The following is a 94,045-nucleotide window of genomic DNA, read 5'->3' as shown; positions in this document are numbered from 1 at the left end:
TTTGACTTGGCCAATAGAATAACCTCCCAATCGTTATATTTTTATCTTACAATAAAAAAACTGAACTGCGAAGCAAGAGTCGTACGCTCTCTCACTTACACAGTTCAGTTTACACTCCCAAGGAAACTTCATTTTTTCCTTAAGGATTAATTACCACTTTTTTCACCCCGCTGAATATTTCTTTAACTCTAGTGATTGATAGGTAAAACAAACCATTATTTTTGTAACGTTTACTTCTTATGTTTAAATTCTTGTATAAATACATTCAAATTCATGGGTCTTTAGAACTATTTTTAGATTTAATTGTGTACATTTTCGTAATTCCATAGACTTTAGTCGGGATTTAATTTAAACTAACTGTAGAGAAAAATAAAAATGCGTCGGATTATGTCGAGTTAACTGAATTATAGGGACGAAAGAGGGGTAACAATGGACCTATTTGGAAAAACATTTAATACTTTAGAACAATCACTGCAATACTCTAGTGCAAAAAACAAAGTCATATCCACAAATATATCAAACGTCGACACACCAAACTATAAAGCGAAAGACGTTATGTTTAAAAAGACACTGAACGAAGCTCTTCAAAATAAAATGCCAACTAAATTAACTAACGACCGGCATATTTCCTTTAATAGCGATATGAGACTTCCGTATCAGGAATTCACAAAGGGGCATACTTCTTATAATCACAATGGAAATAATGTAGATATTGATAAGGAGATGTCTGAGTTGGCAAAGAATCAAATCTATTATCAAGGTTTAGTCGATCGTATGAATGATAAGTTTAATAACTTACAGACAGTGATTAGAGGAGGAAGGTAAAAATGTCTATCTTCAGTTCGTTTAATTCTAGTGCAAGTGCTTTAACTGCTGAACGATTTCGAATGGATGTTATCTCATCCAATATAGCCAATGCACAGACAACAAGGGCAACAACAAATGAGGCAGGTCAATATGAGCCTTATCGAAGAAAAATGGTACATCTACAACCAAACAGTGGAAACTTCAAATCTTTTCTACATCAAGCAACTAACCAATCAAAACAAAGTGGTGGTGTGAAAGTAAGTGGTGTAGTTGAAGATAGAGAACCTTTCAAACTAGTTTACAATCCGTCACATCCTGATGCAGATGAAAACGGAAATGTACATATGCCAAATGTTGATCCTCTCAAAGAAATGGTCGATTTAATGAGTGCAACACGTTCTTATGAAGCAAATGTAACAGCATTAAATGCTAATAAAACTATGCTAATGAAAGCTTTGGAGATTGGAAAATAGATGGGAGAAAAGTAAATGAACTCATACATAAATGAAGTAACTAGTGCTGTAAATAACGGTATTAAATTATCTTCCCCTGCGAATAAACAGGAGAATAACCAAGGTAAATTCGCAAATGTTTTAGAAAAAGCAATTACAGATGTTAATAAGTCACAAGTTATCTCAAATCAAAAGACAGAAGCATTGGCTTCAGGCCAGATTGATGATTTACATGACGTTATGATCTCAGCTCAAAAGGCGAGTGTCACATTGGAGACATCTGTACAAATTCAGAAAAAAGTAATTGATGCGTATAACGAAATAATGCGAATGCAAGTTTAATAGCTTATACCTTGTAAATATAACTTATAGTTTTTATTAATGTTTTGTAATGTGGCGGGGGATTTTATGAATGAAAAGTATAACTTGATAAAAGATAAAGTAACTCAATTTTGGTCAAAAAGAAATAAAACACAAAAGGGTATATTATTAGGTTCGATTTTAGCGATTGTTTTATTAGCGATTGCGCTTCCTTTTTTATTTAAATCTAATAATCATTATGTTCCTTTATACAATAATTTATCAACCCAAGAAGTCGCACAAATTAAAGAAGAACTTGATACACGTAGTATTCCTTATGAAATAAAAGAAGGTGGTAAATCCATCACCGTACCTGAAGAACAAGTGGACACATTACTTGTGGACTTAGCGGGAGAAGGTATACCGAATAGTGGTAGTATTGATTATTCATTTTTTAGTGAAAATACATCTTGGGGAATAACAGATAATGAGTTTGACATCATGAAATTAGATGCCATGCAAACAGAGTTAGCTAATTTAATGAAAGGCATTGATGGCATAGAAGATGCAAAAGTCATGATTAACATGCCTAAAGATCCGGTTTTTGTTAGTGATGAGAATCAACCGGCAACAGCTTCTATTGTTTTAAATACACAACCAGGCTATCAGCTTGAGGGAAATCAGATTAACTCCTTATATCACTTAGTTTCAAAAGCAGTACCAAATCTTCCACCAGAGAATATTGCAATTATGAATCAATACTTTGAGTATTATGATCAAAGTGGAAGTGACAGTTCTGTTGCTGGAAGTACTTACTCAGATCAACAAACAATCAAGAAGGATATTGAAAAAGATATCCAGAGACGCGCTCAACAATTACTCGGAACGATGATTGGAATGGAAAATGTTGTTGTTTCAGTGACAACTGACATTGATTTCACACAAGAAAACAGAGTTGAAGAAATTGTGGATCCGGTTGATGAAGATAATATGGAAGGTTTACCAGTAAGTATAGAAAGTATACATGAAACGTATAGTGGTAACCCAGAAGTAGGTGGCGTTGCTGGCACTGGAGAAGAAGATATTCCGGGATATGAAGCAGTTGAGACTGATGACGGTGACTACGAACTAGTAAAAGAAACAGTCAATAATGAATTTAATAGAATTAAAAAGGACATAGTAGAAAGTCCTTATAAGATTAGAGATATGGGTATTCAGGTTGCTGTTAATAATGTGACTGAAAGAGATGGGGATGATGTTCAATTCTTGAACCAAAATGATCAAAACGTCGTTGAGCAAGGCATTGAATCTATCCTTAATTCAATTATTAGCACCTCAATAGACAAAGAGTACGGAGAAGTCACTCCAGAAGAAAAAGTGTCAATAGTCTTTCAGGAATTCCCGGATAGTTTCTCTATCCCAGATACAAAAAGTGCAGGTATTCCAACTTGGTTATACGCTGTTGGCGGAGCACTATTAGTACTCATTGTGATTCTAATCATAATGTTACGACGCAAACAACCTCAAGAAGAAGTCTATGAAGAAGAAGAAGAGGAAATAGAAAAAAGTGTAGCTATGCCTCATATTGATGACGAGGAAGAATCGGAATCAACAACACGTAGGAAACAGTTAGAAAAAATGGCTCAAGAAAAGCCAGATGAGTTTGCCAAATTATTAAGAAGCTGGATCGGAGAAGATTAGATTTGGAGGTGTTGACATGGCAAGACAAAAAAGAGGGCTAACAGGAAAACAAAAAGCAGCAATCCTTCTTATCTCTTTAGGACCCGATGTCTCAGCACAAGTTTATAAGCATTTGACCGAGGAAGAAATTGAACAACTAAGCTTAGAAATTTCTTCTGTTAAAAAAGTGGGTTCAGAATTAAAGGAAGACGTCTTAGACCAATTTCATCAGATCGCTTTAGCGCAAGACTACATCTCACAAGGGGGTATAGGCTATGCCAAATCCGTACTTGAAAAAGCATTTGGTGAGCAGGAAGCAAGTAATATTATTAATCGTTTAACTGCTTCATTACAAGTAAGACCATTTGATTTTGCCCGTAAAGCTGATCCACAACAATTGTTAAATTTCATACAAAATGAACATCCACAAACAATCGCACTCGTGCTTTCTTATTTGGATGCTGAACAATCAGGTCAAATATTATCGGAGCTTAATCAAGAAGTTCAAGCCGAAGTTGCTAAAAGAATTGCAACAATGGACTCTACCTCGCCTGAAATCATTAGTCAGGTAGAGCAGGTTTTAGAGCGGAATGTTTCGGCATCTGTTGCGGAAGATTACACGCAAACTGGAGGCATTCAGACAGTTGTAGAGGTTCTTAATGGTGTAGACCGAAGTACTGAACGAACGATTCTAGACACTCTTGAAGTTCAAGACCCTGACTTAGCTGAAGAAATTAAAAAACGGATGTTTGTTTTCGAAGATATTGTCATATTGGACAATCGAGCTATTCAGCGAGTCATTCGAGAAGTCGAAAATGAAGACTTACGCCTATCTTTACGAGTAGCTAGTGATGAAGTTAAAGACGTTATCTTTAAAAATATGTCACAACGAATGGCTGAAACATTTAAAGAAGAAATGGAATATATGGGACCTGTCCGTTTACGTGACGTTGAAGAAGCACAAACAAGAGTTGTTTCGACAATACGCCGCTTAGAAGATATTGGGGAAATTGTGATTGCACGAGGTGGAGGAGATGATATTATTGTCTGATTCCCATCCGAAGCCAGATATAAGTGAGCGACGACGTGTCATTAAGATTAGACCCTTTGAGATAGATACACCAAACCCAGTTAAACAGGACTCTTTACCTTCTAATGAAGAAGTAGAAAAAGCGAATGAAGAATTAGAGTTGATGAACAATGAATTGGAAGCAATACAAAAACAAAAAACTAATTTAATTGAACAGACAAAATCAGAGATAAAGATACTTCAAGAACAATGGCAACAAGAGAAAGCTGAAATCACTAGAAAAGCTGAAGAGGATGGATATAAAACAGGATTTGAAAAGGGGAAGAAAGAAAGCTTAAAAAAATTTGAAGATCTGCTCTCCCAAGCTAATTCAATAATTTCATTAGCCAATGAGGATTATAAGCAATCAATTGAACAAGCTGAAATGGATATTCTTTCCCTATCAGTTCATATCGCAGAAAAAATATTACATACAAAACTACAAAAAGATCCAGAGTCCTTTATGTCACTCGTGTCTAAAGCTATTAATGAAGTCAAAGAACAAACGACTATTTCAATCTATCTACACCCAAGTAATTATAAAACAGTTATTGAACTTAAACCCGAATTGGTTCAGGTTTTAGGAGAACAGGTTGATTTATTAATTTTTATTGACTACGAACTTAAACCTGGTGCTTGTATAATTGAACATCCGCTAGGACAAATTGATGCAAGTGTTGACACACAATTAGCAACTATAAAAAATATCCTGAAAGAATTGAGGATGGAAAATAATGCTAAATCTAGAAAAGATGTTAACAGAAATTGACCAAATTAATACGTACAAACATTTTGGTAAAGTCCAGCGTGTTGTCGGGATAATGATTGAATCGGCAGGACCTGAAGCCAATGTAGGTGAGGTTTGTTATATTCACGCAAAATCAAATGGGAGAAACCCTACCATAGCTGAAGTTGTTGGCTTTAATAATGAAAAAATAATTCTTATGCCATATTCTGAGGTGGCTGAAATAGGGCCTGGTTGTTTAGTGGAAGCTACAGGGCGCCCCCTAAGTATACAGGTAGGAAAAGGACTAATTGGTAATGTCGTTAATTCACTTGGTGAACCTCTTGATGAATCGTCACTACCTTCTGGGTTATCTAACTATGTTACTGAACAAGCACCGCCAAACCCACTTTCAAGACCACCTATTTCCGAACCGATTCAAGTAGGTGTAAAGGCAATTGACACTATGTTGACAGTAGGTAAAGGTCAGCGAATCGGTATCTTTGCGGGATCTGGAGTAGGAAAAAGTACTTTACTCGGCATGATTGCCAGGAATAGTGAAGCAGATATAAATATTATTGCCTTAATCGGTGAGCGTGGTAGGGAAGTAAGAGAGTTTATTGATAACGATCTTGGTCAGGAAGGCTTGAAGAAATCGATTGTTGTGGTTGCAACTTCTGATCAACCAGCATTAATGAGGATTAAGGGTGCTTATACTGCAACTGCAATAAGTGAGTATTTTCGTGATTTAGGGTACAAAGTCAATCTCATGATGGATTCAGTCACTCGATTTGCGATGGCCCAAAGAGAAGTGGGCCTTGCAGCAGGTGAACCACCCACCACAAAAGGTTATACACCGTCTGTTTTTGCAACGTTACCTAAATTATTAGAGAGAACAGGAACGAACGAACGGGGATCCATTACTGCCTTTTATACAGTGCTCGTTGACGGGGATGATATGAATGAACCGATAGCTGACACTGTCAGAGGAATTTTAGACGGTCACTTTGTAATGGAGCGTGAATTAGCTGAACGAGGACAGTACCCAGCAATTAATATACTTAAGTCGATCAGCCGTGTCATGAAGCAAATAGCTTCTTCAAAACATCAAGATGTTGCTCAGCAAATACGTTCACTTATGGCTACATATGAACAAAACCGTGAATTGATACAAATTGGAGCTTATAAACGAGGTACTGACCAAGAAATTGATAAAGCCATTACCTATCAGACAAACATTCAAGATTTTTTAAAACAAGGTGTCCATGACTCTTATACATTTGATGAGTCTATTAAAGAAATGGAAGAGTTATTAAATGGAGGTGGAGCTCAATGAGTACGGTAGCACTGGGCAAAGTATTAACTGTTCGTGAAAGGGAAAAAGTTGATGCCCAGAAGGCATACAATCTATCCATTAAGTCGTTTGAAGATGTTGCAACACGCCTTTACACTTTGCTAAAAAAGAAAGAAGAAGCGGAAGAAACCTATGAAGCGTCATTTCATGAATCGACATCTATCGATATGATAAAACAACAAGTTGAATATATAGAGAACTTAAGTTATAAGATTGCTAGTTTACAAGAACAAGTCCAAAAGGCTAGAAGCGAGATGGAACAACAACATGGCAAGCTCACAGCAGCACATGTGGAAGTGAAAAAGTTTGAAAAAGTCATTGAAACAAGACGTAAAACAGAAGAAGAAGTTGAAAAAAGACGAGAAGAAGCATTTTTAGATGAAATATCAATTCAGCAGTACTTAAGCCAAGTAAAATAGGTGAAACAAATGGCAGATAATAAAAACATTAAAAAAAATAGAATGAATCCACTTATATGGTTTCTTATCGCAATTGTTATACCTGTTGTGTTTGCAATTGCATTGGCATTTATCATCTTTTCGATGGCTGGTATAGATGCAACAGGGTGGATTAAAGATAAAGCATCCAATGTCCCAGTGGTTTCTTCACTTGTCACTACAGAAGAAGATAAAGACCTTCAAAGCAAAAATGAAAAATTGCAACTTACTATTGAAGAAAAAAATTCAGAGGTAGAACAACTTACTGCGAATGTTGATAACTTAGAAGATGTTATCGACCAACTTGAAAAAGAAGTATTGAAATTAAAAAAATCCGCTGATAACGAAGAAACTGATCATGAAGATGAGGGAAATAGTGAGAAAGATTCACTGAAGCAAACATCACAAACATTCAAAGATATGAATCCGGAGCAAGCGGCACATATTATCCAACGTCTAAAAGAAGAATCTGCATTATCGGTCTTAGATAACTTATCTAATAAGGTGCGAGGAAAAATTTTAGAAGAAATGGATCCTGAAAAAGCAGCTGAACTAACTCAATCCTTAATCGATCGTGCTGACCAATAAAATATAAATGTACTTGAAGGGAGGTGAGAATATGGATACAGTTAACTTTTTATTTCAACAGAATAACGTTTCTGTTCCAAATTCCAATCATTCCATGAAGGGAAGTAAGGGCCAAACAAATCGACTGTTTGAAGCTTCCTTAGAAGAGCAACTTGGAAATGGCTCTATGCCTATGAAAGATATATCGCAATCTAACCGGATAGGTACAGAGAATGAGGCCGGCCAGCTCATTAAAATGTTTTTGGGAGGAGTTATTCAACCTTCTGAAACTATGAATACACTTTTAGGTGAAGGCGAAAATTTAGAAGAATTGGAAGAGCAAGCTGAAATGCTTTTATCAGGAATGGATGGCGAAGAAGATATTAAGGAAATTTCCGCTCAGTTACTTCACTTGTTAGAACAGTGGTCTAGTATAGCCAAACCTGAGGATGAGCTCGTTATATCCACCGACGAAACGAATCGGGACTCTATATCAAGTGAGATATTGGTAGAAATGCTAGAGAATATTCAAGCCAGCTTAATTGATGATGATAAGCCATTAGAAAATATTGAAGACCAGTTAGAAAATCTACTTGATTGGTTAAACAATAATCCTATTAATCTATTAGAACAGGCAACTCTATTTCAAAACTTAAAAACACAAGTAGAACACATACTCAAGCAACAAAATTTAAGTGAAAGTAGTATCGACCGATTAACATTCAATATAGAACAGCTGTTAGATAGCTCCTTGAAAAAAGATGGTATTCTTAAACTTCTTAATCCAGAAATATCAGAAGATAAAGCAACGTCAAAAGAAAAAGCCATCTGGCAAGAATTGGTTCAAAACTATCAAAAGCGAAAAGAACTAGCCTCAACATATCGGACAAATGCTAGCGTGGAAACAAGTGATATTTCTAAATGGTTGTCTCATTCAATTAATAAACAGACAACAACCAATCAAAACAACATCACGCAGAGCAGTGGCATTGGCATTGGCTTAACAAGTTTGCCTATGTCACAAATAGAGCAATACGTTATACATGTGAATCAAATGCAATCATCATCTTCAGTTGATCAACAAGTTATTGACCAAATTGAAAAAATAATGGCATCAAGTAAATTTTTATCACAGCCGAATGGTCGAATGCAGTTATCGATGGTGCTACGTCCCGAGAATTTAGGTGAGATGCGAGTTCATTTTACTCAGATGGATGGAGAAATGGTTGTCAAAATAGCAGTTAATTCCGGAGCAACTAAAGATTTGCTTGAAAGGAATTTACATCAATTACGAAATATCTTTTCACCTCATCAAGTTGTTGTAGAAAGGCAGGAAATCAACCTACAGCAATCAGCTGATGTACCAGAAGAACAGAATGACGAATCATTTAATGACCAGGACAATAACGCGCAACAAAATCACGACGATAACCAACATAACGATGACAGCAATGAAGTTGATTTTCGCGAAATACTTATGAATGAGAAAGTGTAGGTGATAACAGTGGACGCAATAGATCCATCACTATATTTAAAAAATCAATCAACATCACGAGCACCAAGTCCTGATTTAGGCAAGGAAGAATTTTTAAAAATATTAATGACTCAATTACAGAACCAAGATCCACTTAGTCCAATGGATGATAAAGAATTTATCTCTCAAATGGCGACATTTTCTTCTCTAGAGCAAATGATGAACATATCAAAATCAGTGGATGCCCTTGTCGAAAGTCAGCTTGTTTCACCAGTAGTCCAGTACAGTCATATGATTGGAAAAGAAGTGTCTTACCAAGCTTTTGATAAAGAAACTGGAGCTAAGTTAGATGTTGAAACAAGTAAAGTAAAAGCTGTCAGCCAGCAAGATGGATGGGCTATTTTAAAACTTGAAAATGGCGAGGAAGTTTATGCTGATGCTATTTTAGAAGTGAATAGCTAAGTGAAAAAGAAGATAAGTTAGAGGTGAAGGAAATGGATCATCGCATTCACCAGCTATCACATAAGCACTTATTACATCTTAACAAAGCAAAACAGCAAACGAAGCAAATTGACGAAGATTTTAAATCCATTTTTGAAAAGGAACAGAAATTAAAGATCAGTAAACACGCCTCAGAAAGATTGCATGAAAGAAATATAAACATCAATGAAGCTGAGTGGGATAAACTGAGTGAGAAAATAGATGAAGCAAAGCAAAAAGGAATCACCGATTCATTAGTTTTAATGAATGATGCAGCATTACTCGTCAGTGCGAAAAATAACACAGTCGTCACAGCTATGAATCTCAACGAAGCACAAGACCGAATTTTCACCAATATTAACGGAACGATTTTAATGGACAAACAATAAGGCTGGACCCTACCGGGAAGCCAATAAGCTGTTGAATGAATGAGACAGCTTGAAAAATGACAATACATTTAAAGGGGATAAAACAATGTTACGTTCAATGTATTCAGGAATTTCAGGAATGAAAAACTTTCAAACAAAATTAGATGTTGTCGGAAATAATATCGCCAACGTCAATACAGCCGGCTTCAAAAAAGGGCGTATAACTTTTCAAGATTTAATGAGTCAGACATCTTCACCGGCACAAGGTTCTGGAAATGGAAGAGGAGGCATCAACGCCGTGCAAGTCGGTACAGGAACTCAAATAGGTTCCATCGATAATGTCCATACACAAGGGAATTTGCAAAATACTGAAAGACCACTAGATTTAATGATTGACGGAGATGGATTTTTTATAGTAGAAATGCCTGATGGTACAAATGCCTACACACGAGCTGGTAATTTCTATCTTGATGATAACGGTGATCTTGTTAATGCAGATGGATATTATGTACAAGGGGATAATGGGAATATAAATATCCCTAATGCCGCAAAAAGTTTTAGTATTCAAAAAGACGGGACTGTTAAATATACTGATGATAAAGGGGAACAAAGAGAAGCAGGTAAAATACAATTGGCTACATTTTCTAATGATGGCGGATTAGAAAAAGCCGGCAACAATTTATGGTTACAGACAGACAGTTCAGGAGACGCAAATACAGAGGGAGACAATACAGCAGACATCATCTCAGGCGCTCTCGAAATGTCTAACGTCGATCTTTCAGAAGAATTCACCGAAATGATCACCGCCCAACGTGGGTTCCAGGCGAACACAAGAATCATTACAACATCTGACGAGATTTTACAAGAACTTGTTAATCTAAAACGATAATAAGGAGGTAGAGATTGGGGTTTAAGTATATTAGTTAATGTAAGAGCGAACCTACTAAAGTGTATTTGAATAAAAAATACTTTTAAAATCAGCGTAGGAAAAATACGTAGACTCCTGTGGGAGAAGAGGCCTAGATGAGACCCCGGAGTGCGTAGCACGAGGAGGCTCATCAGCCGCCCACGGAAAGCGAAGTGTTTTTCCGGAGCGAATAGTACTTATTAGAAATGGATCCTCTTTACTTTTTTACAACAACTTCTCAATCTCGCCAATACCTATGATCAAACTTACCCGTCTGAATGATGAAAAGTTAACATTGAATGCACTTATGATTGAACAGATTCAATCCCTACCAGATACTACGATTACACTTCTTAATGGAAAAAAGCTCGTAGTTAAAGAGAAGGAAAGTGATGTTACCCAACTCATTACAAACTATTACCAAAAGATAGGGATTCAAAAAGCTTTAAATGAGGCTGGTGAAGATAGTGAGTAAGCTTATAAAAACAATGCTCATTTCTTTAATAAGTATCGTCGTGATTAGTGGAATTACCGTTGTTATTGTTCTGAACTTACCAGGAAAGAACGATAAAACGGAGGCACAGACCATTGACGATATAGTTGAATATTCCTACGAAACGCCGGATATAACAACAGACTTAAAAGATGGCAGTTTTGTAAGAATACAGTTTCAAATTACTACTGATGGGAAGAAAGCTAAAGAAGAGATATCTAAGCGAGATTTCCAAATTAAAAACGCATTAATTAAAGAAATGGCAAAAATGGATGAAGAGGACTTTAAAGAAGGACTCGATGATTTAGAAGATGCATTAAAAGATAGATTAAATGAAGTGATGACAGAAGGAAAAATTACAGACGTTTATACGATAAGTAAAGTTCTTCAATAAATGATAATGCTCCTTACTGTCTTTAATAAATAGGTATACTCCTACCTGGAGGTGATTTTTTGGTTGAAGAGATTTTATCTCAAAATGAAATAGATGCCCTTTTATCTGCTATCACATCTGGAGAGATGGATGCTGAAGAATTGAAGAAAGAAGAGGAAGAAAAGCGTATCAGAGTCTATGACTTTAAACGTGCTTTACGATTCTCTAAAGACCAGATTAGGAGTATCGGTAGAATCCATGAAAATTATGCAAGATTACTAACGACGTTCTTTTCATCACATTTACGGTCTTATGTTGATATATCAGTCGCTTCAGTTGATCAAATACCATACGAAGAGTTTATCCGGTCAGTACCGGAAGTGACCGTTTTAAATGTATATAGTGTGTCACCTCTTGAAGGCAATATCATTATGGAGGTTAACCCAAATATAGCATATGGTTTGCTTGACCGTATCCTTGGTGGTAAGGGTGATACGATAGATAAAATTGATGGTTTTACGGAGATTGAAACAATTTTACTAACTCAATTATTCGAAAAGGCGATTACTAACTTGGAAGAAGCCTGGTCATCAATTATTGAAATAGATGCTGTTCTGGAAGACTTTGAAGTCAATCCACAGTTCTTACAAATGGTAGCTCCAAACGAAACAGTCGTTGTTGTCACTTTAAACACAACAATAGGGGAATCAGGTGGCATGATCAATATTTGTATACCACATATTGTTTTAGAACCTATTATTCCTAAGCTATCGTTTCACTATCAAATGCAAACAGTGAAAAACAAACGAGATCCTGAAGCATATGAGAACATTTCTAAAAGTCTAGAACAGGCTATCGTTGAAACGAAAGCGATCCTTGGTGAAACTACAATAGATATTCAAGAGTTTTTAAATTTACAAACAGAAGACGTCATTAAGTTAAATCAAAATATTGGTGAGCCCTTATTATTAAAAATTAATGACGAGAATAAATATCTTGCTCAACCCGGAAAGTATAGGAATAAGAATTCTGTGCAAATTTTAGGGGATTACAAAGAAGGGAATGAACAGAATGACTGATGGAATGCTCTCCCAAGATGAGATCGATGCACTTTTGAATGTGAGTATCGATGAAGAGGACGAAGAAAACAGCTCTAAACACAATAGTCAACTCCTATCAGATATTGAAGTAGATACGTTAGGAGAAATCGGGAATATTTCTATAGGCAGTTCTGCTACAACTCTTTCCACTTTATTAAATCAAAAAGTGGAGATAACTACACCAGAAGTGTCTATTATAACGCATGAAGAGTTAAATGAAGATTATACGTTTGATCAAGTGAACATTCAAGTGAATTATATGGAAGGTTTTTCAGGTCAAAATATTTTTGTCATGAAGTCATCAGATGCTGCCATTATTTCTGATATTATGCTTGGCGGTGATGGAACGTCTCCTGAGGAAGAATTAAATGAGATTCATCTCAGTGCTGTTCAGGAAGCAATGAATCAAATGATGGGGGCTGCAGCCACTAGTATGTCTACAGTTTTTGAAAAGCGCGTAGATATATCTCCGCCGTCGATTGAATTAAAAAAGAGCGATGAGGATATTGAAACTGATGAGTTAACAGTTGAACAATCTATCGTTAAGGTTTCATTTCAATTGAAAATTGGCACACTTATCGATTCATACATAATGCAATTAATGCCGATAAACTTTGCTAAAGAACTTGTTAATCAATTGTTAAATGGATCTGATGAAGAAGCAGCTACCATTGAAAAAGCGGTGGTAGAAAATATGAGTAACCAAACCAAATCAACTCACATACATTCGCATGAAAATAGGGTGGAAGATGAGTCATCACAGGCTTTCTATTCAAAGAAAGAACCTCAATTCATTGGTGACCCGATCAATAAGAAAGACGTCCATGTGGAACATGCTGATTTCTCTAATTTTAAACCAAATACATTAAATCAGAATGAACAACGAAATTTAGATATGTTATTAGATATACCTTTAAAAGTAACCGTTGAACTAGGTAGAACCAATCGAACCATTAAAGATATATTAGAGCTATCTGCTGGATCTATCGTAGAGCTAGATAAATTAGCAGGGGAACCAGTTGATATTCTCGTTAATCAGAAACTTATTGCAAAAGGTGAAGTCGTCGTTATCGATGAAAACTTCGGAGTAAGATTGACCGACATTATTAGCCAGTCTGATAGATTAATGCAATTAAAATAAGAGAATGAATTATAAACAATTATAAGTTATGGGGGAATTTCGAATGGCAAAACGTATATTGATTGTAGATGATGCAGCATTTATGAGAATGATGATAAAAGATATTTTAATCAAAAATAATTTTGAAGTTGTTGGAGAGGCGCAAGACGGTGCAGAAGCGGTGGAGAAATATAAAGAATTAACACCAGATCTTGTCACCATGGATATTACAATGCCTGAAAAGGATGGTATCACTGCCTTAAAAGAAATTAAAGATATTAATCCAGAAGCTCGTATCGTCATGTGTAGTGCGATGGGGCAGCAAGCAATGGTCATTGATGCCATTCAGGCTGGTGCTAAAGATTTCATTGTTAAGCCATTTCAATCTGATCGTGTGATTGAAGCAATTGAAAAGTCTCTAAAATAGGAAACGAGTGGTAGTTGTGTTAAAAAAACTAAGTTGCTGTATAATGATTCTTTTTTTACTCTTAGGAAGCTTTAATACCCAGGCAGAGGCTAAGGCATCAAATGTAAAAGATTGCATTGAAAACAAGGAAGATTGTTCAGAACCAGGCGAGAATAAAACTGATGATAATATAACAGAAGACGGTACAGACTCGGCTAAGATAGGGAATCAATCCTTGGTTTTTGATTTAATTAAAATGGCATTAGCACTTTTGTTAGTGCTTGCACTTATTTATTTTTTATTGAAGTTTTTAAACAAACGCAATAATTTATCTCAGCAAAAATCGTTGCAAAACTTAGGTGGAATTTCTGTTGGTCCAAGTAAATCCGTTCAGATTATTAGGGTCGGTAAGAAGTTATATCTTATTGGAGTTGGAGAAAACGTAGATATGTTAAAAGAGATTACGGATGAATCATTAATAGAGGAACTGTTAGATCAGTCGGTTGAAAAGAATGACTTTCAGTTTGGTACTATACTCTCCAAATTTTCTAAGGTAACACAAAAGGATGACGAAAATTCTACCCAACCTACGGATCAGCCATTTAAAGAAATGTTTTCAAATGAGTTAGCTAGTTTAAAAGAAAAGCGTAGCGATCTTATTAAGCAGCACAAACAAAGGAAAGATAAAAATGAGTGATGTTGTAGATATGTTTTCAGGCTCTGATCCGTCAACTGTAGCAACATCTGTAAAGTTGTTACTCTTATTAACGGTACTGTCGTTAGCTCCAAGTATTTTAATATTAATGACTAGTTTCACTAGAATAATTATTGTTCTATCATTTGTGAGAACATCACTTGCGACTCAACAAATGCCACCAAATCAGGTGTTAATCGGATTAGCACTCTTTTTAACGTTTTTTATTATGGCACCTACATTTGGTAATGTCTATGATCAATCTTTAAAACCGCTATTCGATGAAGAAATAACATTAGATGAAGCATATGAAGAGGCAAGTGTCCCACTTAAGGATTTCATGGCAGAGCATACAAGGCAAAAAGATCTTGCACTATTTATGAATTATGCAAACTTGGACAGGCCAGAATCAGTGGCAGATATACCCATAACTACATTAGTGCCAGCTTTTGCGATTAGCGAACTTAAGACAGCCTTTCAAATGGGCTTTATGATTTTTGTCCCGTTTTTAGTTATTGATATGGCTGTTGCCAGTGTTTTGATGTCGATGGGAATGATGATGCTGCCTCCTGTTATGATTTCCCTACCATTTAAAATACTTTTATTTGTTTTGGTAGATGGTTGGTATCTAATTACCCAATCGTTATTGAGTGGTTTTTGATTATTTGTTTGTTTAAACCAAATATATAGGTCGAAGTGGTAAAAAGAAAGGGTGTTAAAGCTTGACAAGTGAATTCGTATTATCATTGGCAGAAAGAGGAATCTACACTATTTTGCTTGTGGCAGGCCCTTTATTAATTCTTGCACTTGTTGTAGGACTTTTAGTAAGTATTTTTCAAGCAACAACCCAGATACAAGAACAGACATTGGCATTTATTCCTAAGATTGTAGCAGTTTTAATCGGATTGGTATTTTTTGGTCCATGGATGCTGTCAAAAATGGTTGAATTTGCGACGGATTTATTTCAAAACTTAAATCAGTTTGTAGGTTAAACAATGTTAGAAATAATTAATTTAAATATATTACCTGTATTTTTCCTTATATTTGTTCGTATAGCTGCTTTCTTTGTGACGTCACCACTGTTTTCTTATCGTACTATTCCGATGCCGTTTAAAATTGGTTTTAGCTTTTTTCTCGCGCTAGTCATGACGAGTGCTATTGGAACGGTTGATATAGATGTTGATGATATGTATGTTTTATTACTTATGAAAGAAATCTTTGTAGGACTTTTTATTGGGTTAATTGCTTATATTATTCTAGCAGCGGTACAAGTTGCTGGCGGATTTATAGATTTTCAAATGGGATTTGCCATTGCAAATGTTGTTGATCCACAGACCGGGGCACAAAGTCCTTTAATTGGTCAATATTTTTATATCATTGCATTGTTATTTCTATTATCGGTTGATGGACATCATTTGTTAATAGATGGCATTTATTTTAGTTATGAATTTATTCCGCTTGATAGTTGGGCCCATTTTCAAAATGACTCACTTGCCGATTTTATCATAGAAACATTTAATTATATGTTCATCATTGCATTTCAAATGTCTATTCCGATTGTCGGCTGTTTATTCTTAGTTGATGTTGCTCTTGGAATTATTGCTCGTACTGTACCACAGTTAAATGTGTTTGTAGTTGGTTTACCTATTAAAATCTTTGTGAGTTTTGTTGTTCTATTGGTTTTTCTTAGTCTTTATATGACACTTGCTAAAAGTTTATTTTCGACGATGTTCAATACGATGCATCGTTTAATGGAGTTGTTAGGGGGAGCTTAGCTTGCGATTAAAACTAGATATACAATATTTTGCAGGAGAAAAAACTGAAAAAGCTACCCCTAAAAAAAGACAAGATGAACGAAAAAAAGGAAAGGTAGCAAAAAGCCAAGACGTCAATACAGCTATTCTCTTATTGTTTTCCTTCTCAATTTTATTTATTTTTGGCGGGATGATGAAAGAAAGCATGATGACACTCTACCGTCAAACGTTTACTGAATTTATTCATTGGGATTTAACAGAAAATAGCGTGCATCAAATATTTTCAGGAGCTTCTATAGAAGTGGCGAAGATGCTTGCACCGATTGTATTAATTGCCATCGTGGCTGGTCTTGCTTCTAATCTCATGCAAGTGGGTTTCCTGTTTACTGCCGAACCATTAAAGTTTGATCTTAAAAAAATTGATCCAATCCAAGGAGCAAAACGTATATTTTCGATTCGCGCTCTCGTGGAACTTTTAAAATCACTATTGAAAATAGTATTTATTGCTACTGTTACATTCGCTATCATATGGAAGTTTAAAGACGACATGATGATGATGGCTTTTAAAGATATTGAGGGAGCATTAAGCTTTTTTGGGAAGACGACCATCATTATGGGGATTTCGGCGACAATCGCTTTACTATTTTTATCTGTCTTTGATTATGCTTATCAACGTTATGATTTTGAAAAAAATATGCGCATGTCTAAACAAGATATTAAAGATGAGCATAAAAACATTGAGGGAGATCCTCTAATAAAATCAAAAATTAAAGAAAAGCAACGTCAAATGGCGATGAGACGCATGATGAGTGAGGTTCCTACAGCTGACGTCGTTATTACAAACCCGACACATTATGCTATAGCTATAAAGTATGATGAAGATAAAGCCACTGCGCCATATATTGTAGCTAAAGGTACCGATCAGGTTGCATTGAAAATTAAAGAAATTGCCAAAAATAATGATGTTGTGACAGTCGAAAACAGACCGCTAGCTAGATCATTATATAGTGAAACTGAAATCGGTGACCTAATACCGGAACATTTCTTTAAAGCCATTGCTGAGATACTTGCTTACGTATACCGATTAAATAATCGTTAAATCAGTCATACATATAATAACTTTTAAGTAATAAGGGGAGAACTCTTTATGAAAGCCCGCGATTTATCCGTTTTATTAGCTGTTATTTTAATCATTATTATGCTGGTCATTCCATTACCTGGATGGCTTTTAAGCATACTTATTTTATGTAATATATCGATTGCTCTCATCGTTATCTTAGTTTCCATGAATACGCAAGAATCCTTGCAATTTTCGATTTTTCCTTCTCTCCTGTTACTCTTGACGTTATTTAGGTTAGGATTAAACGTTTCTACCACAAGATCCATACTCTCCAAGGCAGATGCCGGTGGAGTGGTTGATACTTTTGGAAGTTTCGTTATTGGAGATAATCCGCTTGTAGGTTTTGTAGTATTTATTATTTTAGTTATTATTCAATTTTTAGTTATTACTAAAGGGGCAGAAAGGGTTTCAGAAGTGGCAGCTCGTTTTACTCTTGACGCAATGCCTGGTAAACAAATGAGTATTGATGCCGATTTAAATGCTGGACTTATAAGTGAACAACAAGCTAAAGAAAGAAGAGAAAAAGTGGAAAAGGAAGCCGATTTCCATGGTTCTATGGACGGTGCCAGTAAGTTTGTTAAAGGAGATGCGATTGCAGGGATCATTATTGTTTTGATCAATATAATCTTCGGCTTGATTATCGGTATGGTTCAAATGGATTTGACCTTTACAGAAGCGATCAATACATTTATGAGGCTTACCGTTGGCGATGGTTTAGTGAGTCAAATTCCAGCGTTGCTTATATCTACTGCAACCGGAATAGTTGTTACTCGCATATCAACATCTGAAGGCGGAAACTTAGGGAGTGATGTCACAGACCAATTGCTGCAATATCCAAAATTATTATTCATAGCAGCAGGCACTATATTTTTATTAGGGTTAACACCGATTAACTTTTTCTTAACAACGTCTATCGCTTTATTATTAGCGCTGAGTGCTTATTTATTGATGAGACAACAGACCGAAGAAGCGGTTACGTCTGATCCTGAAGTTGTCGAAGAAGAAGCTGAGGCATCAGCGATGAAATCTCCAGAGAATGTCGTGAATCTATTGAATCTTGATCCAATTGAGTTTGAATTTGGCTATGCTTTAATTCCACTTGTCGATGCAAAACAAGGTGGCGATCTACTTGATCGAGTCGTAATGATACGAAGGCAACTAGCTGTTGAACTTGGAGTAGTCATTCCTGTTGTCAGGATTAGGGATAATATTCAATTAAACCCTAATGAATACCGATTGAAAATTAAAGGAATCGAAGTGGCTAAGGATGAGCTATTATTAGATCATTATTTGGCCATGACACCAGATTTAGATGATGACATAGAAGGTATCGAAACAAGAGAGCCTGCTTTCGGATTACCGGCAAAATGGATTAGTGAAGAAAACAAAGATAGTGCAGAACTGTCAGGCTATACCGTAGTTGATCCACCATCCGTTATATCTACTCATATTACTGAAGTCATTAAACAACATGCACACGAACTTTTAGGACGACAAGAGACGAAACAACTTATTGACCATCTACAAGAGAATTACCCGATTTTAGTCGAAGAAGTTACACCAGAACCACTGGCTGTCGGAGAAATTCAGAAAGTGTTAAGTAAATTATTAAGAGAGAATGTTTCGATACGGAATTTGCCAGTTATATTTGAAACTTTAGCTGATTTTTCTAAACTGACAAATGATACAGAGCTTTTGGGGGAATATGTAAGACAGGCCCTATCCTCACAAATCACAGAACAATATGTTAAACAAGATATGTCTTTGAATGTCATTACGGTTACCGGAAAAGTCGAGAAATTAATCGCGGAAGGCATCCAACAAACAGAACATGGTAACTATCTTTCTTTAGATCCTAACGTACAGCAAGAGATAGTGAAAATAATCCATCAGGAAGTAGAGAAAGTGAGTCTTCAGGAAGAAGTGATTGTCTTATTATGTTCACCAGCGATACGCATGTATTTGAAACAATTATTGGATCGATTTTTGCCACAGGTTGTTGTCTTATCATATAACGAACTTGAACCAAGTGTTCAAGTTCAAAGTGTTGGGGTGGTGAATGTAGCATGAAGGTGAAAAAGTATGTCGCAGGAACAATGCCTGAAGCTATGAATTTAATAAGAAAAGAACTTGGCTCTGAAGCTGTTATTTTAAATTCCAAGGAAATTCAACAAGGAGGAATACTGGGATTCTTTAAAAAGAAGAAGATTGAAGTTTATGCTGGCTTAGATGAAGATGCAACCGAGAAAAAAGAATTGAACATTAATAAGACATCACAACCAAGCAAACTATCGACATTAGCTTCTTCAAATGAAATAGATTCCAATCACACAGTACTAAATGAGATTAATTATTTGAAAAAATTAATTGAAAAGCAATCACAAGATAAAGAAACAACTTCTTTTCCAGCTGCTTATCAATTCATGTATGAACATTTAATTTATCAAGAAGTAATGGGACCTTTAGCAAGAGATGTCATGACCAACGTCATCTCCTATCATGAGGAAAATAATATTGACCCAACTACTGAAAATATCAAACTGCAAGTAAATGACGAAATATCTATGAGATTAGAGCATTATCCTTTTCAAGGAGTCACCTATGATAAGAAAATCATTCAGTTTGTCGGACCTACAGGAGTTGGAAAAACGACAACCATAGCAAAAGTAGCCGCAAAGAGCGTGTTGGAGGATTACAAACAAGTTGCCTTTATCACAACTGACACATATCGTATTGCAGCAATTGAGCAGTTAAAAACCTACGCTAAAATATTGGATGTTCCAGTGGAAGTTGCCTATACACCTATTGATGTACAAAAAGCAATCGATAAATATTCTTCCTATGATCTTATATTAGTTGATACAGCAGGAAGAAACTTTCGCGAAGACCAATACATCAAAAAACTTCAAGATGAGACACTCATAAAAGAAGAGACCGAAACATATCTTGTTTTATCATTAACAGCCAAGCAAAAGGATTTACTAGATATACAAAAACAATTTCAATCTCTTCCTATTAAAGCCTTGATTTTTACAAAATTGGATGAAACAACACAATATGGTAGTTTATTATCGATAGTTTCAGAAATGAATAAAGGAATCGCATATGTAACAAACGGTCAAGATGTCCCTGATGATTTATCTGAACCTAGACCTGAAGAAATTGCGGAATTAATTACTGGAGACTATTTCAATGACTGATCAAGCTGAGAATTTACGTCAAAAGTTAACCATTAAGCAAAGGCAAAAATCGGCCAAGACTTTATGTTTTATCAGTGGTAAAGGCGGAGTAGGAAAATCTAATGTAGCATTAAACTTTGCGATTGAATTACAACAGCAAAGAAAAAAGGTCTTACTAATCGATTTAGATATCGGGATGGGAAATATTGATGTTTTATTAGGTATCTCGTCTGAAAAGACTATTGCTGATTTGTTTGAAAAAGGTGTTCCAGTAAGCGAAGTTACCAATACTAGTCCAAAAGGTGTTGACTTTATCTCTGGCGGTAGTGGTTTGAAGACTATCTTTAATTTGGATAAGCAGAAACGAGAAACATTTTTCATGCAATATAACAAACTAGTCGGCGAATATGACTATATAATCTTTGATATCGGAGCAGGGGTTACCGAAGATAGTATGCACTTTATACTAGCAGCAGATGAGTGTATTGTTGTGATTACCCCTGAGCCAACATCAATTACAGATGGGTATGGAATAATTAAGCATGTTGTAACTAATCAACCAGATATGCCGATATATGTCGTGATGAACCGTAGCCGTACGGAAGTTTCAGGGCGAAAGGCTAGCCGTAAATTCAAACAAGTTATTTGGAACTTTTTGAAAAAGGATATTAAGACAATTGCTATTTTACCCGATGATAAATTTGTTTCTATGGCGGTGATGAAGCAAGTTCCTTTTGTTCTATTAAATAAACGAGCTCCTATAACAATAGCAATGAGAAACATGGTGAAAAATTTTTTGGCAATTCATAGCCCCGACACGAATCAAGAAATATCGTTGTCTTTTATTCAAAAATTAAAAGCACTAATTAAAGAGAGGTAAATGGTATGCATAAAGTGCGTGTCCTAGTCATTGATGATTCGGCCTTTATGAGAAAAATGATTACAGATATTTTATCAAGCGATGATCGATTACATGTTATTGACACGGCCCGTAACGGAGAAATGGGCTTAAAAAAAATAAAACAATATAATCCAGATGTTGTTACTTTAGATGTTGAAATGCCAGTGATGGATGGCATAACAACTTTAAAAAAAATAATGGAAACCCATCCTTTACCGGTTATTATGCTTGCAAGTGTGACAGGACTTGGAGCTAATAAAACTGTGGAAGCGATAACCAATGGAGCAGTAGATTTTATTACAAAGCCATCAGGTTCTATTTCTTTAGATATTAAAAAGATTAAGAATGAACTCATTACCAAAGTACTTGCTGCCACAGAGATAAAACATAAACATATGAAATCAAAAGAATTGGATAAGTCTACGCCAGTTTCCAAACACATGTTGAATCATCAAAGGACAATCATAGCGATTGGCTCATCTACAGGTGGACCAAAGGCTTTACAAAGTGTTTTGACTAAGATTCCAAAAGTAAATGTTCCCCCTATTTTGATAGTCCAGCATATGCCTGAAAAATTCACTAAGTCATTAGCTAATCGATTAAATGCCCTAGCAAGTATCCGGGTTAAAGAAGCCGTTCATGGTGAAGTTATTCAGAGCGGGACGGCATATATCGCACCAGGAAATCAACATTTAAAGGTTCGCTCTATGGGAACGTCTAATACCATTGATTTAACACAGGACCCTCATGTCAATGGACATCGTCCTTCAGTCAATGTTTTGTTTGAGTCTATTGCACATATAGAAAAGGTAAATAAAATTGCAATCGTGTTAACTGGCATGGGAAGTGATGGTTCTCAAGGGATAGAATATATAATGAAGAAAGACCCTAAAGCGATTATTGTTGCTGAATCGGCTGAATCGGCAGTTATTAATGGAATGCCAAAAGCAGCCCTTAATACCGGTTATGTCACTTCAATTGTACACTTGCACGAAATAGGCTCTTTTATTGAAAATATTATTAGTAAACCGGGAGAGATGTAAAATGGATACCGCAGACTATTTAGACGTTTTCATCGATGAAAGTAGGGAACATTTGGATGTTTTATATCAACAATTACTAGAGTTAGAGAATCATCCCACTGATATGTCTATTATAGAAGAAATCTTTCGAGCAGCTCACACGTTAAAAGGTATGGCTGCGACGATGGGGTACGAAAGCTTAGCTAATTTAACACATAAACTTGAAAATATTTTCGATGGGATACGTGATGAAAAAATCCAAGTTAGTACTGAAACGATGGATGTGTTATTTGAATCAGTAGATGATTTAAACAGGATGGTAGAGGATATCTCGGGTGGAGGGAATGGTTCTAAGGAAATAAGTAAGATTGTAGAATCGTTAGATGAAATTGAAGAAGGTAAGAATAGAGCGGAATCAAATGTCGATCTGACGAAAAATGCTCCTACTATAGCCAAATCAGAAAACACTTTACGTTCAATCAAAGAGCTAGATGAATTTGAACTATCTATTTTAAAAGAATCCGAAAATCGTGAATTTATCAATTATGAAATTACTGTTCACTTGAATAAAGATTGTTTACTTAAAGGTGCCCGAACCTTAATGGTTTTTAATGTACTTGAAAGAATGGGTGAAGTGATAAAAGCAGAACCTCCTGTACATGAATTAGAGGAGGAAAATTTTGATTCAATATTTACTGTTATTTTTGTATCAAAACTGGATGAAAACGAAATGAGAGAAATGATTTTAACAGTATCTGAGATTGACAAAGTTACTATCCAACCATTCTCGATCCAAAACTATGAGAAAGAAGAAGGTAGCAACAACTCGCTCTTGCCCCGTAATGATAATAATAAAGAGAAAGAAATTGTGAAACGAACAAATCGTGCAGCTTCTAAGACTATTAGAGTAAGAATTGATCGACTCAATACTTTAATGAATTTGTTTGAAGAGCTTGTCATCGATCGAGGACGTTTGGAGCAAATATCGCAAGAATTTGAACATCAAGATTTACGAGAAACTGTAGAGCGCATGTCTAGGATTTCAGGTGACTTGCAAAATGTCATATTAACCATGCGTATGGTGCCGATTGATCAAGTGTTTAGTCGTTTTCCGAATATGATTCGTAGTTTATCAAGGGAGTTACATAAAAAGATTAACATAAATATTGTCGGAGCAGATACTGAGTTAGATCGGACAGTTATAGATGAAATTGGCGATCCGCTCATCCATTTATTAAGAAATGCGGTAGATCACGGAGTAGAAACTCCAGACATCCGCCAGACGCGCGGTAAACCGGAAGAAGGTACTATTAGACTGGAAGCTTATCATAGCGGAAATCATGTCATCATAGAAATCGCGGATGATGGAGGTGGCATAAATAAAGAGGCTGTACTCAACAAAGCGCTACAAAATGAACTCATCACTGAACAGGAGGTCAGAAGTTTATCTGATCAAGAAGTCAATGAACTCATCTTAGCTAGCGGTTTTTCCACCGCTGAAACAGTGTCAGATATCTCTGGTAGGGGAGTTGGTTTAGATGTTGTGAAAAACACGATTGAGTCATTAGGCGGAAGTATAGCAATTGAATCAGAATTTGGAAAGGGAACGATATTTACTGTTCAATTACCACTTACATTATCGATTATTTCAGCGATGCTAGTGGACGTAGAAAAAGAAAAGTACGCTATTCCCTTATCTTCAATCATTGAAACAGCGATTATGAAAAAGAGTGATGTATTCTCTGCTCGAAATAAACAGGTCATTGATTTTAGAGGTAAGATAGTTCCTCTGGTTTTCTTGAAAGATTTATTTTCGATTCCCTTAGACAATGACAAGGCTGAAGTGGAGTATCTGTCAATTGTCGTTGTTAAAAAAGGTGAAAGACTAGCCGGTTTGGTTGTAGATTCATTTATAGGTCAGCAAGAAATCGTCTTAAAATCTCTTGGTGACTATTTAACAAATGTCTTTGCCATCTCAGGGGCTACCATACTTGGCGATGGTCAAGTAGCATTAATCGTTGATAGTGATGTCTTAATAAAGTGAAACTTCAATCAGTGGGGTTTTCATACTTCCACCACTGAGTGTTAGTTAACCTACGATAAAATAGTAAATTATATTTATAAGGAGGCTTTAACATGAAAAGTAGTTCAGCTTTAGATAAAAAAGTTATTGTATTTCAACTGAAAGATGAAGAATTTGCCGTTTCCGTACAACAAGTTGGTGGAATTGAACGAATGCTCCCGATTACAAGAGTGCCTCAAACGGCTGAATTTGTTAAAGGGGTTATCAATCTTAGAGGAGTGGTGACACCTGTCATAGATTTAAGAAAAAGATTTGATATTGAAGAAATTCCTTATGATGAGTCCACAAGGATAATTCTTGTTCATCTTGATGATATGGAAGTTGGTTTGATTGTAGATGCAGCAAATGATGTGATTGATATTCCGGAGGATGCGATTGAGCCGGCACCTGATGTTATCGGAGCAGTAAATGTGGATTATATTGATGGTGTCGCTAAACTTGATAACCGCCTATTAATCTTACTTAATTTAAATTGTGTTCTTTCAAACGATGAAGTTGACGATTTAAAAAGTGTGAAAGGTTAATACAATGAGTCATACCGGATTAACAAATTTAGAATTAGACGTTTTAAAAGAAGTTGGAAATATTGGTGCAGGTAATGCAGCAACCTCAATGTCGCAATTAATTAATAAGAAAGTGGACATGCAAGTCCCATCTGTAAAAGTCGTTGCATTTGATGAAGTGATGAACATTATTGGGGGTCCAGAAGAACTTATAGTTGCAATCATGTTCCATATAGAAGGAGATACACCTGGAACGGTTTATTTTATTCTTTCAAAGGAAGAAGCAGAGCAATTGGTTAGCAAGATGATGCCTGAGCAAGCTGTAACTAACTTTAAGGGTACGGAAGTGAATCCATTAGCCATTTCCATTTTACAAGAAGCCGGAAATATATTGACAGGGTCATATTTAACAGCATTATCTGATTTCTTAAATTTAGATATGCAGCCATCAATTCCTTATTTTGGTTGTGATATGGCAGGAGCGATTTTATCAGTGGGCCTTGTTGAAATATCTGAAGTTACAGATTATGCCATTATCATCGATACTAAGATAAATGATCATGATATGGTGAGTGGAATAAATGGTCAATTCTTTTTTATGCTAGAACCAGAATCTCTGTCAAAAATATTTAATTCACTAGGAATCAATAATTATGATTGAAACCCGTGACGTAATAAAAGTTGGTATCGCTGATTTGAATATTGTTAAGGCACCTAACATGATTCGCACATCAGGTCTTGGATCATGTGTCGGTGTTGTCATTTATGACCTTCCAAATAAAATAGCTGGGTTAGCCCATGTTATGTTGCCCGATTCTGCCTTAGCAAAGGAACCCAAGAAAAACATTTATAAATATGCTGATACCGCTGTTGTATATTTAATTGAATTACTTCTCAATAATGGTGCGTCAAAATACTCACTAAAAGCGAAACTAGCGGGTGGAGCACAGATGTTCCAATTCACAGCAAACTCAAGCACAATGCGGATTGGACCGAGGAATATTGAAGCTGTAGAAAAAGCATTAAATACTTATAAAATTCCTGTGGTAGGGTCTGATCTTGGAGGGAATAGTGGTAGAACAATAGAATTCAATCCCGCCACTGGTTATTTAAATATCCGGACCATTAATAAAGGGGAAAAGGATATTTAAAATAGTTGTTTTTTATAACAGCGAATGCTTTACATTACCTTTCGAATACTATTTAAAATTAGTTGGAGAGACTGTTTTTTAAGTTACTTATTCGTTCATGAAAAGAATCTTATTTAAGGAGAGAGGAGCGGTAAAGAATGACTTCTAATCATAAACAATCTCCTCTAGAAGATGTGCTATGGGATAGGTGGTCGAACAATGATGAAGAAGCAGCAAACGACCTTATTAAACATTATATGTATCTCGTTGTTTTTCACGTGGACCGTGTAGCAAGCCATGTTCCTAGTACAGTAAATCGAGAAGATCTTAAAAGCTTCGGTCTTCATGGATTATATGATGCGTTAAAAAAGTTTGACATTAAGCGTAATTTAAAGTTCGATACGTATGCCTCTTTTAGAATTCGCGGTGCTATTATTGATGGACTAAGAAAAGAAGACTGGCTTTCACGAGCAACAAGAGATAAAGCGAAGAGAGTCTCAGAGGTTTCTCAAATTTTAGAGCAGGAGTTGCAAAGAAGCCCAACGGCAGAAGAAATTGCGGGTAAGGTTGGTTTGACTGTTGAAGAGGTTGAATCCTCAGTTCGGGATACTATTTTTTCAAATGTATTATCAATTGATGAAAAACCACGAACACACGGGATGGATTACCAGGAAGGGATAGGTTATTCGATCCCAGATGGGAAAACTGTATCACCGGATGAGTATATAGAGAGTAATGAAATAAGCAGTGAGCTTGCCAATTCATTAAAAGCATTAAATGATAACGAGCAATTGGTTATAAGCTTATTTTATTACGAAGAATTAACATTAACTGAAATAGGACGCGTCATGGAACTTACAACTTCTAGAATTTCACAAATTCATAAAACTGCTATCTTTAAATTGAGAAAAACACTTAAAAAGATAGTATAAATAATTATTCTAGATTTGGGGGGAGATGGGTGGAACAGCTAAAAAAATATTTTTATGTAAGCGTAGCAAATGATGATATGCATGCCGAGCTACATTGCACAGATCAGTACAGTGACAAATTAGAATCGGATGTCAATTCAATTAAAATGTTTTTAGAAGAATTTAATGTCAAAACTGGCATTAAAGAAGAAATTATTCAATTACTTTTAAATAACAATTTTACTAAAGATGATTTTCCTGTAATGATAGCAAAAGGAAATTATCCGGAGCAGGGACAAGATGGTTATGTTGAATATAACTTGAATCTTGAAACCCAGGTTGCTCATAAAGAAAATATAGATTTTAGGGAAGTGATGCGAATACCTTCAGTCACTAAGGGAGAAAAATTAGCTACAATCATCCATCCAACTGAAGGTATCGATGGGCAGGATGTAAGAGGGAGAACTGTAAGAGCGCGTCCAGGTAAAACGGCTCCGGAAAAAGCGGGGAAAAATGTAGTATATAAAGAAAGCAATTCTTCTTTTTATGCAGCATCTGATGGCCAAATCAATGTAACAAAACATCGTATTAATATCCATTCCGTTTTCGAAGTTAAGGAAGCACTTTCAATGAAAACTGGTAACCTAGACTTTATTGGCTCTGTCATAATTCATGGCGATATCCCTTCAGGTTTCACAGTCAAAGCAGAAGGGGATATAAAGGTTTTTGGTATAGTTGAAGCAGCAACCGTCATTGCTGGCGGGTCAGTTTATATTTCCGAGGGGATAGCTGGTTTACTTAAGGGATCGATTACGGCTTCAGAAAATATCCATGTTGGTTATATTAATCAGGGAATAGTCTACGCAGGAGAAAACCTTTACGTAGAGAACTCTATCATCCATAGTGAATGCACAGCTAAAAAAAATGTATTGTGTAAACAAGGCAATATTATAGGAGGATCAACCTCTGCCGGGGTATCTATTGCAGCAAAAGACATAGGCAACAGATTAAGTACTAAAACAGAGATTTCATTTGGGTACGACAAATCTACTTTTGAACAGGAACAGCAATTGATTGCTAAAAAGAAAGAATTAGAACAAACGTTAAACAAGCTTAAGATTTTAGGAGAAAAACTAAATCAAAATACTCAATTAAAAGAAAATCCTAAACATCGAATTACCCTACTCAGGCAAAAAAACTCATATCAAAAGACAGAAGAAAGTTTATTACAGGTAAAGGAAGACTTATTTATGATTAATGCTTTTCTAGGAAGTGAAGAAGAAGCAAAGTTAAAAGTAAATAATAAAATTTATCCTAATACATTTGTAACTTTCGGTAAATACAAACAAGAAATTAAAGAAATAAGAAAAAATATAGAATTAACGTTTGATAAAAATGAAGTCATTATAAAAAACACCTAAAATTTTCTTTGCCCTTAATTTTTTCAACTAAGAATATCCTCATAAATTCTTATAATATTGCTGTGAGGTGAAGTTTATGAGTTGGAAATCGGTAGAAATGCAAGTTGCGCTCCCTAGAACTCAAGACGCGGGAAGAATTCAAGATCAAATGACCAAACAAAACCAACAATTTCAACAGACACTTTCAGAACAACAATTAAAAGAAGAGAAAATAAAGCAACATATAGTAAATGAGCATGAAGATGTAGAAGGTATTAATAAAGATAAAGAACGAGAAGAATCAAATTCACAGGACGAAGAAAACAGTAACAATAAAGATGAAGAGAAAAAGAGTAAAAAAGAGATGCAGCATCCATATTTAGGTGCTAATATAGACTATAGTAGATAGAAGGGATAACATGCTATCAATCATTCTATTCTTCAGTTTCTTTTTACATATTGTCGCTTTTTGGATGATCTATTCCTTACATAATAAGCTGAAGCAAAATCATTCAACAGACTTGGAAGAAATTAGTGAACTATTGGAATTATACTTAGATGAATTGAAAGAAGAAAACAAACAGCTTATGGATGAACTTAACAATAATAAGTCTTTTTCATCACAAGAAAAGGAATTTGAGGTAATTGAGGATGAACTAAACAATCATCCTGTTCAAAACGACGAACTTCCTTTAGAAAAAGTAGATTTAATGGAGACCTCACTAGAAGCTGAAGTTTTACATCTTCATCAAAAGATGTATACGCCTAATGATATAGCTCGAAAATTGAATTGTGGAAAAACGGAAGTAGAATTAATTATTAAATTTCATGAAAAAAAGGACGCTAATACTTGATAGCTATTTTTCATTATGGTATATTTATTTATGGTGTAAATAGAGTGTAATAGATAAAACGCTATTTAAAACACACGCTTGTTGATTTGTAAATTGGTGCCATTCTTTTAAGAAAGGTCTTTTACGAATAGGATGCAAGCGGAGGATAAAAAAACCAATAGGAGGAATAAGAAATGGCAGTAATTTCCATGAAGCAACTTTTAGAAGCTGGTGTACATTTTGGACACCAAACACGCCGTTGGAATCCGAAGATGAAAAAATATATTTTCACAGAACGTAACGGCATCTATATCATCGACTTACAAAAAACAGTTAAAATGGTGGAGACAGCCTATAACTATGTTAAAGACTTAGCCGCTGATGGTGGTACAGTTCTTTTTGTAGGTACAAAAAAACAAGCGCAAGAATCAGTGCGTGACGAAGCAATCCGTTCTGGAATGTACTATGTTAACCAACGTTGGTTAGGTGGTACACTTACTAACTTCAAAACAATCCGTAAAAGTATCAATCGTTTAAAAGATATCGAGCGTATGGAAGAAGATGGAACTTTCGAAGTACTACCTAAGAAAGAAGTTGTAGATTTATTAAAAGAAAAAGAGCGTCTTGTTAAGTTCTTAGGTGGAATTAAGGATATGAAAAAACTTCCTGATGCCCTATTTGTTGTAGATCCACGTAAAGAGCGTATCGCTATTGCAGAAGCAAGAAAGTTAAACATCCCAATTATCGGTATTGTAGATACAAACTGTGATCCGGATGAAATTGACTATGTCATTCCTGCAAATGACGATGCTATTCGTGCTGTGAAACTTCTAACATCTAAGATGGCTGATGCTATTTTAGAGGTGAAACAGGGAGAAGAATTAGAAGAAGCTCCGGAAGAAAATGAAGAATTGAGCACTGAACAAGCTGAAACAGAACAAGCAGAAGAAGTTGAATCAGAGTAAGCATAAAGGTAGGTGATAAGAGGATAAACCTTTTATCACCTTTTTTAAAGAGAGATCATTAATCAAATACGTCAATGAGTCACTTTACAAGGAGGATAATAAAATGCAAATAACTGCAAAAATGGTAAAAGAACTTCGCGAAAAAACTGGTGTAGGTATGATGGACTGTAAAAAAGCTTTACAGGAAACTGATGGTAATATGGAAAAAGCTGTAGATTATCTACGTGAAAAAGGTATGGCCACAGCTGCTAAAAAAGCTGACCGTATTGCGGCAGAAGGTTCAACTTATATTGCAACCGATAATAATACAGCTGTTCTTTTAGAAGTTAACTGTGAAACAGACTTTGTTACTAAAAACGAACAATTCAAACAGTTATTAACTGAGCTAGGAAACCATCTCCTAAGTCAAAAACCAGAAGATGTTGAAACAGCATTACAACAAAAACTTAATGGTGAGGGCGAATCAGTAGAAGAGCATATTAATTCTTTTGTTGCTAAAATAGGTGAAAAAATTTCTCTTCGTCGTTTTAATATATTCACTAAAACTGATCAAGATGCATTCGGTGCTTATCTTCACATGGGTGGACGTATTGGAGCGCTTGCTTTACTAGAAGGTACGACTGAAGAAGACGCTGCGAAAGACGTAGCCATGCATGTTGCTGCTGTTAACCCGCGCTATATCTCTAGAGAAGATGTATCTGAAGAAGAAGTGAATCATGAACGTGAACTATTAAAAACACAAGCATTAAATGAAGGTAAACCTGAAAAAATTGTTGAGAAAATGGTTGAAGGTCGCCTTGGCAAATTCTTTGAAGAGATTTGCTTAACTGAACAAGATTTTGTTAAAAACCCTGATCAAACAGTTAAAGACTTTGTCTCTGAAAAAGGGGCTACAGTTAAAGAGTTTGTTCGCTATGAGGTTGGCGAAGGTATGGAGAAACGTGAAGAAAACTTCGCAGATGAAGTTATGAGCCAAATGAAAAACAACTAATTCTAAGTTAACATAATAATAACATAGAAGTTATTATATAAACTTAAATAGGGAACATTTAATGTTCCCTATTTCTCAATAATGACATCCAATTCTTGTTTTTACATTATAGTTTTTATGGAGGTTATCATGACAGCAGCACGTTACCAAAGAATTGTACTTAAATTAAGTGGAGAAGCTCTTAGTGGTAAACAAGGTTATGGAATTGAACCATCTGTCATTCAGTCAATCGCCTCACAAGTTAAAGAGATTGTGGAACTAAGTGTAGAGGTTGCTGTAGTTGTAGGTGGTGGCAATATTTGGCGTGGAAAAGTCGGCAGCGAAATGGGGATGGACCGTGCCTCAGCAGACTATATGGGTATGCTTGCTACCGTTATGAACTCGCTTGCTTTGCAAGATAGTTTAGAAGCTATTGGCATTCCAACCAGGGTTCAAACATCAATTGAAATGAGACAAGTGGCAGAGCCCTATATAAGAAGAAAAGCGATAAGACATCTTGAAAAGAAACGTGTTGTCATATTTGCGGCAGGTACAGGAAATCCATATTTTTCAACTGATACAACTGCAGCTTTACGTGCAGCAGAGATAGAAGCTGATGTCATATTAATGGCGAAAAATAATGTTGACGGCGTCTACTCTGACGATCCAATGGTTAATAAGCAAGCACGTAAGTATGAACAGTTGTCATATATGGATCTTCTAAATGAAGGGCTCGGTGTTATGGATTCGACAGCATCTTCATTATGTATGGATAATAATATACCATTGGTTGTCTTTTCAATTACAGAAGAAGGCAATATTAAAAAAGTTGTTCAAGGCCAGCCAATCGGGACTACAATAAGGGGGAAGTAAGATGACGAACTCAATTATAAATGATATGAAAGAAAAAATGTCAATGGCCACACAAGCATTTACTAGAAATTTGGCAACTGTAAGAACAGGTCGCGCTAATCCTAACATTTTGGATAATATTTATGTTGAATATTATGGTGCACCCACCCCGCTAAATCAGTTGGCAACTGTATCTGCGCCAGAGGCACGCCTACTTGTTATTACACCTTTCGATAAAACGGCTATTGGAGAAATTGAAAAGGCAATCCAAAAGGCAGATATTGGATTAACTCCTTCTAATGACGGTAATTTAATCCGTATTAGCATCCCTGCTTTAACAGAAGAAAGAAGGAAAGAACTTGTGAAGGTTGTCGGCAAGTATGCAGAAGAATCACGTGTTCAAATTAGAAATAATCGCCGCGAAGCTAATGACCTATTAAGAAAGGCAGAGAAAGATGGCGACCTAACAGAGGATGAATTACGTGCAGGTGAAGATAATGTTCAAAAACAGACCGATAAATTTATTGATGAAATAGATCAACTTGTTAAAACTAAAGAAGAAGAAATTATGGAAGTTTAAATATCAGCTTTAGTTTAGTAGCGCGAGTTGAAAAATAAGATGCTTTAGCCCTCTTGTTTAAGGGGGCTTTTGTACTTTTTTAGTGAAAAAAACACCATTGATCTCTTTTAATGTTATAATAAAATTTACTATCCAACTAACTAGAAAGCATATATTATTTGTACATACATAGTTATTAAAGATAGAATGAGTTTGCAGTTAATATTTGGAGGACCAATTATGTCATTTAAACTTCCTTTTATAAAGAGTAAAAAAAAGCCCGAAGGAGACACGGAAATAATTAACGTTCCACGACACGTTGCCATAATTATGGATGGTAATGGAAGATGGGCTAAAAAAAGGGGACTACCCCGTATTGCAGGACATAAAGAAGGTGTGGATGTTGTTCAGCAGACGGTAAGAACAGCTTCAAACTACAATATAAAAATACTAACTTTATTTGCATTTTCCACGGAAAATTGGAAAAGACCCAAACCAGAAGTTCAATTCCTGATGAAGCTTCCAAAACAATTCCTAAATACTTACCTACCTGAGTTAATGGAAAAAAATGTTCGAGTTGAGACGATAGGACGGTTTGATACATTGCCATCCCAAACAAAAGAGGCAATACAGGACGCAAAGGAGAAAACGAAAAATAATGATGGTTTATTATTAAACTTTGCGATAAACTATGGTGGGAGAGATGAAATTATACAAGCTGTTAAAAAAATGACTAAGGAAATTGAGAATAACCAATTAAACATAGAAGAGCTTGATGAAAATGAATTTTCGAATTATCTTTATACAAAAAATCTAGAAGATCCAGACTTATTAATAAGAACTAGTGGTGAGAGACGCCTTAGCAATTTTCTGTTATGGCAACTGGCTTATACGGAATTTTGGTTTACGGATGTATTGTGGCCTGATTTTAGAGAAGAGGTCTTTATTCAAGCATTGAAAGATTATGAAAATCGTAAAAGGCGTTATGGAGGTATTTAAGGTGATGAGCAAGTTATGAAGCAACGAATTATTACAGCGTTTTTAGCATTAATCCTATTTATTCCTCTCACACTTTATGGTGACTGGCCTTTTTCTATTTTTGTCTACCTTATTGCATCGATTGGATTATGGGAATTATTAAGAATGAAAGAGACTCAAAAATATTTATTTCCAACTTTATTATCTGTTGCCATGCTGTGGATTATCCTGGCACCCGTATCGATTAGTGAATCCTTTACATGGTTTAATAAGTCGGAAATTATCATGATCTTCGTTTTAATCTTATTGTCCTATACCGTTTTAAAGAAAAACAAATTTACATTTGATGATGCAGGATTTATTCTTTTGGCAACACTGTATGTAGGAATAGGATTCTCTTATTTTCTTGAAACACGACATAGTATAAATGGACTTGCAACAATGTTGTATGCTTTATTCATTGTCTGGGCTACAGATACGGGGGCATACTTTTTCGGTAAGGCATTCGGTAAACATAAACTGTGGCCTAAAATCAGTCCCAATAAAACGGTTGAAGGTGCTGTAGGAGGCATTATTCTTGCCGTTATTATTGCAATCGTTTTTAATTTGGTTCATCCATTCAACTACACCCTTGTAACGATTATCGGAGTGACGATTTTAGCTTCCATTTTCGGCCAAATTGGGGATTTAGTTGAGTCAGCTTTCAAACGACATTTTCAAGTTAAAGATTCTGGTACTATTTTGCCTGGACACGGAGGTATATTAGATCGTTTTGACAGTATTATGTTCGTTTTCCCTTTACTTCATTTTATTCAATTTATTTCTTGAAATAATTTGGAGCTCATATGTTGAAGGAAGACCAATTAACAGGTTAAAATGAAATGATGCTGTATTACTAATCCCAAATATATTTGATTTTGATAAAAGAGTGACGGCTTGATGTATTGATAGAACTAAATTACTGAATGAATGATGTTTTTCACTATCACATACACCTAATTCGAAGGAAGGTGCGTTGTTTGAACACAATTATAGCATTTATTTTAATGTTCGGTCTGCTAGTGTTTATTCATGAGTTTGGCCATATGATATTCGCAAAACGGGCAGGCATGTTAGTGCGAGAATTTGCTATTGGATTTGGTCCGAAAGTATTCGACTTTACTAAAAATGAAACAGTCTATACAATTCGTTTACTACCTATTGGAGGATATGTCCGAGTTGCGGGTGAGGATCCAGAAATTATCGAGCTTAAACCAGGTCATCATATTGGAATAGAATTTAACGATGAAGGTAAAGTGAAAAATATAATCGTTAATAATAAGGATAAACATCCGAACGCCCGGGTGATTGAAGTAGAATATGTTGACTTGGATCATGATTTAGTTATTGAAGGCTATGATGTTGGTGAGCATGAAGAAAAACTAAAATTTGACGTTGATCGTAAAGCCGATTTTATTATGGATGAGGTTAGAACACAAATCGCACCATACGATCGTCAGTTTGCATCAAAAAGTGTTGGTAAACGTGCCATGCAACTGTTCGCTGGACCTATGATGAACTTTTTGTTAGCTTTGCTAATCTTCTGTATTATAGGTCTTATACATGGGGTACCTGTTAAGAATGCACTAATTGGTGAAGTTCATCCAGATACACCTGCTGAGGAAGCAGGTATTCAAAGTGGCGATGAGATTGTACAATTAAATGGTGAACAAATTTCTACTTGGGATAAATTCACGAGCATTATTGAAAATAACCCAGAGAAAGAAGTGGACCTTACTGTAAAACGTGGCGATAAAACAGAATCCTTAGCAGTGGTTCCGGCAAAAGTAGAATTACAGGAAGATATGTATATAGGACAAGTCGGGGTAACACCTGCTTTTGAAAAATCATTTTTCAGATCATTCACCTATGGAATCGATCAAACATATGACATTACAAAATTGATCTTAACTAATCTTGGAATGTTAATTACTGGTCAATATTCTATCGAAATGCTTTCTGGTCCGGTAGGAATATATGATGCAACAGACCAAGTAGTACAAACAGGTTTTATGAATTTTATGATGTGGACGGCTATGTTAAGTATAAATCTTGGGATAGTTAATTTAGTTCCATTACCTGCTTTAGATGGTGGACGTCTTCTATTTGTAGGAATTGAAGCTGTTAGAGGTAAGCCCATTGATCCGCAAAAAGAAGGCTTGGTCCATTTCGTCGGATTTGCTTTGCTTATGTTACTGATGATTGTCGTAACATGGAACGATATCCAGCGTTTATTTTTATAAATCATGTCGGGCCAATAAAACCCTTGTCGCAATAGAAAGACAAGGGTTTTCCATTGATAATATTACATGTGATAAACATATCCATGTCATTACATATCATCATAAACTGTGACACAGTGAAGAGAATTTATGTAGCCTTGCCCGAGGAGGCTCATTAGCCGCTCACGGAAAGTGTAGCGTGTTTCCGTAGCGAAGGGCTAGCAGTCATTTTTGTTCAAAACTAGATAATATTAGATTGAAATTTAGTGAATAGTTTATATTATGTTCCAATTTATGTGATGTACTGTTTGGTGTGGGGACGGTGGTCTGTTTTGTTTATTGGTTGGACAGGAATGATGAAAGCTATATAATAATCTTAATAGATTTAATAATAACGGATATTTTGGTACCTTTCTCATTTTTAGTGGGAGGATTTATGATGGAAATTTCAAAACGAGAAAAAATTAATATCTTACTTGAACAAATACATATGCCAAAGGAATATGTCGATACACACTTTAATGAGAGTTTATTAGAACGTCTGGAAGTGTATAAACAGAGAAAAACTTGGCATTTTCATATTCAGGTGCAAAACATATTACCATTTAATATATATCAACTTTTATTTACTAAATTGGTCGATGCCTTTCAAAAAATTGCCACCGTCGACTTAACGATTTATACAGAAAATAAGCAGAGTGATTCGACAATTGTTTCCGAGTATTGGGGTTCGTTTATCAAGTCTGCAACAGATTTATCTCCAGCCTATAAAGACCTGGTATATAACCAAACTCCACAAGTTGACAACAATAAAATTAAGTTAACAGCTCGAAATGAAGTAGAAGCCAGCGCCTTAAAAAAACGTTTAGAAGATAAATTTAATCATTTCTGTAAAAAAGTTGGTCTAGCATTCTATATTCTTGAAATAGAAGTTAATTCGGAATCATTAAATTTAAAAGAATTTAAAGAGCAGACTGCTAAAGAAGATCAGCAAATTGTTATGCAAACAATGAAAGAAAAAGAAAAACGTGACGAAGAACGCTTGAACGGTGAACAAAATAAACCGTTTGTTCTTGGATACAAGATTCAGGATGAACCCATCCCAATGGAAGAAATCCTAGAAGAAGAGCGCCGAGTCACTGTACAAGGCTATGTATTTTCAGTCGACGTGCGTGAACTTAGGTCTGGACGCAGCTTACTAATTGTGCATGCCACAGATTATACGGATTCTTTTCAACTTAAAATGTTTTCAAAGAATGATGAGGATGCCACTAAATTTAAGCAGTTGAAGAGCGGGATATGGATTAAAGCACGTGGTAGTATCCAGACAGATATGTATACAAATGAGTTAGCAATGATGGCTAATGATATTCATGAAGTGAAAGTGGCATTACGTCAAGATAATATGGAGGAAGATAGAAAAAGGGTAGAACTTCATGCCCACACGACTATGAGTCAATTAGATGCTGTTGTCTCACCTTCAAAATTAATAGAACAAGCTGCAAAATGGGGCCATGAAGCTATAGCCATCACAGACCACGCTGCTGTACAAGGTTTCCCTGATGCACATAATGCTGCAGAGCAGAATAACATTAAAGTGATATACGGAGTGGAAGCTAACTTAGTAGATGATGGTGTTCCGATTGCTTACAATGATTCAGATTTAGAAATGGAATCAGCTACTTATGTTGTATTTGATGTTGAAACAACAGGGTTATCAGCTGTCTATGACACAATTATTGAACTAGCTGGTGTGAAGATTAAGGGTGGCGAAATTATTGACCGTTTTGAGTCATTCGCAAATCCTAATCAGTCTATTTCACAAACTATTAGTGATTTAACTGGTATAACAGATGATATGGTAAAAGACGCGCCCCAAGTAGACGTAGTATTAAAAGATTTCTATGAATGGACAAAAGGTACAACACTTGTTGCTCATAATGCCAGCTTTGATATCGGATTTTTAAACCAAGGATATCAAAGGATATCTTATCCAAAGGTTACCATCCCAGTGATTGATACACTTGAGTTAGCAAGGTATTTATTTCCTCAACTCGGTAATCACCGTTTGAATACATTATGTAAGCATCTTGATATTGAGTTAACCCAGCATCACCGGGCCATTTATGATGCTGAAGCGACAGGCTATCTTTTCTGGAAAATGCTCCAAAACTTATTGGAAAAAGAAATCATAAACCATAATCAACTAAATGATTATATGGGTGAGGGAAATGCTTATCAACGATCTCGTCCTCACCATTGTGTCTTGCTCGCACAAAATGAAAAAGGACTGAAAAACCTTTATAAATTAGTCTCGTACGCGCATGTTAATTATTTTTATCGTGAACCACGAATTCCGAGATCACTACTTCAAAAGCATCGTGATGGTATACTTGTTGGTTCTGCATGTGATAAAGGTGAAGTTTTTGAAACAATGATGCAAAAATCGGTTGAAGAAGCTGAAAATGTAGCGGAGTTTTATGATTATATAGAAATCCAGCCTCCAGCTAATTATACTCATCTTGTTGAAAGAGAACTTGTACAAAACGAGGCGCAATTACTGGATATTATTTCAAAATTGGTTGCCCTTGGTAAAAAATTAAATAAGCGAGTCGTTGCAACCGGTAATTCACATTATATCGATAACCATGAAAAACTTTACCGACAAATATTAATTGCCTCACAAGCAGGTAATCCGCTCAATCGTGTTAACTTACCTGATACACCATTTCGGACAACAACAGAGATGATTGAGTGCTTTAAATTTCTTGGCAAAGAAATTGCTGAAGAGATTGTGATTGATAATTCCCAAGCCATAGCTGAAGAAATTGAAAATATCTCACCTGTAAAAGATGGGTTATTCACACCTACTATAGAAGGTGCAGATCAGGAAATGCGTGATTTGTGTTATAACCATGCTAAAAGTATTTATGGTGATCCTGTACCTAAAATTGTAACGGATCGTTTGGAAAAAGAGCTAGCAAGTATAATAGATAACGGTTTTGCGGTAATATATTTGATTTCTCATAAACTTGTTAAAAAATCATTAAATGATGGATATTTAGTTGGCTCACGTGGCTCTGTCGGTTCATCGCTTGTTGCGACAATGACTGAAATTACAGAAGTCAACCCTCTACCACCACATTATGTTTGTACAAATTGTCATTATAGCAATTTTATTACAGATGGGTCAGTGGGTAGTGGCTTTGACTTACCTGATAAAAATTGTCCTGAGTGTCAACAACCTTTAAAGAAAGATGGACAAGATATTCCGTTTGAAACATTCTTAGGGTTTAAGGGAGACAAAGTACCAGATATCGATTTAAATTTTTCAGGTGATTACCAACCGAGGGCACATAATTATACAAAAGAATTATTTGGGGAAGACTATGTGTATCGTGCAGGTACCATTGGAACAATCGCAGAAAAAACTGCATTCGGTTATGTTAAAGGATTTGCTTCGGATAAACAATTAATCTATAAAAACGCGGAAATTGAACGATTGGTTCAAGGATGTGCAGGAGTGAAAAGAACCACGGGTCAACACCCAGGTGGGATTATCGTTGTACCTAGTGATCGAGATATCTTTGACTTTACTCCAATTCAATACCCGGCAAATGATAAAGAAAGTGAATGGTTGACGACACATTTTGACTTCCATTCCATTGAAGATAATTTGTTAAAGTTAGATATACTTGGACATGATGATCCGACAGTAATTAGAATGCTCGAAGACTTGAGTGGTAAAGATCCAAAAACAATTCCGGTTGATGACGATGAAGTTATGAAGATATTTTCAAATACAGAATCTTTAGGTGTAACCGAACAGCAAATTAACTGTAAAACAGGTACGCTCGGAGTACCTGAATTCGGAACACGCTTTGTTCGTCAAATGCTTGAAGATACCAAGCCAACAACTTTTGCTGAATTAGTTATTATTTCAGGCTTATCCCACGGGACGGATGTATGGTTAGGTAATGCTCAAGAATTAATTAATGATGGGATTTGTGAGCTGCCCGATGTTATCGGGTGTCGTGACGACATCATGGTTTATCTGATGCATAAGGGGCTTGAGGCCTCTTTAGCCTTTAAGATTATGGAGTCGGTCCGTAAAGGAAGAGGCCTGCAGGATGAGTGGATCACAGAAATGAAAAAGCACGATGTTCCTGGATGGTATATCGACTCTTGTAAAAAGATTAAATATATGTTCCCAAAAGCGCATGCTGCAGCTTACGTGCTAATGGCAGTCAGAATAGCTTATTTTAAAGTTCATCATCCTATCCTTTTTTATGCAGCCTACTTCAGTGTGAGGGCTAATGATTTTGAACTTGATACGATGATTAAAGGTTCTAATGCGATAAGACAGCGGATTGATGAAATTATGCAAAAAGGAAATGACGCACCACCGAAAGAAAAAAGTTTGCTTACCGTTTTAGAGGTTACCCTTGAAATGTGTGAAAGAGGTTTTTCATTTAACAAGGTTGACCTTTATAAATCAAGTGCGACCGACTTTCTAGTTGAAGGTAATACTTTAACCCCACCGTTTAACGCAGTGGACGGTCTAGGTACGAATGCAGCATTAAATATTGTTAAAGCACGTGAAGAAGGTGAATTCCTTTCAAAAGAAGATTTGCGTAAAAGAAGTAAAATTTCAAAGACCGTGTTGGAATACTTAGATCAACATGGTTGTTTAGAAGGTATGCCAGAGGAAAATCAATTATCCTTATTTTAGATTTTAAAGTAATAAACTTTATAAGGATTACCCCTAGTGCTTGCATGTGTTTTTTTCTTATGATATATTCTTATTATGAGTGAAGATATGAACGCCAAAAGAGTGGGGAATACCCACTCTTTCTTCATACTTCTGCCGGTTTCCACTAGTCCCTTGCCCTGAATAGTAGGCAAGGGTTTTATATTGATTGAATTTGATTTGAATTTAAGCACATTAAGAGTTAATGAAATCAAGTGTTGTTGACCATAATAAAGAAAATAGCATAGTTTCCAGCCAGGGAGGATGATTCATGATGTCTAATGTTATTCAGACAACAGAAAAACTTGTAGAACCAATCCTTGTAAAACGTGATCTTGAATTAGTAGATGTTGAATATGTCAAAGAAGGACCTAATTGGTTTTTACGTGTCTACATTGACAAAGAAGGTGGTGTGGACATAATGGAGTGTGGTGAAGTTTCAGAAGAATTAAGCGAAGCACTTGATAAAGAAGATCCTATTAAGGGAGCATATTTTTTAGAAGTTTCGTCTCCGGGTGTTGAACGTCCATTGAAGACTAAAAAAGATTTTCAAGAAAGTATAAATAAAAATGTCCATATAAACCTTTATGCGCCAATAAACGGAGAGAAAGAACTTGAAGGAGTATTAAAAGACTTTGTAAACGATGTCGCGACAATCGAGTACAGATTTAAGCATACTACCAAACAGATTGATATTTCATTTAATCAAATTGCAAAAGCACGATTAGCTGTTGCATTATAAAAGGGGGAGAAGACTGTGAGCAATCAATTGTTTGAGGCAATTGAATTTTTGGGAAAAGAAAAAGGAATAGATAAAGATGTACTGCTGGAAGCATTAGAAGCAGCTTTAATTTCAGCATACAAAAAAAACTTTCAATCAGCGACGAATGTAAGAGTTGATTTAGATGAGGAAGAAGGAACGATGCGTGTCTTCGCTCGAAAAACGATAGTGGATGAAGTGGAAGACCATCAGCTGGAAATTTCATTAGACGAAGCTAAAAATATTGATCCAAATTATGAGATTGATGATGTAATCGAGGTCGAAGTCACACCAAAAGATTTTGGCAGGATTGCAGCTCAAGCTGCAAAGCAAGTAGTCACCCAACGCGTTAGAGAGGCAGAGCGCGGAGTTATTTTTAATGAATATGCAGACCGCGAAGATGATGTGATGACAGGTATTATTCAAAGGAAAGATAACCGTTTTGTTTATATTAATTTAGGTAAAATAGAAGCCAAACTAGCTGAGTCAGAGCAAATGCCTACTGAAGAATATCATGTCCATGATCGACTAAAAGTTTATGTTACTAAAGTTGAAAACACTAATAAGGGACCTCAAATTTTCATTTCCAGATCACATCCTGGACTCTTAAAGAGATTATTCGAAATGGAAGTCCCAGAAATTTTTGAAGGTATAGTGGAGATTAAATCCGTTGCTAGAGAAGCGGGTGACAGGTCAAAAATTTCTGTTGCCGCAATCGATCCTGACATTGATCCGGTAGGTTCATGTGTTGGGCAAAAAGGACAGCGAGTGCAAGCCATTGTTGATGAGCTAAAAGGTGAAAAAATAGACATTGTTGAGTGGTCAGAAGATCCAGTAGTTTATGTTTCAAACGCTTTAAGTCCGTCAAAAGTTGTTGATGTCCTAGTAGATGAGGAGGATAAAGCTACAACTGTTATTGTCCCTGACTACCAATTATCTCTTGCGATTGGAAAAAGAGGTCAAAATGCAAGATTGGCAGCTAAATTAACTGGGTGGAAAATCGATATCAAAAGTGAAACAGATGCAAGAGAAGAAGGACTACTAGATGATTCTAGCGCTTATTCTGACATTGTAGATGATAACTTGTTTGAATAAAGGGGATTTATATGGTTCAAAAAAGAAAAGTACCTTATAGGAAATGTGTCATTACCGGTCAAATGAAGCCTAAAAAAGAATTGATACGTGTTGTAAGAAATAAAGAAGGCGATGTATTCGTTGATCCTACAGGTAAAAAAAATGGTCGAGGAGCTTACCTCTCCATGGATCTAGATACAATCAATAAAGCTGAAGAGTCTGAAGCATTAAATAGACAATTAAATGCTAAAGTAGATGCAAGTGTCTTTGAAGATTTACGGGAATTACTAAAGGAAAATCAAGTCGATGAAGGGTAATTATCTAAATATATTAGGATTAGCTTTTCGTGCAGGCCAATGCGTGTTAAGAGAAGAAGCAATTGTTCATGCTATACAAGTGAAAAGTGCTAAATTGGTTCTTATTGCTAGTGATATTGGTCCGCAAACAAAAAAGAAATTAATGGATAAAAGCAAAACATATGAAGTACCAATCATTAATGTAGATGACCGTGAAACATTAGGTCATGCTATCGGAAAACCACAGAGAGTAGCCATTGCTATTTTGGATACCGGATTTGCCCACAAAATCCAATCGTTACTCGTGTAACTAACTTCGGGGGTGAACGTATGAGTAAAATGCGTGTATATGAATATGCAAAACAAAAGAATATGTCAAGTAAAGAAGTGATTAATCTATTACAACAAATAGATGTGGATGTTTCCAATCACATGGCAACCATTACATCAAATGTGATTAAGCAACTTGATGAGAAAATTGATGGTGGCAAGAAGAAAGAAACGTCTTCTAAACCCAACCAAACAAATAAAAATCATAAAACAAAAGAAGGTAGTAAGGAAAGATCCAGACCTTCAAAACAAAATGTTAAGAACAAAAAAAATAAAAATCAAAATAAATCTCAACAAAAAACTAGAAACAATAAGCAAAATCAAAAAGAGGTCAGAAAAACATCTAAGAGTGAAACACCAAAAGAAATAAAATATCATGGTACTTTAACCGTTGATGAATTATCTGGAAAACTTAATGTTGATACAAGTGAGATTATCAAAAAACTTATGTTTTTAGGCGTAATGGCTACTAAAAACCAAGATCTGGATGATGATGCCATTGAATTGATTTGTTCAGAATACGGAGTAGAAGCAGAAAAAGAAGTTATTTTGGAAGACACCGATTTGTTTAAATATAAAGAAGAAGACGCTGAAGAAGATTTAGTTGAACGCCCTGCAGTTGTTACTATAATGGGTCATGTTGACCATGGTAAAACAACGTTGCTAGATGCGATACGTCACACGAAAGTGACAGAGGGTGAAGCTGGTGGAATAACGCAACATATCGGTGCTTATCAAGTTGAGAATGATGGCAAGAAAGTTACGTTCTTAGATACACCAGGTCACGCCGCTTTCACAAGTATGCGTTCGCGCGGAGCTGAAGTTACAGATATTGCAGTACTAGTTGTTGCAGCAGATGATGGGGTTATGCCACAAACTGTTGAAGCTATTAGCCATGCTAAAGCTGCTGAAGTGCCGATTATTGTCGCTGTAAATAAAATGGATAAAGAAACAGCTAATCCTGAACGTGTGATGCAAGAATTAACAGAACATGAATTGATTGCAGAGGACTGGGGCGGAGATACAATCTTTGTTAATCTATCTGCTATTAAGCGAGAAGGCATCGATGACTTGTTAGAAATGATCTTACTTGTTGCAGAAGTAGAAGAATTGAAGGCAAATCCTGATACATTTGCCTTTGGTACTGTTATTGAAGCACAACTGGATAAAGGTAAAGGATCTGTCGCTTCTTTACTTGTCCAAAATGGAACATTACATGTGGGTGATTCTATTGTCGTAGGAAACACCTTTGGACGTGTGAGAGCAATGGTAAGTGATCTTGGGTCACGTATCAAGAGTGCTGGTCCATCAACGCCAGTGGAAATAACTGGATTGAATGATGTTCCACAAGCTGGGGATCAATTTCTTGTATTTGAAGATGAGAAAAAAGCTCGTCAAATTGGTGAAGCTAGGCAACAAAAACACATCCAGGAATCTCGCAGCCAAGACACTAAAGTAAGCCTTGATGACTTATTCGAACAAATTAAACAAGGCGATATGAAAGAAATAAATATTATTATTAAAGCGGATGTGCAAGGTTCTGCTGAAGCATTAGCTTCATCTCTTCAAAAAATTGAAGTTGAAGGCGTTAAAATAAAAATTATTCATAGTGGAGTTGGAGCAATTAAAGAATCCGACATTATTTTAGCCTCTGCTTCGAATGCTATTATTATAGGTTTCAACGTCAGACCAGATGCTAATGCTCAAAAAGCAGCAGAAGATGAAAAAGTAGACATTCGCTTACACCGTGTGATTTACAAAGCAATTGAAGAAATAGAAGCAGCCATGAAGGGATTACTTGATCCTGAATATGAAGAAAAAGTAATTGGTCAAGCTGAAGTAAGAGAAACATTTAAAGTTTCTCGAATCGGAACCATTGCCGGTTGTTATGTCACTGATGGGAAAATCACGCGTGATTCAGGAATAAGGCTTGTCCGTGATAGTGTTGTTCAATTTGAAGGCGAGATTCAAGATTTAAAACGGTTTAAAGATGACGTTCGTGAAGTTGCTCAGAACTATGAGTGCGGTATAACAATCAAAAATTACAATAATATAAAAGAAGGCGATATTATAGAAGCCTTCATTATGGAGGAAATTGAGCGTACATGATTCAATATGCTGAAGTGGAGTGTATGATTTATGATGGCCATTCTATAAAAGATAAGCGCTCATCGATTAAAAGCATTAAAGCAAAGCTGCGCAATCAATTAAATGTTTCCGTTGCCGAACTGGACTACCATGATTTATGGCAAAGAACTAAGCTTGGCATTGTCACTATTTCAAATGATCGTCTTCATGCTGAAAAGGTTATCCAAGAAGCTTTACGCATCATAGACACTTATCCAGAATTAGAGCGAACACTTACAGATGTTGCTAGGTTATGAGGCGAATGATAATTTAAATTGAATTGCCTATTTCGATTGATAAAAGAGGTGATTTAGATGAATTTACGAGCAAATAGAGTAGCTGAAGAAATCAAAAAAGAATTAGGCGAGATTCTAACTGTAAAACTTAAAGATCCAAGAGTAGGTTTTGTCACTGTAACAGATGTTGAGGTAACTGGCGATTTGCAACAGGCAAAAGTATTTATCTCAGTACTTGGTGACAAAGAAAAGAAGAATGAAACATTGCAAGGGTTGGCTAAAGCAAAGGGATTCATTCGAACAGAAATTGGTAAGCGAATCCGTCTTAGAAAAACACCCGAAATATCATTTGAATATGACGAAGCTTTAGAATATGGTAACCGAATTGAAACGATACTAAGAGATTTAAAAGAGTAATGGAAATTAACTGCTGACTCATTTAAAATAATAAATGAGTCAGCTTTTTGTTAGAAAAATGAAAAATTGGAGGTTAATATAGTGGATGGAATCTTACCATTATGGAAACCAAAAGGCCTGACTTCACATGACTGTGTGGCTAAAACGAGAAGATTATTCAATATGAAGAAGGTAGGTCATACAGGGACACTCGACCCTGCTGTTGAGGGTGTTCTTCCCATTTGTCTTGGTCAAGCTACAAAAATCGTGCCATTCTTAATGGACACAACAAAAACATATATTGCAGAAATTAAATTAGGGAGTGCTACTGAAACTGAAGATGCTGAAGGTCGCATCATTGAGGAGAAGCGAATTAAGGGCCCTTTATTGAATGAGACAATTGACACTACGTTGGCATCTTTTAAAGGAAAAATAACACAAATACCTCCGATGTACTCTGCTGTAAAAGTAAAAGGTAAGAAACTATATGAGTACGCAAGAAATCACGAAGAGGTTGAGAGGCCAAAACGTCAAGTCACAATTTTTGATATAATACGTTTAGAGTCAGATAATAATGATGATAGTCTTATAAAAATAAAAGTAGTTTGTTCCAAGGGGACATACATTCGTACATTATGTGTAGAAATAGGTAGAACTCTTGGTTATCCATCTCATATGTATAGCCTCATTCGTGAGGAAACAGGTTCTATCAGTAAAAAAGATACTGTTACTTTTGGGGAAATTGAAGAAGCGATTCAAAAAGGTGAAAAGAATGAATTACTTTTGCCGATGACAAGTGGATTAACTCATTTAGATCGCTTTTATGTTGACTTTGAAACAAAAAAAAGAGTTGAGTATGGTCAAAAGTTACCCAAACCTGACCAGGAAATTAAGACAAACCCTTTTGCCGTTATATATCAAGATCATTTATTAGCTATTTATGAGAATCATCCTGAACATATAAACCAAATAAAACCTGTTCGTGTATTTAATAGTAATTAATAGTGTAGGTGAAAAATATGAAAACGATCAAGTTAACACATCCGCATACAATGAATATTAAAGAATTACCTGAAACTGTGACTGCCATTGGATTTTTTGATGGAATACATAAAGGGCATCAACAAGTGATTGATACGGCAGTCAATATTGCGAAAGAAAAGGGAATGAAAAGCGCGGTAATTACTTTTCACCCTCATCCCTCAGTCGTTTTAAGTAAAGGGAAGAAAAAAGTTAATTATATTACACCGCTTAAAGAAAAAGAATCAATCTTACAAAATATGCAAGTCGATCGACTATATATTATTGAATTTAATGAAAAACTAGCTGCACTTTCACCCCAGAAATTTATTGATCAATTTATTATTGGCTTAAATATTAAGCATGTTGTTGCTGGTTTTGACTTTACTTATGGCCACAAGGGTCAAGGAAATATGACAACAATAAAAGATCAAACAAGAGATGAGTTTACCTTTACAACTATTGAGAAGGTACAAATGAATGGTGAAAAAGTTAGTTCAACTTTGATTAGAGGATTACTTAAGAAAGGCAACATTGAACAGGTAAACCTTTTACTTGGTAGACCGCTCTCTATTTACGGAAAAGTAATTGAAGGAGCGAAACGGGGAAAATCGCTAGGTTATCCAACTGCTAATCTAGCCGTGGACGAACAAGCTTTACTTCCTAAGCCGGGAATATACGCAGTTAAAATCAGTTATAAAAATGAACAATATCATGGAATGGCGAGTCTTGGAACTAATCCAACGTTCACAGATAGCCACAATCTATCTTTAGAAGTAAATATATTAGATTTTAATGATAATTTATATGGTGAAGAGTTAAAAATGGAATGGTATAAATTTATACGTGAAGAAGAAAAATATTCAAATGTGGACAAGCTTATAGAACAAATTAAAGAAGATGAAGAAATTATTAGGCAGGTCCTTGATAACAAAGATATTTTGTATTAATTATCACTTGCATTTTAGGCTTAAAAGATGTATTCTATACAATGTAAAACCTTCGCTTGGCAAAATGTAAACTCCGACGTTTGCTAGGGGAACGGGGTTATAAAATTTTAATAAATGGAGGTGAACCACATGGCTATGACTAAAGAACGTAAGGCTGAGATTATTAACGAATTTAAAGTACATGAAAATGATACTGGTTCTCCAGAGGTGCAAATTGCTGTTCTTACTGAAGAAATCACTCGTTTAAACGAACATTTACGTGTTCATAAAAAAGATCATCATTCACGCCGTGGTTTATTCAAGATGGTTGGACAACGTCGAAACTTGCTTAACTATCTTCGTAAAAAAGATGTTACACGTTATCGTGATCTAATTGGAAAATTGGGTCTACGTCGATAAACTTTAAAAAAAGCAGGAGAAATCCTGCTTTTTTTATAATTCAATAATGTTTAAAAGAGATTATATCCTGTCTTTAGAATTAAATAGCGGTATATTAAAATACTAAGTAAAGATGTAGAATCTTTTCTTAACAGTTTTCTACATAAAATTTACAATGGGATGTAAAACAGATAAAATGATATATAGAACGCATTGAAAGGAGTTTTACTTGAATATGTCAGAGAATAAAAAAGTATTTTCTACTGAAATTGCTGGAAATAAGTTCAGCGTTGAGGTAGGGGAATTAGCTAAACAAGCAAATGGCGCTTGTATGATTCAATATGGAGATACATCCGTATTAGCAACAGCGACAGCTTCTAAAGAACCAAAAGATTTGCCGTTCTTTCCATTAACGGTCAACTATGAAGAAAGATTGTATGCAGTAGGAAAGATTCCTGGTGGGTTTATTAAACGTGAAGGAAGACCTAGTGAGAAAGCCATCTTGTCATCTCGTTTAATTGATAGACCAATTCGTCCGTTATTTCCCGATGGATTTCGAAATGAAGTACAAGTCATCAGCACTGTTATGAGTGTTGATCAGAATTGTTCATCTGAGATTGCTGCTATGATTGGAGCGTCCATTGCATTATGCATTTCAGATATTCCATTTCTAGAACCGATTGCAGGTGTGCATGTTGGACGAGTCAATGGTGAATTTATTATTAATCCCACCACTGAGCAAGAAGAACAAAGTGATTTAGATCTTACAGTGGCAGGTACAAAAGATGCCATTAACATGGTTGAAGCAGGAGCTAATGAGGTCTCAGAAGACGTCATGTTAGATGCAATTATGTTTGGTCATGAAGAAGTGAAACGCCTTGTTGAATTCCAAGAAGAAATTATAAAAGCACATGCCGTAGAGAAAATTGAGCCTGTTTTAATTGAAGAAGATGAGCAGTTAGCCGAAAAGATTGAAGCGGAAGCAAAAGAAAATCTTTTGGCAGCCATTCAAGTAAAAGAGAAACATGCTAGAGAAGACGCTATGGAAAAGGTAAAAGAAGAAATTGTGTCTGAGTATGAAGATGAAGAAGAAGAGACAATCAAGCAAGTAAAAGCCATTCTTGATCGTCTTACCAAGGAAGAAGTCCGTCGTCTAATTACTGCTGAAAAGATTCGACCAGATGGACGTGGACCTGACGAAATTCGCCCATTGACCTCAAGAGTAGGCATTCTCCCTAGAACACATGGTTCCGGCTTATTTACACGCGGTCAAACTCAAGCGTTGAGCGTTTGTACATTAGGTGCCTTAGGGGATGTTCAGATATTAGATGGCTTAGATCTTGAAGAGTCTAAAAGATTTATGCACCATTATAATTTCCCTCACTTCAGTGTCGGTGAAACAGGACCGATTCGTGGACCAGGACGTCGTGAAATTGGACATGGAGCACTCGGAGAACGTGCCTTGGAACCCATTATACCATCAGAAAATGAATTTCCTTACACCATTCGTCTTGTATCTGAAGTGCTTGAGTCAAATGGATCTTCCTCACAGGCAAGTATATGCGGAAGTACATTAGCATTAATGGATGCAGGTGTGCCAATAAAAGCACCGGTTGCCGGAATTGCTATGGGACTTGTTAAAACAGGAGATGATTATTCTATTCTCTCTGACATCCAAGGTATGGAAGACGCACTTGGTGATATGGACTTTAAGGTAGCGGGTACGTCTGAAGGTATTACTGCTTTGCAAATGGATATTAAAATTGAAGGTTTATCAAAAGAAATACTTCAAGAAGCAATGACCCAAGCTAAAAAAGGTCGTATGCATATTCTAAATTCAATGCTTGAAACAATTAATGAACCTAAAAACGAACTTTCTCCATTTGCGCCAAAAATCCTTACAATGAAGATTAATCCTGATAAAATTCGCGATGTAATTGGTCCAAGTGGAAAACAAATCAATAAAATTATTGATGAAACTGGTGTAAAAATCGATATTGAGCAAGACGGTAGTGTTTATATATCTTCCACTGATTCCGAAATGAATGATAAAGCAAAACAAATTATAGAAGATCTCGTTCGTGAAGTGGAAGTAGGAGAAATTTATTTAGGAACTGTCAAACGAATTGAGAAGTTCGGCGCATTTGTTGAGTTATTTAAGGGTAAAGATGGTTTAGTTCATATCTCACAATTAGCCGAAGAGCGGGTTAATAAAGTTGAAGATGTTGTTTCAATTGGGGACAAGATCATGGTTAAGGTGAGAGAAATCGATAACCAAGGCCGAGTCAACTTATCACGTAAAGCAGTTCTAAAAGAAGAAAAAGCTAATAAAGAAAAGCAAAAAGGTAAATAACTAATAAGAAGCTGGAACCCCAGTTTCTTTTTATTTTGCCAAATTGTTTAAATTCAAGATCAACTTTCCATGTAGCCAACTCATATATATTTTTTAATCAAAAATGACACAACACATAGTCTTCTTTAACGTCACATATTACATAAACTGTGCGGTACCTGAACGTAAGAAGCTGGCTATATATAAAGCTGGTAGGGGTATTAAATTTAATTTTAGATAACAATTACATATCTTGTCCTTTTAATTCATATTAATGGATTATTAGGGGGGATATGGATGCGTCGCTATCAGAATATCATTAGTCTTTTGGTCTTTATTATTTTAATTGGTTTATCTTTTAACTCTCTGCAGAATCCATTTGTAATGAATCATATTGAAACATTTTCATTTGTAGACGTTTCAAAAACAGAAAGTAGTTTATATAAAGAAATTCAGGATAAGAGTAAAGTATATAATGAAAAACCTGATGATGCATATATTGATAAAGTATGGAAGAAAACGCCTGGTCGAAATGGGGTAACAATCGATATAGAAAAATCATATGAGCAAATGAAAGAGGATGGAGATTTTGATGAATCTTTGCTTGCTTATAAAGAAATACCTCCAAATGTATCATTAAATGATTTGTCCGCCGCTCCAATATACAGAGGACATCCTAAGAAAGAGATGGCGGCCTTTTTAATCAATGTTTCATGGGGTACCGAATATATTCCCGATATACTAACAGTATTAAAAGAAAAAAACATTAAAGCAACTTTTTTTATTGAAGGTAAATGGGCGAAGGAAAATGCCGAGCACGTCCAAATGATCTATGAAGAAGGACATGTCATTGGAAATCATGCTTATAGTCATCCTGATATGGCCAGACTTTCAAATCAAGACATATTAGATGAAATCAATCAAACAAATGATGTAATTGAGGCAATTATTGAAGAAGAACCAACATGGTTTGCCCCACCTAGTGGTAGTTTTTCTGATCACGTTGTAGATATTGCGGATAATCTAAACATGGAAACTATTTTATGGACTGTTGATACAATCGATTGGAAGAATCCATCTACTTCTGTTATGATTAACCGAGTCATGGATAAGATCCATCCAGGTGCCACAATTCTTATGCATCCAACAGCATCAATAGCTAATGGACTTGGACCTTTGATTGAAGAAATAGAATCTGAAGGATATGAACTAGGGACAATAGAAAATCTTTTAAGTGAAAAAAGATAGTAAACGTTAAAAGCGAAAGGAGCTTTTCATTGATTCAAAAACATACATGCAAAAATGGTGTCCGCACCGTGTTAGAAAATATACCTACTGTCAGATCCGTAACCATAGGTATCTGGGTTTTAGCAGGTTCGAGAAATGAAACGAAACAAACTAATGGTATTTCTCATTTTTTGGAACATATGTTTTTTAAGGGGACAAAAACGAGAACAGCGCAAGATATAGCTGAGGCTTTTGATTCTATTGGCGGTCAAGTCAATGCTTTCACGTCAAAAGAATATACATGCTACTATGCAAGAGTCCTTGATAGTCATAAGGAATATGCTTTAGACATCCTAGCCGATATGTTTTTTAATTCTAAGTTTGATGAAGAAGAGATGGCAAGAGAAAAGAAAGTTATTTTGGAGGAAATAAAAATGTCTGAAGATACTCCAGATGACATCATTCATGATTTATTGGCGAATGCCGCCTATGACGGGCACCCATTAGGTTACCCTATTCTGGGGACAGAAGAACATTTGAATAGTTTTACAAGTGACTCATTAAGAAACTATATTAGAGAAAAATATGTTCCTGAAAATATTGTCATATCTGTTGCAGGAAACGTAGATGAAGCCTTTATTAGCAAGGTGGAAGAACATTTTGGCTCTTTTGAATCTGAGGCTAGTCCGACACACTTACTCATACCTGATTTTCATTCGAAATCAGTGCGACGACAAAAGGATACTGAGCAGGCTCATCTATGTATGGGCTATCCAGGTTTACCAGTCGGTGATGAACAAGTTTATAGCTTAATATTAATGAATAATGTGCTTGGAGGAAGTATGAGTTCAAGATTATTTCAGGAGGTTAGAGAAAATAGAGGTCTCGCCTATTCTGTATTTTCCTACCATTCTTCATTCCTTGACAGTGGCATGCTTACGATTTACGCAGGAACAGGAAAAGATCAATTGTCAGAACTACAAGATACTATTCAAACGACGATACAGAACCTAATAAGGGATGGTCTGAAGGATAAGGAAATACGTAATAGCAAAGAACAAATGAAAGGGAATCTTACGTTAAGTTTAGAAAGTACAAACAGTAGAATGAGTCGAAACGGTCGTAATGAATTGTTATTAAAAAGACATCGCTCCCTTGATGAACTTATTAACGAAATTGACAAAGTCAACCATCAATCAATTCAAGAAATTATTGATAGAACATTTAAAGAGTCTCCCTCTGTCGCATTAATAGCGCCAAATTGAAAAGACTTATGTAAGAACATAGGTCTTTTTTTTATGCATATAAATGAAGTATAGACAAAACTATGGAGGGATACCCATGCGATATAAAGATATTAGTGGAAAAGAAATCGTTAATATTAACCATGGAAAACGTTTAGGCATCCTTGGACAGACAGATTTAGAGATAGATAAAACAACAGGTAATATCCAATCGTTTATCATTCCGAGTTATAAATGGTTCGGCTTTAAAAAGGAAAATGAAGAAACGAGGATTTATTGGGAATCAATTAAAAAAATTGGTGAAGATATGATTATGATTGAATCAGATGATTAAATCGTATAAGCAATTTATTAGCTGATATCTTTTTAAGATATCGGCTTTTTTAATCCTTTTAATCGCATAGAAATTTAATCACCTTTAAGATACCTATCCCATAAGCTATAAGGGAAATTAAAATAATAATTAATATTTTCAGATAGGCTTTGGAGGTATAAGAGACATGAGCCAACTAATAGCGGTAATTGGAGGAGATGCTAGGTATCTAGAACTTATCCGACAACTACGTAAATTATCAAAAATGGAAACAATCCTTGTAGGTTATGATAAATTAGAGCAAGGTTTTACAGAGGTAAAACAAATGAATTTTTTTGATTTAGAACCAAGCGAATTAGACATTGTTATCCTTCCAATCACGGGAACAGATCATCATGGCAACGTAGAAGTTATCTTTTCAAATCAAGTTATTACTTTAACAGAGAAGTGGTTTTCTGAGTTGAAAAAGTCAACACTGGTATTTACTGGTATGATGAATGATTATCTGAAAAATGTGACAGAAAAACATAATGTCAAATTGATTCCGTTACTTGAGAGAGATGATGTCGCTATTTATAACTCAATTCCTACTGCGGAAGGAACCATTATGATGGCTATGAGACATACAGATTATACGATTCACTCATCCCGTGTGATTGTTGCAGGGTTCGGAAGAGTTGGTCATACAGTTGCTAATAAATTTTCAGCTTTAGGTGCAAAAGTTTCAGTTGCTGCAAGTAGTATTTATGACTTGGCACGTATTACCGAGATGGGACTGACTGCCATACCACTTGATCGATTGAGTCAGCATACTGAAAAATGTGATGTATTAATTAATACAATTCCCGCAAAGGTGATAAATAAAGATTCAATCCAACAACTTCCCTCTCACGCTTTAATATTTGACCTTGCTTCTATCCCAGGAGGAACAGATTTTGAATATGCTGAACAGCGAGGAATCAAAGCAATCCTGGCTAAAAGCCTTCCAGGAGTTGTAGCACCTAAAACAGCGGGGAAAATTTTGGCAGATGTCATTAAACAAATTATATCTGAAAGAAAGGGGTAAGGTGATGACTTTAGAAGGTAAAAGGGTTGGATTTGGATTAACCGGTTCCCATTCAACTTACAGTAAGGTATTTCCGCAAATAGAGAAATTAGTGAAGATGAAAGCAGATGTTGTTCCAATTGTATCTTATACTGTTAAAAATATCGATACAAAATTTGGGAAGGCAAAAGATCATATTGATAAAATTGAGCGAATCACTGGGAAATCAGTCATTTCTACGATTCCTGAAGCAGAACCACTAGGGCCCAAAGAGCCACTTGATATAATGATTTTAGCACCATTAACTGGCCATTCATTAAGTAAATTTGCTAATGGTTTGACAGATTCCGCCCCACTAATGGCAGCTAAATCAACCCTTCGTAATCAAAATCCTGTTGTAGCTGGTATTTCTACTAACGACGCACTTGGCTTAAATGGAGAAAACCTGATGAAACTGTTAGCTAGTAAACTAATATATTTCATACCTTTTGGTCAGGACGCTCCACATAGTAAGCCAAATTCACTTGTTTCCAAAATGGATTATTTAACTCAAACGGTGGACTCGGCGTTAAATTTCACACAATTACAACCAATTATTATCCCATTTCATGATGATAATGTGTTAGAATAAAAAGTTAGTAGATAAAAAATCTTATTTATTGTTTGGGAAGGGAGTAAAAAAATGAATTCAAAAGCAACCTATAATGTTGCAATTGTGGGAGCAACTGGCGCAGTTGGTCAAACTATAACTAAAATACTTGAGGATAGGAACTTTCCCATTGATACTCTAAAGCTTCTGTCCTCATCAAGGTCTGCAGGTAAAAAGGTGAAATTTAAAGATCAAGAAATAACCATCGAAGAGGCGACAACTGAAAGTTTTAATGGAATTGATATAGCTTTATTTTCAGCCGGAGGATCAATAAGTGAAAAACTTGCCTCATCTGCTGTTGAAAGTGGCGCTGTTGTCGTTGATAACACTAGTGCTTTTCGTATGGATGAAAAAGTGCCACTAATTGTACCAGAAGTGAATCCTGAGGATATAGAGCAACATGAAGGGATTATTGCTAACCCTAATTGTTCAACTATACAAATGGTGGCGGCTTTAAAGCCTATTCAAGAAGCATTTGGTCTTTCTCGAGTCATTGTTTCAACTTACCAAGCCGTATCCGGTGCAGGAGCTGAAGCTTGCGATGAACTAAAAGAACAATCAAAAGATTATCTGGATAATAAGAATTTGGGAGCTAACTTATTACCAGTGAAAGGGGACAAAAAGCATTATCCAATTGCATTTAACGCATTACCCCAAATTGATATGTTCGATGAAAGTGGATACACGTTGGAAGAGTTAAAAATGGTGAACGAAACCAAGAAAATTATGCATGCTCCAGATTTATCCGTTGCAGCTACTTGTGTTAGATTGCCATTTTTCACATCACATGCAGAAAGTATCTATATTGAAGTTGAAGATGATAGTTTAGAAGTATCAGATATTTGGAATGTACTAAAAGAAGCTCAAGGAGTCATTTTAGAAGATGATCCTGAAAATCAGATTTATCCTACGCCTTTATCTGCTGCAAATAAAGATGAAGTATTTGTGGGGAGAGTTAGAAAAGACTTAGACCGACCTAATGGATTTCACTTTTGGGTTGTAGCAGATAACTTGATAAAAGGTGCTGCTTTAAACACAGTACAAATTGCTGAACATATTATTAAAAAGTAACCAACTATAATATAATAAAATATAAATGATAAAAATTACAAACAGAGGTGTAATTGTGCAAATCATTGTTCAAAAGTTTGGTGGAACATCGGTCAAATCAAAAGAAAATCGTGAGCACGTTATTAACCACATTAAAGATGCTTTAGAAAAAGAATATAAATTAGTTATTGTGGTATCTGCATTGGGACGAAAACCCGATCCATACTCCACAGATGCATTATTAGAAATGGTTAATTTTCCCGCTAGCAATAGTTCGAATAGAGAATTGGACTTATTATTGTCATGTGGTGAAACTATAGCTTCAGTTGTCTTGTCCAATGAACTAAAAGAAAATCATGTTAACGCCACTGCCTTAACAGGGGCACAAGCAGGAATAGTAACAAATAGTAATTTTAACCAAGCTAAAATTAAGCAAGTTAAGCCTAAACGAATTTTGAAAGAGTTAGAAAATCATGATGTTGTGGTGGTAGCTGGTTTCCAAGGTGCTACAGAAGATGGAGAAATAACAACAATTGGTCGTGGTGGCAGTGATACCACTGCAGCAGCTCTTGGTGCAGCGGTTAATGCTGAGAGAATTGAAATTTTCACAGATGTTAATGGAATTATGACGGCTGACCCACGTGTTGTAAAGAGTGCTCATCAGTTGGATGTCGTCACCTATACTGAAATTTGTAATCTTGCCTATCAAGGAGCGAAAGTTGTGCATCCTCGTGCAGTTGAAATGGCAATGCAAGCTGAAATTCCAATGCGTGTGAGGTCAACTTATACGAAAGATGAAGGTACATTAGTGACTGCTTCTAGAGTTCATGAACTTGGAATGGATGTTTCAGATCGATTAATTACAGGAATTGCCCATTTAACATCTATTTCACAGATTAAAATTTACACAGAAGATCAGACTCATCAATTACAGGCGGATATTTTCAAAGCGATGGCTGATGCTGGAATATCTGTTGACTTTATTAATATATCACCAAATGAAGTGATATATACGGTTCCGAATAATTTGACAGAGAAAACTATCAGTGTCTTAAACGAATTAGACCTTCATCCTGAAGTAATGAAAAATTGTGCGAAAGTATCTGCTGTAGGAGCTGGTATGACAGGCATGCCAGGAGTTGCGGCTCGTATCGTTGGATCTTTAACAGCTAAGGGCGTAAAAATACTGCAATCTGCCGATAGTAATACGACGATATGGGTCCTTGTGCATGAAAGAGATTTGAATAAAACTGTTAATGCCTTACATGATGTATTTGAACTTAGCAATGGCATAAAATCCTTTCAATAAGTAAAGATGACGGGAATTCGTCCAAATAAAATCATGGCATAGCAGATATTGAGTGCATAGAAAGAAGGTGGATTGTCATGGATTTTGGTAAAGTTTTAACAGCAATGGTAACTCCCTTTGACAACCGAGGTAATGTTGATTTTGAACAAACGACTATACTAATTGATTATCTTCTCGCTAATGGTACAGAAGGTTTGGTCATTACAGGAACGACTGGGGAGTCTCCAACCTTATCTGAGACTGAAAAAATAAAATTGTATCAACATGTTGTAAAAGCTGTTAATAAACGGGTTCCTGTCATCGCTGGTACAGGAAGTAACAATACAGCTTCTACGATTGCCTTAACTAAAGAAGCTGAAAAATGTGGTGTCGATGGTATTATGCTCGTCACACCGTATTATAATAAACCTAACCAACAAGGTTTATATCAACACTTTAAGTCAATTGCAGAAGAAACATCTCTCCCTATTATGTTGTATAATATTCCAGGTAGATCATCTGTCAATATGTCTGGAGAAACGATTATAGATTTAAGTAAAATTGATAATATTGTTTCCGTAAAAGATGCCAGTGGAGACTTTAATCAAGTATGTGACATAATTGAGAATACAGATAAAAAATTTACGGTTTATAGTGGTGAGGATGGATTGACGTTGCCGTTGATGGCTGTGGGAACACAAGGTGTTGTCTCTGTCTCTTCTCATATTATCGGTAATGAAATGCAATCGATGATAAAAGCATTTATTGCAGGAAATGTGCAGGAAGCAGCCGAAATACATCGCCAATTGCTTCCTATTATGACTGGATTATTCAAGGCCCCTTCACCCGTCCCTGTAAAAGCTGCCTTGCAAATGAGAGGCATTGAAGTTGGCGGTGTTCGCTTGCCCCTTGTTGAATTAACAGAATCAGAAAAAGAAAATTTACAGAAGATAATTGATGAAATTTAAATTACAGTAAATGAGAGATTGAGCATCGATTTAAATCGATGCTTTTTCTTATGTTTTTATTTGAGTAACTATATAACACATTATTTTTTTGATTAGGAACATACTAAAGACAGATTATAGAATAGAAGGAGTGTTCCTAGATAATGGATGAGAATAAAGGATTGCAAAATAAAGATGAGCGAGAGGAAAAAGAGGAGGAAAATCAGCCGAAATCGTCATCATTGGTTGAAAAAATTCAACAATTAGGACAAACGAATGTTCCACAAGCTCCTGATTCAAATATACATGTTTTATCAATTATCGGACAAATAGAAGGACATGTTCAACTACCACCACAAAATAAAACTACAAAATATGAGCATGTTCTCCCACAATTAATAGCAATTGAACAAAATCCAAAAATAGAAGGATTAGTAATTATTTTAAACACAGTAGGCGGAGATGTTGAGGCTGGACTTGCATTATCGGAAATGATTGCTTCTATCTCAAAACCTACCGTCTCTATCGTTTTAGGTGGAGGGCATTCAATAGGCGTACCGATTGCCGTAGCTTCAGATTATTCTTTTATCGTTCCGACAGCTACAATGACCATTCATCCTATCAGACTAACCGGGTTAGTTATTGGTGTGCCGCAAACTTTTGAATACTTAGATAAAATGCAAGAAAGAGTTATTCAATTTGTTGTCTCTCATTCAAACATTAAAGAAGAGAAATTTAAAGAGCTTATGTTTGCAAAAGGAAATCTAACACGAGATATAGGTACAAATGTCGTTGGAGAAGATGCAGTTGAATACGGCTTAATTGATGAAGTCGGGGGCGTTAAAAATGCCATGAAAAAAGTTAATCAGTTTATTGATGAAAATCAAACAGGACAGAAAGGGGTCATCCAATGATTTTGTATACACCATTATCTGAAACAGATATATTTCCTACCTCGGAAGACACATATAATAAGCGTTGTTGTGTCACACATAACGGTAAAATGTTATATGTAGAAGAGACTTCAAGTGGTTCATATGAATTATTACAGTTATTATCAACTGATCCTCACGATTTTATGGATGCAACATTTAATCCAGGTACTACATTTAAAGGTTAAGCTAGTCTATTTTCATCTTAACTTCACAGCCATTTATGCTATACTAAGATTATGAATCCATATCCCCCTTTGCTTTGGTGCAGGGGGTTCTGTTATTAATGTAGTTTTATCTTTTGGAGTGATACTTAATGGCTAAAAAGCGAAGAAAAAGGAAGAATAATTTAAAAAATAAAGTGAAACATGAACTTTTGGGACTTCTTTTTATATTTCTAGCTGTCTTTGGTAGTGGTGCTAGTGTGATTAGTGATGGAGCAATACCGGGAGGATTAGAGAATATTTTTCGCTTTTTCTTAGGTATATGGTATTTTGTCGCTCCTATTTTTTTATTCATTACTGGTATCATGTTACTTATTAAAAGGCGTTATCCTGACTTCACACATAAAAAAATTATTGGATTTTACATATTTTTATTTGGGATATTATTACTAACCCACATTCAAACTTTCGAACGTCTGATTAATATTGGAGAAATTTCTATTATAAAAGCCACTTGGCATTATTTTACAGCCTTTTTAAATGGGCAAGGCCCTGCCACAAATATAGGTGGAGGTATGGTGGGAGCCATAAGCTTTACTTTTTGTTATTATTTATTTTCATCTGCTGGAGCAAAAATTGTTGCTGTTTTTTCTATGATAATAGGATTTATCTTTATGACAGAGTATTCTTTGGGAGACTTATTTTCAAAACTTATGTCTAAAATAACTGGTATTTATAGTAGAGTTAAGAATAAATGGCAGAGTAATAGAGAAGAAAAGAAAGCTTTGAAAAATATCGAGATATCGACACCAGAAATTAACAAAACTTCAGATTCAAACGCTAATCCTGAACCAGACATTGATGATTTCGTCGAGGTAGCCTATTCTATGAATGAGAAAGAAATTAGGTCTCAGGATGAACTAGAATCAAGCGAAAATAATGGAGTGAAAGAGGATCAAGATGAAAAAGCCTTGTCTGATTCTTTACCGCTTATCGAATCAGAGAACTATGAATATGTTCTTCCAGCTTTAGATCTCTTGGCAGAGCCTGCCTATAATTCCCAGCAACAAGAAAAGTCTCAAATCCAAGCAACAGTAAGGAAATTAGAAAAGACATTCCAAAGTTTTGGTGTTAAGGCCAGAGTAACTAAAGTACATGTAGGTCCGGCCGTGACCAAATATGAAGTTGCGCCTGAAGCTGGTGTGAAAGTCAGTAGAATAGTCAGTTTACATGACGATTTAGCATTGGCTCTTGCGGCAAAAGATATTAGAATTGAAGCACCAATCCCAGGAAAATCAGCAGTAGGGATTGAAGTTCCGAATCAAGAAGTTGCTATGGTTTCTCTAAGAGAAGTTATCGACAGTACGATAAACAACCATTCTTCAAAACTATTAGTAGCTTTGGGAAGGGATATTTCTGGTGATGCAGTGGTGGCAGAGTTGAATAAAATGCCTCACTTATTAATAGCTGGAGCTACTGGAAGCGGGAAAAGTGTTTGTGTCAATGGGATTATAACGACTATTTTAATGCGTGCAAAACCACATGAAGTAAAAATGATGATGATTGACCCGAAAAAAGTTGAACTAAACGTTTACAATGGAATACCTCATTTACTTGCTCCGGTTGTGACTGATCCTAAAAAAGCAGCTCGTGCCTTGCAAAAGGTTGTAGCAGAGATGGAGCGTCGTTATGAGTTATTCTCTGACAGTGGGACAAGAAACATAGAGGGTTATAATGAGTATATTCAAAAATATAACGAGGTGTCCGAGGATGATCAACCACATCTTCCTTATATTGTAGTATTAGTAGACGAGCTTGCTGATTTAATGATGGTCGCCTCTAGTGATGTAGAAGACGCAATTACAAGACTAGCGCAAATGGCGAGAGCGGCAGGAATTCACTTGATTATTGCTACACAACGTCCCTCTGTTGATGTCATTACAGGGGTTATTAAAGCCAATATACCTTCTAGAATAGCTTTCAGTGTATCTTCTCAAACAGATTCTAGAACGATACTAGACTCAGGTGGGGCCGAAAAATTATTAGGACGCGGTGATATGCTATTCATGCCTGTAGGTGATTCAAAACCAACAAGAGTACAGGGTGCTTTCTTATCTGACAATGAAGTGGAACGAATTGTTGATCACTGTGTAGACCAACAAAAAGCATCGTACCAGGAAGAAATGATTCCAGAAGACACAAACGAAGTAAAATCTGAAGTTGACGATGAAATATACGAAGATGCTGTACAGCTAGTAGTAGAAATGCAGACTGCTAGTGTTTCAATGTTGCAACGTAGATTTCGAATCGGCTATACCAGAGCAGCCAGGTTGATTGACGCCATGGAAGATCGCGGAGTGGTTGGCCCTTATGAAGGAAGTAAACCTAGAACTGTGCTTATCTCACAAACATCTGAAGAATTACCTTCATAATCGTTTAAACAGATGAGAGTAATTATTAAAGTCAACATAAAATAAACAGCACTTAACATGACCTGCCTATACACACAATATAAGGATAGGTCATGTTATGTTGTCTGCATAAAATACTAGTTATTATGATTGAAAGATATTCTGAAATGAGGTAAACATATTTATAAAAAATATAATTAAATCTCATTCGATTATTTCCGATAAAAAATTATGATTTTCGCCCTATAACTGTTTTAATTTAAATGAATTAATGGTATATTAGTTCTAGAAGGCCGTCATACGTCAGATGTCTGACATCAAGTTAAACTGTTTACATAAAGGGGGGCTGTCATGACTATTAAATCAGATTCTCGCCATTTATATTTACAAGTTATTGATAGAATTAAACGAGAAATTGAAAAAGGAAACTATAAGGAAAATGAAAAGTTACCATCCGAGTTCGATCTTTCCAAAATGCTAGGTGTTTCACGAGCGACGTTAAGGGAAGCTTTAAGAATACTAGAGGAGGACAATGTCGTTACGCGCCGCCATGGAGTAGGGACTTTTGTTAATCCTAAGCCAGTTTTCACTTCCGGTATTGAAGAGTTAACTAGTGTAACACATATGATTAAGGAGTCTGGTAAAAATCCTGGTGTCCAATTTCTATCAATTGAGCAAATTGATGCAACAAAGGACGATTGTAATAAATTCAATAATCAGCACTTGAAAAAGGTTGCCAAGATTGAACGTATTCGAACTGCTAATAATGATCCTGTTGTATTTTGTATTGATAAAATTCCGGAAGGCTTAATTTCATTAGAGGCAGCTCATAAAGAAGATTCAATCTTTAAATTAATTGAAGACCAAGCAAAAAAAAGAATCACCTATGCAGTTACCTATATAGAACCTGTAAGTTATCATCCGGAAATTTATGACATATTAAAGTGCAGTTCCGATCAATCTTTATTACTGCTAAAGCAAATGCATTATACAGAAGATGATGAAGCATTTCTATATTCAGCGAATTATTTCCGTTCAGATCGCTTTAGCTTCCATGTATTAAGGAAGAGATTGTAAGGGTTTTCACTCAATGAATGAAGGAGGTGATCCTGGGAATATTAAGTGAATGTTCAATTAATCTATTAGATCAAAATAAGGGAGGAAATTACCTTGAGAAAAAGTAAGTTCATATTATTATTAACAGTTTTACTTAGTTTAGGTTTTATTTTAGCAGCTTGCGGCGGGTCGAATGATGAAGGTGAATCGGACGCAGGGCAAGACAATGCGGATAATGAAGCAACAGAGGAAGATGGCGGAGATACTGATTTTAAGGCAGCTCTTGTAACCGATGTTGGTGGGGTCGATGATAAATCATTTAACCAGTCTGCTTGGGAAGGCTTGCAAGCCTGGGGTGAAGAACATGGTCTTGAAAAAGGTGATGGATTTGATTATGCTCAATCCGAAGCTGATGCCGACTATCTACCAAACTTAACACGCTTAGTTCGTGATGATTATGATCTATTATTTGGTATTGGTTTTAAATTAGAAGATGCAATTGGAAAAATTGCTGATCAGAATCCAGATAACCACTTTGCTATTGTTGACGCTGTAGTTGAAGGGGATAATGTAGCAAGTATTACTTTTGCTGATAATGAAAGTTCATTTTTAGCTGGTGTTGCAGCAGCTCATAAAACTAATACTGATAAATTAGGATTTATCGGTGGAGTTGAATCAGATATAATTAAAGCATTTGAAGTAGGTTTTGTTGCAGGTGCTAAATCAGTTAACCCTGACATTGATGTTAAAGTTCAATATGCGGGTGCTTTCGATGCTGCTGACGATGGGAAGCTAATTGCTTCAAGCATGTATAATGAAGATAGAGACATTATTTTCCACGCAGCAGGTGGAACAGGAAATGGTCTTTTTGCTCAAGCTAAAGACATTAAGAAAAACGACCCTGATCGTGAAATTTGGGCAATTGGTGTAGACCGTGACCAACACGATGAAGGTGAAATTGATGGTAATAACATTACCTTAACTTCAGTTGTCAAGCGCGTTGATAATGCTGTACAAGAAGTAAGTAACCAATCAATGGATGGCGAATTCCCTGGCGGAGAAGTTCTTGAGTTAGGCCTGTCTGATGATGCGGTTGGATACACAACAACTAACGAAGACGCTATGACAGATGACATTATTGATGAAGTGGAAGAGTGGAAAGAAAAAATCATTAATGGTGATGTGAAGGTACCTCATAACGATGCTGAATTAAAAGATTTTGAAGCAGATTTATAATTTGTAAAAAAAGGTTGGGACATAAGTATTTTAGTTAATTTAAAAACGAACGTAATAAAGTATATTTATATAAATATACACCTTTTCAAGTCAGCGTAGGAAAAATACGTAGACTCCTTGAAAAAATCGCGATGTTACGCTGTCGTAGAATTACTTGCCAGTGGGATATGAGGCCAGACGCGCCCCCACAGTGCGTTATGAATGATGGAAGACTAAATTCGCAACGTCCTGTCGCAACGCCTTCATGACCAACATCCTGTTGGCCCGGGGCTCATCAGCCTCCCACGGAAAGTGAAGTATTTTTCCGAAGCGAATAACGCTTACTTAAAAATGTGTTCGTCGTTTAATAACCAATACTTATTTTTGTCCCAACCTCTTAATAAAACAAACAATTAAGCATCAATCTAGAAAATGATGATATTGAAAGTATCCAAATGAAGAGTAATTGTATAAATTTTCTGGTCTCTTCATTTGGTTATTTTTATATCACTTATTAAATGGACTAAAAAGGAGTGAACCCAAGCATGGATTATGTTGTAGAAATGCTGGATATCAGAAAAGAATTTCCTGGTATTATTGCAAATAATAATGTAACCGTTCAACTAAAAAAAGGAGAAATTCATGCTCTATTAGGAGAAAACGGTGCAGGAAAATCCACTTTAATGAATGTGCTTTTTGGATTATATCAACCAGAAAAGGGAGAAATTCGCGTCAGAGGTGAACAGGTTAAAATTACCGATCCAAACGTGGCTAATGACTTAGGAATTGGAATGGTGCACCAACACTTTATGTTAATCGACACATTTACTGTCACTCAAAACATAATCTTGGGAAGTGAACCAACCGTAGGCGGTAAGATAAATATAAAAAAAGCAGAAAAAGAGATACAAGAGTTATCAGATCAATATGGATTACGAGTTGACCCTCGAGCTAAAGTAAGAGATATTTCTGTTGGAATGCAACAACGCGTTGAAATATTAAAAACTCTTTACCGGGGAGCAGATGTGTTAATATTAGACGAACCTACAGCTGTTTTGACGCCACAAGAAATAGATGAATTAATTGATATTATGAAATCTCTAGTTAAAGAAGGAAAGTCAATTATTCTTATTACTCATAAATTAAAGGAAATTATGCGTGCGTGTGATCGTTGTACTGTTATCCGAAAAGGTGAGGGGATTGGAACTGTAAACGTAGCTGACACCAATACTACGGAACTAGCGACAATGATGGTTGGGCGCAGTATTAGTTTTGAAACAGAAAAATCCCAAGCGAAACCACAAGATACTATTTTAAAAATTAATGACCTTGTTGTAAAAGACAGTCGGAAATTAGAGGCGGTAAAAGGGTTAGACTTAGAAGTTAGAGCAGGTGAAATTGTAGGAATAGCTGGAATTGATGGAAATGGACAAACAGAATTAATTGAGGCTGTTACTGGTTTAACAAAATCTGAATCCGGGTCCATCAAGTTAAGGGATAAAGAAATAATGAATCTTTCTCCACGGAAAGTAACAGAGAGCGGGTTAGCTCATATCCCACAAGATCGACACAAATATGGTCTCGTACTTGATGTCTCTATCGGGGAAAATATGGTTTTACAAACATATTATCAAAAACCATTTTCAAAATGGTCTATTCTTAATTACAAAGAGATTTTTAAGAAAGCAGAAACGTTGATAGATGAATATGATGTTAGAACTCCTACAATCCATACAAAGGCACGAGCATTATCAGGAGGTAACCAACAAAAAGCCATTATAAGTCGTGAAGTTGACCGATCACCTGACATACTTATTGCTGCGCAACCGACACGTGGCTTAGATGTTGGAGCAATTGAATTTATTCACAATCGGCTGATAGAAGAAAGAGATAAAGGAAAAGCTATTTTACTTATATCATTTGAACTTGATGAAATACTAGATTTAAGTGATAAGATTGCTGTTATGTTTGATGGGAAAATAGTTGCTACGCGTAAGCCTGAAGAAACTAGTGAGCAGGAAATCGGTTTATTAATGGCTGGTAGTAATCAAGGGAAAGCAGGTGTTGAATAATGGCAACTAATCGACTATTTAATATATTAGTACCTGTTATTTCGGTATTACTTGGATTAATTGCCGGTGGTATTTTAATGCTAGGCTTTGGCTATAATCCAATTCAAGGTTATATAGCCTTATGGCAGGGAGCATTCGGAGATCGTTATTTCATTGGTGAAACTTTAAGACAAGTGACTCCACTAATATTAACGGGATTAGCTGTAGCATTTGCATTTAGAGCTAATCTTTTCAATATTGGTGCAGAAGGACAAGTGTTCGTAGGATGGCTTGCGGCTGTCTGGGTCGGTCTTGCTTTTGATTTGCCAACAATCATTCATTTACCTTTAGCTGTTATAGTTGCTGCGGTTGCTGGAGCAATATGGGGATTTATCCCGGGCCTATTGAAAGCGACAAGAGGGGTTCATGAAGTTATTGTTACAATTATGCTCAACTATACTGCACTATATAGTGCGAACGCTATAGTCAGACATGTTTTGACAGATAATCGAGATTCAACTGAGATTGTTCCTGACTCTGCTTCCCTTTCTTCTGAATGGTTACAGAGTCTAACAGATTTTTCACGGCTCCATTACGGTATCCTTATTGCTCTATTTGTAGCGGTCATCATGTGGTTTATTATTGAAAGAACAACTCTTGGGTACGAATTGAAATCAGTAGGTTTCAATCCAGATGCCTCGAAATATGCAGGTATGAATGTTAAACGTAATATTATCCTATCCATGGTTATATCTGGGGCATTTGCTGGTCTTGCAGGAGCTATGGAAGGATTAGGCACATTCGGTTATATGTCTGTACAATCTGGTTTTACAAACTTAGGGTTCGATGGAATTGCAGTAGCACTTTTAGGAGCAAATACTGCACCTGGGGTAGTGATAGCAGCACTGTTATTTGGTGGATTAAAAGTTGGAGCATTAAATATGCCTACCCAAGCTGGTGTGCCGAATGAGTTAGTTGATATTATTATTGCACTCATCATTTTCTTTGTTGCTTCAAGCTACTTAATTCGTTGGATCATTCTTCGCTTTAAAAAGGAGGAAAAATAAATGTTAGATGTATTGCACTCAATTGTTCCGACGGCACTTTTCTTTTCGGCACCCTTAATATTTACTGCATTAGGCGGGGTATTCAGTGAACGATCCGGTGTAGTAAATATTGGATTAGAAGGCTTAATGGTCATGGGAGCGTTCGTTGGAATTGTTTTTAACTTAACATTTGCTGACGTTTTCGGTGGATGGACGCCTTGGATATCTATTCTTGTTGCTATGGTAATATCAGCTTTATTTTCTATTATTCATGCTGTTGCATCAGTTTCCCTTAGGGCGGATCAGGTAGTGAGCGGGGTTGCCATTAACTTCTTAGCACTTGGTCTGGGCGTGTTTTTAACAAAAGAATGGTACGGAAAAGGGCAAACAGATATGGTTGATGTGCCTTTCTACACTCAAAACATCCCATTTTTATCTGATATACCTGTAGTAGGACCTTTATTATTCAAAGGAATCTATCTTACTTCATATTTAGCAATAATATTAGCTTTTGTTGCTTGGTATGTTCTTTATAAAACTCCATTTGGACTAAGATTACGCGCTGTTGGGGAGCATCCAATGGCTGCTGATACGAATGGTATTAACGTTTATAAAATGCGTTATGTTGCTGTTATTATTTCTGGTGCACTTGGTGGTCTTGGCGGTTCTGTTTATGCTTTGACGATTGCTATGAACTTTTCACATGCAACGATTGTTGGTCAAGGTTTTATGTCACTCGCTGCCGTTATTTTTGGTAAGTGGCATCCTTTAGGAGCAATGGGAGCCGCGTTATTCTTTGGGCTTGCACAAAGCTTAAGTGTCGTCGGTTCAAGTGTGCCAGTGCTTTCAAATGTTCCGCAAGTGTTCTTGTTAATCGCTCCATATGTCCTAACAATACTGGCTCTAGCAGGATTTATAGGACGTGCAGAAGCTCCAAAAGCAAATGGTGAACCGTATATAAAAGGAAGTAGATAATAATTGAATTTTCAAAATCTGGCTTACATATGTAAGTCAGATTTTTTATGCGTATCGAATGGTTTTTTAAACTTACAGAAGCCTAGGCATTTATTATAATTGGATTCCTTAAAAAATTAGTGATAAACTATCCATACTAATAGTTGCCATATTTTAGGTGATTACATTAACGAATGTAATCAGTAGTGATTATGAATTACAAAAGAGTACAAACTAAATCTGAAAATATAATTAAAAAATCGGAGGTTCAGACAGTTATGGTCATGGAAGAAGTTATCCAAATTAACGGATATAATTTACATTTAATACCGACAAAAAAATTTAAAACTATAAACATGGTAGCTAAATTTAAAGCGCCATTAAATAAAAAGGTAATGACAAAGAGAGCCTTACTACCTTATCTTATTCAGCAAGGGCCTAAAGAGTATCCAAGCCGCACAGAATTTCAAGCGAAACTCGATGATTTGTACGGTGCTGCCTTATCTATTGATGGGGCAAAAAAAGGTGATTATCATATAATGAGTTTCAGGTTTGAAGTGGCTAATCAGCATTATATTAAAAATGAATCGTCTATTTTAGGAGATTCCATAAATCTTTTTAACGAGATTATCTTTAATCCAAATGTAGCAGATGATGCGTTTGATTCTGAGTTATTCAAGAGAGAAAAAGAAACCTTAAAGAGAAGAATACGTTCAATTGAAGATGATAAAATGAGTTACGCGAATATGCGATTAATAGATGAGATGTGTGAAAATGAACGTTATAGGATTCATGTGCATGGTTATGAGGAGGAATTAGAACAACTTACTGCTGAGGAATTATATGAATACTATAAGCAAATGATTCAGCAAGATAACTTAGATATATTTCTTGTAGGAGATTTTGATAAAGAAACAATGACAGAATTATTCACCTCACGTTTCAAAAAGGATCGTTCAAGCAATCCGTCATTACATTCATTTAGTGAAGAGGAAAAAAATTCGGCTGAGCGAGTAAAAGAAATAACGGAAAGCCAATCTATTCAGCAAGCTAAATTGCATATTGGATACCGTACGAACGTCAGATTTCAAGACGATGATTATTTTGCACTGCATGTATTTAATGGCATTTTTGGTAGCTTTCCTAGCTCAAAATTATTTTTAAACGTAAGGGAAAAACATAGCTTGGCCTATTATGCTTCTTCTAGAATTGAGAGCCATAAAGGCCTTTTGATTGTTTTTAGTGGGATTGCCCCTGGTGACTATGAAAAGGCTAGAGAAATCATTGAGATGCAAATGATTGCTATGAAAAAAGGTGACTTTACTAATGATGATTTAAGTGAAACAAAAGAATTAATTGTTAATCAATTATTAGAGACTTTAGATAATCCCCAAGGTATAATCGAAATGCTTTATCAACAAGTTATTGCTGCAAAAGATTTAACACCTGATGAATTGATAAGAGGGATAAAACAAGTTACTAAGGATGAGGTTACTGAAGTAGCAAATAAAATTAATGAGGATACTGTTTATTTATTAACGAGCGAAGGAGAGAATTCAGTTGGATAAGCGACATTATGAGAATCTGCAGGAAACAGTATACAGTAAAAAACTTGATAATGGTTTAACGGTATTTTTATTACCTAAATTGGAGATGTCCAAAACTTATGGTATATTCTCAACAAACTATGGATCCATCGATCAAACTTTCATTCCTTTAGATAAACAAGAACAAATCACAGTACCTGAAGGGATAGCTCATTTCTTGGAACATAAGTTATTTGAAAAAGAAGATAGAGACGTATTTGCAGATTTCAGTAGACAAGGTGCATCAGCTAATGCTTTCACTTCTTTTACTCAAACAGCCTATTTATTCGCTTCTACTGAACATGTAAAGAAAAATATCTTAACTTTGATTGATTTTGTTCAAGATCCTTATTTCTCAGATGAGTCGGTTGAAAAAGAAAAAGGGATTATTGGCCAAGAAATTAACATGTATGATGACCAACCTGATTGGCAATCGTTTATGGGGACGCTAAGGGGACTATTCCGTAACCATCCTGTTAATATCGATATAGCAGGTACAGTTGAGTCAATCCAGGCGATTACTAAAGAAGATTTATACACGTGTTATTATACTTTTTACCATCCTGAAAATATGGTTTTGTTTTTAACTGGCAACTTTGAGGCCAAGGAAATAATGGATTTAGTTGAAGATAATCAAAATAACAAAACATTTAAGAAGATGACAGATATTTATCGTGAAATTCCTAATGAGCCTCGAGAAGCTGCTTTGAAAGAAAATAAAATTATTATGCCTGTGACCGTTCCGAAATGCACGATAGGCATCAAGGAGTCGACTTCTCACTTAAAAGGTAAAGATTTCTTAAAAAGAGAATTGCTTCAAGAAATGATTTTATCTTATTACTTCTCTAAGGGAGGAGAGTTTTATCAAACTCTTTATGAAGAAGATTTAATTGATGCAAGCTTTTTCTATGAGACAAATCTTGATCGTAGTTTTGGCTACTCGATAATTGGAGGGAATACCAATCAACCTGATATCCTTTCGCAGAGGATTAAAGAATTGCTATTTTCCACAGGTGAAAGTCGGATTCCAGCAAAAGATATTGAACGCATGAAAAAGAAAAAAATTGGACAAATTTTTCAAGGGATGAATTCACTAGAGTTTATTGCTAGCAGGTATATCCATTATCATACATTTGGAATTGACTTTTTTGAACTGCCCGCAATGATTCAAAATTTGACTAGTGAAGATGTGGATAAATTTCTTAAAGGTTGGATTGAAGAAGACCGATTGACAGTATGCAAAATTGAGGCCAAGTAGAATGAAAGGTAATGTTTTAATTATTGGGGCAAGTGGGGATATAGGTAGTGCGATTGCGATAAAATTAGGCCAAGAAGGTTATCAACTACTATTACATTACAATCAAAATAAAGAAAAAATCAATAACATACGTGCTCAACTTCGGACTGAGTTAATTTTATCTGAAATACAAGCGGATTTAAGCGATGATCAGGATATTAAACGATTAATAACTGAAATTGTTTTCAAAGTAGATCATCTCATTTTTGCAAGTGGAAATGCTTACTATGGTTTACTTCAAGATACTTCTGCAGAAATAATGGATAAGATGTTATCAATTCATGTTAAAGCACCTATGTTGATTTCAAAATTTTTACTACCTGCGATGATTCAACAAAATTCTGGTAGCATACTTGTTATATCTTCAATTTGGGGAAGTGTCGGAGCGAGTAATGAAGTTGTATATTCGACTGTCAAAGGAGCTCAGAATAGCTTTGTTAAATCATTATCAAAAGAAATCGCTGTTAGTGGTGTTTCAGTGAACGCTGTAAGCCCCGGATTTATTGATACGAAGATGAACAAACAGCTCTCTAAAGAAGAAAAAGAAATGACACTGCAAGATATTCCTTTGAAACGGGCAGGTGAGCCTAGTGAAATTGCACATTTAGTATCTTTCCTAATTGACCAGCCTTCAAAATCCATTCACGGTCAGATTATAGGTATTGATGGAGCTTGGTGATTAGTCACAGCCCTCCTTTAAATATGTATAAACTCTTGAGTTCGTTAAATACTATATATGAATAATTTGAAGGAGGAATAATGATGTCAGTACTCGAAAACTTCGATTCATGGAAAAGCTTCTTGGCAAATAGGTTAGAACAAGCAAAATCTGAAGGAATGTCCGAGCAGACTATATCCAATGTTGCTTATGAAATTGGAGATTATTTAGCAAGTAATGTAGATGTAAAGAACGACGAATCCGCCGTTTTAAGAGAACTATGGAATGCTGCCTCCAAAGAAGAACAGCAGGCGATAGCTAATTCAATGGTTAAGCTAGTTCAAAACGAACAGTCTCATTAATTGCTCTAATGAAGAAGCTGTCAAGGCAGCTTCTTTTTTAGAAAAATTTTTTTACTTTAATAGTGAATTTACTTTTAACTATCATCATAATGATTTATTATAGATATGAGAATTGCAATTATATAAATGATTCGTTAACATTAAGAAAACAAACTGTATATATAAAGGAGATTTTTATGGACAGAACAGAGTGGTATCTTGAATATGAGATCCTAACAAACCGTCCTGGATTACTTGGAGATATATCTTCTTTATTAGGTATGTTATCAATAAATATAATAATGATTAATGGTGTTGAAAATGGAAAACGTGGTATGTTAATTCTTTCTAAATATGATGATCAAGTGACACGGTTAAGATCCATTTTACAAACAATGGATACAATTCGTCTTACCAAACTTAGAAAACCAAATTTAAGAGATAAATTAGCGGTCAGACATGGGAAATATATTCATCGTGATATTGAAAATCGAAAAATTATTCGTTTTGTCAGGAATGAACTTGGTTTACTAGTGGACTTCATGGCTGAACTTTATAAAAATGAAGGTCACAAATTAATTGGCATGCGTGGAATGCCACGAGTAGGTAAAACAGAATCAATTGTAGCGGCCAGTGTCAGTGCAAATAAACGCTGGTTGTTTGTATCAAGCACGCTACTTAAACAAACAGTTCGCAATCAATTAATACAAGGGGAATATAGCCCAGATAATATATATATAATTGATGGAGTTGTGTCGAAAAATAGAGCAAATGAAAAACATTGGCAATTGATAAGAGAAATAATGCAATTACCTGCAGTTAAGGTAGTTGAGCACCCCGATATTTTTGTGCAAGCAACTGAATATAATTTGGATGATTTTGATTATATTATCGAATTACGCAGTCATGAAGATGAAGAAATTACATACGACGAAGTAGAAAAAGCTCAATTTAATCAAGGTGATGGCTTTTCAATGTTCGATTTTTAAATTGGATGGTGTTATTTATGGGAATTGGCGCGAGATTAAAAGAGGCCAGGGAAGAGAAAGGTATATCGTTAGAAAGCTTGCAGGAAACGACCAAAATACAAAAAAGATACCTTCAAGCTATAGAAGAAGAAAACTTTAATATTTTACCAGGTAGATTTTATGCTCGGGCATTTATTAAAGAATATGCATTAGCAGTCAACATTAATGTTGATGAATTATTTGAAGAGTATGAAGATGATTTACCAAAGCCTGAAGAACAGACAAGTACACAATATACAAGAATGCAAAGGACACGAAAAGAAACTAATTTATCGAAAAATAGTGCATTGTTCTCCATTATCCCAACAGTTATTGTTGTCTTATTGATTATAGGGGTTATTTTTGCGGTATGGTTTTTCATGTTCGAAGGATCATCGAGTAATGAAGAGATTAAGACGGACGAAGAACAAGGTGACAATACATTTACTCGTAGTGACAATGATCAAAATAATGATAATGCAGATACCGAAGATGAAGATGTCGATGAAGAAGACGAGACAGAAGAAAATGATAGTGATCTCGGTATAGAAATTGTTGATGAAGATTCAGAAGGTCAATCTGGAACCGTTTTTGAATTAAGTAATACAAGTGATGATACAAATCTAATATTAGAGTCAAGGGGAGAAACTTGGCTGGAAATTGTGAATGATCAGGATGAGCAGCTTTATTACGGCATTTTAAGTGAAGCGGATTCGCCAGAAGAGATTGATATTAGTGATGAAAAAGAACTTTATTTTAGTATCGGGAATGCATCTGTACTTGATATTAAATTTAATGATCTTGATTTTGAATATCCATCAAACCCCAACGATAATGTAGTGCAAAAATTCTGGGTGAATATTAAGTAAAAGATTACTATAGACCAATAAAGCCCTTCCCTTTATAGATTGGGAAGGGCTTTATACCTTAAAAGCTAACCAATGGAGGATGAAATTAATGAATATACCAAACAAAATCACTTTAGCACGCATTTTATTAATCCCTATTTTTATTATTTTAATGAGTGTTCCATTCAATTGGGGCTTATTAGATATAGGAGAGGCTGAATTGAGCATCGCTCATTTACTTGGCGCCCTACTTTTCATCATTGCAGCTGCAACGGATTGGGTTGATGGTTTTTATGCACGCAAATACAATTTAATTACAAATTTAGGAAAGTTTTTAGATCCCCTTGCCGATAAACTTTTAGTTTCAGCCGCTTTGATTTTATTAGTTGAACTGGGTTTAGCGCCTGCTTGGGTTGTTATTCTAATAATTAGTCGAGAGTTTGCTGTAACGGGTCTTAGGTTAGTGGCGGCAGGAGATGGTCTTGTGCTGGCAGCGAGTAAATTAGGGAAAATTAAAACAGTAACACAGATTGTAGCTACGGCTGCCCTGTTACTCCATAATTTCCCTTTCTCATTCATAGGGTTCCCCTTTGCTACTATGATGTTGTATATTGCTCTCTTCTTTACAGTTTTATCTGGTTATGATTATTTTGTTAAAAACTGGCATGTGATGAAAGAGGCAAATTAATGAAAAATATAAATGCGGAAATTATTGCCGTGGGGACCGAACTATTATTGGGACAAATCGCTAACACCAATGCACAATGGATCTCTCAACAATTAGCCAATGAGGGAATTAATGTATTGTACCATGGTGTTGTCGGTGATAATATTAATCGGGTTCAGGAATCGTTTAAGCAAGCAGGAGATCGATCAGACGTCATCATTATTACAGGAGGTTTAGGGCCAACCGATGATGATTTAACGAGAGAAGCATTTCAGCAAATCAGTCAGTTGAACTTAATTGAGGATCATTCCTCACTAAATAAGGTTGTTGATTATTTTAAACAACAAGGCACGGATATGACAAGTAATAATCGAAAGCAAGCACGTGTCTTTGAAAAGGCACAAATCCTTGAAAATAAAACCGGAATGGCTCCGGGAATGATCGTACACTTTTTAAATAAAGTGTGGATCTTCTTACCTGGTGTTCCAACAGAAATGAAGCAAATGATACAAGATGATGTGATCCCTTATTTAAGAAACTTATATGGACAGGATGTTATTATTAAATCAAAAATATTACGTTTTATTGGTATAGGTGAAGCAAAACTTGAAGATGAGCTAAAACATTTAATTCGAAACCAGACCAATCCTACTATTGCCCTCTTAGCTCAAAATGACGGTATTATAGCACGCCTCACGGTTAAAGCTGAAACTGATAAGCAAGCAAATGACTTGCTACTTGATGTTGAAGAAAAAATTGAATCAAAAGTTGGGCAATATTTTATTGGAACAGGATACCAGACTATAGAGAATAAAGTTGTTTCTATGTTAAAAGAGAAAAAAATAACAGTTGCCGCTGCTGAAAGCCTAACTGGTGGGATGTTTACTGAAAAAATTATCAATATTTCGGGTGCTTCACAAGTTTGTCCGGGTGGGATTATAGCTTATAGCCCACAAATAAAAGTCAATGTCCTTGGCGTGTCTTCGGATATAATCGAATCAAAGGGAACAGTTAGCTCTGAATGTGCTACTGAAATGGCATTGCAAGTGAGAGAGCTTTTACAAACTCAAATTGGTATGAGTTTTACAGGGGTTGCAGGCCCCGACGAAAGTGAGGGACATAAGCCAGGAACATTTTATGTAGGGTTATCCTCTGCCTGTGGAAAGATAATGTCTGAGAAATACACTATCCATGGTAACAGGGAAACCATTAGAAGAAAAGCGGTCATAAAGGGATTGGAAATTCTTTATCACTTTCTTAAAAAGCTATAATAAGAATCATTTGATAAAGTAAAACAATTAAACACATACTTGAAAATAGAATTTTCAAGTTTAAAAACTCACTAAAACAAGGGGAACGTTTATTCTGTTTTTCTTGGCAAAAAGGATAAAACAATGTATGATGTAAATAGGAATAAAAGGAGGTAGTTTCATTGAGTGATAGAAAACAAGCTTTAGACATGGCTTTAAGACAAATAGAGAAACAATTTGGTAAAGGTTCAATTATGAAATTAGGCGAGAATGAGATACAGAAAATTGCTACAATCCCCAGTGGATCATTGGCTTTAGATGTAGCACTTGGAATTGGCGGGTATCCAAGGGGGCGTGTCATTGAAATTTATGGTCCTGAATCCTCAGGAAAAACGACTGTTGCTCTCCACGCGATAGCTGAAGCGCAAAAACAAGGTGGTCAAGCAGCATTTATTGACGCAGAACATGCGCTTGACCCTACGTACGCAAGAGCTCTTGGTGTTAATATAGAGGAATTGCTTTTATCTCAGCCTGATACAGGTGAGCAAGCATTAGAAATAGCTGAGGCACTTGTTCGTAGTGGTGCTGTGGACATTATTGCAGTTGATTCAGTAGCAGCATTAGTACCAAAAGCTGAAATTGAAGGTGAAATGGGAGATGCCCATGTTGGTCTGCAGGCAAGATTAATGTCACAAGCACTCAGAAAACTGTCGGGTGCCATTAATAAATCAAATACAACAGCTATTTTCATTAACCAGATCCGTGAAAAAGTTGGAGTTATGTTTGGTAATCCTGAAACAACGCCAGGTGGACGTGCCCTTAAATTCTATTCATCTGTTAGATTAGAAGTACGCCGTGCGGAAACGTTAAAACAAGGTAATGATATGGTAGGAAATAGAGCAAGGATTAAAGTAGTAAAAAACAAAGTAGCGCCACCATTTAAACAAGCAGAAGTTGATATTATGTATGGAGAGGGCATTTCTAAAGAGGGTGAAATTCTCGATATTGGCTCTGACCTTGATATCGTTACAAAAAGTGGAGCATGGTATTCTTATAATAAAGAAAGATTGGGACAGGGCCGAGAAAATGCTAAGCAATTTTTAAAAGAAAATCCAGATATGATGGACGAGATTCATCAAGCTATCAGAATGCACTATAATTTAGATGACGAAGGTAAAGAAGAAAAAGAGTCAGATGAAGTGGGTCAAGAAAGCTTAGATGTATAATTTGAAACAAAGTCTCTTACTTTGAATTAGTAAGGGATTTTTTTATATTATAATAAATTTTTCGATTAAATTACAAAATTAAGTAAGGTTGTAGAAAACATCTGACAGTATAGTATTGTTATAAGATATGTTGATAAAATGATAAAATAATCCGAAATGCTTGTGACGTTTCCTTGACAATAACTTGATAGACAATTAAAATTAAATTGTATAATTTTATATATTTATTATACATTACGTTATTTTATTCCTTGAATATGGTAATGCCGACAATAATGTATTTAACAATTTTATAGCAATGGGAGGTGAAAATATGGACAATCCTTTAATCATCTCCATTTTGCTTGCCCTAGTCCTACTCGTCGGTATTGTTGTTGGTTATTTGATTCGTAAATCTATTGCGGAAGCTAAGATTTCTAGTGCAGAAACACTAGCTAAACAAATAGTTGATGAAGCAAATCGAAATGCAGAAGCCGCTAAGAAAGAGGCACTTCTAGAGGCGAAGGAAGAGAACCACAAACTTCGTCAGCAGGCTGAAAATGAATTGCGCGAACATAGAAATGAAGTACAAACACAAGAGAATCGCCTGATACAAAAAGAAGAAAATCTGGATAGAAGGAGTGAGACGCTTGATAAGCGTGAACTCTTGTTAGAGAAACGAGAACATTCTCTAGCAGAACAACAACAACAAATTGAAGAAATGGAAAGCAAAGTGGAAGCTATGTTAAATGAGCAGCAAACCGAGCTTGAGCGCATTTCGGGATACACTACTGACCAGGCACGCCAAGTCATTTTAGACCGGATTGAAAAAGATTTAGCACATGAATCAGCGCTTATGATAAAAGAAGTAGAAAATCGTACGAAAGAAGACGCTGATAAGAAAGCTAAAAATATTCTTTCCCTTGCTATACAGCGTTGTGCTGCAGACCACGTTGCTGAGACAACTGTTTCGGTTGTTAACTTACCAAATGATGAAATGAAAGGACGGATTATTGGTAGGGAAGGCAGAAACATTCGGACGCTAGAGACGTTAACTGGTATTGATTTGATTATTGATGATACGCCTGAAGCTGTAATATTATCTGGATTTGATCCAATTCGTAGGGAAATTGCTCGAATTGCCCTTGAACGACTTGTACAAGATGGAAGAATCCACCCTGCAAGGATTGAAGAAATGGTAGATAAGGCCAGACGGGATGTTGATGAACATATTCGAGAAATTGGTGAAGAGACGACATTTGAAGTCAATGTTCACGGGTTACATCCTGATTTAATTAAAATACTTGGACGTCTAAAGTATCGTACTAGCTATGGTCAAAATGTGTTAAAGCACTCCACAGAAGTAGCTTATCTTGCCGGATTATTAGCTGCGGAACTCGGAGAAGATATATCATTAGCAAGAAGAGCTGGTTTACTTCATGACATCGGAAAAGCAATAGATCATGAAGTTGAAGGAAGTCATGTTGAAATTGGTAAAGAATTAGCTATGAAATATAAAGAACATGAAGTAGTGATCAACTCTATCGCCTCACATCATGGAGACGAAGAGCCTACTTCAATCATTTCTGTATTAGTCGCAGCAGCGGATGCCTTATCAGCAGCTCGCCCTGGTGCAAGAAGTGAAACATTGGAAAATTATATTAGAAGATTAGAAAAGCTTGAAGAAATTTCGGAGTCATTCACAGGCGTGGAAAAGTCATTTGCAATTCAAGCAGGTAGAGAGATTCGCATAATGGTTAAACCAGATGAAATTGATGATCTTGAATCTGTACGCATTGCGAGAGATATTCGAAAACAAATTGAAAGTGAACTTGATTATCCAGGCCATATCAAAGTTACCGTTATAAGAGAAACGAGATCGGTTGAGTATGCTAAATAAAAAGATAAAAGCAATGTAACCATTGCTTTTATCTTTTTTCTTTGCGATCTAGGAGACTATAATATTAAAACTCCTGTGGATAACATTATGTTGAATTGGCTACGTATAGCGCAGGCGCCCAGCAACTAGCAGGCTAGATAGCTGGCATTAAAGTACTAGCAATGCTTTTTGATGGACGAGTAATGCAATTTCAAACTTCGAATTTCTTTCTACGATATGTCGAACTCGAATCGCTTTGCTCTAAGGTTCACCTTTATCTTGTTAAGTCTTCTCTAACTTGTACGTTGCTAAACAGGTGCTTTCGCTTTTGTTCCTTATGTTTTGACTTTATATATAGATTGTGAAAAACTAGAAATATTAATAGGTAACCGCTTCCGTGTTAGCTAGAGTGTAAAGGATGAATTTTAATATGAAAATACTATTTTTAGGTGATGTTGTCGGTGCACCTGGAAGAAAAATGGTTCGAGAATATTTACCTAAACTAAAAGAAAAATATAAACCAAATTTGACAATTATAAATGGTGAGAATTCAGCCGGTGGTAAAGGAATCACCAAGAAAATCTATAAACAACTTTTAGAATCTGGAGCAGATGTAATTACGATGGGTAACCATACGTGGGACAAAAAGGAGATTTTTGAATTTATAGATGAAGCAAAAAATATGGTTCGACCAGCCAATTTTCCTGAAAATAATCCAGGAAAAGGAATGACCTTTATTAATATAAATAATACGGAAGTCGCAGTTATTAATCTGCAAGGACGCACCTTTCTTCCCCCTTCAGATGATCCTTTTAAAAAATTTGACTCATTAATTAAAGAAGCAAAGAAACGGACTAATATTATCTTTGTGGATTTCCATGGAGAGGCAACCAGTGAAAAGCAGGCTTTTGGATGGTATGTGGATGGGTTAGTTAGCAGTGTTGTAGGAACCCATACCCATACACAGACTGCTGATGATCGTATTTTACCTAAAGGGACAGCTTATATAACTGATGTGGGGATGACTGGCCCTTATGATAGCATCTTAGGGATGGACAGGAATGTGGTAATCAATCGCTTTTTGAATGGATTACCGGCACGTTTTGAAGTAGATGAAAAAGGTAGAAATCAATTAAACGGGGTATTCATTACAATAGACCCAAAAAGTGGTAAATCCACAAAGATTGAGCGGATAATAATTAATGATGACCATCCATTTTTATTATAAATAACGGTAGAGTCCAGTAAAAATGATTTTATAATGTTGCAAGTGTTGCCATAGAGATGCCATAGAGATGGGATGTGTATGTGAAACCCTATGCCTTATATAAAAACATCCTTCATAGCAAACAATAAGTTTCTTTTCTGAGTATTTGAATTTTTATTTTATCTCCTGCATAATAAAGGTAATAAGCAATCGCCCTAAAGAATATAGTTATTATAGAACTACATTAGGAAATGAAGGAGGTACTAGGAGTGGATATATTAAAAGTTTCAGCGAAGTCAAATCCAAATTCAGTAGCAGGAGCACTTGCAAATGTTTTACGTGAACGAGGTACAGCAGAAATACAAGCTATTGGGGCAGGAGCATTAAACCAAGCAGTGAAGGCTGTAGCAATTGCACGCGGGTTTGTAGCACCGAGTGGAGTTGATTTAATTTGTATCCCGGCATTTACTGATATTATGATTGATAATGAAGAGCGGACGGCGATTAAATTAATTGTGGAACCAAGATAAAATTGAATACTTAATTGAGACATCATAGAATTTATAACCTTCCTTACAACTAGGAAGGTTTTTCCTTTATTAAGAAAAGTTAGTTTTAAAGTAGCTAAAGACGGGTACTTATCTTTAAAAATGAGGTTAGTTAGGTAACTATTAGGGATAAAGGAGGATTTAGATTGGATGAACATATAGTTGTTACAATTAATGGAAAGGAGTATTTAGCGTCACCAGGACAAAACCTGCTCGATTTAATTAATTCAGCAGATCTTTCTATTCCGCAAATTTGTTATAACGAAGCTTTAGGTCCAATTCAAACATGTGATACATGCATGGTTGAAGTAGATGGGGAGATTGTAAGGGCTTGCGGTACAAAGGTTCAAGCTACTATGGAAGTCAATACGAATTTTGAACCAGTCCATGATGCTCAAAAAGAAGCTTTGGATAGAATATTAGAGAAGCATGAACTATACTGCACAGTATGTGATTACAATAATGGGGACTGTGAGATACATAACACAGTTGCAGAATTCGGACTTGAACACCAATCACGCCCATTTAAACCAAAACCTTATGAAATTGATAACTCAAGCTCTTTTTATAGATATGACCCTGATCAGTGTATCTTGTGTGGACGCTGTGTTGAAGTCTGCCAAGATGTTCAGGTGAATGAAACACTATTGATAGACTGGGACAGGGAACAGCCAAGAGTCATTTGGGACAATGATGTTCCAATTGATCAGTCTTCTTGTGTTAGCTGTGGTCAATGTGTAACAGTTTGCCCGTGTAATGCTTTGATGGAGACATCAATGGTAGGGGAAGCGGGATATATGTCAGATCATAAACCTGGATTACTTAGATCAATGATTGATGTCACCAAAAAGGCTGAAACCGGTTACGGCCCTTTATTTGCAGTTTCAGATACAGAAGCTGCAATGAGAGAAGAACGAATCGAAAAAACAAAAACAGTCTGTACTTATTGCGGTGTGGGTTGTACCTTTGATGTGTGGACAAAAGATAGGGAAATATTAAAAATACAACCACAGAAAGATTCACCTGCAAACGGTATTTCAACTTGTGTGAAAGGAAAGTTCGGCTGGGATTATGTTAATTCGGAAGAGCGCTTAACGAAGCCACTCATTAGAAAAGACGACACTTTCGTTGAGGTTGAGTGGGAAGAAGCATTAAATTATGTAGCTAGTAAATTCAATGAGATTAAAGAGGAAAATGGTTCAGATTCACTTGGCTTTATTGCCTCTTCTAAAGCCACAAATGAAGAATCTTATCTTATGCAAAAATTTGCGAGACAAGTTATCGGCACGAATAATATAGATAATTGTTCACGTTACTGTCAGACCCCAGCTACAAAAGGGTTATTTAGAACTGTAGGACACGGTGGAGATTCCGGGTCAATTGATGATATCGCTGAAGCAGATTTAGTTATCACTATAGGTTCAAATACAGCAGAATCTCATCCCGTATTAGCTTCTCGGATAAAGCGTTCTCAGAAGTTATTCGGACAGAAGCTTTATGTATTTGACCTTCGTAAACATGAAATGGGTGATCGTGCTGATCGGTTTTACTCACCTAAAAGTGGTACAGACCTAGTGTGGTTATCAGCAGTTACGAAATATATCATTGACCAAGGTTGGGAAGACCGTGCGTTTATTGATAAATGGGTCAATGGATTTGATGATTATAAAAAAAGTCTAGAAAAGTTCACGCTCACATATGCTGAAGATATGACAGGAATCTCTCAAGGTGATCTTAAGCAAGTAGCCGAACAAATAGCGAATGTTGATAAAGTTGCAATTTGCTGGGCAATGGGTGTCACACAGCATACTCTTGGGGCGGACACAAGTACAGCTATCTCCAACTTATTATTAATCACAGGAAATTATATGCGTCATGGTACAGGCGCTTATCCATTGAGAGGTCATAATAACGTACAAGGTGCTAGTGATTTTGGAAGCATGCCAAACTACTTCCCGGGCTATGAGATGGTTAGTGATGATAATGCTCGCAAGCGTTATGAAAAAGCATGGAATGTTGATATTTCAAGTGAAGCTGGAAAAGACAATCATGAAATGATCGGTGCTATTCACGAAGGTAAACTTAAATCACTTTATCTCAAAGGTGAAGACATTGGCATTGTTGATTCCAATATCAACTATGTTACAGCCGCACTTGAAAAATTGGATTTCTTTGTTGTACAGGATTTATTCTTAACACATACAGCCGAATTTGCAGACGTTGTTCTACCAGCTGTGCCTAGCTTAGAGAAGGATGGAACCTTTGTGAACACGGAAAGAAGAATTCAAAGACTTTATAAAGTTTTAGATCCTGTAGGTGAATCGAAACCGGATTGGCAAATCATTAAGGAATTAGCAAACACGATGGGACATGACTGGAGTTACTCTCACCCTTCTGAAATTATGGCTGAAAGTGCTGATCTTGCTCCATTATTCGCGGGGGTAGATTATACTTTATTGGAAGGGTATAACAGCTTACAATGGCCTGTTGAGGAAGATGGTACAGATACTCCATTACTATTCGAGGGTGGTTTCCCATTTGAGGATGAGAAGGCTAAACTGTTTTCTCTTGATTTTGAACTAGTGTATGATACAGACGGAGAGTATGATTTACATGTCAATAACGGTCGTGTTTTGGAACACTTCCATGAAGGGAATATGACGTTCAAATCACCGGGTTTAATTCGAGAAATGCCTACATCCTTCATAGAAATTTCTCCTGAATTGGCTAAAGAACGGGGAGTTCAAGAAGGGGCAGAAGTTAAACTGATCTCAAAAGCTGGTGAAGCACATGGTGTTGTCCATGTGACAGAACGTGTTACCGGAAAAGAATTGTACGTCCCTCTTAATGCGGTAGGTAAGTCGGCTGTTAACTATCTTACGGATAATAGCGTAGATAAGGATACAAATACTCCTGCATTTAAAGAAGTTGCGGTTAAAATGGAAGTTATTACTAAGAAAGGGAAAAGCCCATTGCCATCTCATAATCACCGCAGGGGAAATAGACAACCGCAGATTAGTGTGCAAGTTGAGAAAAAATGGGAGAGAGATGATTATACTTTCCCAGGAAGTAGGGTGAAACAAGATGGCTAAGCAAATAACAAGTATAAAGAGGATTCAAGTTTCTGAGCAAGAAATAAAGAAAAGAAATTTAAAGGAAGTAGAAAGTGCGGTAAGTGATAATAAAGAAGCAATTTTAAAAGGTATCAACTTACTCGCTACGATTAATGAAAATAGAACGTTAGACTTTTTAAATGCTCTAGTAAAAAAGAAGGAAGTTGGACTAGAGAATATAATGCAAGAACTAAACAAGGAACAATATGCCTCAATACTAGAAAATGCTGGAGATTTATTATTCTTGATAGGTGATTTAGATTTTCAGCGTTTTAAAGAAATAACCAGTAGGGTCAATGTAGGTATGGAAGAAGCCCTTGCGACAGATGAAGATGAAAAGATATCTTACACAAAGATGATTAAAGCATTAAAAGAACCGGAAATTAACCGTAGTATTGCAATGCTCCTCACATTTATGCGAGGTATGGGAAAAGAATAGGATTGAATAAAATGACTGTTCCGATCAACGGAACAGTCGTTTTGTTATTCTCTTAACAAAAACTTAACAAACTAAGGCTCCTTTTTGATAATAAGCTTGTAATGTTATTTTGTAAGGTTTATACTTTAATAATGTATATCTATGTTTACTTTCATAGTTAAAGAAAGGAGATTATTAAATGAACGAAGAGCAACGTAAAGAACAAGCACAAATTAATCAGGTAGATGCCGCGGACAGAAAATCCGGTCAGGACAAACCACTTCATGAAAAAACAAGTGCTGACTTCGCCAAATATTTTGAAACGACTTATCAGCCGCCTAATATAAATAAAGCAAGAAAACGTGGACGGGAAGAAGTAGACGTTCATTATGATTTTGATATCCCTGAAGATATGAAATCTATCGGAGAAGGAAAGAAATTTTTAATACGTACATATGGTTGTCAAATGAACGAGCATGATACTGAGGTTATGGCTGGGATCCTAACAGAGATGGGGTATGAGTCGACAGATGATACAAATAAAGCAGATATCATTCTGTTAAACACTTGTGCTATTAGAGAAAACGCAGAAAACAAAGTCTTTGGTGAAATTGGACATCTTAAACCTCTGAAATTAGAAAATCCCGATCTAATTTTAGGTGTATGTGGCTGTATGTCTCAGCAAGAATCAGTTGTCAATCGAATCATGCAAAAGCATCAACATGTCGATTTAATATTCGGTACTCATAATATTCACCGTTTACCACATCTTGTCAAAGAAGCAATGTTTTCAAAAGCTAATGTGGTCGAAGTGTGGTCAAAAGAAGGGGATATTATTGAGAACCTTCCTAAAGTCCGTCGAGGTAAGGTTAAAGCTTGGGTTAATATTATGTATGGTTGCGATAAGTTTTGTACTTACTGTATTGTTCCAATGACACGTGGGAAAGAAAGAAGCCGTCTTCCAGAAGATATTATTCAAGAAGTAAGACATCTTGCAGCCAGTGGTTATAAAGAAATTACATTACTAGGTCAAAATGTTAATGCTTACGGTAAAGATTTTGAAGACACGGAGTACGGTCTTGGTGATTTAATGGAAGATCTCAGTAAAATAGATATCCCGCGAATTAGATTCACCACCTCACACCCACGTGATTTTGATGATCGTTTAATTGAAGTACTTGCAAAAGGTGGAAACCTACTCGATCATATTCACTTGCCAGTTCAATCTGGAAGTAGCGAGGTGCTTCGTAAAATGAATCGTAAGTATACAAGAGAAAGCTATTTAGAGCTCGTCCGTAAAATTAAAAAAGCTATGCCTAATGCCACATTAACTACGGATATCATTGTTGGTTTTCCGAATGAGACAGACGAGCAATTTGAAGAAACAATGACCCTAATGGAAGAGGTTGGTTTTGAGGCGGCTTACACTTTCATATACTCACCAAGAGAAGGGACACCAGCTGCAGCTCGAAAAGATGATGTTCCAATGGAAGTGAAGAAACAACGACTATATCGTCTAAATGAATTGGTGAATAAGCAATCTGCTGAAGCGATGAAGGCCTACCAAGGTGAGACGGTAAAAGTATTGGTGGAAGGAGAAAGTAAGAAAGATCCGGATGTCTTAGCTGGATACACTGAACGAAATAAACTTGTTAACTTTAAAGGACCAAAATCCGCAATTGGTGAAATTGTAAATGTAAAAATTACTGATGCGAAAACATGGTCCCTGGATGGAGTAATGGTAGAGAATACTGTTGAGGTGAATTAACATGACTGAATATACTAGAAAAGAAATATTAGATGAAGCAAAACACTTAGCATCAATGTTGGCTAGCACGCCTGAAATTGATCGCTTTAAACAAGTAGAAGCTAAGATAAACGAGAATCAAAAAGTACAGCATTTGGTGACAAGAATCAAAGCTCTGCAAAAGCAGGCTGTAAACTTACAGGCTTATGGGAAAAAAGAAGCTTTAAATAAGGTGGAAATTGAAATAGATCGTGTTCAAAGCGAAATTGATGCGATACCAGTTGTTCAAGAATTTAAAGAAACTCAAATTGTTGTAAATGATATTTTACAACTAGTCACTGGAACAATTGCCAGGGAAGTGACCACGAATGTGATTGAATCAACTGGTGGCGATGTACTAGCTGGTGAAACAGGTTCAAAACGAAAAAGCACACCATCGTGTGATCATTAATTTTTAACCCAAGGGAATAAAATTTTCCTTGGGTTTTTTATTTTTTCACGATTTTCCACTGCAACATCTATATTGGAAGTATTTATTTTAAAATAGATGTTTAACTTATTCTTTGCCTACAATTTCTTCTCATTATTATTCACTTTAGGTATTTGCCTTGCATAAACTGACTATGAAAAGAAGGAGGTAGGCGTATTTATGAGTTTTCTAGAAAAAGATTATCGTGAAATAATTACTAAAGCGGTTTGCGGAAAAGGGAAAAAGTTTACCGAGGCAACCCATACTATTTCGCCTTCACATAAACCTACAAGTATACTAGGGTGCTGGGTGATCAATCATTTATATAACGCCAAGAAAAAATCAAAAGACACAGTTGAGGTTAACGGAAGCTACGACATTAATATTTGGTATTCATATAACGATAACACCAAAACGGAAGTTGTTACAGAAAGAGTAACATATCGTGATGAAGTGCCGCTTGCTGTAAAAGATGAGCATTCTTTAAATGATGATTATGATGTGATTTGTAAGGTGTTGCAGCAGCCAAATTGCTTAGAATGTAATATTAGCAAAAAAGGGCATAAAATCAATGTAGAAGTTGAACGTGAGTTTCTGGTTCAAATCATTGGCGAAACTAGAATTTTTGTGAGAGTAGACCCTGAAGGATATGCAAGTATTGACGATGAAGATGACTGGCATTTAAAAGTTACCGATGATGAATTATCTGATGTCAACCCGAACATCTTAAGTTCTAGATCAAAAGACTAATTGACTTACGAGAGTAATTTCTCTCGTAAGTTTTTTCTTTAAGTATTAAAATGGATGTGGATGGATGATTCGACCGTTTTTTTCATAATATGATATAATACAATGATAATAGAGTGTTTTTGGAGGGCGAAGGATGTCAAAGCAGACACCAATGATGCAACAATATTTAAGAATTAAAGCAAAACATCAAGATTCATTTTTATTTTTTCGTTTGGGTGATTTTTATGAGTTATTTTATGAAGATGCTATAAAAGCTGCCCGTGAACTTGAAATAACTCTTACTAAAAGAGATTCTGGGCAAAAAGAGCCTATACCGATGTGTGGAGTACCTTATCACTCAGCAGAAAATTATATTAAGAATTTAGTAGATAAAGGTTTTAAAGTTGCGATATGTGAACAAATGGAAGATCCCAAGCAAGCAAAAGGGGTAGTTAAAAGAGAAGTAGTTCAATTGATTACCCCGGGAACTGTCATGGAAAGCAGCATGCTAAGCGAGCAAAGTAATAACTATATTGCAAGTCTTTCTCATTTTGATGATGGATCATATGCTATAGCCTATAATGATCTATCAACAGGGGAAAATAAGGTAATACTTATTACAAATGGCTGGGATGCAGTGATCCATGAATTACATAATCAATCTGTGAAAGAAATCGTAGTATCTCCAAATCTACAGGCTGATAAACAACACTATCTGCAAGTGCATTTAAATATTACGTTATCATATCAAGAAGAAGTTACATTTAATGCGGAATATCGCCATTTATGTGAAAATCTTAATGATGAACGTCTTATGAAGGCCTTTAGTCGATTATTAAATTATATTCAGAAGACACAAAAAAGGTCTCTTGATCACTTACAACAGGCTCAAGTAATCGAACTTAAAAATTACTTGGCTTTAGATATGTATTCTAAGAGGAACCTAGAGCTTACCCAAACGATTTTACGAAAAGGTAAGCGAGGAAGCCTACTATGGGTGCTAGATAAAACTATTACCTCGATGGGATCACGTTTATTGAAGCAATGGGTTGAACGTCCCTTACTAAATAAAAATGTGATTATTGAGAGACTAAATATTGTTGAAGGCTTTCTCACACATTTTATGGAGCGAGATTCCCTCAGAGAAATGCTAAAATCTGTTTATGATTTAGAACGTTTAGCAGGCAGAATTGCTTTCGGAAACGTAAATGCAAAAGATTTGGTACAACTAAGAACATCGTTGAAAAAACTTCCAGAAATAAAAACTCTTCTACAAAACATTGAATCTAAGGAAATTAACAACCTTGCTAAAGAACTTGTTTATCCTAAACATTTAATGGAACTCCTAGATAGCAGTTTAGTAGATGATCCGCCTATTTCAATCAAAGAGGGTTCCATCATTAAAGACGGTTATAATAACACGTTAGACACCTATAGAGACGCTTCGAAAAATGGTAAAAAATGGATTGCACAACTTGAGAAAAAAGAAAAAGAAGAAACGGGTATACGTTCATTAAAAATTGGTTTTAACCGAGTTTTTGGGTATTATATTGAGGTTACTAGACCTAACCTTCATTTGTTACCTGAGGGACGTTATGAACGAAAGCAAACATTAACTAATGCGGAGCGGTTTATTACAGATGAGCTAAAAGAAAAGGAACAAATTATTCTTGAGGCAGAGGAAAAAAGTGTGGAATTAGAATATAAATTATTCATCGAAGTGAGAGATGGGATTAAGGAATTTATTACTGGACTTCAAAACCTTGCTCATAATGTAAGTGAAATCGATGTTCTGCAATCATTCGCTACGGTCAGTGAAGATAATAACTATAGACGGCCAGAGTTTACAAAAAACCATTTACATATTAAAAATGGAAGACATCCTGTTGTCGAACAAGTTATGGCCGGTGAAGAATATGTACCTAACGACGTAACCTTAGATCAAAACACTAATATGCTTCTTATTACAGGTCCAAATATGTCCGGGAAAAGCACTTATATGCGGCAGCTCGCTTTAATTGCTATTATGGCTCAAATAGGATGTTTTGTACCGAGTGATCATGCAGAGTTAATAATTTTTGATCAAATTTTTACGAGAATAGGTGCTGCAGATGATTTAGTTGCAGGTAAAAGTACTTTTATGGTCGAAATGCTTGAAGCAAATCATGCACTAGAAAATGCAACAGATCGAAGTCTTATATTACTAGACGAAATAGGCAGGGGAACAAGTACTTATGATGGAATGGCATTAGCTCAAGCCATAATTGAATACATTCATCAAAATATTCATTCTAAAACTTTGTTTTCAACTCATTATCACGAGTTGACATCCCTAGAAGAATCTTTACCAAAATTGAAAAATATTCATGTTCGTGCTGAAGAACATCATGGAAATGTAGTTTTTCTTCATCAAATTCAAGAAGGTGCAGCCGACCAAAGTTACGGTATCCATGTGGCTAATTTAGCAGGTTTACCCAGTACATTAATTGAACGAGCAAACTCTATTTTAGGAGAGCTTGAAAATAAAACTCAGCTTCAATCAGTGCAAACAAAAGAGGAGACGGCTCAACTATCCTTTTTTGCTGAAGAAGAAAAAGAGAAACCGAAAGAACAAACAAATGATTATAGAAATAACCTTGTAGAACAATTGAAAAATATTAATTTATTAGAATTGACACCCTTAGAAGCAATGAATGAGCTATACCGTCTTCAGAAAAAAGCTAAACAGAAATAATAATAATATTGATGAAGAAAGGGTGAGAGAATGGAAATAACTCAGATGCCTGATTTATTAGCAAATAAAATAGCGGCTGGTGAAGTGGTTGAAAGACCAGCCTCTGTAGTCAAAGAACTAGTAGAAAACAGCATTGACGCTGGGAGTACTTGGATTAAAATCGAACTAAAAGAGGCTGGACTCGAACAAATAAGAGTGATTGATAACGGTGACGGGATGACAGCATCTGACTGCGAAAAAGCTTTTCTTCGACATGCGACCAGTAAAATAAAAAATGAAAATGATTTGTTTCATGTTCGTACACTAGGATTTCGAGGAGAAGCTTTAGCTAGTATCGCATCAGTTAGTCGTTTAGTGGTTCAATCATCTTTAGGCGAAGAAGCTGGGACTCAGCTTATACTAGAAGGTGGTAAAGTTACTGCAAAAAATAAGTGTAATGCAAGGAAGGGTACTGAAATTTTAGTATCTGACTTATTTTTTAATACACCAGCTCGTTTAAAATATATGAAGACAATCCATACTGAATTGGGGCATATAACTGACTTATTAAATCGCTTAGCTTTGTCTCATTCCGATATCCGCTTCGAGGTCATGCATAATGATAAGCCTTTATTTAAAACGACTGGAACTGGAGATCCACTACAAGTGATTGCTAATATATACGGCATGAATATAGCGCGAAAAATGTTGCCAATACAAGAAGAGAACTTAGATTTTAAATTATCTGGTTTCATTGCTAAGCCTGAAGTAACTCGTGCTTCTAGATCTTACATCACTACCGTCATTAATGGACGCTACATTAAAAGTATACCATTAAATCAAGCAATCATTAGAGCATACCACACGTTGTTACCAATTGGCAGATATCCAATTGTGGTTATCGCCATTCAAATGGATCCTATTTTAGTTGATGTTAATGTCCATCCAACCAAACTTGAAGTAAGATTTAGTAAAGAAAAAGAGCTAAGCAATCTGGTGGAATCAACAATTAAAGAAACGTTTAGGAAAACTTCCTTAATACCTGAAATGGAACATACTAACAATCGACCTAAACAATCGGAACAAGAGACTTTACCATTAAATTCTAATTATAGATCTTCTTTTGATTTATCGGCTGACAAACACACAATATATGAGCGAAAGACAATAGAAGAGACACCTAATTTTGAAAATACTTATCCTAGAGATACACCAGAAAAAGATACTTCCAGTTCTAGCAGACTTACTCCTTCTGAAGAAAAACAAGAACAACCTATTTATGATGAAATTACAACTAATTCAGTTCAAAGAGTTCCAGTCATTTATCCCATCGGTCAGTTACATGGTACCTATATTATGGCTCAAAACGAACATGGACTTTATATGATTGATCAACATGCAGCTCAAGAAAGAATTAAGTATGAGTTTTTTAAAGAAAAATTGGGGAAAACAATAAATCAGTCCCAAGAATTACTCATCCCGCTCACATTTGAATTTTCAAAGAAAGAAGCTATTTTTATTGATAAATATAAAGAAGAACTAGAAAAAACGGGTCTCTTTTTGGAAAGTTTCGGCTCCCAGACCTATATTGTCCGCTCCTGTCCAACTTGGTTTCCTAAAGGATTGGAAGAGGAAATCATTAGAGATATGGTAGAGCAAATTATTAGAGAAAATAAAATTAATGTTGAATTGATTAGAGAAGAAGTGGCTATTTTAATGTCATGTAAGAGATCAATTAAAGCGAATCACTATCTGAACTACGACGATATGTTTAAACTGCTAGAAGATCTAAGACAAACAACAGATCCATTTACGTGCCCACATGGCCGACCAGTGATTATTCATTTCACATCTTATGAATTAGAAAAGATGTTTAAGCGTGTTATGTAGATAATGTATAAATTCCTCTGAAAAGCGCAAAATAATTAATAAAATGATAAGGAGTAGTTTAGCTATGGATAATCAAAAACTGATTAACTTTTTAAATCAATTATTGTCAAATCATTTCGTCATGTATGTGAAACTTCACCGTTACCACTGGTTTGTAAAAGGAATGCATTTCTTTCAGTTGCATACAGTGTTTGAAGATATGTACAAGAAATTTGGAAATGACCTGGACGAGGTAGCTGAACGAGTACTGATGATTCAAGGAAAGCCACTAGCGACTATGTCGAAGTATCTAGAAGAATCGACTCTAGTTGAAGCAAGCGCGGATGATACGGAAGAAGAAATGATTGAGCAACTTCTTGAAGATTATAACCAACTCGTATCTGAAATAAAGGAACAAGGCATTCCTCTTGCTGAAGAAAATAAAGATGAACCAACCTTAGACTTGCTTATAGGTCTACAGCAAGATTACGAGAAATATATCTGGATGTTGTCCGCTTATCAAAATCAAGACAAATAATCTGCTAACAAGATGTTGGCATTTCTTAGCATCTTGTTTAGCTATTTATTAGGGGTAGCGAGAATGAAGCAAACAGTAATTGCAATAGTGGGTCCTACTGCAGTAGGCAAAACCCAATTAAGTATTAATTTAGCAAAAAAATTTGGTGGAGAAATCATTAGCGGCGATTCGATGCAGGTTTATAGAGGAATGGACATTGGCACCGCAAAAATAAAACCTGAAGAAAAACAAGGCATCCCACATTATATGATTGATATTAGAGACCCTAATGAACCTTTTACGGTAGCTGATTTCCAGTCACATGTCCAATCATACATAAAGAAAATTATTGATAGAAAAAAAACACCTATAATTGTAGGAGGTAGTGGTCTCTATATTCAGGCTGCTTTATATGATTATAATTTCGCAAAGCAGGAACGAAACAGGGAAGTTGTGAATAAACTTGAAGAAGAACTTGAGCGATTTGGTATAACACCGCTGTATCAGCGACTGACTGAAATAGATCCTATACAGGCTAGTAAAATTCATCCTAATAATCATAGACGTGTCATCAGAGCTTTAGAAATCTATGAAACAACAGGATTGACTATGTCTGAATATCAAGACAATCAACGAAAAGATTCTCCGTATAATCTTATTTTCATTGGTTTAGAAATGGAGCGTAAGGTTTTATACGAGAGAATAAACAATCGAGTTGACGAAATGATAGAAGAAGGGCTTCTAAACGAGGTAGAATCCTTGCTAAATCAAAACTTAGAGTCAAGCCAATCAATGCAAGCCATAGGTTATAAAGAGTTTATCCCCTATTATAAGGGCGAATATGACTTGGAAAGGGCGATTGAATTATTAAAGCGAAATTCACGAAGATATGCGAAGAGACAGTATACTTGGTTTAAAAATAAACTTAATGTAACTTGGTATGATATATCGCCTCAGTCGTTAAATGAAGATTTTAAAATAATTTTTGAAAATCTAGCAGGAATATTAAATAATAGGTAGAAGTATTATAATATAGGAGTTTTCGCATTAAGATAGAAAAGAGGAGGAAATGCGATTGGCACAGAATGTTAACGTTCAAGATTACTACTTAAATCAATTAAGAAAAGATCATGTCTCAATTACTGTATTTTTGACAAACGGCTTTCAATTACGCGGAATTATCAAAGCATTTGATAATTTTACCGTCTTGTTAGAAACTGATGGTAAACAGCAACTTATCTTCAAACATGCGATATCTACATTCGCACCTGTAAAAAATATTAGCTTGAATTTTGAGGAATAAATTAACTTAGACGAACACTGTGATAGTGTTCGTCGTTTTTATGGGCATTTGTCACGTCTTTGTTTTTTCAATCGTATAATAACGTGAATGCAATATGATTGAGGAGTGAGCATGTTGGAAACACAAAAAGTGTCACAACAAAGTGGCCGAATAAACATTGTTTTACAAAACAAAAAGAGTGATGACACCCATAAGATTAAGGATAGG

At 35.7% G+C, this 94,045-nt stretch carries 93 protein-coding genes (1 of these 93 running past the window's edge); all 93 read left to right on the top strand.

The annotated features are described in order from the left end of the window. Nucleotides 1–429: 429 nt before the first annotated feature. Nucleotides 430–825, top strand: a complete 396-nt coding sequence (gene flgB, locus KQI49_RS08050) for a flagellar basal body rod protein FlgB (protein ID WP_216487858.1) — start codon at nt 430–432, stop codon at nt 823–825. 2 nt (nt 826–827) lie between these two features. Next, on the top strand, nt 828–1,280 hold the full coding sequence (gene flgC, locus KQI49_RS08045) for a flagellar basal body rod protein FlgC (protein ID WP_216487857.1): 453 nt from the start codon (nt 828–830) through the stop codon (nt 1,278–1,280). 15 nt (nt 1,281–1,295) lie between these two features. Beyond that, nucleotides 1,296–1,601, top strand: coding sequence for a flagellar hook-basal body complex protein FliE (gene fliE, locus KQI49_RS08040; protein WP_216487856.1), 306 nt, complete (start codon nt 1,296–1,298; stop codon nt 1,599–1,601). 66 nt (nt 1,602–1,667) lie between these two features. Beyond that, nucleotides 1,668–3,260 (top strand): flagellar basal-body MS-ring/collar protein FliF, encoded by a 1,593-nt coding sequence (gene fliF / locus KQI49_RS08035; protein ID WP_216487855.1) that lies wholly within the window; start codon nt 1,668–1,670, stop codon nt 3,258–3,260. A gap of 16 nt (nt 3,261–3,276) precedes the next feature. After that, complete coding sequence (fliG, locus tag KQI49_RS08030; RefSeq protein WP_216487854.1) at nt 3,277–4,290, top strand: flagellar motor switch protein FliG; 1,014 nt, start codon at nt 3,277–3,279, stop codon at nt 4,288–4,290. After that, nucleotides 4,283–5,077: a flagellar assembly protein FliH gene (fliH, locus tag KQI49_RS08025; RefSeq protein ID WP_216487853.1), complete on the top strand. Its 795-nt coding sequence runs from the start codon at nt 4,283–4,285 to the stop codon at nt 5,075–5,077. Before fliG ends, fliH begins: the two co-directional genes overlap by 8 nt. Continuing rightward, the gene (gene fliI / locus KQI49_RS08020; protein WP_216487852.1) at nt 5,043–6,368 is read left to right on the top strand and encodes a flagellar protein export ATPase FliI; all 1,326 of its coding nucleotides are present in this window, start codon (nt 5,043–5,045) and stop codon (nt 6,366–6,368) included. The genes fliH and fliI overlap by 35 nt, the downstream gene beginning before the upstream one ends. Next, nucleotides 6,365–6,805 (top strand): flagellar export protein FliJ, encoded by a 441-nt coding sequence (fliJ, locus tag KQI49_RS08015; protein WP_216487851.1) that lies wholly within the window; start codon nt 6,365–6,367, stop codon nt 6,803–6,805. Before fliI ends, fliJ begins: the two co-directional genes overlap by 4 nt. Nucleotides 6,806–6,814: 9 nt before the next feature. Next, the gene (locus KQI49_RS08010; RefSeq protein WP_216487850.1) at nt 6,815–7,411 is read left to right on the top strand and encodes a MotE family protein; all 597 of its coding nucleotides are present in this window, start codon (nt 6,815–6,817) and stop codon (nt 7,409–7,411) included. A gap of 31 nt (nt 7,412–7,442) precedes the next feature. After that, complete coding sequence (locus tag KQI49_RS08005; protein ID WP_216487849.1) at nt 7,443–8,885, top strand: flagellar hook-length control protein FliK; 1,443 nt, start codon at nt 7,443–7,445, stop codon at nt 8,883–8,885. Between the two features lie 9 nt (nt 8,886–8,894). Next, nucleotides 8,895–9,326: a flagellar hook assembly protein FlgD gene (gene flgD, locus KQI49_RS08000; RefSeq protein WP_216487848.1), complete on the top strand. Its 432-nt coding sequence runs from the start codon at nt 8,895–8,897 to the stop codon at nt 9,324–9,326. Between the two features lie 32 nt (nt 9,327–9,358). Next, complete coding sequence (locus tag KQI49_RS07995; RefSeq protein ID WP_216487847.1) at nt 9,359–9,733, top strand: TIGR02530 family flagellar biosynthesis protein; 375 nt, start codon at nt 9,359–9,361, stop codon at nt 9,731–9,733. Between the two features lie 85 nt (nt 9,734–9,818). Then, entirely contained in the window at nt 9,819–10,601 is a 783-nt protein-coding gene (gene flgG / locus KQI49_RS07990; protein ID WP_216487846.1) for a flagellar basal body rod protein FlgG, read from the top strand. A gap of 274 nt (nt 10,602–10,875) precedes the next feature. Further along, nucleotides 10,876–11,094 (top strand): flagellar FlbD family protein, encoded by a 219-nt coding sequence (locus KQI49_RS07985; protein ID WP_216487845.1) that lies wholly within the window; start codon nt 10,876–10,878, stop codon nt 11,092–11,094. Next, nucleotides 11,087–11,506 (top strand): flagellar basal body-associated protein FliL, encoded by a 420-nt coding sequence (gene fliL, locus KQI49_RS07980; RefSeq protein ID WP_216487844.1) that lies wholly within the window; start codon nt 11,087–11,089, stop codon nt 11,504–11,506. Before KQI49_RS07985 ends, fliL begins: the two co-directional genes overlap by 8 nt. Before the next feature lie 59 nt (nt 11,507–11,565). Further along, the gene (gene fliM, locus KQI49_RS07975) at nt 11,566–12,564 is read left to right on the top strand and encodes a flagellar motor switch protein FliM (protein ID WP_216487843.1); all 999 of its coding nucleotides are present in this window, start codon (nt 11,566–11,568) and stop codon (nt 12,562–12,564) included. Next, on the top strand, nt 12,557–13,726 hold the full coding sequence (gene fliY, locus KQI49_RS07970) for a flagellar motor switch phosphatase FliY (protein ID WP_216487867.1): 1,170 nt from the start codon (nt 12,557–12,559) through the stop codon (nt 13,724–13,726). The genes fliM and fliY overlap by 8 nt, the downstream gene beginning before the upstream one ends. Before the next feature lie 43 nt (nt 13,727–13,769). Beyond that, nucleotides 13,770–14,132 carry a response regulator gene (locus KQI49_RS07965; protein WP_216487842.1) on the top strand — a complete coding sequence of 121 codons (363 nt, stop codon included), beginning with the start codon at nt 13,770–13,772 and terminating at the stop codon, nt 14,130–14,132. A 16-nt stretch (nt 14,133–14,148) separates the two neighbouring features. Beyond that, nucleotides 14,149–14,808: a flagellar biosynthetic protein FliO gene (locus KQI49_RS07960; RefSeq protein WP_216487841.1), complete on the top strand. Its 660-nt coding sequence runs from the start codon at nt 14,149–14,151 to the stop codon at nt 14,806–14,808. Further along, nucleotides 14,801–15,466 carry a flagellar type III secretion system pore protein FliP gene (gene fliP, locus KQI49_RS07955; RefSeq protein WP_216487840.1) on the top strand — a complete coding sequence of 222 codons (666 nt, stop codon included), beginning with the start codon at nt 14,801–14,803 and terminating at the stop codon, nt 15,464–15,466. The genes KQI49_RS07960 and fliP overlap by 8 nt, the downstream gene beginning before the upstream one ends. Nucleotides 15,467–15,527: 61 nt before the next feature. Continuing rightward, nucleotides 15,528–15,797: a flagellar biosynthesis protein FliQ gene (fliQ, locus tag KQI49_RS07950; protein WP_216487839.1), complete on the top strand. Its 270-nt coding sequence runs from the start codon at nt 15,528–15,530 to the stop codon at nt 15,795–15,797. Nucleotides 15,798–15,800: 3 nt separating this feature from the next. Continuing rightward, a complete protein-coding gene (gene fliR / locus KQI49_RS07945; protein ID WP_216487838.1) occupies nt 15,801–16,580 on the top strand; it encodes a flagellar biosynthetic protein FliR in 780 nt (259 codons plus the stop codon). Between the two features lies 1 nt (nt 16,581). Beyond that, the gene (gene flhB, locus KQI49_RS07940) at nt 16,582–17,658 is read left to right on the top strand and encodes a flagellar biosynthesis protein FlhB (protein WP_216487837.1); all 1,077 of its coding nucleotides are present in this window, start codon (nt 16,582–16,584) and stop codon (nt 17,656–17,658) included. Between the two features lie 48 nt (nt 17,659–17,706). After that, the gene (gene flhA, locus KQI49_RS07935; protein ID WP_216487836.1) at nt 17,707–19,749 is read left to right on the top strand and encodes a flagellar biosynthesis protein FlhA; all 2,043 of its coding nucleotides are present in this window, start codon (nt 17,707–17,709) and stop codon (nt 19,747–19,749) included. Next, nucleotides 19,746–20,879 carry a flagellar biosynthesis GTPase FlhF gene (flhF, locus tag KQI49_RS07930; protein ID WP_216487835.1) on the top strand — a complete coding sequence of 378 codons (1,134 nt, stop codon included), beginning with the start codon at nt 19,746–19,748 and terminating at the stop codon, nt 20,877–20,879. The genes flhA and flhF overlap by 4 nt, the downstream gene beginning before the upstream one ends. Continuing rightward, nucleotides 20,872–21,738: a MinD/ParA family protein gene (locus KQI49_RS07925; protein WP_216487834.1), complete on the top strand. Its 867-nt coding sequence runs from the start codon at nt 20,872–20,874 to the stop codon at nt 21,736–21,738. Before flhF ends, KQI49_RS07925 begins: the two co-directional genes overlap by 8 nt. Before the next feature lie 5 nt (nt 21,739–21,743). Beyond that, a complete protein-coding gene (locus tag KQI49_RS07920) occupies nt 21,744–22,802 on the top strand; it encodes a protein-glutamate methylesterase/protein-glutamine glutaminase (RefSeq protein ID WP_216487833.1) in 1,059 nt (352 codons plus the stop codon). 1 nt (nt 22,803) lies between these two features. Next, on the top strand, nt 22,804–24,825 hold the full coding sequence (locus tag KQI49_RS07915) for a chemotaxis protein CheA (protein WP_216487832.1): 2,022 nt from the start codon (nt 22,804–22,806) through the stop codon (nt 24,823–24,825). Between the two features lie 92 nt (nt 24,826–24,917). Further along, the gene (locus tag KQI49_RS07910; RefSeq protein WP_216487831.1) at nt 24,918–25,388 is read left to right on the top strand and encodes a chemotaxis protein CheW; all 471 of its coding nucleotides are present in this window, start codon (nt 24,918–24,920) and stop codon (nt 25,386–25,388) included. A gap of 4 nt (nt 25,389–25,392) precedes the next feature. Continuing rightward, nucleotides 25,393–26,028, top strand: coding sequence for a chemotaxis protein CheC (locus tag KQI49_RS07905; RefSeq protein ID WP_216487830.1), 636 nt, complete (start codon nt 25,393–25,395; stop codon nt 26,026–26,028). Then, nucleotides 26,021–26,518, top strand: a complete 498-nt coding sequence (locus KQI49_RS07900) for a chemotaxis protein CheD (protein ID WP_216487829.1) — start codon at nt 26,021–26,023, stop codon at nt 26,516–26,518. Before KQI49_RS07905 ends, KQI49_RS07900 begins: the two co-directional genes overlap by 8 nt. 137 nt (nt 26,519–26,655) lie before the next feature. Then, the gene (locus KQI49_RS07895) at nt 26,656–27,429 is read left to right on the top strand and encodes a FliA/WhiG family RNA polymerase sigma factor (protein WP_216487828.1); all 774 of its coding nucleotides are present in this window, start codon (nt 26,656–26,658) and stop codon (nt 27,427–27,429) included. 29 nt (nt 27,430–27,458) lie between these two features. Continuing rightward, nucleotides 27,459–28,829 (top strand): flagellar assembly protein A, encoded by a 1,371-nt coding sequence (locus KQI49_RS07890; protein ID WP_216487827.1) that lies wholly within the window; start codon nt 27,459–27,461, stop codon nt 28,827–28,829. Between the two features lie 76 nt (nt 28,830–28,905). After that, entirely contained in the window at nt 28,906–29,217 is a 312-nt protein-coding gene (locus KQI49_RS07885) for a hypothetical protein (RefSeq protein ID WP_216487826.1), read from the top strand. A 10-nt stretch (nt 29,218–29,227) separates the two neighbouring features. Then, nucleotides 29,228–29,662 (top strand): DUF6115 domain-containing protein, encoded by a 435-nt coding sequence (locus tag KQI49_RS07880; protein ID WP_216487825.1) that lies wholly within the window; start codon nt 29,228–29,230, stop codon nt 29,660–29,662. Nucleotides 29,663–29,835: 173 nt separating this feature from the next. Beyond that, on the top strand, nt 29,836–30,606 hold the full coding sequence (gene rpsB, locus KQI49_RS07875) for a 30S ribosomal protein S2 (RefSeq protein WP_216487824.1): 771 nt from the start codon (nt 29,836–29,838) through the stop codon (nt 30,604–30,606). 103 nt (nt 30,607–30,709) lie between these two features. After that, nucleotides 30,710–31,597 carry a translation elongation factor Ts gene (gene tsf / locus KQI49_RS07870; protein WP_216487823.1) on the top strand — a complete coding sequence of 296 codons (888 nt, stop codon included), beginning with the start codon at nt 30,710–30,712 and terminating at the stop codon, nt 31,595–31,597. Nucleotides 31,598–31,726: 129 nt separating this feature from the next. Further along, nucleotides 31,727–32,449 (top strand): UMP kinase, encoded by a 723-nt coding sequence (pyrH, locus tag KQI49_RS07865; RefSeq protein WP_216487822.1) that lies wholly within the window; start codon nt 31,727–31,729, stop codon nt 32,447–32,449. A 1-nt stretch (nt 32,450) separates the two neighbouring features. Beyond that, nucleotides 32,451–33,008, top strand: coding sequence for a ribosome recycling factor (gene frr, locus KQI49_RS07860; RefSeq protein ID WP_216487821.1), 558 nt, complete (start codon nt 32,451–32,453; stop codon nt 33,006–33,008). 219 nt (nt 33,009–33,227) lie between these two features. Further along, nucleotides 33,228–33,986 (top strand): undecaprenyl pyrophosphate synthase, encoded by a 759-nt coding sequence (locus tag KQI49_RS07855; RefSeq protein WP_216487820.1) that lies wholly within the window; start codon nt 33,228–33,230, stop codon nt 33,984–33,986. A gap of 15 nt (nt 33,987–34,001) precedes the next feature. Then, entirely contained in the window at nt 34,002–34,793 is a 792-nt protein-coding gene (locus KQI49_RS07850; RefSeq protein WP_216487819.1) for a phosphatidate cytidylyltransferase, read from the top strand. Between the two features lie 191 nt (nt 34,794–34,984). Then, nucleotides 34,985–36,247, top strand: a complete 1,263-nt coding sequence (gene rseP / locus KQI49_RS07845; protein ID WP_216487818.1) for an RIP metalloprotease RseP — start codon at nt 34,985–34,987, stop codon at nt 36,245–36,247. Between the two features lie 418 nt (nt 36,248–36,665). Beyond that, complete coding sequence (locus tag KQI49_RS07840) at nt 36,666–40,958, top strand: PolC-type DNA polymerase III (protein ID WP_216487817.1); 4,293 nt, start codon at nt 36,666–36,668, stop codon at nt 40,956–40,958. Between the two features lie 289 nt (nt 40,959–41,247). After that, on the top strand, nt 41,248–41,718 hold the full coding sequence (gene rimP / locus KQI49_RS07835) for a ribosome maturation factor RimP (protein ID WP_216487816.1): 471 nt from the start codon (nt 41,248–41,250) through the stop codon (nt 41,716–41,718). A gap of 15 nt (nt 41,719–41,733) precedes the next feature. After that, entirely contained in the window at nt 41,734–42,831 is a 1,098-nt protein-coding gene (gene nusA, locus KQI49_RS07830) for a transcription termination factor NusA (protein WP_216487815.1), read from the top strand. Between the two features lie 11 nt (nt 42,832–42,842). After that, on the top strand, nt 42,843–43,127 hold the full coding sequence (gene rnpM / locus KQI49_RS07825) for an RNase P modulator RnpM (protein ID WP_216487814.1): 285 nt from the start codon (nt 42,843–42,845) through the stop codon (nt 43,125–43,127). Further along, on the top strand, nt 43,117–43,416 hold the full coding sequence (locus tag KQI49_RS07820; RefSeq protein WP_216487813.1) for a L7Ae/L30e/S12e/Gadd45 family ribosomal protein: 300 nt from the start codon (nt 43,117–43,119) through the stop codon (nt 43,414–43,416). Before rnpM ends, KQI49_RS07820 begins: the two co-directional genes overlap by 11 nt. Nucleotides 43,417–43,436: 20 nt before the next feature. After that, nucleotides 43,437–45,545 carry a translation initiation factor IF-2 gene (gene infB, locus KQI49_RS07815; RefSeq protein WP_216487812.1) on the top strand — a complete coding sequence of 703 codons (2,109 nt, stop codon included), beginning with the start codon at nt 43,437–43,439 and terminating at the stop codon, nt 45,543–45,545. Beyond that, nucleotides 45,542–45,820 carry a DUF503 domain-containing protein gene (locus KQI49_RS07810; protein ID WP_216487811.1) on the top strand — a complete coding sequence of 93 codons (279 nt, stop codon included), beginning with the start codon at nt 45,542–45,544 and terminating at the stop codon, nt 45,818–45,820. The genes infB and KQI49_RS07810 overlap by 4 nt, the downstream gene beginning before the upstream one ends. Nucleotides 45,821–45,877: 57 nt before the next feature. Next, nucleotides 45,878–46,216: a 30S ribosome-binding factor RbfA gene (gene rbfA, locus KQI49_RS07805; RefSeq protein ID WP_216487810.1), complete on the top strand. Its 339-nt coding sequence runs from the start codon at nt 45,878–45,880 to the stop codon at nt 46,214–46,216. Between the two features lie 81 nt (nt 46,217–46,297). Then, complete coding sequence (gene truB, locus KQI49_RS07800; RefSeq protein WP_216487809.1) at nt 46,298–47,197, top strand: tRNA pseudouridine(55) synthase TruB; 900 nt, start codon at nt 46,298–46,300, stop codon at nt 47,195–47,197. 17 nt (nt 47,198–47,214) lie between these two features. Continuing rightward, nucleotides 47,215–48,165 (top strand): bifunctional riboflavin kinase/FAD synthetase, encoded by a 951-nt coding sequence (locus tag KQI49_RS07795; protein ID WP_216487808.1) that lies wholly within the window; start codon nt 47,215–47,217, stop codon nt 48,163–48,165. Between the two features lie 129 nt (nt 48,166–48,294). Further along, nucleotides 48,295–48,564: a 30S ribosomal protein S15 gene (gene rpsO, locus KQI49_RS07790; RefSeq protein ID WP_216487807.1), complete on the top strand. Its 270-nt coding sequence runs from the start codon at nt 48,295–48,297 to the stop codon at nt 48,562–48,564. A 214-nt stretch (nt 48,565–48,778) separates the two neighbouring features. Beyond that, nucleotides 48,779–50,896 (top strand): polyribonucleotide nucleotidyltransferase, encoded by a 2,118-nt coding sequence (pnp, locus tag KQI49_RS07785; protein ID WP_216487806.1) that lies wholly within the window; start codon nt 48,779–48,781, stop codon nt 50,894–50,896. A gap of 276 nt (nt 50,897–51,172) precedes the next feature. Further along, the gene (locus tag KQI49_RS07780; RefSeq protein WP_216487805.1) at nt 51,173–52,123 is read left to right on the top strand and encodes a polysaccharide deacetylase family protein; all 951 of its coding nucleotides are present in this window, start codon (nt 51,173–51,175) and stop codon (nt 52,121–52,123) included. Nucleotides 52,124–52,152: 29 nt separating this feature from the next. Next, entirely contained in the window at nt 52,153–53,367 is a 1,215-nt protein-coding gene (locus tag KQI49_RS07775) for a M16 family metallopeptidase (protein WP_216487804.1), read from the top strand. Between the two features lie 76 nt (nt 53,368–53,443). After that, nucleotides 53,444–53,680, top strand: a complete 237-nt coding sequence (locus KQI49_RS07770) for a YlmC/YmxH family sporulation protein (RefSeq protein ID WP_216487803.1) — start codon at nt 53,444–53,446, stop codon at nt 53,678–53,680. Nucleotides 53,681–53,846: 166 nt separating this feature from the next. Then, a complete protein-coding gene (dpaA, locus tag KQI49_RS07765) occupies nt 53,847–54,725 on the top strand; it encodes a dipicolinic acid synthetase subunit A (protein WP_216487802.1) in 879 nt (292 codons plus the stop codon). Between the two features lie 4 nt (nt 54,726–54,729). After that, entirely contained in the window at nt 54,730–55,335 is a 606-nt protein-coding gene (locus KQI49_RS07760) for a dipicolinate synthase subunit B (RefSeq protein WP_216487801.1), read from the top strand. A 51-nt stretch (nt 55,336–55,386) separates the two neighbouring features. Beyond that, on the top strand, nt 55,387–56,424 hold the full coding sequence (gene asd, locus KQI49_RS07755) for an aspartate-semialdehyde dehydrogenase (RefSeq protein ID WP_216487800.1): 1,038 nt from the start codon (nt 55,387–55,389) through the stop codon (nt 56,422–56,424). Nucleotides 56,425–56,479: 55 nt separating this feature from the next. Beyond that, nucleotides 56,480–57,712 (top strand): aspartate kinase, encoded by a 1,233-nt coding sequence (gene dapG / locus KQI49_RS07750; protein WP_216487799.1) that lies wholly within the window; start codon nt 56,480–56,482, stop codon nt 57,710–57,712. A gap of 77 nt (nt 57,713–57,789) precedes the next feature. Beyond that, complete coding sequence (gene dapA, locus KQI49_RS07745) at nt 57,790–58,659, top strand: 4-hydroxy-tetrahydrodipicolinate synthase (protein WP_216487798.1); 870 nt, start codon at nt 57,790–57,792, stop codon at nt 58,657–58,659. A gap of 143 nt (nt 58,660–58,802) precedes the next feature. Continuing rightward, nucleotides 58,803–59,552: a ClpP family protease gene (locus tag KQI49_RS07740; protein WP_216487797.1), complete on the top strand. Its 750-nt coding sequence runs from the start codon at nt 58,803–58,805 to the stop codon at nt 59,550–59,552. Continuing rightward, on the top strand, nt 59,549–59,758 hold the full coding sequence (locus KQI49_RS07735; protein WP_216487796.1) for a YlzJ-like family protein: 210 nt from the start codon (nt 59,549–59,551) through the stop codon (nt 59,756–59,758). Before KQI49_RS07740 ends, KQI49_RS07735 begins: the two co-directional genes overlap by 4 nt. Nucleotides 59,759–59,886: 128 nt before the next feature. Next, nucleotides 59,887–62,166: an FtsK/SpoIIIE family DNA translocase gene (locus KQI49_RS07730; protein ID WP_216487795.1), complete on the top strand. Its 2,280-nt coding sequence runs from the start codon at nt 59,887–59,889 to the stop codon at nt 62,164–62,166. A 330-nt stretch (nt 62,167–62,496) separates the two neighbouring features. Further along, entirely contained in the window at nt 62,497–63,222 is a 726-nt protein-coding gene (locus KQI49_RS07725) for a GntR family transcriptional regulator (protein ID WP_216487794.1), read from the top strand. 93 nt (nt 63,223–63,315) lie between these two features. Further along, complete coding sequence (locus tag KQI49_RS07720) at nt 63,316–64,437, top strand: BMP family lipoprotein (protein WP_216487793.1); 1,122 nt, start codon at nt 63,316–63,318, stop codon at nt 64,435–64,437. Between the two features lie 524 nt (nt 64,438–64,961). Then, entirely contained in the window at nt 64,962–66,488 is a 1,527-nt protein-coding gene (locus KQI49_RS07715; protein WP_216487792.1) for an ABC transporter ATP-binding protein, read from the top strand. After that, entirely contained in the window at nt 66,488–67,534 is a 1,047-nt protein-coding gene (locus tag KQI49_RS07710; protein ID WP_216487791.1) for an ABC transporter permease, read from the top strand. The genes KQI49_RS07715 and KQI49_RS07710 overlap by 1 nt, the downstream gene beginning before the upstream one ends. Then, entirely contained in the window at nt 67,535–68,488 is a 954-nt protein-coding gene (locus KQI49_RS07705; RefSeq protein ID WP_216487790.1) for an ABC transporter permease, read from the top strand. It begins immediately after the preceding gene. 257 nt (nt 68,489–68,745) lie between these two features. Further along, entirely contained in the window at nt 68,746–70,035 is a 1,290-nt protein-coding gene (gene yfmF / locus KQI49_RS07700; RefSeq protein WP_216487789.1) for an EF-P 5-aminopentanol modification-associated protein YfmF, read from the top strand. Then, entirely contained in the window at nt 70,028–71,311 is a 1,284-nt protein-coding gene (yfmH, locus tag KQI49_RS07695; RefSeq protein WP_216487788.1) for an EF-P 5-aminopentanol modification-associated protein YfmH, read from the top strand. Before yfmF ends, yfmH begins: the two co-directional genes overlap by 8 nt. Before the next feature lies 1 nt (nt 71,312). Next, nucleotides 71,313–72,029, top strand: a complete 717-nt coding sequence (gene ymfI, locus KQI49_RS07690) for an elongation factor P 5-aminopentanone reductase (RefSeq protein WP_216487787.1) — start codon at nt 71,313–71,315, stop codon at nt 72,027–72,029. 83 nt (nt 72,030–72,112) lie between these two features. Further along, entirely contained in the window at nt 72,113–72,370 is a 258-nt protein-coding gene (locus KQI49_RS07685) for a DUF3243 domain-containing protein (RefSeq protein ID WP_216487786.1), read from the top strand. Between the two features lie 176 nt (nt 72,371–72,546). Next, complete coding sequence (locus KQI49_RS07680) at nt 72,547–73,338, top strand: DUF3388 domain-containing protein (RefSeq protein WP_216487785.1); 792 nt, start codon at nt 72,547–72,549, stop codon at nt 73,336–73,338. A gap of 17 nt (nt 73,339–73,355) precedes the next feature. Continuing rightward, the gene (locus KQI49_RS07675) at nt 73,356–74,225 is read left to right on the top strand and encodes a helix-turn-helix domain-containing protein (RefSeq protein ID WP_216487784.1); all 870 of its coding nucleotides are present in this window, start codon (nt 73,356–73,358) and stop codon (nt 74,223–74,225) included. 88 nt (nt 74,226–74,313) lie between these two features. Next, entirely contained in the window at nt 74,314–74,892 is a 579-nt protein-coding gene (gene pgsA, locus KQI49_RS07670) for a CDP-diacylglycerol--glycerol-3-phosphate 3-phosphatidyltransferase (RefSeq protein ID WP_216487783.1), read from the top strand. Continuing rightward, the gene (locus KQI49_RS07665) at nt 74,892–76,142 is read left to right on the top strand and encodes a competence/damage-inducible protein A (RefSeq protein WP_216487782.1); all 1,251 of its coding nucleotides are present in this window, start codon (nt 74,892–74,894) and stop codon (nt 76,140–76,142) included. The genes pgsA and KQI49_RS07665 overlap by 1 nt, the downstream gene beginning before the upstream one ends. 161 nt (nt 76,143–76,303) lie before the next feature. Continuing rightward, entirely contained in the window at nt 76,304–77,347 is a 1,044-nt protein-coding gene (gene recA, locus KQI49_RS07660) for a recombinase RecA (RefSeq protein ID WP_216487781.1), read from the top strand. A gap of 313 nt (nt 77,348–77,660) precedes the next feature. Then, on the top strand, nt 77,661–79,226 hold the full coding sequence (rny, locus tag KQI49_RS07655) for a ribonuclease Y (protein ID WP_216487780.1): 1,566 nt from the start codon (nt 77,661–77,663) through the stop codon (nt 79,224–79,226). A gap of 409 nt (nt 79,227–79,635) precedes the next feature. Next, nucleotides 79,636–80,433, top strand: a complete 798-nt coding sequence (locus KQI49_RS07650) for a TIGR00282 family metallophosphoesterase (RefSeq protein WP_216487779.1) — start codon at nt 79,636–79,638, stop codon at nt 80,431–80,433. A gap of 248 nt (nt 80,434–80,681) precedes the next feature. Next, nucleotides 80,682–80,942 (top strand): stage V sporulation protein S, encoded by a 261-nt coding sequence (locus tag KQI49_RS07645; protein ID WP_026906194.1) that lies wholly within the window; start codon nt 80,682–80,684, stop codon nt 80,940–80,942. A gap of 164 nt (nt 80,943–81,106) precedes the next feature. Continuing rightward, a complete protein-coding gene (gene fdhF, locus KQI49_RS07640) occupies nt 81,107–84,052 on the top strand; it encodes a formate dehydrogenase subunit alpha (RefSeq protein ID WP_216487778.1) in 2,946 nt (981 codons plus the stop codon). Next, on the top strand, nt 84,045–84,512 hold the full coding sequence (locus tag KQI49_RS07635; RefSeq protein WP_216487777.1) for a helical membrane plugin domain-containing protein: 468 nt from the start codon (nt 84,045–84,047) through the stop codon (nt 84,510–84,512). Before fdhF ends, KQI49_RS07635 begins: the two co-directional genes overlap by 8 nt. 178 nt (nt 84,513–84,690) lie before the next feature. Further along, nucleotides 84,691–86,259 (top strand): tRNA (N6-isopentenyl adenosine(37)-C2)-methylthiotransferase MiaB, encoded by a 1,569-nt coding sequence (miaB, locus tag KQI49_RS07630; protein ID WP_216487776.1) that lies wholly within the window; start codon nt 84,691–84,693, stop codon nt 86,257–86,259. A gap of 1 nt (nt 86,260) precedes the next feature. Next, nucleotides 86,261–86,689: a YlbF/YmcA family competence regulator gene (locus tag KQI49_RS07625; protein ID WP_216487775.1), complete on the top strand. Its 429-nt coding sequence runs from the start codon at nt 86,261–86,263 to the stop codon at nt 86,687–86,689. Between the two features lie 198 nt (nt 86,690–86,887). After that, entirely contained in the window at nt 86,888–87,457 is a 570-nt protein-coding gene (gene cotE / locus KQI49_RS07620; protein WP_216487774.1) for an outer spore coat protein CotE, read from the top strand. 133 nt (nt 87,458–87,590) lie between these two features. After that, nucleotides 87,591–90,170: a DNA mismatch repair protein MutS gene (gene mutS, locus KQI49_RS07615; protein ID WP_216487773.1), complete on the top strand. Its 2,580-nt coding sequence runs from the start codon at nt 87,591–87,593 to the stop codon at nt 90,168–90,170. Between the two features lie 30 nt (nt 90,171–90,200). Beyond that, on the top strand, nt 90,201–92,039 hold the full coding sequence (mutL, locus tag KQI49_RS07610) for a DNA mismatch repair endonuclease MutL (protein WP_216487772.1): 1,839 nt from the start codon (nt 90,201–90,203) through the stop codon (nt 92,037–92,039). A gap of 64 nt (nt 92,040–92,103) precedes the next feature. After that, nucleotides 92,104–92,556 carry a Dps family protein gene (locus KQI49_RS07605; protein WP_216487771.1) on the top strand — a complete coding sequence of 151 codons (453 nt, stop codon included), beginning with the start codon at nt 92,104–92,106 and terminating at the stop codon, nt 92,554–92,556. A 63-nt stretch (nt 92,557–92,619) separates the two neighbouring features. After that, nucleotides 92,620–93,555 (top strand): tRNA (adenosine(37)-N6)-dimethylallyltransferase MiaA, encoded by a 936-nt coding sequence (gene miaA / locus KQI49_RS07600; RefSeq protein ID WP_216487770.1) that lies wholly within the window; start codon nt 92,620–92,622, stop codon nt 93,553–93,555. A gap of 55 nt (nt 93,556–93,610) precedes the next feature. Next, a complete protein-coding gene (gene hfq / locus KQI49_RS07595; RefSeq protein WP_216487769.1) occupies nt 93,611–93,838 on the top strand; it encodes an RNA chaperone Hfq in 228 nt (75 codons plus the stop codon). Nucleotides 93,839–93,952: 114 nt separating this feature from the next. After that, nucleotides 93,953–94,045, top strand: the 5' portion of a protein-coding gene (gene spoVK / locus KQI49_RS07590) for a stage V sporulation protein K (protein WP_371817534.1). Its footprint extends 819 nt past the window's final position; 93 of the gene's 912 nt are visible here — the first part of the coding sequence; the start codon lies at nt 93,953–93,955; the stop codon falls past the right edge of the window.

Source organism: Virgibacillus sp. MSJ-26 (assembly GCF_018918075.1).
In the GTDB taxonomy this organism is placed as follows: domain Bacteria; phylum Bacillota; class Bacilli; order Bacillales; family Amphibacillaceae; genus MSJ-26.
The sequence above is the reverse complement of the archived record's forward strand: the minus strand, read 5'-3'. Positions and strand labels throughout refer to the sequence as shown.

Coding starts and splice junctions, on each gene's coding strand:
- rny (WP_216487780.1), top strand. CDS start 77,661: ATGGACAATCCTTTAATCATCTCCATTTTGCTTGCCCTAGTCCTACTC.
- fliE (WP_216487856.1), top strand. CDS start 1,296: ATGAACTCATACATAAATGAAGTAACTAGTGCTGTAAATAACGGTATT.
- flhF (WP_216487835.1), top strand. CDS start 19,746: ATGAAGGTGAAAAAGTATGTCGCAGGAACAATGCCTGAAGCTATGAAT.
- fliY (WP_216487867.1), top strand. CDS start 12,557: ATGACTGATGGAATGCTCTCCCAAGATGAGATCGATGCACTTTTGAAT.
- KQI49_RS07770 (WP_216487803.1), top strand. CDS start 53,444: ATGCGATATAAAGATATTAGTGGAAAAGAAATCGTTAATATTAACCAT.
- KQI49_RS07880 (WP_216487825.1), top strand. CDS start 29,228: ATGCTATCAATCATTCTATTCTTCAGTTTCTTTTTACATATTGTCGCT.
- KQI49_RS07625 (WP_216487775.1), top strand. CDS start 86,261: ATGACTGAATATACTAGAAAAGAAATATTAGATGAAGCAAAACACTTA.
- ymfI (WP_216487787.1), top strand. CDS start 71,313: ATGAAAGGTAATGTTTTAATTATTGGGGCAAGTGGGGATATAGGTAGT.
- KQI49_RS07780 (WP_216487805.1), top strand. CDS start 51,173: ATGCGTCGCTATCAGAATATCATTAGTCTTTTGGTCTTTATTATTTTA.
- flgG (WP_216487846.1), top strand. CDS start 9,819: ATGTTACGTTCAATGTATTCAGGAATTTCAGGAATGAAAAACTTTCAA.
- infB (WP_216487812.1), top strand. CDS start 43,437: ATGAGTAAAATGCGTGTATATGAATATGCAAAACAAAAGAATATGTCA.
- KQI49_RS07735 (WP_216487796.1), top strand. CDS start 59,549: ATGATTTTGTATACACCATTATCTGAAACAGATATATTTCCTACCTCG.
- KQI49_RS07680 (WP_216487785.1), top strand. CDS start 72,547: ATGGACAGAACAGAGTGGTATCTTGAATATGAGATCCTAACAAACCGT.
- dpaA (WP_216487802.1), top strand. CDS start 53,847: ATGAGCCAACTAATAGCGGTAATTGGAGGAGATGCTAGGTATCTAGAA.
- KQI49_RS07900 (WP_216487829.1), top strand. CDS start 26,021: ATGATTGAAACCCGTGACGTAATAAAAGTTGGTATCGCTGATTTGAAT.
- KQI49_RS07920 (WP_216487833.1), top strand. CDS start 21,744: ATGCATAAAGTGCGTGTCCTAGTCATTGATGATTCGGCCTTTATGAGA.
- miaB (WP_216487776.1), top strand. CDS start 84,691: ATGAACGAAGAGCAACGTAAAGAACAAGCACAAATTAATCAGGTAGAT.
- KQI49_RS07965 (WP_216487842.1), top strand. CDS start 13,770: ATGGCAAAACGTATATTGATTGTAGATGATGCAGCATTTATGAGAATG.
- pnp (WP_216487806.1), top strand. CDS start 48,779: ATGTCAGAGAATAAAAAAGTATTTTCTACTGAAATTGCTGGAAATAAG.
- fliJ (WP_216487851.1), top strand. CDS start 6,365: ATGAGTACGGTAGCACTGGGCAAAGTATTAACTGTTCGTGAAAGGGAA.
- KQI49_RS08005 (WP_216487849.1), top strand. CDS start 7,443: ATGGATACAGTTAACTTTTTATTTCAACAGAATAACGTTTCTGTTCCA.
- KQI49_RS07725 (WP_216487794.1), top strand. CDS start 62,497: ATGACTATTAAATCAGATTCTCGCCATTTATATTTACAAGTTATTGAT.
- rimP (WP_216487816.1), top strand. CDS start 41,248: ATGATGTCTAATGTTATTCAGACAACAGAAAAACTTGTAGAACCAATC.
- KQI49_RS07885 (WP_216487826.1), top strand. CDS start 28,906: ATGAGTTGGAAATCGGTAGAAATGCAAGTTGCGCTCCCTAGAACTCAA.
- KQI49_RS07855 (WP_216487820.1), top strand. CDS start 33,228: ATGTCATTTAAACTTCCTTTTATAAAGAGTAAAAAAAAGCCCGAAGGA.
- KQI49_RS07605 (WP_216487771.1), top strand. CDS start 92,104: ATGGATAATCAAAAACTGATTAACTTTTTAAATCAATTATTGTCAAAT.
- tsf (WP_216487823.1), top strand. CDS start 30,710: ATGCAAATAACTGCAAAAATGGTAAAAGAACTTCGCGAAAAAACTGGT.
- KQI49_RS07730 (WP_216487795.1), top strand. CDS start 59,887: ATGGCTAAAAAGCGAAGAAAAAGGAAGAATAATTTAAAAAATAAAGTG.
- KQI49_RS07760 (WP_216487801.1), top strand. CDS start 54,730: ATGACTTTAGAAGGTAAAAGGGTTGGATTTGGATTAACCGGTTCCCAT.
- KQI49_RS07665 (WP_216487782.1), top strand. CDS start 74,892: ATGAAAAATATAAATGCGGAAATTATTGCCGTGGGGACCGAACTATTA.
- frr (WP_216487821.1), top strand. CDS start 32,451: ATGACGAACTCAATTATAAATGATATGAAAGAAAAAATGTCAATGGCC.
- asd (WP_216487800.1), top strand. CDS start 55,387: ATGAATTCAAAAGCAACCTATAATGTTGCAATTGTGGGAGCAACTGGC.
- KQI49_RS07795 (WP_216487808.1), top strand. CDS start 47,215: ATGAAAACGATCAAGTTAACACATCCGCATACAATGAATATTAAAGAA.
- KQI49_RS08010 (WP_216487850.1), top strand. CDS start 6,815: ATGGCAGATAATAAAAACATTAAAAAAAATAGAATGAATCCACTTATA.
- mutS (WP_216487773.1), top strand. CDS start 87,591: ATGTCAAAGCAGACACCAATGATGCAACAATATTTAAGAATTAAAGCA.
- flgB (WP_216487858.1), top strand. CDS start 430: ATGGACCTATTTGGAAAAACATTTAATACTTTAGAACAATCACTGCAA.
- fliR (WP_216487838.1), top strand. CDS start 15,801: ATGTTAGAAATAATTAATTTAAATATATTACCTGTATTTTTCCTTATA.
- fliI (WP_216487852.1), top strand. CDS start 5,043: ATGCTAAATCTAGAAAAGATGTTAACAGAAATTGACCAAATTAATACG.
- miaA (WP_216487770.1), top strand. CDS start 92,620: ATGAAGCAAACAGTAATTGCAATAGTGGGTCCTACTGCAGTAGGCAAA.
- rbfA (WP_216487810.1), top strand. CDS start 45,878: ATGAATTTACGAGCAAATAGAGTAGCTGAAGAAATCAAAAAAGAATTA.
- KQI49_RS07810 (WP_216487811.1), top strand. CDS start 45,542: ATGATTCAATATGCTGAAGTGGAGTGTATGATTTATGATGGCCATTCT.
- KQI49_RS07705 (WP_216487790.1), top strand. CDS start 67,535: ATGTTAGATGTATTGCACTCAATTGTTCCGACGGCACTTTTCTTTTCG.
- mutL (WP_216487772.1), top strand. CDS start 90,201: ATGGAAATAACTCAGATGCCTGATTTATTAGCAAATAAAATAGCGGCT.
- KQI49_RS07675 (WP_216487784.1), top strand. CDS start 73,356: ATGGGAATTGGCGCGAGATTAAAAGAGGCCAGGGAAGAGAAAGGTATA.
- rpsO (WP_216487807.1), top strand. CDS start 48,295: ATGGCTATGACTAAAGAACGTAAGGCTGAGATTATTAACGAATTTAAA.
- pyrH (WP_216487822.1), top strand. CDS start 31,727: ATGACAGCAGCACGTTACCAAAGAATTGTACTTAAATTAAGTGGAGAA.
- KQI49_RS07710 (WP_216487791.1), top strand. CDS start 66,488: ATGGCAACTAATCGACTATTTAATATATTAGTACCTGTTATTTCGGTA.
- KQI49_RS07910 (WP_216487831.1), top strand. CDS start 24,918: ATGAAAAGTAGTTCAGCTTTAGATAAAAAAGTTATTGTATTTCAACTG.
- KQI49_RS07995 (WP_216487847.1), top strand. CDS start 9,359: ATGGATCATCGCATTCACCAGCTATCACATAAGCACTTATTACATCTT.
- pgsA (WP_216487783.1), top strand. CDS start 74,314: ATGAATATACCAAACAAAATCACTTTAGCACGCATTTTATTAATCCCT.
- rpsB (WP_216487824.1), top strand. CDS start 29,836: ATGGCAGTAATTTCCATGAAGCAACTTTTAGAAGCTGGTGTACATTTT.
- rnpM (WP_216487814.1), top strand. CDS start 42,843: ATGGTTCAAAAAAGAAAAGTACCTTATAGGAAATGTGTCATTACCGGT.
- KQI49_RS07840 (WP_216487817.1), top strand. CDS start 36,666: ATGGAAATTTCAAAACGAGAAAAAATTAATATCTTACTTGAACAAATA.
- KQI49_RS07925 (WP_216487834.1), top strand. CDS start 20,872: ATGACTGATCAAGCTGAGAATTTACGTCAAAAGTTAACCATTAAGCAA.
- KQI49_RS07850 (WP_216487819.1), top strand. CDS start 34,002: ATGAAGCAACGAATTATTACAGCGTTTTTAGCATTAATCCTATTTATT.
- cotE (WP_216487774.1), top strand. CDS start 86,888: ATGAGTTTTCTAGAAAAAGATTATCGTGAAATAATTACTAAAGCGGTT.
- KQI49_RS07685 (WP_216487786.1), top strand. CDS start 72,113: ATGTCAGTACTCGAAAACTTCGATTCATGGAAAAGCTTCTTGGCAAAT.
- dapA (WP_216487798.1), top strand. CDS start 57,790: ATGGATTTTGGTAAAGTTTTAACAGCAATGGTAACTCCCTTTGACAAC.
- fliF (WP_216487855.1), top strand. CDS start 1,668: ATGAATGAAAAGTATAACTTGATAAAAGATAAAGTAACTCAATTTTGG.
- KQI49_RS07905 (WP_216487830.1), top strand. CDS start 25,393: ATGAGTCATACCGGATTAACAAATTTAGAATTAGACGTTTTAAAAGAA.
- fliP (WP_216487840.1), top strand. CDS start 14,801: ATGAGTGATGTTGTAGATATGTTTTCAGGCTCTGATCCGTCAACTGTA.
- KQI49_RS07820 (WP_216487813.1), top strand. CDS start 43,117: ATGAAGGGTAATTATCTAAATATATTAGGATTAGCTTTTCGTGCAGGC.
- flgC (WP_216487857.1), top strand. CDS start 828: ATGTCTATCTTCAGTTCGTTTAATTCTAGTGCAAGTGCTTTAACTGCT.
- KQI49_RS07915 (WP_216487832.1), top strand. CDS start 22,804: ATGGATACCGCAGACTATTTAGACGTTTTCATCGATGAAAGTAGGGAA.
- yfmF (WP_216487789.1), top strand. CDS start 68,746: ATGGTCATGGAAGAAGTTATCCAAATTAACGGATATAATTTACATTTA.
- KQI49_RS07715 (WP_216487792.1), top strand. CDS start 64,962: ATGGATTATGTTGTAGAAATGCTGGATATCAGAAAAGAATTTCCTGGT.
- KQI49_RS07895 (WP_216487828.1), top strand. CDS start 26,656: ATGACTTCTAATCATAAACAATCTCCTCTAGAAGATGTGCTATGGGAT.
- fliG (WP_216487854.1), top strand. CDS start 3,277: ATGGCAAGACAAAAAAGAGGGCTAACAGGAAAACAAAAAGCAGCAATC.
- KQI49_RS07740 (WP_216487797.1), top strand. CDS start 58,803: ATGGATGAGAATAAAGGATTGCAAAATAAAGATGAGCGAGAGGAAAAA.
- KQI49_RS07985 (WP_216487845.1), top strand. CDS start 10,876: ATGATCAAACTTACCCGTCTGAATGATGAAAAGTTAACATTGAATGCA.
- KQI49_RS07650 (WP_216487779.1), top strand. CDS start 79,636: ATGAAAATACTATTTTTAGGTGATGTTGTCGGTGCACCTGGAAGAAAA.
- flhA (WP_216487836.1), top strand. CDS start 17,707: ATGAAAGCCCGCGATTTATCCGTTTTATTAGCTGTTATTTTAATCATT.
- KQI49_RS07635 (WP_216487777.1), top strand. CDS start 84,045: ATGGCTAAGCAAATAACAAGTATAAAGAGGATTCAAGTTTCTGAGCAA.